The following is a 111,687-nucleotide window of genomic DNA, read 5'->3' as shown; positions in this document are numbered from 1 at the left end:
GGTGGCACAACCCGGCCGCGCTCGGCGAGGACGCGGCCGAGCCGCTGCGGCTGGCCGCCGACGAGGCCACGGCCCTGCTGGTGGCCGCCCGCGCGGTGTCGACCCTGCCGGGGCTCCGGGAGGGCGACCGGCAGGCGCTGCTGCGGGCGACGGCCAAGGTGGAGACCGCGGCCGGTGAGGCGGCCGGCGCCAGTTCCCGGCTGTCGGTGACGTTCGAGTCGGAGGGCGGTGTCTTCGCCGATGTCGACCGGGCGATCTCCGAGCGGCGCCGGCTGTGGATCCGGTACTACTCGCCCGCGCGGGACGAGCTGACCGAGCGCGAGATCGACCCGATCCGCCTGGTCAGTGTCGGGCACACGTATGTGGAGGCGTGGTGCCGCCGCTCCGAGGCGCGGCGTACGTTCCGGCTGGACCGGGTCGCCGAGATCAGGATTCTGGACGAGCCGTCCGCGCCGCCCGAGATCGAGCCGCGGGACCTGTCGGAGGGGCTGGTGCAGCCGGCCGCCGAGGACCCGGAGGTGGTGGTCGAGGTGGGGCCCGGTGGCCGCTGGGTCGCCGAGTACTACCCGCACGACAGTGCCGATGAGCTTCCCGACGGCGGGTTGCGTATCACCTTGCGCACCCCCGATCCGGCTTCGCTGAGACGGCTCGCGCTGCGGCTGGGCGGTGACGGGCGCATCGTCTCGCCTCCCGAGCTGGCCGACAGTGCCCGCCGGGCGGCCCGCGAGGCGCTGGCGGCGTACGACATGCCGATGGCGGCGGCGCACGGAATGCCCGGCGCGGGCGGGCGGGACGGCAGGGTTCACGACAGTCAGGAGCGAGGGCGTTGAGCGAGTCTCCGGTGTCCGGTGCGGGTCAGATGACGGTGGCGGCGGCCTTCGCCGGGATGAGGAGGGTGGTCCCCGTGGTGTTCAGGGCGGGCTGCCCGGACTGCCGGGGCCGCTTCGAACTCGCCGCGAGCGCGCTGCGTCTGGCCATCGGTGCGACGAGCCGGACGACGTTCTACTCCTTCACCTGCCCCGAGTGCGGCGCCTCGGTGCGCAAGCCCGCCGGGGAGCGGATCGTGGAGCTGCTCACCGGCGGCGGGGTCCGGACCCTGCGGCTGCACTCCACGGTGTAGGACGGTCTAGTCTCGTCGTCATGTTCTGGCCGATGTTCGCGGTTGCCGTGGGTTTCCTGGGTCTCGCCGTCCTGGGGGTGTTCGCCGTCCGGGTGTTCCTGGAGGCGCGGCGCCTCGGGCAGCAGGTCGCGGCCTCCGCGAGCCGTATCGGCAAGGCGGCCGAGGATCTGGAGCGGGCCGCGGTGAGCGCGGCCCGGGCCGTCGACTCCCTGTGACTCGCCCCTACTCGCCTCGGCCGTGCGCTTTGGGTCACTTCGCCCTGTCACCTTGCCAGTGGGGCCAGGTACGCTGCTGATCGCGGCCCGGTGAGCGAGGCGCGGTCCGCGGAGCAGGAGTACGCCCGGGGATTGTCCCGCATTCACCCTCAGGCGTTACGATCGCAGCCAGCATGACGTCCGGACAAGTGTCCGACCCGTCGGACATGCCCGCCTCGGTGAGAAGGTGAAGATTTATGTTCCGCAACGGACTTGAGCCGTGGCACCTGCTGCTCCTCGTTCTGGTGATCCTCCTCGTGTTCGGCTCCAAGAAGCTTCCGGACATGGCGCGCTCGCTCGGCAAGTCCGCGCGCATCCTGAAGAGCGAGGCGAAGGCGATGAAGGAGGACGGCAAGCAGTCCGCCACCACCGCCCAGTCCGCCGAGGATCCTGCTCCCGCTCAGCGCACCATCCAGGCCGCCCCCGGTGACGTGACCAGCTCCCGCCCGGTCAACGAGCCGACGGACACGACCCAGCGCTGACGCGAGGGCCGGGGGCATCCGGTCCGCTGCACGAGATGAGGATGTGGGTTGCTCAAGTCTGCCCGCAACAAGGAGAGAGATCCCGAGGGGCGTATGCCACTCGCGGATCACTTGCGTGAGCTGCGCAACCGGCTCGCGAAGGGTGTCCTGGCGATCCTGGTCGTCACGATCGTGGCGGCGTTCTTCTACAGAGACATCGTCAACTTCATCACCGAGCCGGTGCTCGACGAGATCGGCTGCCACCAGTCCTTCGGTGAGCTGGCCAAGGCCAAGAACGTCCACTGTGCGCACATCACCGTCAGCGGCCTGCTGGCGCCGTTCACCCTGGCCCTGAAGGTCGCCCTGATGGCCGGTGTCGTGCTCGCCTCGCCGGTCTGGCTCTACCAGCTGTGGGCGTTCGTCGCGCCGGGCCTGCACCGCAACGAGAAGAAGTACGCCTACGCCTTCGTCGCTTTCGGCTTCCCGCTCTTCCTCGGCGGCGGCTACCTCGCGTTCCACGTGCTGCCCACCACAGCGCGGGTGATGATCGACCTCACGCCGAGCGGCGCCGAGAACCTGCTGCCGCTGGACGATCTGCTGGACCTGGTCACCCGCATGATCGTCGTCTTCGGTCTCGCTTTCGAGATGCCGTTGCTGCTGGTCATGCTCAACCTCACCGGCGTGCTGTCCGGGCGGCGCATGCTGGGCTGGTGGCGCGGCATGGTCGTCGGCATCACCGCCTTCGCGGCTGTGGCCACGCCCAGCCCGGACCCGATGACGATGCTGGCGTTGGCGGCGCCGATCTGGGCGCTCTACTTCATCGCCGTGGCCATCGCGCTCATCAACGACCAGCGTCGGGACCGTCGCGCTGCGAAGGGCCCCGCCGACGACGAGGCCTCGGAGCTGGACCTCACGCCCGAGGACATCGGCGAGATCGAGGCCGTCTCGGCCAGTCGCACGCTGCCCGAGCAGGCGGGCGCCGACCGCGTCAACGGCTACGACGACATCACCTGACCCGCACCGCACCGAAGCGCAGTGTGATGCTCCCGTCCCCGGGACGAAGACCGGGGACGGGAGCATCTGTCGTTGCGGCCCGTGCTGCCCGCCCACCATCCGGATAATGATCGTCCTGTTGTCAGTGCGGCCCGGTACGCTCGAAAGCACGATGACAGAGGACCTCTCACCGGCCGAGCGGTACGCGGCAGCCCGTAGGCGGGCAGCCGAGCAGGCCACCGCGCTCGCGTCCTTCCGCGAGATGTACGACTTCGGCCTCGACCCCTTCCAGATCGAGGCCTGCCAGGCACTCGAGGCGGGGAAGGGCGTGCTGGTGGCCGCGCCCACCGGCTCGGGCAAGACGATCGTGGGCGAGTTCGCCGTCCACCTCGCCCTGATGCAGGGCAGGAAGTGCTTCTACACGACACCCATCAAGGCGCTGTCGAACCAGAAGTACTCCGACCTGTGCCGCCGCTACGGCACGGGCATGGTCGGCCTGCTCACCGGCGACAACAGTGTGAACCCGGACGCCCCGGTGGTCGTGATGACCACCGAGGTCCTGCGCAACATGCTGTACGCGGGCTCACAGACCCTGCTCGGCCTCGGCTACGTGGTCATGGACGAGGTGCACTACCTCTCCGACCGCTTCCGCGGCGCGGTCTGGGAGGAGGTGATCATCCACCTGCCCGAGTCGGTGACCCTGGTGTCGCTGTCGGCGACCGTGTCCAACGCCGAGGAGTTCGGTGACTGGCTGGACACCGTCCGCGGCGACACCGAGGTGATCGTCGCCGAGCACCGGCCGGTCCCGCTGTTCCAGCACGTGCTCGCCGGGCGCCGGATGTACGACCTGTTCGAGGAGGGCGAGGGCCACAAGAAGGCCGTCAACCCCGACCTCGTCCGCCTGGCCCGGATGGAGGCCACCAGGCCGTCCTACCAGGACCGGCGGCGCGGCCGGGCCATGCGCGAGGCCGACCGGGAGCGGGAGCGCAGACAGCGCTCGCGCGTGTGGACACCGGGCCGGCCGGAGGTCATCGAGCGGCTCGACTCCGAGGGGCTGCTGCCGGCGATCACCTTCATCTTCAGCCGCGCCGCCTGCGAGGCCGCCGTCCAGCAGTGCCTGTACGCGGGCCTCAGACTCAACGACGAGGAGGCGCGGGAGAAGGTCCGTGACCTGGTCGAGGAGCGCACGGCCGCCATCCCGTCGGAGGACCTGCACGTCCTCGGCTACTACGAGTGGCTGGAGGGCCTGGAGCGCGGTATCGCCGCCCACCACGCGGGCATGCTGCCGACCTTCAAGGAGGTCGTCGAGGAGCTGTTCGTGCGCGGCCTGGTCAAGGCCGTGTTCGCGACCGAGACGCTCGCGCTGGGCATCAACATGCCCGCCCGCTCGGTGGTGCTGGAGAAGCTGGTCAAGTGGAACGGCGAGCAGCACGCCGACATCACCCCCGGCGAGTACACGCAGCTCACCGGCCGGGCCGGCCGGCGCGGCATCGACATCGAGGGCCACGCGGTCGTGCTGTGGCAGCGCGGCATGAGCCCGGAGCACCTGGCCGGGCTCGCGGGCACGCGCACCTACCCGCTGCGCTCCAGCTTCAAGCCGTCGTACAACATGGCGGTCAACCTGGTCGAGCAGTTCGGGCGGCACCGCTCGCGCGAACTGCTGGAGACCTCCTTCGCACAGTTCCAGGCCGACAAGTCGGTCGTCGGTATCTCCCGGCAGGTGCAGCGCAACGAGGAGGGTCTGGCCGGCTACAAGGCGTCCATGACCTGCCACCTCGGCGACTTCGAGGAGTACGCGCGACTGCGCCGCGAGCTGAAGGACCGGGAGACCGAGCTGGCCCGGCAGGGCGCCAGCCAGCGCCGGGCCGAGGCCGCCGTCGCGCTGGAGAAGCTGAGGCCGGGCGACGTCATCCACGTGCCGACGGGCAAGTACGCGGGCCTGGCCCTGGTCCTGGATCCGGGCCTGCCCGCCGGCCGCTCCAACGGCCACCGCGGCTACGACCCGCACGACGGGCCGCGCCCGCTGGTGCTCACCGCCGAACGGCAGGTCAAGCGGCTGGCGTCGATGGACTTCCCGGTGCCGGTCGAGCCGCTGGACCGGATGCGGATCCCGAAGTCCTTCAACCCGCGCTCCCCGCAGTCGCGCCGGGACCTCGCCTCGGCGCTGCGCACCAAGGCCGGGCACATCCCGCCGGAGCGGGCCCGCAAGAGGCGTTCGCAGGCCGCCGACGACCGCGAGATCGCCCGGCTGCGGACCGCCCTGCGAGCGCACCCCTGCCACGGCTGCGACGAGCGCGAGGACCATGCCCGCTGGGCCGAGCGCTACCACCGGCTGCTGCGTGACACCTCGCAGCTGGAGCGCCGTATCGAGGGCCGGACGAACACCATCGCCCGTACCTTCGACCGGATCGTGGCGCTGCTGACCGAGCTGGACTACCTGCGCGGTGACGAGGTCACCGAGCACGGCAGGCGGCTCGCCCGGCTCTACGGCGAACTCGACCTGCTGGCCAGCGAATGCCTGCGTGAGCGGGTGTGGGAGGGTCTCGATCCCGCCGAACTCGCCGCCTGTGTCTCGGCGCTGGTGTACGAGGCGCGGGTCGGTGACGATGCGATGGCGCCCAAACTGCCCTCGGGCAAGGCGAAGGCCGCACTGGGCGAGATGGTCCGCATCTGGGGCCGACTCGACGCGCTGGAGGAGGAGTTCCGGATCAACCAGACCGAGGGCGTGGGCCAGCGTGAGCCCGACCTCGGCTTCGCCTGGGCCGCGTACATGTGGGCCTCCGGCAAGGGACTCGACGAGGTGCTGCGCGAGGCGGAGATGCCGGCCGGTGACTTCGTACGCTGGTGCAAGCAGGTCATCGACGTCCTCGGGCAGATCTCCGCCGCCGCGCCGGCCGAGGGCTCGACGGTCGCGAAGAGCGCCCGCAAGGCGGTCGACGCGCTGCTGCGCGGCGTGGTGGCCTACTCGTCGGTGGGCTGAACCGACACCGCCCCGGCGGCGGCCCCGCTGCCAGGGTCAGGGCCCGGACGGTCCTCCGAGACGGTCCGGGCCCTTTCGTATGCCTCGGCGCCGTCACCGAACGTGTGTGTGGGGGTGCTGAGCGTGCAAATGGGCCTGAGCGTACCCCCGTTGTGAGGGGGATTTCAGATGCTTGCGGAATATGACACGAGGTTGATCCGGTCGGACTAGGCTCGCCCGCGGCGCACCGAGTTGAGATGAATTCGAGCGCCTGTTCCCAAACATGCGGAAAATCCTGCGTGTTGCGTGAACCTTCCCCCCACGAGCTCCCCCGACACCCAGCCGATTCGTCTCAGAAGGCATCCATGGTGAGTGTTCAGAAGCCTCCCGGTGGCCGTGAACGTCCCTATGCGCGCGTGCTGTTGCTGCCCGCCATAGCGCTCACGGCGGCGACCGCAGCCGCCGTGGCCATGGTCCCGGCCCACGCCCGGACCGCCGCCGGCGGCTTCGGGGCCGCGGCGGTGCTGCTGGTCCTCGCCACGGGCACGGAGGTCGTACGCCGCGGCCGGAAGCTGCGGGCGGCGCAGGCCGAGCACGCCCGGCACACCGCGCACCTGGAGCACCGGCTCGCCGCCCACGACGCGGAGATCGTCCGCCTCGGCAGCCAGGTCCTGCCCACCGGAGTGCTCCGGCTGCGCGCCGGTGAACCGCTCAGAGAAGTGATGCGCAAGGTCTACGACGCCGACCCCGAGCTGCGTCACCTCCCCGAGTCCTACCGCGAGTTGGTGCGCATCGCGCTGCGCGGCGTCGACCAGCAGATCTCGATCCGTGACGCCATGGAGCGCTCCTTCGTGAGCATCGCCCGCCGCGTCCAGGCGATCGTCAACCAACAGGCCAACGAACTGCGGGAGATGGAGGAGGACCACGGCCGCAACCCCGAGGTCTTCGACGACCTGCTTCGGCTCGACCACGGCAGTGCGATGATCGGCCGTCTCGCCGACTCCATCGCCGTGCTCGGCGGCGGGCGCCCCGGCCGCCAGTGGCCCCTGCCCGTCTCCCTGTACAGCGTGCTGCGCGGAGCCATGTCGCGGATCCTCGAGTACCGCCGCATCGAGCTGAAGTCCATCGTCACCATCAACATCAAGGGCACCTCCGTCGAGCCGGTCATCCACGCCGCGGCCGAACTCCTCGACAACGCCACCCGCTACTCGCCCCCGTCGACCAAGGTGCACGTCACCGCGGCCGAGGTGCAGACCGGCGTCGTCATCGAGATCGAGGACGCCGGCGTCAGCCTCGGCGAGGAGTCCCGCGCCCGCATCGAGCAGATGATCGAGGACGCCAAGACGGGTGACGACGCGCACAACCTGGGCGAACAGCCGCGCCTCGGCCTCGCCGTCGTCGGCCGTCTGTGCAAGCAGTTCGACATGGAGGTCTCGCTGCGCGCCTCCGCCTACGGCGGTGTCCGCGCCATCCTCGTCGTGCCGCGCGTCATGACGACGACCGAGCCCGGTGTCGGCGTCGCCCACGGCATCGGCGCCACCGGCACCCCCATGCCCGAACTCGGCGCCGTGGAAGGCCCCAAGCGCCCGCCGAAGAAGCGGCGCCCCACCAGTCCCAAGATTCCCGCCGGGATCTCCATGGAGGACGACGTCCCGCAGGTCACCGAGTGGACGGCGAACGGCCTGCCGCAGCGCCGCAGCCGGGTGAAGACCCCGCTCAGCCAGCGGCTCGCCGAACAGGCCGTCATCGAGCGCGCCGAACGTGAGGGCCGGCCGACCGTCTGGTCGCAGGCCAGACCCGAACCGGAGCCCGAGCCCGAGATCGACCCCGAGATCCAGAAGCTGCGGGACCGGCCGCCGGGCATGTGGGTGGAGGACTTCTGGAACGGCCTGCGCAAGGGCATGCCCGAGAACGCCACCGCGAGCGAACTGACCGACTTCACGCTGAACCCCACCAAGTACACGCATCTGCTCAACGATTCGGACACCGCCGACGAAGCCGCCTCCGGCGCCGACGACGAGGGGGACCTCAAGTGATCCAGCAGCAAGGCAACTTCGACTGGATGCTCAAGCAGCTCAACGACGGCGTACCGGGCATCCAGATGATCGTGGTCCTCTCCGCCGACGGACTGCGCATCGCCCGCTACGGCGGCGAGCCGGACGCCGCGGACCGGGTGGCCGCCGCCTGCGCGGGTGTCCAGAGCCTCGCCGCCGCCATCATCCAGGAGATCAAGGGCGCCGGCGACATGAAGCTCGTCGTCATCGAGATCGAGGGCGGCTACTTCTACCTCATGAACGCCGGCGACAACGCCTACCTCGCCGTGCTCGCCGACGTCACCTGCGAACCAGGCCGGATGAGCGGCATGATGCGTGACCTCGTCGTCCGGATCGGCGCCCACCTCACCAGTCCGCCCCGGCACAACGGGCAGACCGTATGACTCCTCCGCGACGCAGACGGCGCCACCCCGAGCCCCTGCCGCCTCCGCCGCCCCCGCCTGCCGGACAGTCGGGCGGCGAGGGCCGGACCAAGAACCCAGAACGGCTGTTCATCATCACCGGAGCCGCCGACGGCCCACGCGCCGAACTCGACCTGGTGACCTTGATCGTGGCGCGTTCCGCGCCGCCACCGTCCGCCACCCCCGAGCAGGCCGCGCTGCTCCGGCTCTGCCACGCCCCCCTGTCCGTGGCCGAACTCTCGGCCTACCTCAATCTGCCGTTCAGCACGATGACCGTACTGATCACCGAGCTGATCACGGCCGGGCTGGTGCAGGCGCGCGCCCCGATCGTCCGCCAGGCGCTCCCTGACCGTTCACTCCTCGAAGCGGTGATGCATGGACTCCAAAGGCTCTGAGACGATCCCCGGCCCGCGCACCGAGGACCATCTCCCGCACTCGGCCCAGGCCGCGGTGAAGATCGTGATCGTGGGCGGCTTCGGCGTCGGCAAGACCACCATGGTCGGTTCCGTCAGCGAGATCAGACCGCTGACCACCGAGGAGACCATGACCCAGGCCGGCATCGGCGTCGACGACGACTACGGCTCCGAGTCCAAGACGGCCACCACCGTCGCCATGGACTTCGGCCGCATCAGCATCACCGACGAGCTGGTGCTCTACCTCTTCGGCACCCCCGGCCAGGAACGCTTCTGGTTCCTGTGGAACGGCCTGTTCGAAGGGGCGCTCGGCGCGGTGGTCCTGGTGGACACCCGGCGCCTGGAGGTCAGCTTCGACGTCATGGGACGCCTGGAGGAACGCGGCGTGCCCTTCGTCGTCGCCGTCAACGCCTTCCCGGACGCGCCCCGTCACCCCGTCGAGGAACTGCGCACCGCGCTGGACCTCGCCCCGGAGATCCCGATCGTCGAGTGCGACGCGCGCCGCCGGGTCTCGAGCAAGGACGTGCTGATGACCCTGATGCGCTTCCTGCACTCGCTCGCCGTGAGCGGCGCCCTCGTCTGACCCGCAGCCCACCGACCCACCGCACGTCCTTTCCGTCCCGGAGCGACCACTGTGACGCCTGAACCCTCATCTCCGACCGGCACGCACGACCCCTCGCCGGCCCCGCTCTCCACCTGTCCGGCGCACGGACCCGGCCCCGGGGGACTGCACCGGCTCTACGGCCTCGACGCGGACGATCTCGGCGACCTCTACGAGCGGCTGCGCGAGCAGTACGGCCCCGTGGCACCCGTACTGCTCCATGACGACGTACCGATGTGGGTGGTCCTCGGGCACGCCGAGAACCTGCACCTGGTACGCAGCCCCTCGCAGTACACCCGCGACAGCCGCATCTGGTCGCCGCTGCGGGAGGGCATGGTCAAGCCCGACCACCCGCTCATGCCGCACATCGCCTGGCAGCCCATCTGTTCGCACGCCGAGGGAGACGAGCACCAGAGGCTGCGCGCGGCGGTCACCGGCGCCATGTCGACCATCGACCACCGCAGCGTCCGCCGTGACATCGGCCGCTACACCCAGGAGCTGGTCAACGGCTTCTGCGAGCGGGGACGGGCCGACCTGGTCTCCCAGTTCGCCGAGCATCTGCCGATGGCGGTGCTGTGCGAGGTGCTCGGCATGCCCGAGGAGTACAACGACCGGATGGTGCAGGCCGCCCGCGACGCGCTGAAGGGCACCGAGACCGCCATCCAGAGCCATGCCTATGTGATGGACGCGCTGAGCCGGCTCACCATCCGCCGCCGGGCCCGGCCGGGGGACGACTTCACCAGCCGTCTCGTCATGCACCCGGTGACGCTCACCGACGACGAGATCAGGGAGCACCTGCGGCTCGTGCTCTTCGCCGCCTACGAGGCCACCGCGAACCTCCTCGCCAACGCGCTGCGCATGGTCCTCACCGAGCCGGGCTTCCGCGCCCGGCTCAGCGGCGGCCAGATGACCGTACCGGAGGCGATCGAGCAGTCCCTGTGGGACGAGCCGCCGTTCAGCACGGTCCTCGGCTACTTCGCCAAGCAGGACACGGAACTGGGCGGCTGGCGCATCCGCAGGGGGGACGGGCTGCTGTTCGCGCCCGCTCCCGGCAATGTCGACCCACGGGTGCGGCCCGACCTGTCCGCGCACATGAAGGGCAACCGCGCGCACCTGGCCTTCGGCGGCGGCCCGCACGAGTGCCCCGGCCAGGACATCGGCCGCGCCATCGCCGACGTCGGCGTCGACGCGCTGCTCATGCGGCTGCCGGACGTCCGGCTCGACTGTCCCGAGGAGGACCTGCGCTGGCGGTCCTCCATCGCCTCGCGGCACCTTGTCGCGCTCCCGGTGTGCTTCGAGCCGAAGCCGCAACAGGACGTGACGCTCTCGCCCAGCCCCGTCCCGGTCCCGGCGCAGCGGACCCCCTGGCAGATCGGCACCCAGCGTCCCGCACCGGTTCCGGCCGCCCCGCCGCGGCCGGAACCCGCCCCCCTGCCCGCGGAGTCGGAGTCGGAGTCCGTGCCCGTGTCCGTGCCCGTCCCCGCGGAGCCGTCCCGCCGCATCGGCCCGTGGCAGCGCCTGCTGCACTGGTGGCGCGGGGAGTGACGGACGTGGTCCTACGGCTGCCGCCCGGCCCACTCGGTGTACGAGGACCACGCCCGGAGCGTGCGCCCGCTGACGAAGGCATGCTCCACCCCCGTGACCGGGTCGGTGAACTCCAGTCTCCGAGCGAGCAGTTGCAGCGGACGCCGGAAGTCGCCGGCCGGCACGGGTCTGGTCACCTCCGGGTACAGCGGATCGCCGAGGATGGGCACGCCGAGCGCGTTCAGATGCACCCGCAGCTGGTGGGTCTGCCCGGTCTGCGGCACCAGCCGGTAGCGGCCCAACCCGTCCCGGAACTCCGCCAGTCGGATGGTGGTCACCGCGTTCGGCTCACCCGCGACCTCCCGCGCGGTCAGCACCCCGCGCTCCTTCACGATGCGGCTGCGCACGGTCCGGGGCAGGACGAGCGAGGGGTCGTACGGCGCGACGGCCTCGTACTCCTTGCGGACCTGCCGGTCCCGGAACAGCGTCTGGTACGCGCCGCGCTCCTCGGGCCGCACCGTGAACAGCACGAGCCCGGCGGTGAGCCGGTCCAGGCGGTGCGCGGCGGTCAGCGTCGGAAGGCCCAGATCGTGCCGCAGCCGGGCCAGCGCGGTCTCGGCGACATGGCTGCCGCGCGGGGTGGTGGCAAGGAAGTGCGGCTTGTCGGCCACGACGATGTGCGCGTCCCGGTAGACCACCTCCACCGGGAACGGCACCGGCACCTCCGGGGGCAGCTCGCGGTGGAACCACACGAACATCCCCGGCTCGTACGGTGCGTCCGCCGCCACCGCCCGGCCGTCGGCGCCCACGACCAGCCCCTGGGCGAACAGTGCCTCGACGGCCCCGGCCCCGGCCCCCGTCAGCCGCTCCACCAGATGCTGCCGCACCGTGGCCCACCTGCCGTCGTACGGCAGCCGCACCCGTACCGGGTCGACACCGCTCCGCTGGGGGAGTGGGGCGGGCGGGGGCGGCGTACGGCGTCTCATCGGGGTCAAGGGTACGGGGCGGCGTCAGGTCACGCGGCTGCCGCGGTCCCCTCCTGTTCGGCCTCGATGCGGGCGTTCCACTCGCGCTTGGAGGCCTGCCAGCCGTCCTCGTTGTGGCCGAGCCGCCAGTAGCCGGAGATGGACAGGTCCTCGCGCGGGATCCGCAGCTCGACCCGCAGCATGCGGCGCAGTTCCTTCACGAAGCCCGCCTCGCCGTGCACGAACACCTGCGGCCGGCCCCCGGGGAACTCGAGCGCCCGGACGGCCTCCAGCAACGCCTCGCCGACCGGCCGGTCCCCGCGGTGCACCCAGACGATCTCCACGCCGGAGTCGACCCGCTGCTCCTCCTCGGGCCCGGACACCTCCACCAGGGCGTGCACCCGGGCGCCCTCGGGCAGCCTCTCCAGGGCGCGGGCGATCGCCGGCAGCGCGCTCTCGTCGCCGGCCAGCAGATGCCAGTCGGCGGCCGGGTCGGGCGCGTAGGCGCCCCCGGGGCCCGTGAAGCGCACCGGCTCGCCGGGCCGGGCCCGCAGGGACCACGGCCCGGCCAGGCCCTCGTCGCCGTGGACGACGAAGTCCAGGGTCAGCTCGAGGTGTTCGGGGTCCCAGGCCCGCACGGTGTACGTCCGTGTCACCGGCCACTGCTCGCGCGGGAACTCGGCGCGGATCCGCTCCAGGTCGAAGGGCTCGGGGTAGGTCACCCCGGCGGGACCGAACAGCAGCTTCACGTAGTGGTCGGTGCAGGTGTCCGCGGCGAAACCGCGAAGACCGTCACCGCCGAGCACCACGCGCTGCATGTGCGGAGTCAGCCGCTCGGTACGCACCACCTGGGCGGTATAGGTCTTACGCGGCTTTCGTTCCGGACGCACTGCCATCGCGGGCCTCCTGCAGCATTGGTTAGGTTAACCTAAGTTATCATCCCGCTTCTTCGCGGAGCTTCGCCGCGGCGTCAGGCTGCGCTTTCCGCCGGGAGTTTTCCGGTGCGTCCTCTACTCTCCGAGCGTGGTCAGCAGCCGCTGCAGCGAACCGCCGAGCCCCCAGCGCGCGGCCAGCGCCTCAAGCGCGGCCGGGTCGCGCGGGACGCGCGGCAGCAGGGTGTCGACGTCCGGCAGCGGCACGTCGTCGGCCACCCGCACCACCTTCGGCGCGATCGCCACATACGGCCGTGCCTCCGTCAGCCGCTTGCGCTGCGAGGGTGTGAGCCTGGCCTGCGGATCGTCCACCGCCGCCATGATCCCGGCCAGATCGCCGAACTCGGCGAGCAGCTTGGCGGCCGTCTTCTCGCCGATCCCGGACACGCCGGGCAACCCGTCGCTCGGGTCCCCGCGCAGCAGCGCCAGATCCGCGTACCCCCGCCCGGCCACCCCATACTTCGCGCGCAGAACCGCCTCGTCGGTCAGCTGGAGCGTGCCGACCCCCTTCAGCGGGTACAGCACGCGGATGTCCCGCTCGTCGTCGACCAGCTGGTACAGGTCGCGGTCGCCGGTGACGATGTCGACCGGTCCGTCGGCGCGCGCCGTGAACGTGCCGATCACGTCGTCCGCCTCGTACCCCGCGACGCCGACCCGCGCGATGCCGATCGCGTCCAGCACAGCCTCGATGACCGGCACCTGTGGCACGAGCGGGTCCGGCACCTGCTCCTCGTCCGGCGCGCCCTCGTGCGCCACGGCGACCCGGTGCGCCTTGTAGGTGGGGACGAGGTCCACCCGCCACTGCGGTCGCCAGTCGGCGTCCATGCAGGCCACCAGCCGCGCCGGCCGGTGGTCCCGCACCAGCCGGTCGATGAAGTCCAGCAGTCCGCGCACGGCGTTCACCGGCGAGCCGTCCGGTGCCCGCACGGAGTCGGGGACGCCGAAGTAGGCGCGGAAGTACAACGAGGCGGTGTCGAGAAGCATGAGTCGTCCGGTCACGGTCGCATCATGCCGTAACGGCCGCTCCCCGACCCCTGTGACCCGGTGGCCCGGGAAGACGCCAGGACCGGGCGCCTACGGCACGGATCCGGCCAACCGCAGAGAGTCCCGGTGGTGCCCGGCGGGAACACGGACACCCGCCCGCGCCTTGAACCAGGGGGCATCCCCTCCGCCCGGACCGCCGGTGCGGTGGCGTGAATCGTGAGCGTTTCGCTCCCTGGGCATGACAGGGATGTGACAGGCGCCTGTAACGGTTTGACGAACATGCGTAGGGTGCAGACAAGTCACAGGAAGAGGCGTGCCCGGCGAAGGGCACCCGGACGGCGGCACGAGGAGTGAGGGAGGGAGCCGGAGCGATGGGCGACCACAAAGAGCAGCAGCCCGTACGGGTGGGCGCGGCCGTCCGGCGGCGCCGTCGTGCGCTGGAACTGACCCTCGCCGTGGTGGCCGAGCGCAGCGGACTGTCCGTGCCGTTCCTCAGCCAGGTCGAGAACGACCGGGCCCGCCCCAGCCGTACGTCCCTGGAGAAGGTGGCCGACGCCCTGCGTACCACCGCGGTGGAGCTCCTCGCCGCCGCCGACCCCGCGGCCACCGTGGACGTCGTGCGCGCCGAGCCCACCGCCGAGGGCGACTTCGCCGCGCGCACCCGCTCCCTGGTCCGCGGCCACCATCAGCTGCACGCCTCCGAGTTCACCGGCGACCACGACGCGGGCCGCGAGTTCCAGCACCGCAACGACGAGCTGATGTACGTCGCGGACGGCGCGGTGGAGATCGAGGCCGAGGGTCGTGCCTACCGCCTCGGTCGCGGGGACACCCTCTACCTCACCGGTGGGGTCCGCCACCGCTGGCGCGCCACGGTCCCGGACACCCGGGTGATCGTGGTCGCGGTCGCCGAGCACATCGAGGCCGTCCAGGACCGGTCCCGCTAGTGCGGGTCGTCTCCCTCGTCCCGTCACTGACGGAGGCGGTCGCCGTGTCGCTGCCCGGGGTGCTCGTCGGCGCCACGGACTGGTGCACCCGTCCCGCAGGCCTCGCCGTCACCCGGATCGGCGGCACGAAGAACCCGGACGTGCAGCGGATCGTCTCGCTCGGGCCCGATCTGGTGATCGCCAACGAGGAGGAGAACCGCGGCCCCGACCTCGACGCCCTTCGGGCGGCGGGCCTGACGGTGCTGGTCACCGAGGTGCGCGAGGTGCCGCAGGCCTTCGCCGAACTGGAGCGGGTACTGACCGCGTGCGGGGCGCCGGGGCGGCCCCGCTGGCTGGACGAGGCGGCGGCGGTGTGGTCCGCGCTCCCGGCACCCGCCGAGCGGCGCACGGCGGTCGTACCGGTGTGGCGACGCCCCTGGATGGTGCTCGGCCGGGACACCTTCGCCGGTGACATGCTGGCCCGGCTGGGCGTGCACCACCTGTACGCCGGCCATCCCGACCGCTATCCCCGCATCCCCTTGGCCGAGCTGCGGGCGGCGGCGCCGGACGTCGTCGTCCTCCCGGACGAGCCGTACCGCTTCACCGCCGGCGACGGCCCGGAGGCGTTCCCCGGACTGAGCTGCGCACTGGTCAGCGGACGGCACCTGACCTGGTACGGTCCGAGCCTGGCCGAGGCGCCGCGGGTGCTGGCCGAGGCCCTGCGAGCAGCGCACCGCTGAGCAGCCCGCGGACCGTGCCCCGGGCCGCCGCTCCCCACGCCACGACCAGTAGCGCGTACAGCCCGACGGCCAGCGCGTCGTAGCAGGCCAGCCGGGTGTGCCGGGCGAGGGCCGCGGTGCCGGTGACACATGTGCCCAGCGGGAAAGTGAACGCCCACCAGGTCATCGCGAACCCCATGCCCTGCCGCCGGGCCCGCACCACGTGCGCGCTCGAGAACGCCAGCCAGAGCAGCGCGAAGCCCGTCACGGGCACCCCGTACAGCACGGCGAGGACGCCGAGCCCGCGCTCGTAGGCGGCCGGTACGACCCCGTGGGCGGCGTCCGCGATCAGGCCGACGGCGGTGGCGGACTGCCCGAGCGGTCCGAGCACCAGGAAGAGCGTCGGAGTGAGCGTGAGGGGCAGCGGGCCTGCGGTGAGCAGCCGCGCGAAGACCAGCGGCAGCATCAGCAGCGCTGCCAGCAGGCTCAGCCCGAACAGGGCGAGGCAGGCCAGCAGCAGCGTCTCCCGTGCCTGGCCGGGCGGCAGGTGCGGCACGAGCAGCGGGCCGCACGCGGCCGACACCATGGGCGGGACCAGTGGCAGCAGCCACACCGGCGTGGCCTGCGCGGCCTCGACCCGGTGGTGCACGGCCATCAGGTACGGCCCGACGACGGCCGCGGCGAGCCCCACGGCCGTACCGGCCGTGAACAGCACGGTGTCGACGGCGACGGCCGCCCACTGGCCGATCCAGTCCCGCCCGAGCGTGAGGGCGCCGGCGCCCACCACCAGCAGCGCCATGGACACACAGCCGTAGAACGGGGCCATGGCCGGATCGAGGAGGTGGTCTCGGGCCTGGTCGCGGTGGTGGGCCCAGTGCCGGGCGCGCGCGGCCACCAGGGTCACGAGCAGCAGGAACGACAGCGCCCAGAACGCCGTGAACAGGCCGCGCGGAACGCCGTCGGACACGGGGAGCGCGGCACCGGCCGTGCCGACGGCGGCGGTGCCCATCACGGAGGCGTACCAGTTGGGGCCGAGGTGCCGGACGCGGGCGGCGCGGACGCCGTGGGGGACTGCAGGGGACGGGGCTGCGGTGACCATGGATGCCACCATTCCGCCGTCATCCGCCCCTGACCAGGGACTTCGTGCCTATGAGGGCATAAGCTGGTCTTATGAGCGAGGTGGACGGACAGCGATCGGCAGCGGGATCACTGGCGCACCGGGTGCCCGACCTGGCCGCGCTGGAGCTGTTGCTGGCGGTGGCGCGGCTGGGCAGTCTCGGCGCGGCGGCACGGGAGGTCGGCATCACCCAGCCCGCCGCCAGCAGCCGCATCCGCTCCATGGAACGGCAGTTGGGCGTGGCCCTGGTCGACCGGTCCCCGCGCGGCTCGCGGCTCACGGACGCCGGCGCCCTGGTGACCGACTGGGCCCGCCGGGTCGTGGAGGCGGCGGAGGCGTTCGACGCGGGGGCGCAGGCCCTGCGGGACCGGCGGGACTCGCGGCTGCGGGTGGCGGCCAGTATGACCATCGCCGAGTACCTGCTGCCCGGCTGGCTGCTGGCGCTGCGTGCCGGACGCCCGGACACGGCGGTGTCGCTGCTCGCGGGCAACTCGGCGAAGGTTGCGGAGCTGCTGCTCCAGGACGAGGCGGACCTGGGCTTCGTGGAGGGCCTCACGGTCCCCACCGGCCTGGACTCCACCGTCATCGCCCACGACCGCCTGATCGTCGTCACCGCCCCCGGCCACCCGTGGGCCCGCCGCAGGCGCCCGCTGACGGCCCAGGAGCTGGCGGCCACGCCTCTGATCCTGCGCGAGCGCGGTTCGGGCACCCGTCAGGTCCTGGACGCCGCCCTGGGGGGCCTCGCCCGCCCGCTGATCGAGCTGTCCTCGACCACGGCCGTGAAGGCGTCGGCGGTCAGCGGCGCGGGCCCCTCGGTGCTGAGCGAACTGGCGGTCGGGGAGGAACTGGCGATGCGGCGGCTGGTCAGCATCCCGGTGGACGGGGTGGCCCTGCGCCGGGACCTGCGGGCCGTGTGGCCGACGGGGCACCGCCCCACGGGGCCGGCGCGGGAGCTGCTGTCGCTGACGCGGGGCTGAGCGCACCCGGTCCGGCAGCCGCCTCCACCAGCGCCCGCATCACCCGTACGTCCTCGCCCATCTCCGGATGCCACTGGACCCCGAGCACCCACCCCTCGGCCGACGGCAGTTCGATCGCCTCCACGGTCCCGTCCTCGGCGTGAGCGGACGGCACCAGCCCCGCGCCGAGCCGCTCCACCGCCTGGTGGTGATAGGTGGGCACGGCAGTCTCCTGCGGCACGATCCCGGCGTACAGGCTCCCCGGCACCGGCTTGACCGGGTGCAGGCCGAAGACCCCGGGCCGCTCCGCGTGCCCGTCGATGTGCTGCACGAGCGTCCCGCCGAGGGCCACGTTGAGCAGCTGCATGCCGCGGCAGATCCCCAGCAGCGGCACACCCGCGGCCAGCGCGGCCTCGATCAGGGCCAGTTCCCAGGCGTCCCGCTCCCGCGCCGGCGGGCCCGTGCGGGGCTCGCGCTCGGCGCCGTAGCGCACCGGTTCCACGTCCGGCCCGCCCGCGACCACGAGCCCGTCCAGCCGCGCCACCACGGCAGCGGCCCGCTCCGGCGCGTCCGGCGGCAGCAGCGCGGCCAGCCCCCCGGCCCGCTGCACCAGCCGCGGGTACCCGGCCGGCAGCAGCGCCGCGTCCAGTTCCCACACGCCCCAGCGCGCGCGGGCCTCCAGATAGGTGCTGACCCCGATCAGCGGTCGTACGGTCACCCGCGCCTCCCGTCCTCAATGGTGTGGAGACATACCTTTGCAGAGGTGGCTCACGTCAGGAAGCCCCGCAGCAGTGCCGCCGTGCCCGCGCAGTGCTCGCGCATCATCTCCCGCGCTCCGTCCGGGTCCCCGTCCAGCACCGCCTCCACCAGCGCGCTGTGCTGGCGCTGCGAGTGCTCCAGGTTGCGCACCAGCAGCGGGATGCAGTCGAGCAGGTCGTTCACCGTGGCCCGGACCGCCGCGTACTGCGCGGTCAGCGACGGTGACCCGCACAGCTCGGCCAGCGTCAGATGCAGCAGCGTGTCCAGGCGCCGGTAGTCGGCGAGGGGTGCGTCGTGCGTGCGGGCCAGCGCCTCACGCAGCCGCCGTGCCTGCTCATCGGTCAGCCCGTGCGCCGCGCACAGCCCGGCAGCGCCCACTTCCAGCACCTCCCGGAAGCGCAGCACGTCCTCGATGTCGACCTCGGCGACCCGCCGCCGCAACTCGTCCTCGCCGCCCGCGTCCACCCGCGGCAGCACAAACGTTCCGCCGTAGCGCCCGCGCCGCGACTCCACCAGCCCCTGGTCCTGGAGCACCTTCAGCACCTCGCGCAGCGTGACCCGGCTGATCCCGAGCCGGTCCGCCAGTTCCCGCTCGGCCGGCAGCCGCCCGCCGCCCGGCACCAGGCCGAGCCGTACAACCTGCAGGATCTGCTCCAGCGCCTCCTCGAAGCCGTTGCCCGCCCGCACCGGACGCAGTACCGGAGCGAGCCGGCCGTCCACCTCCCGCGCACCCCTGTCCCGCGACATGCGGCCGCATCCCTTCCCAAGCAATGGTTCTCGGCAATACCTTATGGCTCCCGGTCCGGCCGAGAAAGTGCCGCAGACGCCGAAGGAGGCTCTCCCGTGGCAGACCGCACACCCCCGCTGAGTGCCGAGGAACTGCACGCCCTCGTCGCGAGCGGTGAGATCGACACGGTCGTCCTGGCCTTCCCCGACATGCAGGGGCGGCTCCAGGGCAAGCGGTTCGCCGCCCGCTTCTTCCTCGACGAGGTCCTGCACCACGGCACCGAGGGCTGCGCCTACCTGCTCGCCGTCGACACCGAGATGAACACGGTCGACGGCTACGAGATGTCCTCCTGGGACCGCGGCTACGGCGACTTCGCCATGCGCCCCGACCTGTCCACCCTGCGCCGCATCCCCTGGCACCCGGGCACCGCCCTCCTCGTCGCCGACCTCGTCTGGAACGACGGCTCCCCGGTCGCCGCCGCCCCCCGCCAGATCCTGCGCCGCCAGCTCGACCGGCTCGCCGCACTCGGCTACACCGCCCAGGTGGGCACCGAGCTGGAGTTCATCGTCTTCAAGGACACCTACGAACAGGCCTGGAACGCGGGCTACCGCGGCCTCACCCCGGCCAACCAGTACAACGTCGACTACTCCGTCCTCGGCACCGGCCGCATCGAGCCCCTGCTGCGCCGCCTGCGCAACGACATGACCGGCGCCGGCCTCACCGTCGAGTCGGCCAAGGGCGAGTGCAACCCGGGCCAGCACGAGATCGCCTTCCGCTACGACGAGGCCCTCGTCACCTGCGACCAGCACGCCCTGTACAAGACCGGCGCCAAGGAGATCGCCGCCCAGGAGGGCGTCTCCATCACCTTCATGGCCAAGTACAACGAGCGCGAGGGCAACTCCTGCCACATCCACCTCTCGCTCGCCGACGCCGACGGCACCAACGTCATGGCCGGCTCCCCGGGCGACCCCGGGGGCATGTCCGAGGTCATGCGGCACTTCCTCGCCGGACAACTCGCCGCCCTGCGCGACTTCTCCCTCCTCTACGCCCCCAACATCAACTCCTACAAGCGGTTCCAGCCCGGCTCCTTCGCCCCCACCGCCGTCGCCTGGGGCCACGACAACCGCACCTGCGCGCTGCGCGTCGTCGGCCACGGTCCCTCCTTGCGCTTCGAGAACCGCCTCCCCGGCGGTGACGTCAACCCGCACCTGGCCGTCGCCGGGCTGGTCGCGGCCGGGCTGTACGGCATCGAGCAGCGGCTCGAACTCCCCGCGCCCTGCCCCGGCAACGCCTACACCGCGGACTTCGAACACGTCCCGACCACCCTCCGCGAGGCCGCCGAACTCTGGGAGAACAGCCCCCTGGCCAAGGCCGCGTTCGGCGACGAGGTCGTCGCGCACTACCGCAACATGGCGCGCGTCGAACTGGACGCCTTCGACGCCGCGGTCACCGACTGGGAGCTGCGCCGCTCCTTCGAACGCCTGTGAGCCGAACGCCTGTGAGCCGAACGCCTGTGAGCCGAACGCCTGCGAGGCGAACGTCTGTGAAAGGTCACCACGTGTCCGACCCGCACGAGCTGAAGGTCCTCAACCCCGCCACGGAAGAGGTCGTCGCCACCGTCCCCGCCGCAACGGCGGAGGACGTCGACGCCGCCGTCGTAGCGGCCGCGCGTGCCCAGACCCGGTGGGCCGCCCTGCCGCCGGCCGACCGCGCCCGGCTGCTGCGCCGCTTCGCCGACACCGTCGACGGTCACCTCGAGGAGCTGGCCCGGCTGGAGGTCCGCGAGGCCGGCCACACCGTCGGCAACGCCCGCTGGGAGGCCGGCAACGCCCGCGACCTGCTGCTGTACGCGGCCGGCGGCGCCGAACGCCTGCTCGGCAAGCAGATTCCGGTGCCCGGCGGCTGGGACATCACCTTCGAAGAACCCCTCGGGGTCGTCGGTGTGATCGCCCCCTGGAACTTCCCGATGCCCATCGCCGCCTGGGGCTCCTTCCCGGCACTGGCCGCGGGCAACGCCGTCGTCCTCAAGCCCGCCGAGACCACCCCGCTGACCGCGCTCCGCCTGGCCGAACTCGCGCTGGAGGCGGATCTGCCGCAGGACCTGTTCCAGGTTCTCCCCGGCCACGGCCACACCGCGGGCCGTGCCCTGGTGGACCACCCCGGCGTCGCCAAGATCGTGTTCACCGGATCCACCCGCACCGGCCGCGAGGTCATGGAGCGCTGCGCCCGCCTCGTCAAGCCCGTCACCCTCGAGCTCGGCGGCAAGAGCCCCAACGTCGTCTTCGCCGACGCCGACCTCAAGGCCGCCCTCGACCCCTTCTCCTTCCTGGACAACTCCGGCCAGGACTGCTGCGCCCGCACCCGTGTCCTCGTCCAGGAGACCGTGTTCGAGGAGGCCCGCGCCTTCCTCGCCGACGCACTGGCCGCCGTGGTCGTGGGCGACCCGGCCGACGAGAAGACCCAGATGGGACCGCTGATCTCCGCTCAGCAGCTGGACCGCGTACGGTCCTACGTCCCCGAGGACGCCCCCGCGCTGCGCGGCAGAGCCCCCGACGGACCCGGCTTCTGGTTCCCGCCGACCGTCCTGACGGGAGAGCGGCCGGACAGCGCCGCGGCCCGTGAGGAGATCTTCGGCCCGGTCGCGGTCCTGCTGCCCTTCACCGACGAGCAGGACGCGATCCGCCTCGCCAACGACACCCCGTACGGCCTGTCCGGCTCCGTCTGGACCCGGGACATCGGCCGCGCCCTGCGCGTGTCCCAGGCCGTCCGCGCGGGCAACCTGTCCGTCAACTCCCATTCCAGCGTGCGCTACTGGACCCCGTTCGGCGGCTTCAAGCAGTCCGGCCTCGGCCGTGAACTCGGCCCCGACGCCCTGACCGCCTTCACCGAGACCAAGAACGTCTTCATCAGCACGGAGGGCACCGCACAGTGACCGAAACCCCTGTCTGCCGCCGCCTGGTCGGCCGTACCGCCGTCGTCACCGGAGCCGGCAGCGGCATCGGACTCGCCACCGCCCGCCGGCTCGCCGCCGAGGGCGCCCACGTGGTCTGCGCGGACGTGGACGAGATCCGCGGCAAGGCCGTCGCCGACGAGGTCGGCGGGCTGTTCGTGAAGGTCGACGTCACCGACCCGGAGCAGGTCGAGGCGCTGTTCGAGGCGGCGTACGACACCTACGGCAGCGTCGACGTCGCCTTCAACAACGCCGGCATCTCCCCGCCCGACGACGACTCCATCCTGGAGACCGGCCTGGAGGCCTGGAAGCGCGTCCAGGAGGTCAACCTCACCTCCGTCTACCTGTGCTGCAAGGCCGCCATCCCCTACATGCGCCGCCAGGGCAAGGGCTCCATCATCAACACGGCGTCCTTCGTGGCGCGGATGGGCGCGGCGACGTCCCAGATCTCCTACACGGCCTCCAAGGGCGGCGTCCTCGCCATGTCCCGCGAGCTGGGCGTGCAGTTCGCCCGCGAGGGCATCCGGGTCAACGCCCTGTGCCCGGGCCCGGTCAACACCCCTCTCCTGCAAGAGCTGTTCGCCAAGGACCCCGAGCGGGCCGCCCGCCGCCTCGTCCACATCCCGCTGGGCCGGTTCGCCGAGGCCGAGGAGATCGCCGCCGCCGTCGCGTTCCTCGCCAGCGACGACTCCTCCTTCGTCAACGCCACCGACTTCCTGGTGGACGGCGGAATCTCCGGGGCGTACGTCACGCCGCTGTAGAGGGGCGCGTCACAGGAAGGTCCGCCCCTCGCCCCGGTAGGTGGGCACGGTCGCCGAGACCGTGTCCCCCTCGACGAGATGCAGCACATCGAACCGCTCGCACAGCTCGCCCGCCTTGGCGTGCCGGAACCACACCTTGTCACCGACGAGCAGATCGTCGGCGGGCGAGCCGAGCAGCGGGGTCTGCACCTCCCCGGGGCCCTCCTGGGGGTCGTAGGCGAGCCCCTCCGGAAGGTACGGCACCGGCAGCCGGTCCGGGCCGGCGGCGCCGGAGGCCGGATAGCCGCCGCCGAGCACGGTGACGACACCGACGCCGGGCCGCCGTACGACGGGCTGGGCGAACAGCGCGGCCGGACGGCCACGGAAGGCCGTGTAGTTGTCGAAGAGCCGCGGGACGTACAGCCCGGAACCGGCCGCGATCTCGGTGACCGCGTCCTCCGCCGCGGTGTGCTGCACGCTGCCCGTGCCGCCGCCGTTGACGAATTCCAGGTCCGGGACGACGGCCCGCACCGCCCGTACCACCGTGGCCCGCCGCCCGGCCAGCTCCCGACGCGCGGCGGCCTGCATCAGCCGGATGGCGCGCGAGCGGAACGGACGGCCCGCGATCGCGTCCCCGACCCCCGCGATGTGCCCCTCGTACGCCATGATCCCCACCAGCCGGAACCCCGGCCGCCGGGCCACCGCCCCTGCCAGCTCGGCCAGTTGAGCGGGCGAATGCAGCGGCGAACGGCGCGCCCCCACCCGCACCCGGCCGCCGAGCAGCTTCAGCGAGGTGTCCAGCTCCAGGCAGACCCGCACCACTTCGCGTCCGCCGTCACGGGCGGCGTCGATGAGGTCCAGCTGGGCGATGTCGTCCACCATCACGGTGACCGCGGCGGCGAGCTTGGGGTCGGCGGCCAGCTCCGCGAACCGCGAGCGGTCCGCCGACGGATAGGCCAGCAGGATGTCGTCGAAGCCGGACCGCGCGAGCCACAGCGACTCGGCCAGCGTGAACGACATGATCCCCCGGAACCCGTCCCTCGCCAGGACGCGCTCCAGCAGGGCCCGGCAGCGCACCGACTTGCTGGCGACCCGGACGGGCTTGCCGGCGGCCCGGCGGACCAGATCGGCAGCGTTCGCGTCGAAAGCCTCCAGATCGACGATCGCGACAGGGGCGTCGAGATGGGCGGTGGCCCGGTCGTAACGGGCCCGGTCGGCGGCGCGCGCAGTCATGAACGAAGGGTGCCAGACCCGATTACCGCAGGGTAGAGGGACGTTCCGGGCAGATGCCCCGGGGCTGCGGACTGGTTCCCTGGACCCGCCCGACAACCCGTAGAGTGACGCGCACGTACGGCGGAAGGCGTCCCACCGCATCACCCGGACCGGCATGCGGGTGCGGTGAACCCGGATGCGCGTTCGGCCGTACGGGTATGCGTGCCCGGGACGGACTCTGCGCACCGGGCACGGCCGAGCTGCAGGACGGCCCGCGTACGAGGGAAACGGCCCGGGCACGAGGAAACGGGGGGTGCATGAGCACGGAAGCGCGCCGCGCCCCGGTCCCGCCTCGCCCATCGGCTCCACCCCCGGGCAACACCCCCGCCACCGCGTCGGCACCGCCCGCGCCCCCGGCTCCCCAGGGAACGGGCGACGGCACCGAGGCGGGGCCGGCCTTCACCCCGGGCGAAGCCGCCCTCGACCCCGCCGCCCGTCCCGGCGCGCCGACTCCGTCCGGGCCCTCGGCGGCCCCCGGTACCGGCTCGGGCCCTGCCGTTCGTCCGGGCGTTCCTGCTCCCGCCCTGCCGCTTGCCGAGCCCGGCGCCCGCCTCGACCACGCCCTCGATACCGGTCGCGCCCTGGATGCCGCGCCCGGTCCCGACGAGGAGCCGTCCGTCTTCGCCCCGCGCGCTGCGCGGCCCTCGGGGCCGTCCGCCGTGCCCGAGGCCGGTGCCCCCGTCAGCCCGCCCCCGCCACCTGCCTCGGCCCGCTTTCCCGACATGCCGCCGCTCCCGGCGGGCCCCGCCGGTACGACGTCCTCTCCGCGCCTGCCCCACCGCCCGGGACCGGAGCCCAGCCGCCCCACGGCCGCACAGGAAACCCCGTCGGAGACGACGACCCGGCTGCGCCCCGTGCCCTCGGTACCCGGGCCGACCGACGATGCCGGCACACCGTCCGCTCCAGCGCCCCCGGCCCGCCCCGCCGCTCCCGCAGCAACCCCGGGACCCGCCACCGCAGGGCCCGGCACCGCCGGTTCCGGCACCGGCGCCCCCCGGGTGCCCGGCGCGGCCCCCGGCTGGGGTCCGTCGGCCCCGGCCCACCCCGGCGCTCCCCGGACTGCCGCCACCGGCACGCCGGGCCCCGCCCTGTCCTGGAGCGCCGCCGCGGCGGCCCGGCCCGTCGTGTCGTTCGCGGAGCCGGACACGCGCGGGCCGCGCGGGCGCGTACGGACCCGTACCGTCGCTGCCGCGGCCTGTCTCGTGCTCGGGCTCGGTCTCGTCGGCGGTGCCGTGACCGGGAGTTGGCTCACCGGAGGCGGCGAGGACGGCGGTACCGGCAAGGGGTTCAGCGCCGCCGGCACGCTGTGGCACAGCGTGCCCGTCGACCAGCTGTTCCCGCCCACCGTCCAGGGCACCGGCGCCGGACCCGGCGGTGCCGACCGCACCTGGACACGGATCGCCGTCGCCCCCGACAGCGGCTGCGCCCACGCCTTCGACCCGCTGCTGCGCAAGGCCCTCGCCCCCGTCGGCTGCCGTCGGCTGCTGCGCGCCACCTACGCCGACTCCACCCAGAGCTACGTCACCACCGTCGGCCTGATGTTCACCAAGGCCGACCCCGCCGCCATGTCCGCGCTCGCCGCCCGCTTCCGCGACGAGCACCTGGACCGCCGCGCCGACCTGATGCCCCGCCCGTACGCGGCCGAGGGCACCGCCGCGGCCGGTTTCGGCGACCGGCAGCGCGCCTCCTGGACCGTCTCCGTCCTGACCGACGCCCCCGTCGTCGCCTACGCCGTGTCCGGCTGGGCCGACGGCCGCAAGGTCGACTCGCCCCAGCCCGCCGCGGACGCCGTCCGCTCCGGCGCCACCACGCCGGCCGCCCAGTCCGGCCTCGGCAACGAGGCCCAGGGCCTGGCCGACCGCATCCAGCGACGCCTGCGCCAGACCGTCAGCACGGCCACGGAGCAGCCCTCATGAGGGGATCGACGAGGGGATCGACGAGCCGGCCGGCAGGCTACCGCCGCGTGCGCGCGACCGGAGCGGCGGTGAGCGTCCTGCTCGCCGGTTCGCTCGCCCTGCTGCCGTCCGCCGTCGCCCACGCCGACGGCATCCGCGCCCAGCAGTGGGGCCTGACCGCCCTCCACCTCCACGAGGCCTGGCAGACCACCAGGGGCCGGGGCGTCACCGTCGCCGTCCTGGACACCGGAGTCGAGGCCGACCACCCCGACCTGGTCGGCAACGTCCTGCCCGCCAAGGACATGATCGGCTTCGGCTCGGGCCCCGGCGACCGCACCTGGGCCCGGCACGGCACCGCCATGGCCGGCATCATCGCGGGACACGGCCATGGACCCGGCGACGCCGACGGCGTCATGGGCGTCGCGCCCGAGGCGAGGATCCTGCCCGTGCGGGTCATCCTGGAGGACAGCGACCCGGCCCGCGCCAAGGCCCGCACCACCCGGGGCAACGCCCTCGCCGACGGCATCCGCTGGGCCGCCGACCACGGCGTCGACGTCATCAACCTCTCCCTCGGCGACGACTCCGCCTCCGCGCACCCGGAGCCCAGCGAGGACGAGGCGGTGCAGTACGCCCTGGACAAGGGCGTGGTCGTCGTGGCCTCCGCGGGCAACGGCGGCGACAAAGGCGACCACGTGTCCTACCCGGCCGCCTACCCCGGCGTCATCGCGGCCACCGCCGTCGACCGGTACGGCACCCGGGCCTCCTTCTCCACCCGCCGCTGGTACGCCACGGTCAGCGCGCCGGGCGTCGACGTCGTGATCGCCGACCCCGACCACAGGTACTACGCAGGCTGGGGCACGAGCGCCGCCTCCGCCTTCGTCTCCGGCGCGGTGGCCCTGATCAAGGCGGCCCATCCCGGCCTCGGCCCGGCCCAGGTCAAGAAGCTCCTGGAGGACACCGCCCGCGACGCCCCCGTCGGCGGCCGGGACGACTCCCGGGGCTTCGGCATGATCGACCCGGCGGCGGCGCTCAGAGCAGCCGACCGCCTGAAGCCGCATGGCCTGCGCCCGGCGTCGTACGGCAAGAGGTACTTCGGCCCCGGCCCGGACACCCCCGAGGCCACCACCAGCGCCTCCGACTGGGCCGGTCCCCTGGCGGGCAGCATGGGGGCCGTCCTCGTAGTGGCGGGGGTGATCCTCTGGCGGGGACGCAGGGAAACTCCCTGACGCCCGGCCCGGCGAAGAGACGGGCAGGGGAACCACGACCCCGGAAGCCGCCTCCACCAGGAGTTTCCCTGCCGTGAGACCCGCGTCGGGGAAGGCTGGGATTCCTGGGAGCGAGGGCGACGGCGACGCCAGGGGCCCGGCCCCGTACGGGCCCGGAATCCTCCCCCTATAGGCTCGGTGACCGTGGCGAACAAGAACATTCCCGACCCCGGCTTCTCCGACGACGACGGCTCCGCCGACCCGAGGCTGAGCGCCGCGCTCGCCGCCTGGGCGGAGGACCGCAGCGCCGTCGGGCCCGTGCTGGAGGCGCTCAAGGGCACCCGCCTGCTCGTCCCCGTCGTCGCCGTGCTCGGCGAGGTGGAGGAGGACGAGAACGGGCTGCGCCGCGAGAAGACCAGCGAGATGGCCGTACCCACCCTGAAGGCCGGAGGGCGCACCGCCCTGCCCGCCTTCACCTCCACCGACTCCCTCGCCCGCTGGGACCCCGGGGCCCGCCCGGTCGCCGTACCCCTCCACCAGGCGCTGCAGGCCGCCGCGCACGAGAAGGCGGACACGGTCGTACTGGACCTGGCCGGACCCGTGCCCTTCGAGCTGACCGGCCCGGCGATGCTCGCCCTGGCCGAGGGCCGCGTCAGCACCGACCCGCTCGCCGACCCGGCCGTCGTCGAGGCCGTCCGTGCGGCCGTGGCGTCCGAGCCCGCCGTGCTGCGCGCCCACCTCGGGCCCGGACAGGCCGACGGCACCCTCGCTCTCGTCCTCGACCCGGCCGCCCCGCCCGCCGAGACCGCCCGCGCGGTGGCCGAGCGGCTCGCCGCCGACGAGACGCTGAGGGCCCGCCTCGTGCGTGGCCTCGACCTGGCACTGCTGCCGGCCGGGACCACGCCTGCGGGCGAGCCCCTGTACGTGAAGGAACAGATGTGAAGGAACGGGTCAGCTGTAGACCGGGAACGGGTCAGCTGTAGACCGGGCCGGTGTACTTCTCGCCCGGTCCCTGGCCCGGCTCGTCCGGGACGACCGATGCCTCGCGGAACGCCAGCTGCAGCGACTTCAGGCCGTCGCGCAGCGGCGCCGCGTGGAAGGAGCTGACCTCGGTCGCGCTCGCGTCCAGCAGACCGGCGAGCGCGGAGATCAGCTTGCGGGCCTCGTCCAGGTCCTTGAACTTCTCGCCCTCCTCGCTCAGCCCGAGCTTCACCGCGGCGGCACTCATCAGGTTGACGGCGACCGTCACGATCACCTCGACGGCGGGGACCTCGGCGATGTCCCGGGTCATCGCGTCGAAGTCGGGGTTCTCGGGGCCGGGGTGCTCAGGAGGGGTCTCACTCATGTCCCACACGATAGGCCGCGACGGGTCTCCGGCCCCAGTTGGCCTCGGTTAGCCCTTCCTGCCCGGAGCTGCTAACCTTGTGTGACGACCGGCCGGAGACGCGTACCTCGCGGTGAGCGTTACCGGCCCACAAGTGGAGGCTTTCGAACTCCCACCCGACCACCCTCCGGGGCGGCGGGTCACCGGTCAGACGGTTCTGCCGCCCTTGATGGCGGGGATCCGTCCGAAAGTGCGCCCCGCGGCATCGCGGCGGTGTTCCGGTAGTTCGAGGAGCCCCGCCTGTGATCGTCCGGGGCATTTTTTCTGCTTCGGCGCGGTTAGGTCTAACGAACACAGACGTTACGCGGCTGTCCGCCAGACCGTCGCGTGGTGCTACCGAGGAGGATCCATCAGCGCCGAGCCCCGCATCAACGACCGGATTCGCGTTCCCGAGGTGCGACTTGTCGGTCCCAGTGGCGAGCAGGTGGGCATCGTCCCGCTGGCCAAGGCACTGGAGCTTGCGCAGGAGTACGACCTGGACCTGGTCGAGGTCGCGGCGAACGCCCGTCCGCCCGTGTGCAAGCTCATGGACTACGGGAAGTTCAAGTACGAGTCGGCCATGAAGGCCCGTGAGGCGCGCAAGAACCAGGCGCACACGGTCATCAAGGAGATGAAGCTCCGGCCGAAGATCGACCCGCACGACTATGACACCAAGAAGGGTCACGTCGTCCGGTTCCTCAAGCAGGGCGACAAGGTCAAGATCACGATCATGTTCCGTGGCCGCGAGCAGTCCCGCCCCGAGCTGGGCTACCGGCTGCTGCAGCGCCTCGCGGAGGACGTCCAGGACCTCGGTTTCGTCGAGTCGAACCCGAAGCAGGACGGCCGCAACATGATCATGGTCCTCGGTCCGCACAAGAAGAAGACCGAGGCGATGGCCGAGGCCCGTCAGGCGCAGGAGGCCCGCAAGGCGGAGGCGAAGGCCAACCCCGGCCGCTCGCAGAACGCTGCCGATGCCGAAGCCCCCGCCGAGGCGCCCGCCGAGGAGCCCGCCGAGGCGTGATCCCGGGGTGAGCTTGCCCCGGGCGCAAGACCCGGGACGAGAGTCCCAGGATGTAACCGAAACAAGAGCGACGCTCCACAGTGCCCGGTTTTCGTGACCGGGCACCGGAGCGCCACCGACGAGGAGAGAACGGCGCTATGCCGAAGAACAAGTCGCACAGCGGTGCCAGCAAGCGCTTCAAGGTCACCGGCTCCGGCAAGGTGCTCCGTGAGCGCGCCGGCAAGCGCCACCTGCTCGAGCACAAGTCGTCCCGCGTGACGCGTCGCCTGACCGGCAACGCCGAGATGGCCCCGGGCGACGCCGCGAAGATCAAGAAGCTTCTCGGCAAGTGACGTACCCGGCGCTCGACGTTCTCTGAGCGCCGTACGTCAGGACCGGGACCCAATCGATTCCGGGCCGCGTGAGGACAACCGCGGCCCCGCTACAAGGAGTTAAGAAGTGGCACGCGTCAAGCGGGCAGTCAACGCCCACAAGAAGCGCCGGGCGATCCTCGAGCAGGCCTCCGGCTACCGCGGTCAGCGTTCGCGCCTGTACCGCAAGGCCAAGGAGCAGGTCACCCACTCGCTGGTCTACAACTACAACGACCGCAAGAAGCGCAAGGGCGACTTCCGTCAGCTGTGGATCCAGCGCATCAACGCCGCTGCCCGCGCCAACGGCATCACCTACAACCGCTTCATCCAGGGTCTGAAGGCCGCGAACGTCGAGGTCGACCGCAAGATCCTGGCGGAGCTGGCCGTCAACGACGCGGGTGCTTTCGCCGCCCTCGTCGAGGTCGCGCAGAAGGCGCTGCCGGCGGACGTCAACGCGCCGAAGGCCGCGTGACGCTGCGCTGGCTCTGAGCCGACGTAACTGAAGGACCCGCAGGCTTCACGGCTTGCGGGTCCTGCTGTTGCCGCGGCCCCCGACAGGCAAGATTTCTCCCGAAGGTGAAGAGAAGAGCATGTCCAGCCCCGAGCTGATCTCCCCCCGGTCCGCACGCGTGAGTGCCGCTCGGCGCCTTGCCAAGCGGAACTTCCGGGGCAAGGACCGGCTGTTCCTCGCGGAGGGGCCGCAGGCCGTGCGGGAGGCTGCCGGGCATCGGGCGGCCGGTGGGCAGTCGACGCTCGTGGAACTGTTCGCCACCGTCGAGGCCGCCGAGCGGTACGCCGACATCATCGGGGAGGCGCGCACCGCGGGCGCCCGGGTGCACCTCGCCTCCGAAGAGGTCATCGCCGACATCTCCACCACCGTCACACCGCAGGGACTCGTCGGGGTGTGCCGCTTCCTGGACACGCCGTTCGAGGACGTCCTCGCCGCCCGGCCCAAGCTCGTCGCCGTCCTCGCGCACGTGCGGGACCCCGGGAACGCCGGGACCGTGCTGCGGTGCGCGGACGCCGCCGGCGCCGAGGCAGTGGTCCTCACCGATGCCTCCGTCGACCTGTACAACCCCAAGGCCGTCCGCGCCTCGGTGGGGTCGCTGTTCCACCTGCCGGTCGCCGTGGGCGTGCCCGTCGAGCGGGCCGTGGCGGGGCTGAAGGACGCCGGGGTGCGGATCCTCGCCGCCGACGGCGCCGGGGACCGCGACCTGGACCAGGAGCTGGACAAGGGAAGCATGGGCGGGCCGACCGCCTGGGTGTTCGGCAACGAGGCCTGGGGGCTCCCCGAGGAGACCCGCGCGCTCGCCGACGCCGTCGTACGCGTCCCCATCCACGGACAGGCCGAGAGCCTGAACCTCGCGACGGCCGCCGCCGTATGTCTGTACGCCTCGGCCCGGGCACAGCGCGCCTCCGGAGGGTGCCGCGCCGTCACCGAGAGCTAGTAGGGTGGCGGACTCGGGGCCCTGCGCCGTCTGAGAGGTTGGGGTACGGGGATGAGCGTGGCCGGCACGAGCGCTGCACCGGAAGACCGGGACGCACGCCGCACACCCACGCCCCGACCCGCCGACGCCACCGAGCCCGGGGGCCGCATCGAGGCCGGCGACGGCGCCGGGGCGGAGGCTCGCCCCGAGCCCGGGGGCCGAACCGGGACCAAGACTCACAAGGGAACCGGGGACGCCATCGAGCCCGGGGGCCGCATCGAGGCCGGCGATGGCACCGGGGCTGAGGCTCGCCCCGAGCCCGGGGGCCGAACCGGGACCAAGACTCACAAGGGAACCGGGGACGCCATCGAGCCCGGGGGGCGTACCGGTGTCCGGGGCCGCGCCGAGCCCAGGGGCTGTGTCGAGTCCGGGGGGCGCACGGAGACCGGGGACGCCATCGGGTCCGGGGGGCGCACGGAGACCGGGGACGCCATCGAGTCCGGGGGTCGCACGGAGACCGGGGACGCCATCGGGTCCGGGGGCTGTACCGAGGCCCGGGACCGCGCCGAGCCCCGGAGTCGTACCGAAGCAGAGGATCGCACCGTGGCCGGGGGCCGTACCGAAGTAGTGGCCGGGGGCCGTACCGAAGCGGAGGCTCGCACCGTGGTCGGGGGCTGCACAGAGGTCGGGTTCGGGGTCGATCCCGATCAGTTGCCCGACGGGCTCGTCGTCGCCGACGAGCGTGGCCGGATCGTCTGCTTCAACGCCGCCGCCCAGCGCATCACCGCCGTACCGGCCTCGGAGGCCCTCGGGCAGCCCCTGGAGAAGGTGCTGCCCTTAGAGGACCTGGAGGGGCGGCGCTGGTGGCAGCTCACCGACCCGTACGGGGGGCTCGCGATCCGGGTGCGGCAGCCCGAGCGCAATCTGCTGCTGCCCGGCGGCCGGGAGGTGCTCGTCTCCGCCCGGTACGTGCGCGGCGAGCCCCTGGGCCCCGTGCGGCGCGTCGTCGTCTCGCTCAGGGACACCGAGGCCCGTCGGCGCACCGAACGCAGCCACGCCGAGCTGATCGCGACCGTCGCCCACGAACTGCGCTCGCCGCTGACCTCCGTCAAGGGATTCACCGCCACGCTCCTCGCCAAGTGGGAACGCTTCACCGACGACCAGAAGCGGCTGATGCTGGAGACCGTCGATGCCGACGCCGACCGCGTCACCCGCCTCATCGCCGAGCTCCTCGACATCTCCCGGATCGACTCCGGACGCCTCGAGGTGCGCCGGCAGCCCGTCGACATCGGCGCGGCCGTCTCCCGGCACATCCAGGCGTACGTCGCCGCCGGCCAGCCCGCCGACCGCTTCCTGCTCCGCATCGACCAGCCGCTGCCCGACCTGTGGGCCGACCCCGACAAGATCGACCAGGTGCTGAGCAATCTTCTCGAAAACGCCGTGCGGCACGGCGAAGGAACCGTCACCATTGACGTCACGCCCTCGGCGTCCCCCCGCGAGGGCGAGGAAACCGGTACGTCGGTCACGGTGAGCGACGAGGGGCCCGGCATCCCGGAGGAGTCCATGAACCGCGTCTTCACCCGCTTCTGGCGGGGCAGCAAGCGCGGAGGCACGGGCCTCGGGCTCTACATCGTCAAGGGCATCGTCGAGGCCCACGGCGGCCTCATCACGGTCGGCCGCGCCCCCGGGGGCGGCGCCGAGTTCCGATTTACCCTGCCCGTGAGCGCACCGGCGTATCTCGCCCAGTGAGCCACGGGCGCATTCGCGTTCCCCAACCCCGTTAGACTCGGCCTTTGGCACCTTTGTGTCCTGCACGCGGCCCTCAGCGCCGGTCAAGGGGACCATCAGCCAGCCAATCGGAAGCACGGGAAGAGATGTCGGCACCCAATAAGTCGTACGACCCTGTCGAGGTCGAGGCGTTGAAACCGGAAGAGATCGAGCGCATGCGGGACGAGGCGCTCGCCGCCTTCGCCGCCGCGGACTCCCTCGACGCGCTCCACGAGGCCAAGGTCGCCCACACCGGCCCGGCCTCCCCGCTGGCCCTCGCCAACCGCGAGATCGGCGCCCTGCCCCCGCACGCCAAGGCCGAGGCCGGCAAGCGCGTCGGCATGGCCCGCGGCGGCGTGAACAAGGCCCTCGCGGCCCGCCAGGCCGAGCTCGAGGCGGAGCGTGACGCCCGCGTACTGGTCGAGGAGTCGGTGGACGTCACGCTGCCCTACGACCGCGTCCCGGCCGGCGCCCGGCACCCGCTGACCACGCTCTCGGAGCGCATCGAGGACGTCTTCGTGGCCATGGGCTACGAGGTCGCCGAAGGCCCCGAGGTCGAGGCCGAGTGGTTCAACTTCGACGCCCTCAACATCGGCCCGGACCACCCGGCCCGCGGCGAGGCCGACACCTTCTTCGTGCAGGCCCCGGACGGCGGCGCCGAGTCCGGTGTCGTGCTGCGCACCCACACCTCGCCGGTCCAGATCCGCTCGTTGCTGAACCGCGAGCTGCCGGTCTACGTGATCTGCCCGGGCCGCGTGTACCGCACGGACGAGCTGGACGCCACGCACACCCCGGTCTTCCACCAGGTCGAGCTGCTCGCCGTCGACGAGGGCCTGACCATGTCCGACCTCAAGGGCACCCTGGACCACATGGTCCAGTCGCTGTTCGGCGAGGGAATGAAGACCCGGCTGCGGCCGAACTTCTTCCCCTTCACCGAGCCGTCCGCCGAGATGGACATGGTGTGCTACGTCTGCCGCGGTGAATCCGTCGGCAACCCCGACCGGCCCTGCCGCACCTGCTCCAGCGAGGGCTGGATCGAGCTGGGCGGTTGCGGCATGGTCAACCCGAAGGTGCTGGCCGCCTGCGGCGTCGACCCGGAGAAGTACAGCGGCTTCGCCTTCGGGTTCGGCATCGAACGGATGCTGATGTTCCGCCACAACGTCGAAGACATGCGAGACATGGTCGAGGGTGACGTCCGGTTCACCCGGCCGTTCGGGATGGAGATCTGATGCGGGTCCCGCTTTCTTGGCTGCGGGAGTACGTCGACCTGCCGGCGACCGAAACCGGCCGTGACGTCCAGGCCAAGCTCATTTCGGCAGGCCTCGAGGTCGAGACCGTCGAGCAGCTCGGCGCCGACCTCAAGGGCCCGCTGGTCGTCGGCCAGGTGCTGACCATCGAGGAGCTGGAGGGCTTCAAGAAGCCGATCCGCTTCTGCACCGTCGACGTCGGCCAGGCCAACGGCACCGGTGAGCCCCAGGAGATCGTCTGCGGCGCCCGTAACTTCTCCGTCGGCGACAAGGTCGTCGTGGTCCTGCCGGGCGCCATGCTGCCCGGCGGCTTCGCTATCGCCGCGCGCAAGACGTACGGCAAGGTCTCGCACGGCATGATCTGCTCCAGCGGCGAGCTGGGCATGGGCGAGGACGGCAGCCACGGCATCATCGTGCTGCCGCCGGAGACCGAGGTCGGCAAGGACGCCATCGAGCTGCTCGAACTGGTCGACGAGGTCCTGGACATCGCCGTCACCGCCAACCGCGGCGACTGCCTGTCCATCCGCGGCGTGGCCCGCGAGACCGCGATCGCCTACGGCCTGCCGCTGCGCGACCCGGCCCTGATCGACGTACCGGCCCCGAACGCCTTCGGCTACCCGGTCCAGGTCTCCGACGCCTTCGGCTGCGACCGCTTCACCGCCCGCACCGTCACCGGTCTGAGCCCCGAGGCGCGCTCCCCGATCTGGCTGCAGCGCCGGCTGCAGAAGGTCGGCATGCGCCCGATCTCGCTCGCCGTCGACATCACGAACTACGTGATGATGGAGCTGGGCCAGCCCCTGCACGCCTACGACCGGAAGCTGGTCCAGGGCACCATCGGCGTGCGCCGCGCCGCGGAGGGCGAGAAGATCGTCACCCTCGACGGCGTCGAGCGGAAGCTGCACGCCGAGGACCTGGTCATCACCGACGAGCGGGGCCCGATCGGACTGGCCGGCGTCATGGGCGGCGCCGACACCGAGATCGCCGACCACGACGACGTGGAGAACGCCACGACGGACGTGGTCATCGAGGCCGCCCACTTCGACGCCGTCTCGATCGCCCGTACGGCCCGCCGCCACAAGCTGTCCTCGGAGGCCTCCCGCCGCTTCGAGCGGGGCGTCGACCCGCAGGCCGCCGCCGCGGCGGCCCAGCGCACCGTCGACCTGCTCGTCCTCCTCGCGGGCGGCACGGCCGACGCCGGCGTCACCGAGATCGTCGCCGCCTCCGCCCCGCAGACGATCACGGTCCCGGCCGACCACCCGGACAAGGTCGCGGGCGTGGTCTTCGGCCGCGAGTCCGTCGTCCGCCGCCTCCAGGAGATCGGCTGCGACGTCTACGGACAGGACGAGCTGGTCGTCACCGTGCCGTCCTGGCGGCCCGACCTGACCGAGGCCAACGACCTCGCCGAAGAGGTCATCCGCCTGGAGGGCTACGAGAACCTCCCCTCCACGCTGCCCAAGCTCCCCTCGGGGCGCGGCCTGACCCACCGGCAGCGGCTGCACCGCCGCGTCGGCCGGGCCCTGGCGGGCGCAGGCTACGTCGAGGCGCCGAACTACCCGTTCGTCGGCGAGCAGGTCTTCGACCAGCTCGGTCTGGAGGCCGACGACCCGGCCCGCCGCGTCGTGAAGCTGGTCAACCCGCTCAACGACGAGGAGCCCGCGCTCCGGACGACGCTGCTGCCGGGCCTCCTCGGCGCTCTGCGGCGCAACGACGGCCGGGGCTCGCACGACCTGGCGCTCTTCGAGACCGGCCTGGTCTTCCAGCCGGTCGGGGAGCAGCGCGCCGCCGGGCATCTGCCCGTCGACCGGCGGCCCACCGACGAGGAGATCGCGGAGCTGAACGCGGCGCTGCCCGAGCAGCCGCGGCACGTGGCCGTCGTGCTCGCGGGCGCCCGCGAGCAGGCCGGCTGGTGGGGCAAGGGCCGTCCGGCCGGCTGGGCCGACGCGGTCGAGGCGGCGCGTGTCGTCGCCCGCGAGGCCGGTGCCGAGCTGGTCGTGCGCAAGGGGCAGTACGGCCCGTGGCACCCCGGCCGCTGTGCCGAGCTGGTGGTCGTCGCCGACGGCACGGAGCAGGTCGTGGGCCACGCGGGAGAACTGCACCCGCGCGTCGTCAAGGCCCTGGGCCTGCCCGAGCGCACCTGCGCGATGGAGGTGGACCTGGACGCCCTCGCGGCGGTGGGCGACGGTGTCCCGCAGGCGCCGGGCATCTCCGCCTTCCCGGTCGCCACGCAGGATGTCGCCCTGGTCGTGGACCAGTACGTCCCGCAGGCGGACGTGGAAGCGGCGCTGCGCGAGGGCGCGGGCGAGCTCCTCGAGTCCATCCGGCTGTTCGACGTCTACGAGAACGCCGAGCAGCTGGGCGAGGGCAGGAAGTCGCTGGCGTATGCGCTCCGCTTCAGGGCCGGGGACCGGACGCTGACGGTGGACGAGGCGTCGGCGGCCCGGGACGCGGCGGTCGCCCTGGCGGGCGAGCGCACGGGTGCGGTGCTGAGGGGCTGAGCGCAGCCCCAGGGGTTCTGTGGCCGGCCGGCTGCGGGTTCGCCGTGGTCGGCCGCGCCCACCCGGCGGCGGAGCCGCATATCGGGTCGAGCCCGGCGTCCCTGGAGATGACCCTCACTCTTTCGGGTGGGAACCCGGGGTGATCCGGCCCAGCGGGGTCATGCCCCGTGGACAGAATCGGACCGGTCTTTCGAGGCCGGTCCGACTGCTCTGTCAGCGCCCGCACGGGCACCACAGGCATGATCCGCCTCACGGCACGGGCGCCCGCCGCGCGAGGAGCCGTTCTGCCACGGTCTGGCAGACGCGGCGGTCGCCTGCACGTTCGGCTGCCCCTCGCCCGGCGAACGGGCTCGGCGCGCGCATCATCACCTCCGCCGTGTTTCTTCGCCGTAGGCACCGGGCTGCCGTTCCACGTCCTCCCCGCACTGCTGCGCGAACTCCGGCCGGCCCGCAGGGCTGCGGGCGCCGCGCAGGGCGTGCTGCCGCGGCCCCTCCCGCGGCCCCGGCATCGGCGGGGACCTGGACGAGGCGGTCGCCACCGAGCAGGGGATCCGGATCGTCAGGGGGCCGGATCGGCAGCGGTGACGTACGCGGCCACGGGCTCGACGCGCTCCGCACCGTCGCCGCCGTCCTCGGCAGCGTCCGCGAGGCGGCCCACGACGAGCCCGGACTCCACCGGGTACCGCGCAGACCGGAGCGTGCCCAGGCCCGCCACCCGCGCGAACGGGCCCACCCCCAACACCCCTCGAACAGCGCCCCGGAAACGACAACCCGGGCCCCCTTCCGCTGCCGGCGGAACCGGCGGCCGGTCCCTGCGGCCACCTGCTGCCCGGCGAGTTCCCCATCTGTACACGGACGGCGCGCAGGACGCGAGAGACGCCCGAGCCGCTTCCTCTGTCTGCCGGCAGTGCTGCGCGAGGCCGTACGCCGTCATCCGGTCACTGAGCAGACGCTCCTGCGCACGGTCTTCACCGCACTGCTGGACCACGCGGACGGCACACCGGCCGATGACGTCGCACTCCTTGTCCCGCGCAACGAACGGCGCCCGACCGCCTGGTCGCCTCCGGCCGAGCCGCCGCTGTTCGAGGGGGAGCCGGCGGCTCGGCCGGGCCTCTTGCGAGGCACCCCAGTCAACCCACCCACCACGCTCCGCGACAGCGCGCACACGCCCCGGATGCGCGCACTCGGTTCACACCCCGTGTGAACGGACCCGGACTACTCTGACTGGCACCACGCCATTGGGGGGCCTCCCATGCAGCCCAACACTCTGCTCGACGCGATCCTTGACGAGGCGGGGATCTCGCACGCCGGCCTCGCCGCCCACGTCAACCAGGCCGGCCGCAAACGCGGACTTGCACTGCGGTACGAACACACCGCTGTGGCACGGTGGTTGAAGGGCCAGCGGCCCCGCGGCCAGGTGCCCGACCTGATCTGCGAGGTGCTCGCCGCCCGGCTGCACCGGGCCGTCACCCTGGACGACATCGGGCTCGGTGTGCCCGGCGAGCCGAGCAGTCCGCACGCCGGTTCGCTGTCCGGCTTCGTGGAGCGGGCCACCGCGCTGTGGCGCTCCGACGAACAGCAGCGGCCTCATGTGCTGGGCGCCCCGGCCGTCACCGGCACCCCGGCCGTGATACCGGTGTGGGAGTGGGAGAACCCGCCCGAGGACGTGGACGTCTCACGGGGCGGCCGACACCGGGTCACGCCGGCCGACATCGAGATGCTGCGCTCCGCCCGCACCCACTACGAGCAGATGTACCGCAAGGCCGGCGGCATCGCGACCCGCACCCGCGTCGTCGGCTTCCTGAACGCCGAGGCCGCCCCGCTGCTGCGCGGCAGCTACACCGACGCCACCGGACGCCAACTTCACCGCTCCACAGGTGGGTTGGTGGCGATCGCGGGCATCTGCGCGTACGACTCCGACGCGCACGGACTGGCCCAGCGCTATTTCCACCAGGCGCTGCGGCTGGCGAAGGCCAGTGGGGACCGGGGACTCGGCGCGTACGTGATCGCGCTGCTCGTCAACCAGGCCCTGTTCATGCGGGAGTTCCGGCAGGCCGTCGCCTTCGCGGAGGCCGCGCTGCGTACCGCCGGGAAGCACATCACCCCGGCGCTCGCCTCCGATCTGTACGCGATGCAGGCGAAGGCGTACGCCCACCTGGGCGACTCCGGAAGCGCCCTGTCCGGCATCCGCCGGGCCGAGACGGCCGCGGAGCGCATCCGGCGCGGATACGAGCCCGACGAGACCGGCTACGTCCAGCCCGGTCTGGTCAACGTCCAGGTCGCCGAGGCACTGCTCAGCCTGGGGGAGCTGGCCGCCGCCCGGGAGCATGCGGCGGCGGCGGTGGACAACCCGGCGCACGATCGGGGGCGGGTGCACCGGCTCGCCATGCTCAGCACCGTCGAACTGCGCCAGGGAAACGCCGACGAAGCGGTGGCCACGGCCGTGCAGATGGCCGAGCAGGCCCGCGGGATGGAGTCCCAGCGGCTGCGCGACAGACTGCGCGCAGTGCGTGAGCACCTGGTGCGCAGCGGCTCGGCCGGTACCGCCGAAGCCGCCGAACTCATCGACGGCGCACTGCGCGTACCGCTGTAGGCGCACTGTGACTGCACCGTCCCTGCTGCCATATTGCCCCTTACTCGGCGGAAGGCGGCATAACCGTGCAGTGGACGAAACAGAACGAACAGACCGTGTATGAGAATCGCTGGTTCAGCGTCAATCTCGCAGATGTCGAGCTGCCGGACGGCCGGCACCTCGACCACTTCCTGATCCGGCTGCGGCCCGTGGCCGTGGCCACGGTGGTCAACGAGGCGGACGAGGTCCTCCTGCTGTGGCGCCACCGCTTCATCACCGACAGCTGGGGCTGGGAACTGGCCGCGGGCGTCGTGGAGGACGGCGAGGACATCGCGAGCGCCGCCGCCAGGGAACTGGAGGAGGAGACCGGCTGGCGGCCGGGACCCCTGCGCCACCTCATGACCGTGGAGCCGTCCAACGGCCTCACCGACGCCCGGCACCACATCTACTGGTCCGACCGGGGCGAGTACGTCGGGCATCCCGTGGACGACTTCGAGTCGGACCGGCGGGAATGGGTCCCCCTGAAACTCGTCCCCGACCTGATCGCCCGTGGGGAGGTCCCGGCCGCCAACATGGCGGCTGCGTTACTCCTGCTGCATCACCGGCTCGCCGAGAACTAGCGGCCCAGCACCTGCCAGAGCGTGACGACGAGCGCTCCCAGCGCCGTCAGCGCGGCGACCGACGGCAGCGGCCAGCGTGCGTGTTCCAGGGAGAAGAGGCGGGAGTTCAGCTCGTCCAGTTCCTTGGCGGTCTCCTTGGTGCGGTGACTGAGCAGCGCCAGCCCTCCCTCGACCTGGGCGTAGGCCACATCGAGGCGGCGGCGTAACTCTGCGAGTTCTTCCTGGACCACGGGATGTTCGGATTCGGTGGTCACGGTCTTCGTTCCTCTCTGTTGCCGGATGCGGTCCTTCCGCATCCACTCCATGGCATGAAGAGTGAACTCGCCTGGTGGGCGCGTGGGGAGCGTGTGCGACGGGCATATGCGTGCCCGCCGCGCACACGGTGTGTGAAACGGACGGGCCCGGCACCGCATCCGGTGCCGGGCCCGCGCCGCGTCGCTCCCCGTAGTCGGCCGGTCGGCCGGTTGTGCCGATCAGCCGTAGACGTAGAAGCCGGAGCCGGTCTTGCGGCCCAGCCGGCCCGCCTCGACCATGCGCTGGAGCAGCGGGGGAGCGGCGTACAGGGGCTCCTTGTACTCGGCGTACATCGAGTTGGCGATGGAGACGATGGTGTCCAGGCCGATCAGGTCGGACAGCTTCAGGGGACCCATCGGGTGGGCGCAGCCCATCTCCATGCCGTTGTCGATGTCCTCGCGGCTCGCGATGCCCGACTCGAACATGCGGATCGCGGACAGCAGATAAGGCACGAGCAGCGCGTTGACGACGAACCCGGATCGGTCCTGGGCCCGGATGGCGTGCTTGCCGAGCACCTTCTCGGCGAAGGCCTGGGCGCGGCTGAGGGTGCCCTCGGAGGTGGTGAGCGCCGGGATCAGCTCGACGAGCTTCTGCACCGGGGCCGGGTTGAAGAAATGGATGCCCACGACCTGGTCGGGCCGGGAGGTGGAGACCGCCAGCTTGACCAGAGGGATGGAGGAGGTGTTGGAGGCCAGGATCGCGTCCGGCCGGGTCACCACCTGGTCGAGTACCCGGAAGATCTCGGTCTTCACGGCCTCTCGCTCCACCACGGCCTCGATCACCAGGTCACGGTCGGCGAACTCACCGAGGTCCGTGGTGAAGCTGAGCCGCGCCTGCGTGGCATCCCGCTCCTCCTCGGTGATCTTGCCACGCTCGGCGGCCTTGGCCAGGGAGCTGTACAGCCGGGTACGGCCGATCTCCAGGGCTTCGCCGGTGGTCTCGGCGACCTTCACATCCAGTCCCGCGCGGGCGCACACCTCGGCGATCCCGGCGCCCATCTGGCCGCAGCCCACGACTCCGACGCGCTCGATGTCGGTCACATCGTTCCCTTCGCTGGTTTTGCCGGCTCTCGGGCAGGACCTCGGTCGGGCGCCTGCTCCAAACGTGCACGTTACCGCCAAATATTGATGATCGATCGGCGGGGTGGAGGCATCCTAGGGGCCGATACGATCCGTGATGGAGCGGATCCGGAACGTACGGGGATGTGCGATGAGAGGCATGTCACGGCGGGGCTTCGCCCTGGCGGCGCTGTCGACGCTGGCCACGGGTCCGGCAGCCCGTCCGGCGAGCGCGGCGCCCGGACGGGCACCGGGCGCCGGCGAGATGCGGGGCGTGTGGCTCGCGACCGTCGCGGGTCGTGACTGGCCCTCGCGGCCGGGCCTCACGGCCGCCGCACAGCGGGGCGAGCTGATCGCCCACCTCGACAAGGCGGCCCGCCGCCGCCTCAACACGGTGATCTTCCAGGTGCGGCCCACCGCCGACGCCCTGTGGCCCTCGCCCTACGAGCCCTGGTCCCAGTACCTGACCGGCATCCAGGGGAAGGACCCCGGCTGGGACCCGCTCGGCACGGCGGTGGAGGAGGCCCACGCGCGCGGTCTCGAACTGCACGCCTGGTTCAACCCGTACCGGATCGCGAACCACACCGACCCCGGGCGGCTCGCCGCCTCGCACCCCGCCCGCGCGCACCCGGACTGGGTGGTGCCCTACGCCGGAAAGCTCTACTACAACCCCGGCCTGCCGGCGGTCCGCGCCTTCGTGCAGCGGGCGATGCTCGACGCGGTCGCCCGGTACCCGGTCGACGCCGTCCACTTCGACGACTACTTCTACCCCTACCCGGTCGCCGGGCAGACCTTCGACGACGACGAGGCCTACGACACCTACGGCGGCGCCTTCACCAGCCGGGCCGCCTGGCGGCGCGACAACATCGACGCGCTGGTGCGGGAGATGGCCGCCGGCATCAGGCGGGTCCGGCCCGGCACCCGGTTCGGGATCAGCCCCTTCGGAGTGTGGCGCAACGGCGCCACCGACTCACGGGGCTCCGACACACGCGCGGGTGTGCAGACGTACGACGACCTGTACGCCGACACCCGTACCTGGGTGCGCAACCACTGGATCGACTACATCGTCCCGCAGCTGTACTGGCACATCGGCTCCCCCGCCGCCGACTACCGGACCCTCGCAGCCTGGTGGGCGTCGGTCGTCGAGGGCACGAAGACGCACCTCTACCTGGGGGAGGCGCTGTACAAGGCAGGCGCCGCCGGCCAACCCCCGGCCTGGCAGGACCCGGCCGAGCTGTCCCGGCACCTCACCCTGGCCGCGCACCTTCCGCAGGTGCGCGGGCATGTGTTCTTCGCCGCCCGGGAGGTCGCGGCAGACCCGATCGGGGCGCTGGCGCGAGTGGTCGCCGACCACTACGGCACGCCGGCGGCGCCACCGCGCCGAGCTACTGCTGCTCCCTCGTGTCCTTGTGCTTGACCTGGCAGTCGGGACCCGGGGACATGATCGCCTCGTGCCCGTCCTGGAAGCGCACCCGGTAGGGCGGTTCACCGCCCGACCCCAGTACCTCGACGACTTCCGAGACCTGGTCGTGCTGCCCGACCACCCGGCCGTGCTGGACAAGCTTGTCGCCCTTGGCTGCACGCATCTGCGGGTCCTCCTCACGCTCACGACCGCTGGGTGACGGCAATGCACACGAGCACGGCGACGGCGGTCAGCGGAGCAGCCGCCGTGAAGTGCTCGCCCAGCAACAGCGCCGACCACACCAGTGTGAGCAGCGGCTGAGCCAACTGCAACTGGCTGGCACGGGGGATGCCGATGGCTGCCATCCCCCGGTACCAGACCAGCAGGCCCAAGAAGGTGGAACCCACGGCCACCCACAGCAGGCCCGCCACCCCCTGCGCCGTCAGCCGCACCGGTTCGTACGACAGCGCCAGCGCGGCGGCCGGCACCGTCAGCGGCAGGCACAGCACCAGTGCCCAGCCGATCACCTGCCAGCCCGGCATGACCCGGGCCAGCCGGCCGCCCTCGGTGTAACCGGCCGCACACACCAGCAGGGCCGCGAAGAGGTAACCGTCGGCGGCCGTGAGCGCGCCGCCGCTCTGGCCGACGGTGAAGGCGAGCACGGCCGCCGCGCCCGCCACGGCCGCCAGCCAGAACCGGCGCGAGGGACGGTGGCCCGTGCGCAGGGCGGAGAACGCCGCGGTGGTCAGCGGCAGCAGGCCCACGACGACGGCGGCGTGCGCGGTGGTGGATCTCTGCAGGGCGAGCGTGGTCAGCAGGGGGAAGCCGAGCACCACTCCGGCGGCGACCACGGCGAGACCCGGCAGACGACGCCGCTCGGGCAGCCGCACCCTGAACGCCAGCAGACAGCCGCCCGCCACGAGCGCGGCGAGCACGCTGCGTACGGCCACCAGGGACCAGGGGCCGAAGCTCTCCAGGGCCCAGGAGGTCGAGGGGAAGGTCAGGGAGAAGGCGGTCACGCCGAGGGCGGCCTGGACGGTGCCGAGGGTGGCCGCCCGCTGCTCGCGGTGAGCGGCGACCGCTATCGCACTCGGGGTAGTAGCGCTACTCTGTGTTCTCATGCATGAGCGTAGCAGTGTGGGAGAACTCGCGGAACAGCTGAGAAGAGAGCTGGACCGCTACCCACCTGGTGGAAAGCTGCCGTCGAGCCGGGCCCTGGTCGAGCGGTTCCGGGTGAGCCCGGTGACCGTCTCGCGGGCGCTCGCCCAGCTGGCCGCCGAGGGGTTGGTGGTCACCCGGCCCGGCGCCGGCGCCTTTCGCGCCCGGCCGCACGAGACGCCCGCCCCCGCCGGGGACACCTCCTGGCAGGAGGTTGCGCTGAGCGCCGACGGCAGCCCCGATGTCGCGCCGCGCACGGTGGACGCCTCCGGGGTCACCGTCTCGCTCGCCGCGCCGCAGCCGGGCGTGCTGGAGTTCAGCGGCGGCTATCTGCACCCGTCCCTGCAGCCCGAGCGGGCGCTGGCGGCGGCTCTGGCCCGCGCCGGGCGGCGGCCCGGCGCCTGGGGGAGACCGCCCCTGGAAGGGCTGCCCGAGCTGCGGGAGTGGTTCGCGCGCGGCATCGGCGGGGCCGTCACCGCCGCCGAGGTGCTGATCGCCGCCGGCGGGCAGCCGGCGCTGGCCACCGCCCTGCGCGCGCTCGCCCCGCCCGGCGCTCCGGTGCTCGTGGAGTCACCCACCTACCCGGGCATGCTCGCCCTCGCCCGCGCGGCCGGCCTGCGCCCGGTGCCGGTGCCGGTCGACGCCGAGGGTGTGAGACCGCAGCTGCTCGCGGACGCCTTCAAGGCCAGCGGCGCCCGGGTGTTCGTGTGCCAGCCGCTGTTCCAGAACCCGTCCGGCGCGGTGCTCGCCCCCGGCCGGCGTGCCGAGGTGCTGCACATCGCCCGTGCGGCGGGCGCCTTCGTCATCGAGGACGACTTCGTACGCCGCCTCGGCCACGCGGACTGCGGCCCGCTGCCCCGCCCGCTGGCCGCCGACGACCCGGACGGCGTCGTCGTCCACGTCAGCTCGCTGACCAAGGCGACCTCGCCCAGCTTCCGGGTGAGCGCGCTGGCCGCGCGTGGACCCGTCCTGGAACGTCTGCGCGCCATCCAGGTCGTGGACAGCTTCTTCGTGCCCCGGCCGCTGCAGGAGGCGGCCCTGGAACTCGTCGGCTCCACGGCCTGGCCCCGCCATCTGCGCGCCCTGGCGGCCGAGCTGAAGGCCCGCCGGGACGCCATGACGGCCGCGCTCGGGCTGCACCTGCCCGCGCTCGCCGTGCCGCACGTGCCGTCCGGCGGGTACCAGCTCTGGGTGCGGCTGCCCGACGGCACGGACGAGTCCGCCCTGACCGCCGCCGGACTGCGCGCAGGCGTCGCCGTCACCCCCGGCCGCCCGTACTTCAGTGCCGAACCCCCGGCCCCCCACCTCCGGCTGAGCTTCGCGGCGGTCGCCGGCACCGGGGAGATCACGGAAGGAGTGCGGCGGCTGAAGCAGGCTTGCGACGAGGTGCTCTAGGAGCGCGCGACCAGGCCGCAGGTGAACTCCAGCGACGCGAACAGCTCCGGGGTCAGGCGCACTCCGGTGACGCGGTGGGCGAGGGCGAACGCGGCCTCGGTGTGCAGGTCGGTGTCGCGGTCGTCGGCATCGCTCAGGTCGAAGCCGCACTCGCGCATCTCGGTGAGGAGGCAGTCCGGGGCGTCCCCGTCACGGTCGTGGGCGAACAGCGGCTCGAAGTGCAGGCGTATCGCTCCGTCGCGGAACCAGTAGAAGTGGTCCACCGCGTTGACGTTCCGGAAGTGGGAGACCACCGTGCGGCCCCGGGAGACCGGCAGCATGACGTCGGCCAGGGTGCCCACGAACCCGTTGTACTCGACCATCAGCGTCCAGTCGCCGAGGGCCGCGACGCCGACCAGCGTCTCATCACCGTCGTAGTCGTCCCACGCGTCGTACGACGGCTCGGACAGCCCCGCCACCCCGGTGACCCGCTGGTCCGGTCCGGCCCCCAGCTCCTTGAGCAGCTGCTCGGGCGTGAGCCCCTGGACCAGGGTGACGCAGTAGGCGTCCATCAGATCCGCGTACCGCTCCCTGAGCCACCGGTAGTCCCCGGCCGTCGTGATCTCGCTCATGGGTGCAGCATGCCAGCCCCCACTGACAACGCCCCCAAGACCTGTGAAGATCACGCCATGAACGATGCACCCCTCCTCCCCGACGGCTACGAGTTCTCGGCCGACACCGACCGCGTCGACGTCGACCGCGTCCACCGCTGGCTGTCGACCGACGCGTACTGGGCGATCGACCGGCCCCGCGAGAAGCACGAGCGCGCGATGGCCTCCTCGGTCAACTTCGGCGTGTACGCCACCGCCTCGGGAGAGCAGGTGGCGTACGCGCGCGTGGTCACCGACCGGGCGCTGTTCGCCTGGCTCGCCGACGTGTACGTCGACCCGTCGGTGCGCGGCAAGGGCGTCGGTACGGCGTTCGTGGGCTGCATCCGCGATCACCTGCGGCCCTATGGCCTGCGCCGCTTCCTGCTCGCCACCGAGGACGCGCACGGGGTGTACGAGAAGCTGGGCTTCCGCCCGCTGGAGCAGCCGGACCAGTGGATGGTGCACCGCTACGAGCAGGCGGCGGACCCGTCCACCGCGTGACCGTCAGGCGGTAGCCCCGCGTCCCGCCTTCCAGGTGGCCCTGTCGGGCACCCCTCTTGACCTGCCGACACACGGGGCTCACCATCACCGCATGCCACTGAGGGTGACGTTCGTCGCCGCCGCGCGCAGTTCCCCGCTGCTCGCGGAGCGCTTCGAGGACGACCGGCCGCTGGACCAGGCGGGCTGGGACGAGGTGCAGCGCGCCGCCGGGGTCCTGCTGCCGCTGGCGGCGGCCGAGCTGCGCTACTGCTCACCGACCCCGCGCAGCCGGGCCACCGGCGACGCCCTGGGGTACGCCCCGCTGGTCCAGCTCGCGCTGCGCGACTGTGACATGGGCCGCTGGCGCGGGCTGACCCTGGGTGAGGCGATGGCCCGCGAGCCGGATGCGGTGGACGCCTGGCTCGCCGATCCGCGCTCCACGCCGCACGGCGGCGAGTCGCTGCTGGCCTTCATCACCCGCGTCGGCGGCTGGCTCGGCACGCGGCCGGTGGGCGACGGCGGGCGGATCGTCGCCGTGGCCGAGCCGTCGGTGATCCGCGCCGCCCTGGTCTACGCCCTGAAGGCGCCGCCCGCGACCTACTGGAACATCGACGTACGCCCGCTGTCGGCGGTCACCGTCACGGGCCGCGCAGGCCGCTGGAACCTCCGCCTGGACGGCGTCCTCGCTCAGCCCTCGTGCAGGTGACCGCTGCTGGGCACCAGGTCCTTCGCCGGGCCGCCGACCCGCAGGCCGGCCGTGCACGCGTGCTCGACGGCACACCGGCCGCCGTCAGGTCCGGCGAGCGGGAGGGCCGCCCGTCGGTGAACCGCAGGTCCGCCCTGCCCGGTGTGCCGCCCGCGGGAACCGCAGGGCCCGTGCCGCCGGCCGGGCCGCACCCTGCCGGGTGAAGGTGCTGACTGGCGTGCGCAGCAGTCCGGCGAGGCAGTCCGGCACGTCGGAACGGGCCGGATGCGGGCCGTCACCGCCCCTTCCGGGCTCTGCGGAAGGGGCCGTCCGGGGACTCCGCCGGACTCCTGCGCTCCTCCTGCGCTCCTCCTGCGCTCCGCCTGCGCTCCTCCTGCGCTCCGCCTGCGCTCCGCCTGCGCTCCGCCTGCGCTCCGCCTGCGCCCGGATCTCCTGGTGCGCGGCACGGCTGTTGGCCCGGAAGGCTTCCTCGTATGCCGCGCCCGGACCGGCGCCGGACGCCCCACGGCGCCGGACGCCCCACGGCGCCGGACGCCCCACGGCGCCGGACGCCCCACGGCGCCGGACGCCCCACGGCGCCGGACGGCACGCGCGAGCAGCGTGAGGAGCGCCAGTGCGGTGGCGAAGGAGCCGAACACGATCAGGTACGGCAGCACGGCATCCTGGCGCCGAGCGTACGGGCCTCGTCCCCAGGGTCAGGCGGAGCCGGCCGTGGTCGGTGCGGGCTGCTGTCCGAGCGGCAGCAGGCCGCGCTCGGCGAACACCTTCTTCGCGGCGAAGGTGGCGTTGAGCGCCTTCGGTATGCCGCAGTAGACCGCCGAGTGCAGCAGCGCCTCGGTGATCTGCTCCGGTGTGAGGCCCACGTTGAGGGCCGCGTTCACGTGCACGTCCAGCTGGGCCTCGCAGCCGCCGAGCGCGGTGAGCATGCCCAGGGTGACCAACTGGCGGTCGCGCGGGGCCAGTCCGGGCCGGTCGTAGATCTCCCCGAACGCCCAGGCGACGATCTGGTGCCCCAGCTCGGGGTTGATGTCGGCGAGCGAGTCCACGACCCGCTGCCCCGCCTCGCCGTCGACCTTCTTCAGGACCTCCAGGCCGTGGGTGAAACGCTCGTCGCGGGTCGTGCTCCGGCTCATGTCGGCTCGTCCGTTCCCGGCTGCCCGTCGAGGAGCAGCCGCTCATAGTGGTCGATCTTCTGGTCCAGCGCGGTCGCGTTGCGGCGCAACGTCCGGATGCGGTCGGCCAGTTGGGCCCGGTGCTCACGCAGCATCGCCAGCCGGCCGGCGACCGTCGCGTCCCCCGCCGCCCGCAGCTGTGCGAAGCGCTGCATGTCGGCGATCGACATGCCGGTCTCGCGCAGCCGCAGCAGGAACTCCAGCCAGGCCAGGTCCGCGGCCTGATAGCGCCGCTGGTTGCCGGTGGTGCGGCCGACCCGCTCGATCAGGCCCGCCTTCTCGTAGTAGCGCAGCGTGTCGTGCGTGAGGCCGGTGCGCTCGGCGACCTGGGCGATGGTCAACGTGATGTCCCCGGGTTCACGGCCTTGCGGGAGGGGTTGTCCGCTGGTCATGACAAGAACCGTAAAACCTGGAGTGCACTCCAGGTCAAGTGCCTTCGCGGACCCCGGCGGATCACCTCCCGGTGGGCTGGACGATGTGACCGAGATGTCTGGTTGGCGCATCTCGGTCTGAGCGATGCAGGTCAGGCTGGCTTGGAGAATTCTTGTCGGCACATCTTGAGCGGGGGTGGTTGGCACCTCGAAGGCGCGGATGCTCACTGTGCGTGAGTGCCGATGAGAGCCGAGGCTCAGATTGAGAGCGTGAACCCCAACCTTGCAGTGCGCTCGATGGTGATGAACCCCTGGATGAGAGTGATGGGGTCGCCTTCGGGGGCGCGTGTCGCCACGGCGATTAGCGCTGGTCACGGCTCCGCGGGCGGGCGAGGCGTTCGAGTCCTGGGTGGACCGGGTGGCATGCGTGAACCGGTGTCCGCCGACTGTCAGATGCCTCCAGCACCTCGATCCGCCGCGTCAGCCTGACGGTACTTTCGTATGGTCGCCACGAGCTGATGCGCAGCTCGACCGCTCCACGCATGAGGCGAACGTTCTCGAGGCCGTCGGCTGGGGACGCGAGATCACCACAGAACTCGCGTGCGAGCCGACCAGGCTCCGGTACCCTCACAGGACGCAGTCGCCGCCCACGGCCGTCGTCCCGGGAGCCAAGTGACGGGATCCGGGGACTTCCCTGACCTCACGCCCACGCCGGCTGCAAGATGTGCGCAACCGTTTCCAGGAGATGCACGCCACCGGTTCCAGCACTTGGCACCTCCACCGAGGACGGCCGCGGCGCCGGCAACGGGTTCCCGCAGGGTCGGCCCGATGTCCTGCGCGAAGTACGGACTGGAGGTTCCGGTCGACGGCGGAGGCCCAACACCAATGATCACCGGAGTCACCAGGGGGAGCCCGCAGCATGACCGCCACCACGGAGGCCCTTGGCGAGTCGGCTGCAGTCGACGAGGCAGCACGAAGCGTCACGCGCCCGTTCTACGTATACGCCGTGCTCGCCAACTCGCTGTTCCAGCGCGGTGTGTTCGTCCTCTTCCTTCAGCAGCGAGGCTTCTCCGCCGGGCAAGTGGCCCTCCTTCAGACTCTGATCTACCTGGTCAGCGGACTTGCGGAGTTGCCGACGGGAGTCATCGCTGACCGAATCGGCAGGCGTGCCAGCATCGTGATCGGCCAGGTGCTGATAGCTGGATGCCTGCTCGGTCAGGTGACGTCCCCCAACTACTGGGTGTTCCTGACGCTGTTCATCGGCCAGGGCGTGGGCATGGCATGTGTATCCGGTTCGGACACCGCCCTGTTGTACGACCTGCTCGTGCGTCGTGGCGCAACGGCCGGCTACGTCAAGATCAAGTCCCGGTACACCATGCTCGGGACGGTCACCTCGGGAGTCGCCATCGTCCTCGGCGGCCAACTGCAGCAGTTTTCCTGGGGAATCGTCTACGCCGGTTCGGCGTCGTGCCTCGTCCTGGCCGTGGTGGTGCTGATGTCACGGGTGCCCGAGATCCGCGGCTCGGACGCGGTGGACGAGCAGGACGGAGCCGAGAAGGAGCACGGCGACGCCACAGCATGGCGGGCGATGCTTCGGGTCGCAACGCCGGCGCTCGTGACGCTTGTCGTGGTGTCCGGATTGATGCATGCGACGTTGACGCCGTACATCATTTTTACGCAGAAGACCCTCTCCGATCAGGGAGCGGGCACCGCATTGGTCAGCGTGGTCATATCGGCGGGATTCTTCGTCGGTGGACTCGTTCCCTTGCTGTCGGACCGCGCGAACCGGCGCATCGGGTATCGGGTCATCGTCCCGGTGTCTCTCCTGACGCTCGCCGTGGCACTCGGCCTGAGCGGCCTCGGCCTTGTCTGGGTCACCATCGCCGCGTTCCTGGTCCTGGTCGGAATTCCCGAGATCACCGCCGTGCTCGTGGACAACGTGCTCAACGAGGCGGTGCCGTCGCGCCACCGGGCGAGCCTGCTGTCCATGATCGCATTCGTGGAGTCGGTGCTCATCGGCACCGGCTATCTCGCCCTCGGCACGCTCATGGACGGGTTGGGCTCCAGTGTCGGCATGGCCACCTACGCCGCGGTCCCCCTGCTGGCATGTCTCCTGTGGCTCCCGGTGCTCTTCCGAGGGGCGCGGGTGACCACCGGGATCGAGAAGCCCGCCCATCAAAAGGCATCCTGAAACAGGCCATCTCGAGCGACGCCCCTGCCCGATGGCGGGGGCGTCCCGGATCGGCCAGCAGACCCTGCCGTCGCCCACCTGCCATGTCGAGCTCCACCGGCGTACCCAGTCATCGCCGAGCCTCAGCAGATTCCGCAGCCCCGCGTCCCCGTCGTACGCCATGACAAGCCGGTCCAGACGACGTGAATCCGACGCGACCTTCGCGATCGTTGCCTCGCCCACCAAGACGTGCCAACCGGCGCGCTCCCCCTGTGCCGACCAAGAAACTCGGTCGCACCGGACGGAGGCGATGCCGAAAAGGTTGATTGCATAAAAGTGCAGCGATACGTATAGTCATGCCATCAAGAGGAGGGTGACATGGCGGTACGTGCGGCGGTGGCCGGAGCGAGCGGGTATGCGGGCGGAGAACTCCTGCGCCTGCTCCTTGCGCATCCCGAGGTCGAGATCGGTGCCCTGACCGGAAACTCCAACGCCGGCCAGTGGCTCGGTGCGCTCCAGCCGCACCTGCTTCCGCTGGCCGACCGCGTGCTGGAGGAGACCACGGCCGAGGCCCTCGCCGGGCACGACGTCGTCTTCCTCGCACTGCCGCACGGGCAGTCCGCCGCCGTGGCCGAACAGCTCGGCCCCGACGTCCTCGTCGTCGACATGGGCGCCGACTTCCGGCTCGAGGACCCGGCCGACTGGGAGACCTTCTACGGCTCCCCGCACGCCGGCACCTGGCCCTACGGCCTTCCCGAACTTCCGGGCGCCCGCGCAGCGCTGGAGGGGTCCAAGCGCATCGCGGTGCCCGGTTGCTACCCGACCGCGGTCACCCTCGCCCTGCTTCCGGCCTACGCCGCCCGGCTCGCCGAGCCGGAGGCCGTCGTCGTCGCCGCCTCCGGCACCTCCGGCGCGGGCAAGGCGCCCAAGACGCACCTGCTCGGCAGCGAGGTCATGGGCTCCATGACGCCGTACGGCGTCGGCGGCGGCCACCGGCACACCCCCGAGATGATCCAGAACCTCAGCAGGGCCGCCGGGCAGCGGATCTCCGTCTCCTTCACGCCGACCCTCGCGCCGATGTCCCGCGGCATCCTCGCCACGTGCAGCGCCAAGGCCGTCGCGGGAGTGACGCAGGAGTCCGTGCGCGCCGTGTACGAGAAGGCCTACGCCGACGAGCCGTTCGTCCACCTCCTCCCCGAGGGCCAGTGGCCCGCGACCGCGTCGGTCCAGGGCTCCAACGCCGTTCAGGTGCAGGTCGCCCACGACGTCGCGGCCGGCCGCGTCATCGCGATCAGCGCCATCGACAACCTGACCAAGGGCACCGCCGGTGGTGCCGTCCAGAGCATGAACATCGCCCTGGGTCTCGACGAGACCACCGGGCTTTCCACGATCGGAGTCGCACCGTGAGCGTCACGGCAGCCAAGGGATTCACGGCCGCGGGGATCGCCGCCGGGATCAAGCAGAACGGCAACCCCGACCTGGCCCTCGTGGTCAACGACGGGCCCCGCCGTGCCGCCGCGGGCGTCTTCACCTCCAACCGTGTGAAGGCCGCGCCGGTGCTGTGGTCCGAGCAGGTCATGAAGAGCGGCCAGGTCACCGCCGTCGTCCTCAACTCCGGCGGCGCCAACGCCTGCACCGGCCCCAAGGGCTTCCAGGACACCCACGCCACCGCAGAGAAGGCGGCCGAGGTGCTCGGCCGCGGTGCCATCGAGGTCGCCGTCTGCTCCACGGGCCTGATCGGCGTGCTGCTGCCGATGGACAAGGTCCTCACCGGCGTCGAGAAGGCCGCCGCCCAGCTCTCCGAGCACGGCGGCGAGAAGGCCGCCATCGCCATCAAGACCACCGACACCGTCCACAAGACGGCCGTGGCGACCCGCGACGGCTGGACCGTCGGAGGCATGGCCAAGGGTGCCGGCATGCTCGCCCCCGGCCTCGCCACCATGCTGGTCGTCCTCACCACCGACGCCGACCTGGACGCCGAGGTGCTCGACCGGGCGCTGCGCGCGGCGACCAAGGTCACCTTCGACCGGGTCGACTCCGACGGCTGCATGTCCACCAACGACACCGTGCTGCTGCTCTCCTCCGGTTCCTCCGGCATCACCCCCGCGTACGAGGAGTTCGCCGAGGCCGTACGCCAGGTCTGCGACGACCTCGGCCGGCAGCTCATCGGCGACGCCGAGGGCGCCGGCAAGGACATCAAGGTCGAGGTGATCAACGCCGCGACCGAGGAGGACGCCGTCGAGGTGGGCCGCTCCATCGCCCGCAACAACCTCCTCAAGTGCGCCATCCACGGCGAGGACCCCAACTGGGGCCGTGTCCTGTCCGCGATCGGCACCACCAGGGCCGCCTTCGAACCGGACCAGCTCAACGTCGCCATCAACGGCGTCTGGGTCTGCAAGAACGGTTCCGTCGGCGAGGACCGCGAACTGGTCGACATGCGCTACCGCGAGGTGCACATCGTCGCCGACCTCGCCGCGGGCTCCGAGACCGCGACCATCTGGACCAACGACCTCACCGCCGACTACGTCCACGAGAACAGCGCCTACTCCTCATGAGCAACGGAACGACGCGCAGGCACACCGCCCTGCCCAAGGCCCAGATCCTCATCGAGGCCCTGCCCTGGCTGACCCGGCACCACGGCAAGGTCGTCGTCATCAAGTTCGGCGGCAACGCCATGGTGAACGAGGAGCTGAAAGCCGCCTTCGCCCAGGACGTCGTCTTCCTGCGGCACGCCGGCCTCAAGCCGGTCGTCGTGCACGGCGGCGGCCCGCAGATCAGCGCCGCCCTCGACCGGTACGGCATCGTCAGCGAGTTCAAGGCGGGGCTCAGGGTCACCACCGAGGACGCCATGGACGTCGTACGGATGGTGCTGGCCGGGCAGGTGCAGCGCGAGCTGGTCGGACTGCTCAACCAGCACGGCCCGCTCGCGGTAGGCCTCACCGGCGAGGACGCGCACACCATCACCGCCACCAGGCACCGGCCCCAGATCGACGGCGAACCCGTCGACATTGGGCGGGTCGGCGAGATCACCTCGATCGACACGGGCGCCATCGAGGCCCTGCTCGCCGACGGCCGGATCCCGGTCGTCTCCTCCATCGCCCGTTCCCAGGACGCCTCTGACACAAGGGGCCAGGTCTACAACGTCAATGCTGATACGGCGGCTGCGGCACTCGCTGCGGCACTGGGCGCCGAAACCCTCATGGTCCTCACCGACGTCGAGGGACTCTACGAGGACTGGCCGGACTCCGACGAGGTGATCAGCCGACTCACCGCTTCCCAGCTGGAAAAGCTGCTGCCGGAGCTGTCCTCCGGGATGGTGCCGAAGATGGAGGGCTGTCTGCACGCCGTGCGCAACGGCGTGACGACCGCCCGCGTCATCGACGGCCGGGTCCAGCACTCGATCCTGCTGGAGATCTTCACCGACGAGGGCATCGGCACCATGGTCGTGCCCGACGACATCACGGACGAGCAGGGGGAGTCGTGAGCAACCAGGAGCTGACCGCGCGCTGGCAGGGCGCGCTCATGAACAACTACGGCACCCCGCGGCTGCCCCTCGTCAGGGGTGAGGGCGCGAAGCTCTGGGACGCCGACGGCAAGCAGTACCTCGACTTCGTCGGCGGCATCGCGGTCAACGCGCTCGGCCACGCCCACCCGGCCGTCGTCGAGGCCGTGAGCCGGCAGATCGCCTCCCTCGGCCATGTCTCCAACCTCTTCATCGCCGAGCCGCCCGTCGCGCTCGCCGAGCGGCTGCTCCAGCTCTTCGGCCGGGACGGCAGGGTCTACGTCTGCAACTCGGGCGCCGAGGCCAACGAGGGCGCCTTCAAGATCGGCCGGCTGACCGGGCGGCGGCACATGGTGGCGACCACCGGCGGCTTCCACGGCCGCACGATGGGCGCTCTCGCACTGACCGGCCAGCCCGGCAAACAGGCGCCGTTCCTGCCGCTGCCCGGCGACGTCACCCACGTCCCGTACGGCGACGCGCAGGCACTGGCAGCCGCCGTGACCGAGGAGACGGCCCTCGTCGTCATCGAGCCGATCCAGGGCGAGAACGGTGTCGTCGTGCCCCCGGCCGGCTATCTGAAGGCGGCCCGCGCGATCACCGCCGCCACCGGCGCGCTCCTCGTCCTGGACGAGGTGCAGACCGGCATCGGCCGCACCGGCACCTGGTTCGAGTACCAGGCCCACGAGGGTGTGCTGCCCGACGTCGTCACGCTCGCCAAGGGGCTCGGCGGCGGGCTGCCGCTCGGCGCCACCGTCGCCTTCGGCCGGGCCGCCGAGCTGCTCCAACCCGGCCAGCACGGCACGACCTTCGGCGGCAACCCCGTCGCCTGCGCGGCCGGACTCGCCGTCCTCGACACGATCGCGAACGAGGCGTTGCTGGAGAACGTCAAGCGGCAGAGCGCGGCGTTGCGGGACGGCATCGAGGCGCTGGGCCACCCGTTGATCGACCACGTCCGGGGTGCCGGTCTGCTGCTGGGTATCGTGCTCACCGGGCCGCACGCATCGCAGGTGCAGCAGGCGGCCCAGGAGGCCGGGTTCCTGGTGAACGCGCCCGCTCCCGACGTCGTGCGGCTCATGCCGCCGCTGAACCTGGCCGACGACGAGGCAGGCGCCTTCCTCCAGGCACTGCCCGGCATCCTCGAGGCAGCGAACCCAGTGGATGGGGACGGACGATCCGGAGAATGAGACGACGATGAGCCAGTCGCAGGACCACGAGCAGGCGGGGCCCGCGGTGCCGCAGACCCGCCCCGCACGGCACCGACGGATCGTGGACATCCTCAACCGGCAGCCGGTGCGCTCGCAGAGCCAGCTGGCGAAGCTGCTCGCCGACGACGGGCTGAGCGTCACCCAGGCGACGCTCTCCCGGGACCTCGACGAGCTGAACGCGGTGAAGATCCGCAACACCGACGGCGAACTCATCTACGCGGTGCCGAGCGAGGGCGGTTTCCGTACGCCGCGCGCGCCGCTGGGGGAGTCGGCGAAGGAGGAGCGGATGCGGCGGCTGTCGCAGGAACTGCTCATCTCCGCGGAGGCCTCGGCCAACCTGGTGGTCCTGCGCACCCCTCCGGGAGCCGCGCAGTTCCTGGCCTCGGCCATCGACCAGGCCGAGCTGCACGACATCCTGGGGACGATCGCCGGTGACGACACGTTGCTGTTGATCAGCCGGGATCCGAGCGGGGGGCAGGCGCTGGCGGACCATCTGCTGCGGCTGGCGCAGAACGGTCACTGACGCCCGTGCGGGGGCCGCCCCGACGACAGAGAATGGATGTGTGATCTTCCGCGGCCGGGGGGCAATCCCTCGGTGGCGGTCGGTCGTATACAGAGGTGTGTCGGGTTTCCGGTTCCCCGTGGGCCGCCTCCCGGACGAGGCTCTGCTGTCCGGGCTGGGTACCGGTGATCCGGAACTCGCCGTCACCTTCGTACGGAGGTTCCAGCACCGGGTCTTCGGCGTGGCCATGGCCGTCACCCAGGACCCGCAGCTCGCCGAGGACATCGCCCAGCAGACGTTCGAGCGTGCGTGGCGTCACGCGCAGATATACGACTCGCGCCGTGGTTCGGTGACGACGTGGCTGACGACCATCGCGCACAACCTCGCCATCGACGCCGTCCGCGCACGGCGGACGGAGCCCGTGGCACCCGAGGACCTCGACGCACTGGTGGGTGTCGTCACCGAGACCCCCGAGCGGTGGGCACTGGCCGACGAGGCATCGTCCCAGCTGCGGGCCGCTGTGGCGCGCCTGCCGCGGGAACAGGCACGTGCCCTGGTGATGGCGGGCGTCTACGGAATGACGGGACAGCAGATCGCCGACGCGGAAGGCATCCCGCTGGGCACCGCCAAGACGCGGATCCGGGCAGCGATGGCGAAACTGCGGAGCACACTCGGGTCTCCGGAGCGAGGCGACCATGTCCAGTGACGTGAACTGCGAGAAGCTGCGGGAGATCGGCGCCGAGCTGGCGCTGGGCGTGCTGCCCGGCCGCGAGCGGGCCGGGGCCGTCGCCCATCTGGACCGGTGCGCGGACTGCCGGCAGTACGTCCGGCAGCTGACCCTCGTCGGTGACCGGCTGATCGGCCTGCTGCCGGACTGCGAGCCGCCGCTCGGCTTCGAGGCCCGCGTGGCGCGCGTGCTGACCCAGGACGCCGTGCACGAGGGCCGCACGCACGCCCGGCCGTCCGGACGTGCCTACCCGGGGCTGCGCGCTCGCGTCCGCCGGACCCGGCTGCGGATCGCCTCGGCGGTGGCCGCGCTCGCCGTCGCCTGCGGGTTCGCCGGCTGGGGCATCGGCACGGCCGTCCAGGAGGTGACGGCCTCGCGCCCGCCCGCCGTCGAGACCGAGCCGATGCTGGTCGGCGACATGATGGCGGCCGGGAACCGCGGGCAGCCCGTGGGCGAGGTCTACGCCCGCCCGGGTGCCCCCGGCTGGATCTTCATGTCCGTCGCTCTCACCGGCCCCGCCGGCTCGTACGACGGCAAGGTCACCTGCTTCCTGGAGCGCTCCGACGGCAAGAGCCTGCGCGTCGGTGCCTTCGCCCTGCGCAACGGACACGGCGACTGGGGCGTGTCAGCCCACGTCGACCCCGCGTCGGTCTCCGGCGCCCGCCTGACCTCCCCCGGCGGCACCGTCCTTGCCACCGCCCATCTGCAGACGGGCCGCGTCGAGACCCCGGAGTAGCAGCACCGCACCCGCAGCGGGCTCAACGGGGCGTGACGGGGCGGTTCCCCCCGGGCACGGCCGCGGTGAGGGCGGCGGCCAGTCCGGCGACCGTGGGCCGGGACGACACGTCGGCCCGCAGACAGCTGTCGACGGCGGCGGCGAGCGCGGGTGGCAGGCGCCGCCGGGAGGCGATCGGCGGGGCGCTCTGCTCCAGCTGCGGATACCAGTCGTCGTCCCGGCCGCCGCTGCCCGGGTCGCGGGTGTCCTCCGCCCGGTCCGCTTCCTCCGCGGTCCCACCGCAGTCGAACGGCACGTCCCCACAGGCGAACTCGTACAACGTGATGCCGATGCCCCACACGTCGGCGGCGGCCGTGAGCGGCCCACCGCGGGCCTGCTCCGGAGCGAGGTAGCAGAGGGTGCCCACCCCCGCGGGCGCGGGCCCCGGTGGCCGGGCGACGCTCAGGTCCAGGACCTTCGCATGACCGCAGTCCACCACCACGTTGGACGGCTTGAGGTCCAGGTGCAGCAGCCCCCGGCCGTGCAGGTAGTGGACCGCCGAACACAACTGCACCCCGAGCAGCGCCACGTCCGTGGCGGCCGGCCGGCGCCGCAGCCGGTGCACCAGATGGGACAACGTCTCACCGGTCAGTGTCTCCAGGACGACGAGCGGCTCGGGCGAGGCGACGATGTCGTAGGCGCGGACCAGGTGCGGATGCGTGAACTCCCGCAGCCACCGGCCCTCCCGCAGCAGCCGCTCGCCCAGATGCTCCTCGCCGCGGCGGTCCGTACGCACCGCCTTGAGCACACAGCGGCAGTCCCGCTCCTCGCTCCAGGCGTCGTAGACGTCCAGCCAGCCGGTGCGCGTCAGGTGTGCCAGGACCTCGTAGCCGGGGACCGGGCGCGTGCCCGGGGCGAGGGGGGCCGCCGCGACCGGGCAGACGCTCATGACGGCACCGTCCCCAGGCCCGGGTGGCCGCCCATGGCGTTCAGCCGGTGCAGCCGGGCGTACGGCCCGTCACGCTCGACCAGCTCCTCGGGGGTGCCCTGCTCCACGACCCGGCCGTGGTCGAGCACCACGATGCGCGTGGCGTCCCGGACGGTCAGCAGGTTGTGGGAGATGACGACGGTCGTCCGGCCGGCCATGAGCCGGCGCAGCGGACCCATGATCCGCCGGCCCGTGCCGGCGTCGAGCCCGGTGGTCGGCTCGTCGAGGAGGAGCACGGGTGCGTCCCTGATCATGGCGCGGGCGATCGCCAGGCGCTGGCACTGCCCGCCGGAGAGGGTCCTGCCGCGCTGGCCGACCATCGTGTCGTAGCCCTCGGGGAACCGCTCGATGAACTCGTGCGCGTCGGCGGCGCGCGCCGCCGCGACGATGTCCGCCTCCGTGGCGTCAGGCCGGCCGTAGGCGATGTTGTCCCGCACGGTGCCGTGGAAGACGAGCGTCTCCTGCAGGACCACCGCGACGCTCTCCCGTACGTCCGCGAGCCGCAGCTCGCGCAGGTCCGTCCCGTCGAGGCGGACCGCCCCCCGGTCGGGGTCGTAGAAGCGCAGCTGGAGCTTCGCGACCGTCGACTTGCCGGCCCCGCTGGCCCCGACCAGCGCCAGCGTCTGCCCGGGCGCCACACGGAAGGACACGTCGGACAGCGCCCAGCTCGCGGTGCCGGGATAGCGGAACCAGACACCGTCGAACTCCACGGCACCCCGCGCCCGGCCCGCCCTGCGGGCACCCGGCGCCTCGACCACCTGCGGGCGCTGGTCCAGCAGTTCGATGATCCGTTCGGCCGAGGCGGACGCCGCATAGAAGGAGGTGCCCAGACGCGACAGGCCCCGGACCGGGCCGTAGAGCCTGCCGATCATCGCCAGGAACACCAGCAGTCCGCCCAGCGTCAGCTGCCCCTGGGCCAGTTTCCAGGTGCCGAGGGCCATCACCGCCAGACCGCCGGACACCTCGATGAGCTCGACGACGGGTCCGTAGACGGCCCGGATCCGTGCCGAGGCCATCACCGCCTGGAACCTGCCGACGCTCTCCCGCTCGAACCGCCGCTCCTCCCACTGCTGCCGGTTGTACGCCTGCACCAGCGCGACGTTGCCCAGCGACTCCTCGGCGACCGCGCTGATCGAGCCGCTGCGCCGCCTGCGCTCCCGCGCCGCCTGCTTGACCAGCCGCGAGAAGTGCCGGGCGGCGCCCCAGAACAGCGGCACGATGACCAGGGCGAGCAGGGTCAGGTCCCACCGCAGGTAGAACAGCAGACCGAGGAAGACGCCCAGGCGGACCACGTAGTACAGAGCGTCCGCCACGCCCGAGAGCAGGAACGTCTCGACCGCGTCGACATCACCCGTGACGCGCGACAGCACGTCCCCGAGCCGCCGCCGCTCGAAGAAGCCGAGCGACAGCCCCTGGACGTGCCGGAACACATCGGACCGCAGCGACAGCAGGAAGCGCTCGCCGACCCACGTGGACGTCACGTCGTCGGCGAAGCCCAGGATTCCGGAGCAGACGACGAGCCCGAGATAGACCGGCGTGATCCACAGGAACGGTCTCAGATCCCGGGGGACGAGCACGTCGTCCACCACGATCTTGAACAGCCAGATCTCCGCCGCGTCGACAGCCGGGCCGAGCAGGCTGAACACGGCGATGGGCACGAGCCAGCGCCGGCCTCCGCGGGTGTAGGGCCAGAACCGTCGGAACACCTGGCGCAGGGGCACCGCGGGCGCGGCGCCGACGACGGCGTCGGATACGTCGCTCACCGCCAGCAGGCGTCGAAGCACCCGGACCATGACATGCGTTCCTCAGTACCGGCGAAGCGGACCGGACCTTGCGGTCTCCGGTCCGCCCAGCCCTCCATGGGATCAGTAGCCGTAGCCGCCGTGGCGGGAACCGTGACGGTGCCCGTGGTCGTGGTGGCTGAAGTGGTCATGCCGGTGGCCGTGGTCGTGCCGGGACCCGCGCCGCGTGCTGTCGAAGCGCGAGGAGTCCCTCCCGTCGTCACGGCGATCGGCGGGCAGGAGCTTGCTGAAGATGGCCATGTGCGTGCCTCCTGGAACTTGCTTCCCCTGGGATACGTCTCAGGGCGCAAGCCGGATGGCGCTTCGGGGCAAAAAATCCGGCCTCAGCCCAGCCGGGCCGCCAGCCCCCCGGTGCAGCGGACCTCGTCACCCGCGGTGACGAGCAGCGCCTCGATGTCCGCAAGCGACTCCAGCCATGCCAGCCCCGCCCGCGAACCCATCGCGAACGCCGCCGTCGCCCAGCAGTCCACCCAGGTCAGACGAGGGCCCACCACCGTCACCGCCAGCAGGTCGGTCACCGCCGGCCTGCCGGTGTGCGGGTCCACGATGTGGGCGCCGCGCTCCGCGGTACCGGAGGTCGCGACGGCCAGTTCCGGCGCTCCGGCCGTCGAGATCACCGCCGCCAGGGCGCCGGGGCGCAGCGGGTCCGACACGCCGACCCGCCATGGCCGGCCCGGCTCCGGCATGCCGAGGAGCTGGACGTCACCGCCGCCGTTCACGCTGACCCCGGCCACGCCGTCCACCGCCGCCAGCAGCCGTGCCGCCCGCTCGGCCGCCCAGCCCTTGACGATCCCGGTGAGGTCCAGGGAGCCCCGGTACCGGGTGCTGAACCAGCCGTCGCTCAGCCGCTCCGCCTCGGCCGCCAGCTGCAGCACCTCGGCCAGCTCGGGAGCGCACCGGGCAACGGTCCGCTCGCCGCGCGCCAGCCGCGACAGGTCGCTGTCGTCGCGGTACGTGCTGAAGACGGCGTCCGCCCGGTGCAGTCCGGCTACCGCCTCCCGCAGGGCCGCGCTGACCGCTCCGGGCTCCCCGCCGCGGACGTCGAAGGAGAAGACGGTCCCCATGACCTCCTCAGCGTGTCGTGTCACGGTGTCAGCCACGGGCCCGGTCCAGGGCCGACGGCAACGACTGCCTGGGGCCGGTGCCGGGGCAGGTCGCTGCGGACACCGTGCCGGTCCGCGCGCTCCGCGCCACCACGGCTCCCTGCTCGTATCTCAAGACCGCCATCGTCGTCCTCCGGTCGCTCGGTCCGCCCTCGGGCTCCTGGACCGCCTCCGCCTCGGTGATCCTCCCGCCGAGCACCGTGATCCGCACCTGGCCCGGCCCTGCTGACTCATCGGTCGGCGGCTCCGCTCACCTCTCGAACGATGCGTGAACGACGCGTGGTGGACCCGCCGCGCGGGCAGCCCCACGCCCCGCGGGGCGTCGTACACGGACCGTGCGAACCCGGCGGGCCCGCAGAAGACGTCGTGCCGCTCGGTGTCCGGGAGCTTCCGCTCCAGGTGCTGCGCGGAGCAGGGTGAGGCGGCAGGGTGAGGCGGGGTGAGGAAGGTGGTGGTCGTGGTCACGGTTCCTCCGTGGGGGACTGGCCTTCGGCCCACAGATACGTGCCGCGTCCGCCGGCTGTTCAGAGCCCCACGGAGTCGAGCGCGGACTGGAGTGACTGCCGGTAGCCGTCACTGGTGTACGTCGCTCCCGACACCGTGTCGATCTGCGCGCTCTGCGCGGCGAGCGCCTCGCGCCGCAGCTCGGGCAGGGCCCGGCTGCTGATCTCCTGGTCGCGCGGATTGTCCTGCGGATAGCTGACGGCGGTGATGTCGGTGAGCTTGCCGTCCTTCACCGTGACCCGCACCTGGACCGGGCCCCAGCGGGTCTGGACGGTGTCCCCGGTGACCGTCTTGGCCGCAGAGGCGGCAGCCCCACCGCCGGACGCGGCGCTGCTCGGGCTGCTTGAACTGCTTGAACTGCTTGAACTGCTTGAACTGCTTGAACTGCTTGAACCGCTTGAACTGCTCGACCGCGTGGGCGGCTGGGTGCTCGCCGCCACCGTGGGACTGGTGTGCGGCTTCAGCGACAGCAGCAGCACCGTCGCGGAGACGGTGGCCGCACTCGTCAGCACGATGCGGCGGAAAGGACGGTTCTTCTTCAACGCGTGCACGGATACTGCCTCACAGCTCGAACGACTCGTGGTGGATACGGCGGTCCGGCACCCCGGCCGCCCGCAGCGCCTCGTACACGTCCTGCGCGAAGGCGTGCGGGCCGCAGATGTACACGTCGTGGCTGCGCAGCCCGGGGAAGGTCGCGCGCAGCGCCTCCGCGGTGATGGCCGGGCGCTCGCCCCGCGGCCCGTTGAGCGCGTACAGCACCTGGGCGCCGCGCCAGCGGGCGATCGCCTCCAGCTCGCCGCCCAGCGCCAGGTCCTCGGCGGTGCGCGCCCGGTACAGCAGGACTACCTCGCCGGGCAGGGTCTCGAACAGGGCCCGCAGCGGCGTGACGCCGACGCCCGCCGCGATCAGCAGGGAGCGGTGGCCGGTGGCCCGGTCGGCGGTCAGCGAGCCGTAGGGGCCCTCGGCCCACACCCTGGTGCCCGGCCGCAGCAGCGGAACGGCCGCGCTGTGGTCGCCGAGCGCCTTCACGGTGATCCGCAGCAGGCCGGGGCGCGTCGGCGCCGACAGGGAGTACGGCGTCGACGTCCAGCCCATGCCCTCGCCGAGGAACCGCCAGCGGAAGAACTGCCCCGGCCGTGCCCCCAGCTCGTCGAGCCGCTGCCCGCGGATGACGACCGAGTACACGCCGGGCGCCTCCTTGTGCACCGAGTCCACCCGCAGCCGGTGCCGCAGGTTGAGCCGCACGGGGACGAGGACGCGGTACCAGAGCACCAGCGCCGCGACGCCCAGGTAGAGCGCGTACCAGGCGGCGGTGGCCACCGGCCTGCCGCTGAACTGCTCGCCCAGGGCCAGCTGGTGCCCGAAGGCCAGGAAGACCGCCGCATAGGTGAGCAGGTGGACGTAGTACCAGAACTCGTACCGGGTGCGGCGGCGGGCGGCCCGCATCGAGGTGAAGCCCACCGCGAAGAGGATCAACGTGGCGGCGGTGGCCTTGAGCATCTCCGGATAGTCCAGGACGACGGTCACCGTCTCGTGCCACAGCGAGGCCCGGTCCTGGGCGGCGTACCCGGCGAGGATCAGTGCCACGTGCGCGGCCAGCAGGCAGATGGTGTACCGGCCCGCCATGGCGTGCCAGCGGGCCACCCGGTCGGAGCCGATCCGCACCTCCAGCAGCGGCACCCGTGCCATCAGGCCGACCAGCACCGCGCAGGCGTACCCGCACAGCAGCCCGGCGATCCGCCCGGCTCCGGTCAGCCAGCCCGCCGTACCGACCACGGAGCCCGTGTCCGCCCACCACAGTGCGACCACGGCCGCCGCCCCGGCCCACAGCAGGGCCAGGACCGGCCCGGCCGGGGAACGTCGTCCGGTCAGGGGGAGAAGCGGGGCGGCCCGCCCCGCGTGCAGGGTCGTCATGTGTGCCCGTCCCTTCGTTCGTCGTGCCAGGCCACTGTGCGTGCCGAAGTTCTCAGCGGCCTATGAGCGGGCCCACTCAGAGGAAACTCACAGGCTCCTGCGGCCTCGCCCGGGACCGGCAGGGGCGATGCTGGTAGACGCGATGACTACGACCCGTTCCGGCCGCCCGGCCTTCACCCGACCCGACGGCACCCCGCTGCGCGTCCTCGTCGTGGACGACGACCCCGACCTCGCGGAGGTGCTCACCGGCGCCCTGCGGTACGAGGGCTGGCAGGTGCGCGCCGCCGGCGACGGCGCCGCCGCCCTCGCCACGGCACGCGAGCTGCGGCCCGACGCCGTCGTGCTCGACGTGATGCTCCCCGACACCGACGGCTTCGACGTGCTGCGCCGGCTGCACGAGGCGCAGCCGGACGTGTGTGTGCTCTTCCTCACCGCCCGGGACGCGGTCGAGGACCGGATCGCGGGCATCACGGCCGGCGGCGACGACTACGTCACCAAGCCGTTCAGCCTGGAGGAGGTCATCGCCCGGCTGCGCGGGCTGCTGCGCCGGGCGGGCATCGCCCGCCAGCTGGAGGAGGGGCCGCGGCTGGTCGTGGGCGACCTGGTCATGGACGAGGACGCCCGCGAGGTGACCCGGGCCGATGAGCTGATCGAGCTCTCGCCGACCGAGTTCGAACTCCTCCGCTTCCTCATGCGCAACCCGCGCCGCGTCCTCAGCAAGGCCCAGATCCTCGACCGTGTCTGGTCCTACGACTTCGGCGGCCGGGCCCATGTGGTCGAGCTGTACATCTCCTACCTGCGCAAGAAGGTGGACGCGGGCCGCGAACCCATGATCCACACCGTGCGCGGGGCAGGCTACGTCCTGAAGCCGGTGAGCAGGTGATCCCCGTACGTCGGCTGCCCCGCCCGCGCACCCTGCGCGCCCGTCTCACCGTCGGTCTGGTGATCCTTCTCGCGGTGAGCTGCGCGGCCGTCGGAGTCGCCGCCGTCCTCGAACTCGACGGTTTCCTGACCCGTCGCCTGGACGAGCAGCTCGTGCAGGCCGGCACCCGCTTCCCGGAGAGCCTGGAGCACAGGCCCCCGCCGCACGACGACCACGACGGCGACGAACACGGCGACACCCGCACCCAGGCCACCGGCACCTTCGGTGCCCGCCTGGTCGACGGCACCGTCACCAACAAGGCAGTCGTCCGCTCCGGCGACCCGGCCGCAAACCTGAGCGTCGACCTGACCGCCACGGACCGCAGGGTGCTGACCGCGGTACCGGTGGACGGCAGACCGCACTCCATCGAGCTGTCCGCCCTCGACGACTACCGGGTCATCGCCACCCGGGGCCAGGACGGCGACGTACTGATCGTCGGGCTGCCGCTGGAGCCCGTGCAGGCAGCTGTCCACCGGCTGGAGGCGGTGGCCGGGATCGTCTTCGGCCTGGCGCTCGTCGCGACCGGAGTGGCCGGAGCCCTGTGGGTGCGCTGGTCGCTGCGACCGCTCAGCCGGGTCGCCGCCACCGCCACCCGGGTCAGCGAACTGCCCCTGGCCAGCGGTGAGGTCGCCCTGCCGTCCCGGGCCCCCGACCTCGACGCCCGCAGCGAGATCGGCCAGGTGGCGACGGCCTTCAACCGCATGCTCGGCCATGTCGAGGACGCCCTGACCAAACGTCACGCCAGCGAGGAGCGGCTGCGCCGCTTCGCCGCCGACGCCAGCCACGAGCTGCGCACCCCGGTGGCCTCGGTGCGCGGCCACGCCGAACTGGCCCTCCTGCACCCGGGCCCGGTGCCCCCCGAGGTCACCCGGGCTCTGGAACGCATCACCGCCGAGTCCGCCCGTCTGGGCGAGATGGTCGACGACCTCCTCCTGCTGGCCCGCCTCGACGCGGGCCGCCCGCTGGAGCGCGCGCCGGTGGACCTCACACGGCTGGTCCTGGACGCGGTGACCGACGCCCGTGCGGCCGGCCCCGGCCACCGCTGGATGCTGGACCTCCCGGAGGAGCCGGTCACCGTCCCCGGTGACGGCCACCGCCTCCACCAGGTGCTGGCCAACCTGCTGGCCAACGCGCGGCTGCACACGCCCGCCGACACGAAGGTGACCGTCACCCTGGAGGCCGAGGGCGGTTCGGTCCGCCTCTCGGTCCACGACGACGGCCCCGGCGTCCCCGAGGACGTCCAGCCGCACGTCTTCGAACGCTTCACCCGAGCGGAACACCGCCGCCACCCGGGCGCCTCCGGCGGCGGGACGGGGCTGGGCCTGTCGATCGTGGCGGCGGTGGTGGAGGCGCACCGCGGGAGCGTGGGACTGGAGAGCCGTCCCGGACACACGATGTTCACCGTACGGCTGCCCCAGGGACCGGCCTGAGCCCCGGCGTACGTCCGTCTCGGCCGCCCGCGCCACGCCGCCCGGCCGGGATCCGGGCAACGGCATGGCTCAGACGGTGAACGGCGGCAGGGGGAGCGGCAGCCCGGGGAGCCCGTCCAGACTCGTCCCGATGTGCTCCTTCTTCTCGAAGTAGGCGCTCAGCGAGGCGTCGTCCTCGCGGGCGAACCGCCGGGCGTGCAGATCGCGGTCCTCCTCGTACGTCATGAAGGGAACGGCGTAGCCGCAGGTGTCCCGCACCAGCTCGGCGTGGACCACGATGATCGCGCGCAGCCCGTGCGCGCCGGGCTCGATGTCCGGGAAACGGGTGAGCAGCTCCCCGAAGCGGGGGTCGTCGCGGAAGACCGGCTCGCCCCGGCCGTGCACCCGCACGATGTCGGGTGGACCCTGGAAGGCACACCACATGAGGGTGATCCGGCCGTTCTCGCGCAGGTGGGCGACGGTCTCCGCGTTGGACCCGGCGAAGTCCAGGTAGGCCACGGTGAGTTCGTCGAGCACGGCCAAGGAGCCCTTGAGGCCCTTGGGGGAGAGGTTGATCGTGCCGTCACCGGAGAGCGGGGCCGTCGCGGTGAAGAAGAGGGGCTGTTGTTCGATGAACGTCCGGAGCCGGCCGTCTATGCGCTCATAGGTCTTTCCCATGATCACTGATTATCGGAGGAAATTGTTCGGCTGTCTAAGTAATAGCCTCGATTGACGAATCATGCAGAGTTCTGCATACTCATGCATGTCAATGGTTGCCGTGTGAGGAGAAACCCGTGACCGAGCGCGTCGTACTCGCCTACTCGGGCGGTCTGGACACCTCTGTCGCCATCGGCTGGATCGCCGAGGAGACGGGCGCCGAGGTCATCGCCGTCGCGGTGGACGTCGGCCAGGGCGGCGAAGACCTGGACGTCATCCGCAAGCGCGCCCTCGCCTGCGGTGCCGTCGAGGCCGAGGTCGCGGACGCCAGGGACGAGTTCGCCGACGAGTACTGCCTCCCGGCGATCAAGGCCAACGCCCTGTACATGGACCGCTACCCGCTCGTCTCCGCCCTCTCCCGGCCGACGATCGTCAAGCATCTCGTCGCCGCCGCCAGGAAGCACGGCGCCGGCACGGTCGCCCACGGCTGCACCGGCAAGGGCAACGACCAGGTACGTTTCGAGGCCGGCATCGTCGCCCTCGCCCCTGGTCTGAAGTGCATCGCCCCGGTCCGCGACTACGCGATGACCCGGGACAAGGCGATCGCCTTCTGCGAGGCCAAGCAGCTCCCGATCGCCACCACCAAGAAGTCCCCGTACTCCATCGACCAGAACGTCTTCGGGCGGGCGGTCGAGACCGGCTTCCTGGAGGACATCTGGAACGCGCCGATCGAGGACATCTACGAGTACACCCAGAACCCGGCCGTCCCGCGCGAGCCCGACGAGGTGGTCATCACCTTCGACAAGGGCGTTCCGGTCGCCCTCGACGGCAGGCCGGTCACCGTGCTCCAGGCGATCCAGCAGCTCAACGAGCGCGCCGGCGCCCAGGGCATCGGCCGGATCGACATGGTCGAGGACCGCCTCGTCGGCATCAAGTCCCGCGAGGTGTACGAGGCCCCGGGCGCGATCGCCCTCATCACGGCGCACCAGGAACTCGAGAACGTCACCGTCGAGCGCGAACTCGCCCGCTACAAGCGGCAGGTCGACCAGCGCTGGGGCGAACTGGTCTACGACGGCCAGTGGTTCTCCCCGCTCAAGCGCGCCCTCGAGGGCTTCGTCGACGAGGCCAACGAGCACGTCAGCGGCGACATCCGGATGACCCTGCACGGCGGACGCGCGGTCGTCACCGGCCGGCGCTCCGAGCAGTCGCTGTACGACTTCAACCTCGCCACCTACGACACCGGCGACACGTTCGACCAGTCCGCGGCCAAGGGTTTCATCGACATCTACAGCCTGTCGTCCAGGATCGCCGCACGGCGCGATCTCGCGGGCGAAGCCTGACGCGGACCCCGCGCAACCGGCCCATCTCTCACCGACCAACTTCCTTTAGGAGCAGCGCAAAGTGAGCAGCAACAGCGGTGACGTACGGCTCTGGGGCGGCCGTTTCGCCGACGGTCCCGCCGAGGCCCTGGCGAAGCTGTCCGCGTCCGTCCACTTCGACTGGCGGCTCGCGCCCTACGACATCGCCGGTTCGCGTGCCCACGCGCGCGTGCTGCACAAGGCGGGCCTCCTCACCGAGGACGAGCTGACGCGCATGATCGCCGGGCTCGACCAGCTGGAGGCGGACGTGACGGACGGCTCCTTCGTGGGCACGATCGCCGACGAGGACGTGCACACCGCTCTGGAGCGCGGCCTGCTGGAGCGCCTCGGCCCCGACCTCGGCGGCAAGCTGCGCGCCGGCCGGTCGCGCAACGACCAGGTCGCGACCCTCTTCCGGATGTACCTGCGCGACCACGCCCGGATCATCGGCGGCCTGATCGCCGATCTCCAGGACGCCCTGGTGGGCCTTGCCGAGGCCCATGAGAACGTGGCGATGCCCGGCCGCACCCACCTCCAGCACGCCCAGCCGGTGCTCTTCGCCCACCACGTCCTCGCCCATGTCCAGGCCCTGTCCCGGGACGCCGAGCGGCTGCGCCAGTGGGACGAGCGCACGGCCGTGTCGCCGTACGGCTCGGGCGCCCTCGCGGGCTCCTCCCTGGGACTGGACCCCGAGGCGGTCGCCGCGGACCTCGGCTTCGAACGGGGCAGCGTCGGCAACTCCATCGACGGCACCGCCTCCCGCGACTTCGTCGCCGAGTTCGCCTTCATCACCGCGATGATCGGGGTCAACCTCTCCCGGATCGCCGAGGAGATCATCATCTGGAACACGAAGGAGTTCTCCTTCGTCACCCTGCACGACGCGTTCTCCACCGGTTCGTCGATCATGCCGCAGAAGAAGAACCCGGACATCGCCGAACTGGCGCGCGGCAAGTCCGGCCGTCTGATCGGCAACCTCACGGGCCTCATGGCGACCCTGAAAGCCCTCCCCCTCGCCTACAACCGCGACCTCCAGGAGGACAAGGAGCCGGTCTTCGACTCCTGCGACCAGTTGGAGGTGCTGCTTCCCGCCTTCACCGGCATGATCGCCACCCTCACCGTCAACCGCGAGCGCATGGAGGAGCTGGCCCCGGCCGGCTTCTCGCTCGCCACCGACATCGCCGAGTGGCTGGTCAGGCAGGGCGTGCCGTTCCGTGTGGCCCACGAGGTCGCGGGGGAGTGCGTCAAGACGGCCGAGGCCGAGGGCGTGGAGCTGGACGATCTCACGGACGAGCAGTTCGCGAAGATCTCCCCCGACCTCACCCCCGAGGTCCGCACGGTCCTCAACGTCCCCGGTGCCCTCGCCTCCCGCGACGGCCGCGGCGGCACGGCGCCCAGCGCGGTCGCCGTGCAGCTCGCCGAGGTCAAGGCGGACGTGGCGGCCCAGTACAGCTGGGCGAACGCCAAGAAGTAGCGGGTCCGGTGCCGTAGAGGTACACCACCGGTCTCGCGCAGGCAGCGGTCCGGTGCCGTAGGGGCATCGCGGGTTACGTTGGTCGTGAGCAGCAAGGAGCCGACCGAACGGAGCCCGCGATGCCCTTCGCCCGCCTGGCCTCAGCCACGACTCCCACCTGCCACATCGGCCTGGGCCTCGCCGCCGTCGGCCGCCCCGGCTACATCAACCTGGGCCGCGAGCAGGACCTCCCGCAGGTCCGCAGTGTCGAGGCTCTGCGCACGCGCACCCACGAACTCCTCGACGCCGCCTACGCCCAGGGCGTGCGCTACTTCGACGTGGCCCGTTCCTACGGCCGTTCGGAGGAGTTCCTCGCCGACTGGCTCGGCGCCCGCCCCGACGCCGACGACGTGGTCGTCGGCAGCAAGTGGGGCTACACCTACACCGCCGGCTGGTCCGCCGACGCCGAACAGCACGAGGTCAAGGACCACAGCGTCGCGGCCTACGAACGGCAGCGCGCCGAGTCCGCCGCCGTGCTCGGCGACCGGCTCGACCTCTACCAGATCCACTCGGTGACCCCGGACAGCCCGGCGCTCACCGACAAGGACCTCCACGCCAGGCTGGCGGAGGCCGCCGCCGGGGGACTGACCATCGGCTTCTCCACCAGCGGCCCGGCGCAGGCCGACACCATCCGCGCCGCCCTCGCCGTGACGGTCGACGGCGAGCCCCTCTTCCGTACGGTCCAGTCGACGTACAACGCGCTGGAGACCTCGGCCGGGCCCGCGCTCGCCGAGGCGCACGACGCCGGCCTCACCGTGATCGTCAAGGAGGGTGTGGCCAACGGCCGGCTGGCCGAGCCGCACGCACCGGACGTGCTGAAGACCGTGGCCGAGGAGAACCTCCTCGACTGTGACGCCGTCGCCCTCGCCCTGATCCTGCGGCAGCCCTGGGCCGGTGTCGTCCTCTCGGGCGCCGCGACGGTCACCCAGCTCGCCTCCAACCTGCACGCACCCGTGGTCGACCTGGACGAGGACCAGCTGTCCCGTCTCGCCACCCTGGTGGAGGAACCGCACGCCTACTGGGAGCGGCGAGCCCGACTGCCCTGGCACTGACGGAAAATCCGCTGCAACCAGCAATGATGAGTCGTATACGCCCAGCGTGAGACGGTGATGTCTCACATGCGCTAGGCTTGTCGCATGGCCCTGGATCGTGACCACGTGCTGCGCAGCGCAGCCGCCCTGCTGACCCGCAAGTCCACCGCGACCATGGACGAGGTCGCCAAGGCCGCCGGCATCAGCCGGGCCACGCTGCACCGTCACTTCGCCGGGCGCGACGCGCTCGTCCGGGCCCTTGAGGCGCTCGGTATCGCGGAGTGCGAGGCGGCACTGGACCGGGCCCGGCTGGACGAAGGCCCCGCAGCCGAGGCCGTACGCCGCCTGGTGCGCGAGATCGAGCCCGCCGCCGGACTGCTCGCCTTCCTCTACGGCGAGAGCCAGCTGTGGGAGGGCGACCGCCAGAACGACGGCTGGCAGCGGCTCGACGCCCGCATCGGCGCGGTCTTCCAGCGCGGACAGCACAGCGGCGAGCTGCGGATCGACCTGACTCCCGTCTGGCTCACCGAGGCGCTGTACGGGCTGATCGCCTCCTGTGCCTGGGCCACGATGGACGGCCGCGTGGCCGCCCGGGAGTTCCCCACCATGGTCGCCGAGCTGCTCCTCGGCGGCGCCCTGCGAAGAGAGGAACCATGACCAGCACCCTGCGGCCGGCCGACGCGGCGCAGACGCAGAGTCGACCGGGCCGCTGGCTCGCGCTCTGTGTGCTCGTCCTGGCCGTGCTGCTGGTGGCCGTCGACGCCACCGTCCTCGGCCTGGCAACCCCCTACATCAGCGAAGACCTCAACCCCTCCGGCACCCAGCTGCTGTGGATCGGCGACGTCTACTCCTTCGTCATCGCCGGTCTGCTCGTCTCCATGGGCAGCCTCGGCGACCGCATCGGCCGCAAGCGCATCCTGCTCGGCGGCGCCACGGCGTTCGGCGCGATATCGGTCCTCAACGCCTACGCCGCCACACCGGAGTCGATGATCCTGGCGCGGGCGCTGCTCGGTGTCGCGGGCGCGACCCTGATGCCGGCCACCCTCGCCCTGATCCGCAACCTCTTCCACGACCCGCGAGAGCGCAGCCTCGCCGTCGGCATCTGGGGCGCGACCGCCTCCGCCGGCACGGCCGTCGGCCCGATAGCGGGCGGCTTCCTGCTCGAACACTTCTGGTGGGGCTCGGTCTTCCTCATCAACCTGCCGGTGATGGCGGTCCTGGTGCTGGTCGGTATCCGCACCCTGCCCGAGTCCCGCAACCCCGATTCCGGCCCGTGGGACCTGGTCAGCGTCGCGCTGTCACTCGTCGGCGTGATCGGCGTCGTGTACGCGGTCAAGGAGGCCGCGGCCCACGGCGTCACCGGGCTCACCCTCGCCACCGGCCTGCTCGGCGCGACGGCCCTCTACGGCTTCGTCCGCCGCCAGTTCACTCTGCCGGCCCCGCTGCTCGACATGCGCCTGTTCCGGCGCCGCGGCTTCAGCGGAGCGGTCCTCGCCGACCTGCTGACCGTCCTCGGCATGTCCGGCCTGGTGTTCTTCCTCTCCCAGTACCTCCAACTCGTCCAGGGCCGACGCCCCTTCGAGGCGGGCCTGGCCGAACTGCCCGCCGCCGTCGGCGCGGTGGCGGCCGGCCTGGTCGCCGGCCGTGCCGCCCGCCGCTTCTCGGTACGGGCGGTGGTGTCGGGCGGCCTGGCGGCGGTGGGCCTGGCGCTGGCCGCGCTCACGACCCTCAGCCGGACGACGGGCTACCCGGCCCTGGGTGCCGCCTTCCTGGTCGTCGGTGTCGGCGCGGGTTTCTCCTTCACGGTCACCGCGGACGTCATCCTCTCCAGCGTCCCCAAGGACCAGGCGGGCGCCGCCTCCGCGGTCTCCGAGACGGCGTACGAACTGGGCGCGGCCCTGGGCATCGCCCTGCTCGGCTCGATCGTGACCGGCGTCTACCGCGACTTCACGGGCCCGAGCGGGACTCCGGCGCAGGCGCACGAGTCGCTGGGGGCGGCGGTGGAGGCGTCGGCGCACATGCCGCCGCACACGGCCGGGACCCTGCTCGAAGCGGCCCGGGGCTCCTTCGTGCACGGCCTGCACCTGGCCTGCGGTGCAGGAGCAGCGGTCCTGCTGGCGACAGCGGCGGCAGCCTGGTTCCTGCTGAAGAACCAGAACCTGGAAGACGCCGGGTGAGGCAACCGCCCCAGCCCCTAATCCTCGTACCCGATCACCGTCATCATCCCGGCCTCCGCGTGGTACTGGTTGTGACAGTGCAGCATCCAGAGCCCGGGGTTGTCGCAGTCGAAGTCGATCACCTGCTTCCGGTGCGGCAGCACGATCGTGGTGTCCTTGAGCGCGCCCGCCGAGTCCACCCCGGCGAGCGCGAACGTGTGCCCGTGCATGTGCACCGGGTGCCACATGTCGGTGGCGTTGATGAGGGTGATCCGTACCCGCTCACCGGCCTGGACGGGATGCCGTTGCCGTACGTCGTAGGGCCGGTGGTCGAGCGCCCAGTTGTACTCCTTCATGGTGCCCGTGAGCCGGATGCGCAGCTCGCGGTCGGGCTCGCAGTCGTCGAGGGCCACGTCGTCGTCCGGAACGAGACGGCCCGCGGGGACGATCTTGCCGTCGAGTTCGTCCGGGTGGACGTCGGGATCGGGAAGGCCTCGGCCGTTGTCGGTGCGCAGGACGGCGATGGCCCTGCCCTCCTTGCCCTCGGGGAGTGCGACCAGGGGGAAGAAGCCGTCCTGGGCGGTGACGAGGACGTCGTACCGCTCGGCCATGCCGAGCAGGAGGGCGTCGGTCTCCTGGTGCTCCACGGGATAGCCGTCGGTGTGCGTGACAGTCATCTTGTGGTCGCCCAGTGCGACCCGGAACGCGGTCTCGGAACCGGCGTTGATGATGCGCAGCCGGATGCGGTCGCCGGGGCGGCAGCGGAACACCGAGGGGTTGTCGGGCAGGCGTCCGTTGGCCAGGTAGTAGGGGTAGTCGACACTGCCGCCCATCCCGTCGAGCAGGCTGCTGTGCGAATCGCGCAGCAGCCGGGAGGGGCCCGCCGACTCCCTGGCCGCGGACCGCGAGGGGCGCCTGTGCACCGCCGGCCGGCGCGGACGCGCACCGTTGCCTGCGGGGCCCCTCGCCATGCTTCCCATCATCCCGGAGCCGCTCGCGCCCGGCTTGAGCTCGTCGAGCACCTGCTCGGGGGTGGAGCCCTCCACGCCGTCCAGCCAGTCGTCCAGGACGACGATCCATTCCTTGTCGTATGCGAGGGGCTCGTCCGGGTCGTCGACGATGAGCGGCGCGTACAGGGCACGGTCGGGCTGCAGGCCCTGGTGCGAGTGCAGGAAGTACGTCCCCGGATGGGCGACGACGAAGCGGTAGGTGAAGTCCGCCCCCGCGGGGACGGCCTTCTGCGTCAGGTCCGGAACGCCGTCCATGTCGCAGCGCAGGCGCACCCCGTGGGAGTGCAGACTGGTGGCGTCGGGCAGCCGGTTGCTCAGGGTGAGGCTGAGGACGTCACCGACGGTGGCGCGCACCAGCGGGCCCGGCACAGCCTCGTCGTACGCCCACGTCCGCACGGACCGCCCACCCAGGTCCAGCCGGCTCTCGGCAGCCGTCAGCCTGAACCTGCGTACGGGGCCCGAGCCGCGTGCCTCCTCGACGGCGATCACCTCCGGGCCCGACGGGCTGACGTATCCGGCCGGCCCCGGCGGGACGAACTCCGTCCTGATCCCCGCACGTCCGCCCGCGAGCCCGGGGCCTGGACGGGGCTCGGAGCCGGAGGTGGAACAGGCTCCCAGGAGTCCCGCGCCGACGGCGGCGAACGGAGCACGGAGCACGGTGCGGCGGGAAGGTGTCTGCATGTCTGCATCAGACATGATGTGTGTTCATATGGCCGGTCAATACGGCCGAATGCCCGATGTGTCGACGGCAGATTCCATCGCCGGGCGGACGTGCCCGCAAGCGTCAGGCGGCCTTGGCCTTCGTGGCGTACATGTCCACGTACTCCTGCCCCGACAGGTGCATGACCTCGGCCATCACCGAGTCGGTCACGGCCCGCAGCACGTAACGGTCCCGGTCCATCCCCTCGTAGCGGGAGAACTCCAGGGGCGCACCGAAACGCACGGTCACCCGGCCCGGCCGCGGAATGCCCCGGCCCCCCGGCTGCAGCTTGTCCGTGCCGATCATCGCGAACGGCACCACCGGGGCACCGGTCATCAGCGTCAGTCGCGCGATGCCCGTACGCCCCCGGTACAGGCGGCCGTCGGGCGAGCGCGTGCCCTCCGGGTAGATCCCGAAGACCTTGCCCTCGTCCAGGATCCGCCGTCCGGTCATCAGCGCGGCGACGCCACCGCTCGCGCCGTCCCGGTCCACGGGGATCATGCCGACGCCGGTGAAGAACCACGCCATCAGGCGGCCCTTGAAGCCCTTGCCCGTGACGTACTCGTCCTTGCCGATGAAGTACACCTGCCGCTTGGTCACGAGCGGCAGCACGATCGAGTCGATGAACGTGAGGTGATTACCGGCCAGAATGACCGGGCCGTCCCCCGGGATGTGCTCTGCGCCCTCCACCTGGGGGCGGAACATCAGGCGCATGATCGGTCCGAGCACTGCCTTGATGAGCGCGAAGCGGGACAACGGGTCCTCCGACGTCAAGGGGAGCCTTATGAGTCTGTGCAGGTGAGGACATTACTCGCGGCCTCGCGGGTAACGCACATCGGGTGCGGCCGGTTCACCGATGTCTTACGCACTGTTGACACGGGTTTACCTGCGGTGGCGCGTCGACGGCCACGCCTCGCCCGCGGGTGACGATGTGACGGACATCGCGCCTCGCCCACCGGACAGCAGACGTCACCCGGGTGTTCGATCCGGGGTCGACCGTCCGTCATGTGGACACCCCTACGATCGGCCCGCACTGACGGGATCGGCCCGCGAGGAACACGCGCACGGCAGGAAGACGCCGACGGCAGGAGGGGCGCTCATGGACAGCGACCAGGCGAACGACAAGACGCAGGGAACCGGACGGCGGGCGCTCCTCGGCGCCGCGGTGCTCGGCGCGGGCGGAGCGGTCCTCGGTCTGCCCGGCGCGGCGAGGGCGGCCGAGGCCCGGACGACGGCCGGATCCGCCGACCGCGGGCTGAAGAGCCTGCCGGTGCCGACGATCATCGGCCACCGGGGTGCCAGCGGCTACCGCCCCGAGCACACCTTCGGCTCGTACAACCTGGCCCTCGACCTCGGCGCCGACGTCGTGGAGGCCGGTGACCTGGTGCCCACCAAGGACGGGCATCTGGTGTGCCGTCACGAGCCGGAGATCGGCGGCACCACGGACGTCGCCGCCCACCCCGAGTTCGCCGACCGCAGGACCACCAAGGTGGTCGACGGCGTCTCCGTCACCGGCTGGTTCACCGAGGACTTCACGCTCGCCGAGCTGAAGACGCTGCGCGCCGTCGAGCGCATCCCGGCCAACCGGCCGCACAACACGCTCTACAACGGCCGGTGGGAGATCCCCACCTTCGAAGAGGTCCTGCAGTGGCAGGACGAGCAGACCCGCAAGCGCGGCAGGCAGGTCTGGATCTATCCCGAGACCAAGCACCCCACCTACTTCCGCAAGCTGGGCCTCGGTCTGGAGGAGCGGGTGGCGAAGCTGCTGCGCAAGTACGACAAGGACGGCGGGAACTCGCCCGTCATCCTGCAGTCCTTCGAGCCGACCAGCATCCAGAGGCTGAACCAGCTCGTCGACAACCCGCTCGTCGTCCTGCTCTCCTCGGCGACCAGCCGCCCCTACGACTTCGTGGAGGCGGGCGACCCGCGCACGGTCGCCGACCTGATCACGCCCAAGGGCCTGCGGGAGATGGCCGGTTACGCGCAGGGCATCGGCCCCACCCTGGACCTGGTCATTCCCAGGAAGGACGACGGCACCCTGGGACAGCCGACCACGCTGGTCGCCGACGCGCACAAGGTGGGCCTCGTCCTCCACCCGTGGACCATGCGCAACGAGAACCCCTTCCTGCCGGCGGAGTACCGCAAGGGCAGCGCGGCGGACGCCTACGGCGACGCGTTCGGTGCCTTCAGGACGTACTTCGCGACCGGCATCGACGGTGTCTTCACCGACAACGCCGACACCGGCGTGCTCGCCCGCGCCGACTTCCTGGCCGGCTGAGACGGGGCCGCCGCGTCAACGGCGGAGCCTTCGCGCACCCCGTTCGGGGTGACTGCGGGCCGCCCCGGCAACCTGCCGCCGGGGCGGCTCGTCGTTTTGCATATGACGTACGACTTGGTGACAGCCCTGCGCCCACTGCTCACCGCCGAGGCATCCGCAGAGGCATATGCCACCGGAAGTGAACCGGGGGACCTGGAGCAGGCCGTCTGGCTCCGGCTGCTGGAGCGGCTGGCGGTGCACGGGCCACCGCTCGACCCCCAGGGCTGGCTGCGCAAGGCCGTCCGCGCCGAGGCGCGCCGCAGTCGCCGTACCACCCGCCTCGAACGGCCGTACGCCTGTGAACCGGCCGACGACACCCGGCCCGGGCCCGAACAGTCCGCGCTCACCGCCGCCCGGTACCACGCCCTGCGCGACGCGGTCCGACGGCTGCCCGGCCGTTGCCCCCGTCTGCTGGAAGCGCTGCTGTCCCCGAAGGACCTGACATACCGGGAGATCGCAAGGGAGTTGGGTATCTCACAGGGCAGCCTCGGACCAGAACGTTCCAGATGTCTGGGATGTCTGCGTCGATTGCTTGCACCGGAGGTTGCGGCTCTCGAAGGGCGGGGATAGGAGTGGGGGACGACAGGTGATCAGGTGAGCGGGAGGCATGCGCACATGGGCATGAGCGTGACCATCTCGGAGGCGACCGAGCAGGACGTGGAGCAGATCTTCCGGCTCCAGTACCTGTGCTTCCAGAGCGAGGCGGCGCTGTACGGCAACTACCGCATCGACCCGCTGGTCCAGAGCCTCGACTCGGTCCGGCAGGAGGTCGGCGCCGACTGTGTCTTCGTCGCCCGGCTCGGCGAGGAGGTCGTCGGCTCGGTGCGCGGCCGGACCGGTGAGGACGGCGCGGCTGCCATCGCCAAGCTGTGCGTCCACCCGCGCCTGCAGGGTCACGGCATCGGTGCGCGGCTGCTGCGTGCGGCCGAGACGGCCCTGGCCGAGCAGCGCGGCGCCACCATGTTCCGCCTGCACACCGGCCATCGCAGTGAGGGCAACCTGCGCCTGTACCGCCGGGTGGGATACCAGGCGGTGGGCAGGACCAAGGGCGCCGACGGTGTCGAGCTGATCGTGCTGGAGAAGCCGGCCGGGACGTACGCGACTACGGCGTGACGGTCCTGCGCGCCTTGCCCAGCCAGTACATGGCCGACAGCGGCAGCAGCACCGGAATGAAGACGTACCCCATGCCGTAGTCCGACCACACCGTCGAGTCCGGGAAGGCGGACGGCTCGGCCAGCGTCCAGGTACCGACGACCAGGACACCCGCGAGTTCGGCGGCACAGCACACCAGTGCCGCCCTGCGGGCGGTCTCCCCGCCGCGGATCAGCGTGTAGGTGATGAACCCGTACACCACGCCCGCGACCGCCGACAGCGAGTACGCCAGCGGCGCCCGGTCGAAGTCCGTCGCGATCTGGTACGCCGAACGCGACACCGCGCCCACCACCATCACGCCGTAGAACCAGACGAGCAGCATCCCCGGCCCGCCGATGAGCCGGCCCGGCTTCTCCTGCACCGAGGTCACCTCAGCCTCCCCAGATGTCGTACAGCCGAACCTCGAGGACGGCCAGCACCGCACCGCCCGCAGCCGCCGTCACCGAGCCCCATTTCGTCCGCTCGGTCAGCGACATGAGTCCCGCCGCCGGAACGCACGCGAACGCCCCCAGCAGATACGCCACGAAGATGGTCGTGCCCTGCTCCGGCTTCTCGCCCCGCGCGAGCTGCACGATCCCGGTCACCAGCTGGACCAGGGAGAGCAGCCACACCACGGCCATGCCGATGAAGTGCCAGTCCTTGGTCGGCTGGTCGCGATAGGCGGCCCAGCCGCACCAGGCGGCGAGCAGCAGCGCGGCGAGTCCGGTCGCCAGCGTCAGGACATAGAGCATGCCGAGACCTTATTACGGCGGGGAGGACCGGCCGCTGCCGACCCCGGACCTCGCCCCCGTACCTCGACCGCTCCGGCCACCGCGACCCTGTCCCGTGGCGTTGGCCACAGCCACCGGCCCGAGCAACCGCACGCCGGCCGGCGGTGAGCGGTCCGCGGCCTTGTCCGCCCTGGTCACCGGCGACGCGTGGGGGATCGCCGCCCGCGGCCGGGAGTGTCCGCGGCTGTCCAGCATGCGGACGGCGGCGGCTTGTCAGCACCGTACGTCTGGTTTACTGATCGCATGACCACGACGAGCAGCCGCATCCCCGCGACCGAGGCGACCATGACGCCCGGTGCTCGTTGTATGTGTCCGTGCCGAATGTGTGCCTTCTAGAGGGCCCCTGCACCACCTGAGCCTCGCGCCCCGAAGCGAGAGCCGCGGCCTGTCCGGCGTCCGGATTCCGGAACGCGAGACAGGTGTCTGCCGCGCACAGAGTTCTCCCCGGTTCACCGCCGTCGCGAGACCCGTGCCGCGTCCCTGACCGAATGCCATGCATGCACACGTGCCCGGGCACACCCACGCCCGCGCACTCGACAGTGACGGAAAACCAGTGATCACCACATCGGGCCTGACCAAGGTCTACCGCTCCCGCGGCCGAGAGGTCACCGCCCTCGACGGCGTCGATCTCCACGTCCGCGAAGGCGAGGTCTACGGCGTCATCGGCCAGTCCGGCGCCGGCAAGTCCTCGCTCATCCGCTGCGTCAACCTGCTGGAGCGTCCGACATCCGGGACGGTGACCGTCGCCGGACAGGACCTCACCGCCCTCGCCGGGCGCGGCCCGCGGGCGGGCAGGGAACTGCGGCAGGCGCGCAGCCGGATCGGCATGGTCTTCCAGCACTTCAACCTGCTGTCCTCCCGCACGGTCCAGGAAAACATCGAGCTGCCGCTCGAAATCCTCGGCACGTCAGGGAAGGAACGTTCGCGCAAGGCGCTCGGCCTCCTCGACCTCGTCGGTCTCGCCGACAAGGCCAGGGCCTACCCGGCCCAGCTCTCCGGCGGCCAGAAGCAGCGCGTCGGCATCGCCCGCGCCCTCGCCGGCGACCCGAAGGTGCTGCTGTCCGACGAGGCCACCAGCGCCCTCGACCCGGAGACCACCCGCTCCATCCTCCAGCTGCTGCGCGACCTGAACCGGCAGCTGGGCCTGACCGTCCTGCTCATCACGCACGAGATGGACGTCGTCAAGAGCATCTGCGACTCGGCCGCGCTCATGGACAAGGGCCGCATCGTGGAGTCCGGGACCGTCAGCGAGCTGCTGGCCACGCCCGGTTCCGAACTGGCCGCCGCCCTGTTCCCGGTGGGCGGCGAGGCCTCCGGCGCCGACCGGACCGTCCTCGACGTCACCTTCCACGGAGACTCCGCGACCCAGCCGGTCATCTCCCAGCTGTCGCGCACCTACAACATCGACATCTCGATCCTCGGTGCCGCCATCGACACCGTCGGCGGCCTCCAGGTCGGCCGCATGCGCATCGAACTGCCCGGCCGCTACGAGGACAACGTGGTGCCGATCGGTTTCCTGCGCGAACAGGGCCTGCAGATCGACGTACCGGGCCGGGAGGCCCTGCCGGCGAAGGAAGGTGCCAAGTGACCTGGACCGAGATGCAGCCGTTGCTGTCCCAGGCGTGTTGGGACACGCTCTACATGGTCGGCTGGTCCACCCTCATCGCGGTGGCCGGCGGGCTTCCGCTCGGCATCCTGCTCGTCCTCACGGACAAGGGCGGACTGCTGCAGAACCTCGTCGCGAACAAGGTGATCGGGCAGATCGTGAACGTCGCCCGCTCGATGCCGTTCATCATCCTGATGGTCGCGCTGATGAGCTTCACCCGCACGATCACCGGGACGACCATCGGCCGCGAGGCCGCCATCGTGCCGCTCGCCATCGGCGCGATCCCGTTCTTCGCCCGCCTTGTCGAGACGGCTGTCCGCGAAGTGGACGGCGGACTCGTCGAGGCCGTGCAGTCGATGGGCGGCAACACCTGGACCGTCGTACGGAAGGTTCTCGTACCGGAGTCCCTGCCGTCCCTCATCTCCAGCACCACGACCACGATCGTCGCCCTCATCGGCTACTCCGCCATGGCCGGCACGGTCGGCGCCGGCGGCCTCGGCGACATCGCCATCCGCTATGGCTACCAGCGCTTCGAGACCCAGATGATGTGGATCACCGTCGTGATCCTCGCCGTCGTCATCTCGGTCATCCAGTTCGCCGGCGACTACGCCGCCCGCTCCCTGCACCGGCGCGGCGGACGCTCCGGCCCGGCGCCGAAGCTACGGCTGCTGAAGGCCGGGAGTACGCCGGCCGAAGCCGGCAAGGCAGCCTGAGCGCCCCCAAGACTCCCCGTCCCCCCAAGACGGGTCGCACCACCCATAAGGAAAGGCACTTTTCGTGCGTAACACCGCCAAGATCACCGCCGCTGTCCTCGCCGCCGGAGCCCTCGCCGCCGGGCTCACCGCCTGCGGCTCGGACAAGGACTCCGCTTCCTCCGCCGACTACAGCGGCCCGCTGGTCGTCGCCGCGAGCCCCACCCCGCACGCCGAGATCCTGGACTTCGTCAAGGACCACCTGGCGAAGAAGGCGGGCCTCGACCTGGAGGTCAAGGAGTTCCAGGACTACATCGTGCCGAACACGGCGACCGAGGACGGCTCGGTGGACGCCAACTACTTCCAGAACCAGCCGTACCTCGACGACTTCAACAAGAAGCGCGGCACCCACATCGTGCCCGTCGTCACGGTGCACCTGGAGCCGCTCGGCCTCTACTCCCACAAGGTGAAGAAGGCCGACGCCCTCAAGAGCGGTGCGACCGTCGCCGTCCCGAACGACGCCGTCAACGAGGCCCGCGCCCTGAAGCTGCTCGCCGCCGAGGGTCTCATCACCCTGAAGGACGGCGCCGGCAACGAGGCCACCCCGCAGGACATCGCCAAGAACCCCAAGGGCCTCAAGTTCAAGGAGGTCGAGGCGGCCCAGACCCCGCGTTCCCTGGACGACGTGGACGCGGCCGTGGTCAACGGCAACTACGCCATATCCGCCGGCCTGAAGCCCGCCAAGGACGCCCTCGTCCTGGAGTCCGCGAAGAACAACCCCTACGGCAACTTCCTCGCCGTCAAGAAGGGCAACGAGAAGGACCCGCGGGTGAAGAAGCTCGCGAAGCTCCTCACCTCGCCCGAGGTCAGGAAGTTCATCGAGGACAAGTACCAGGGGTCGGTCATCCCGTCCTTCTGAGCCGCCCGGTCCCCCAGCGGGGTCCACTCCCTCACCGGGGGCGGACCCCGTTGTGCGGTTCACTGGTTTCATGCTGCATGCTGGGCAGTTCAGCGGGCCTGACGGCCTTTCACCATCCTTTTCCGAAGGTTACGGAGCGGCGCATGACGAGCACCTTCCCCGACATCTCCATCAGCACGGAGCGGTTGGTGCTGCGTCCCCTCGAGGAGGACGACGTGTCCGCCCTGACCGAGATGATGAACGACGAGCAGGTCGGCGCCTGGACCGACGTCCCGCAGCCGTACTCCGAGGACGCCGCCCGGCGCTGGGTCACCGAGCACGCCCCCGCCGAGCGCGCCGCGGGCCGTGGCCTGGACCTCGCCGTCACCGAGTTCCTCACCCAGCGCCTGGTCGGCGTCGTCCAGCTCGCCAGGACCGACTGGCACATCCGGTCCACCGAGCTGTCGTACATCGTCGCCCCCTGGGCCCGCGGCGAGGGCTACGCCTCCGAAGCCGCGCTCGCCACCGCCCAGTGGCTCTTCGGCGACCAGAAGTTCGAACGCATCGAGCTGCGCACCGCCGCCGACAACGCCGCCTCCCAGCAGGTCGCCCAGAAGATCGGCTGCATCAGCGAGGGCGTGCTGCGCAACGCCTGCATAGTGCACGTCCGCGCCGAGGACGGCACCTGGACCGACCAGCGCACCGACTACATCGTGTGGAGCCTGCTCCCGGAGGACCTGGACGGCGCCGACGGGCAGCTCGCCGACAGCGCCGGGTTCACCGCCTACTCCGACTGGAACTGAGACGCGAGGCGCCACGGCCAGGCCCAGCCGCGCGGCCGACAGCTCCACCAGGTACGCTCACGGAGCCGGCCCCCGGGCCCATGCCCCTGACTACCTGCGAAAACCTGGAGACTGACGACGATGGCCGACCGGGTCACCGTGATCGGCTGGGACGGCTCGCCACTGACCGCGGCAGCCCACGCCGCCCTCGGCGCCGCCACGCTCGTGGCGGGCGCGGCCCACCACCTGGCGCTTCCAGAGGTCCCGCCCGCCGCCGAACGCGTCCGCCTCGGCAGCCTCGCGCTCGCCGCCCGCCGGATCGCCGCCCACCGCGGCACCGCCGTCGTGCTCGCCGACGGTGACCCCGGCTTCTTCGGCGTCGTACGCAGTCTGCGTGCGCCGGAGTTCGGCCTGGAGGTCGAGGTCGTCCCCGCCGTCTCCGCCGTAGCCGCCGCCTTCGCCCGCGCCGGCATGCCGTGGGACGACGCCCAGGTGGTCGTCGCCCACCCGCGGACCCTGCGCCGGGCCGTGAACGTCTGCCGCGCCCACACCAAGGTCGCCGTCCTCACCGCACCCGGCGCCGGCCCTGCCGAACTCGGACTGCTGCTGGACGGGGTCCACCGGACCTTCGTCATCTGCGAGGAACTCGGCACCGAACGCGAACAGGTCACCGTCGTCACCTCCGACAAGGCCGCCGATCACTCCTGGCGCGACCCGAACGTCGTCATCGTCATCGGCGGAACCGCCGGACCAGGTGTCGCGGGGGAGGGGGGCGGCTGGACCGTCGGACGCGACCCCGGCACCGCCCCGCGCGGCTGGGTGCAGCCCGACGAGACGTACGGCACCCTCGGCGAGGGCGAGACGCAGCTGCTCCGCGCGGCCCAACTCGCCCGGCTCGGGCCCCGGGTCGGGGACCTCGTCTGGGACATCGGCTGCGGCGGCGGCGCGTTCGCCGCCGAGGCAGCGCGCGCCGGTGCCGCTGTCATCGCCGTCGACCGGGACGGCGACGCCTGCGCCCGTACCGCGTCCGCCGCGCGCCGTTTCGGTGTCCAGCTCCAGGTCGTCCACGGCACCGCCCCGCACGTCCTCGAGAACCTGCCCGAACCGGACGTCGTACGGGTGGGCGGCGGGGGAGCGGCCGTCGTCTCCGCGGTCGCCGACCGCCGTCCGCAGCGCATCGTCACGCACGCCGCGACCCGGGACGCCGCCGAACTCGTCGGCCGGGACCTGACCGAGCACGGCTACCGGGTCGAGTGCGCCCTGCTCCAGTCCGTCGAACTCGACACCCGGGACTGGACGGAGACCGAACGGAACGTGGCGTTCCTGCTGAGCGGGGTACTCCCGGACCGCGCCCCGTGATCCTGTTGTCGTACTGCGCGCGGTAGGCTGGCCGATCGTTGTACCGCACCGGGTGGCCCGGAAGTTCGTTCGCCAATGTCCGGAAAACGCGCCCCTTTTGGGGTGGGTGTGGTACGGCGAACCCGAGGACGCGCAACGTGGCGCAGTCCACAGCGGTCTGTCGCGGATCATGCTGTCGCGACGGCGGAACGGACGGGACAATGCCACCGAGTGGCTTTGTCGCCTTTTTCGGCGGCTCGTTCGTGCCGCTGGGCACGCACGCTCGTTCTTCACCATGGGCGGTCGGCGCGCCGTTCCGGGTGAGCTGGTCGTAGAAGCACTAATCGATGGGCGAGGGGTACGCATGACCGACACCGGCCAGGTCCCGGGCGAGGGGCAGCCGGAGAGCGCAGGCATGGTGGAACAGCCGGGCGTCCCCGCGCACGGCGCGTACACCTACCTCTCCGAAGCACCCGCCGAGGACGAAGACCTGTTGCTGCCGGGTGCCCAGGGCGCATGGGGCAACGAAGTGCCGCCGCCGGCTCCGGAGCCGGTCGTCGAGGCCGTCCACGAGCCTGGGCCGCACGAGACGGGCGGCCGGGACACCGGCTCCGTCGACCTCGGCGGCGTCCGGCTGCCGAACCCGGCGCAGGCCCCGCACAGACCCCTGCACCTCGGCCCGCCGATCCCCGACGCCTCCGCCAGCCCGGTCCGCACCCTCGCCGACCGCGGCCCCGCGGGAGCGCCGGTACGGCAGCCCGGTCCGCCGACGACCGGCCCCGAGTACCTCGACGCACAGCCGCTGCACGACATGGCCCCGCAGAACGCGACCCCCTGGGGCGCCGCGCCGGCCGCCACCGCCCAGGTCGGCGTTGCGGCGCCGGCTACGGAAACGGCTGACCCGGCCGCCCTCTCCGGGGAGCCCGTGGCCGACCCCTCCGGTGCCGCCCAGGCCGCCGTGATCCGCCTCGCGGCCCAGGCCGCCGCGCAGGTCCAGGGCGACGCTGTCCAGGCCCCCGCGGTCCAGGACCAGGTCGTCCACGCCCATGACGGGATGCAGCCCGTGCACGGTCACGACGGGGTGGACGCCGTTCCGGCGGGCCAGGGCCCCGAGGGCACGGTTGCAGCCGAGGCCGTGACCGGGGCTCCGGTGGCCGAAGCCGTGCTGCCCGCCGACGGTCTTGCACCGGCGCCCGCGGGCGGGCAGGCCGCACCGGCCGCCGTCGAGGCCGCCGTGGTCGCCGGTCAGGCGGTGACCGGCGAGCCGGTCCCGGCGGCGCAGGCACCCGAGGCCGCGACGGAGGCTCCGGCACAGACGGCTCCCGTCCAGGAGATCCCAGAGGCCCGGCAGGTCCAAGAAGTGCCACAGGTCCAGGCAGTCCTGGCAGCCCCGGCAGTTCCGGAAGCCCTGGCAGTTCCGGAAGCCCTGGCAGTTCAGGAAGGGCCGGAAGGTCAGGGAGTTCAGGAGGCGGCCGACCAGACCGTCGTGCCAGGCCAGGCACCCGAGGTCGCGCAGACCGCGGACGTTGCGCCGAGCGCTCAGACGGGTCCGGTCATGCAGGCCCCGCAGGCCTCCGGGCCCGCTCAGGCGGCCGAAGCGGCCCAGGCCGGCGATGCTGTTCAGCCGGTAGATGCTGTTCAGCCGGTAGATGCTGTTCAGCCGGTCGATGCCGTTCAGCCGGTCGAGGGCGCCCAGCCGGCGGAGGCTGCCCAGACCGCCGACGGCACGCAGGTCGTCGACGTCGCAGGGGCGGTGCAGGCTGCGGCGGGGGCCGGTGAAGCCGTTGCCGTCCAGGCCGTCCCTGTCGCCGAGGTCGCCGAGACGGTCGCCGTTCAGGCCGAGACGGTCGCCGTTCAGGCCGTGCCCGTCGCCGAGGTCGCCGAGGCCGTTGCCGTCCAGGCCGTGGCCGCTGCCGCCGGTCCCGCCGCTCCGGCCCGGCCGGACGCGCAGGCTCCGGATGCCCCCGAGCCCGTCCAGGCCCAGGACGAGCAGTCCACCGCCACCGCGCCGGACCAGGCCACCGGCGTCACCACCGCCCCCGCCCAGGCCCAGGACACCGCTGTGCCCGCGCCCGTCGCCGGTGCCGCGACGCCGGTCGCCGTCGAGGCATCGGAGCCGGCCGTCCTTCAGGCCCAGGGGGCGCAACTCGCCGAAGCCCCCGCTGAAGCCGCCGCCGAAGCCGCCGCCGAAACCCCCGCTGAAGCCGCCGCCGAAGGGGCCGTCGCCCCGGCGGACGGGCCCCAGCACCCCCAGCCGCACGCACCGGCACCGGATCCCGCCCCGGCGCAGACCCCCGTCATGGGCCCCGCCGGCCCGCAGGTCCAGCCCCTCGCGGCAGCTCACGACCAGGCGGTGCCCGTACCGTCCGCGGCCGAGGCCGTGCCGCAACCCGCCCCGGCCGCGCAGCCCGTGGCCCCCGTGACCGCCGAGACCGCGGAGCAGCCTGCCCAGGCCCCCGCCGGCACCACGGAGCCCCTGCCCTCCGGTATCCCGTCGGAGCCGCACCCGGAGCAGACGCTCGGGCAGTTCGTCCCCGTGACCGGGCAGGTGCCGACGGCGCCGCACCTGGCTCCGACCCCGCCGCAGCCGATCGTGCTGCCCAGGCAGGAGCCGCAGGAGTCGCCGGAGCCGCAGGAGTCGCCGGAGCCGCAGGAACAGGCGGCCACGGTCCCGGCGCCCCGCGAGGCCGAGGCCACCGCCGAGCCCGCGCCCGATGTCGTACAGCAGGCGGAGGACCTGGACACCAGGGCCGCCGACCAGGAAGAGAGCGCGGCCTCCGTGGCGCAAGCACGACAGTCCACCGGTCCGGCCGCGCCCGCATACGACGACGCCGAGCGCGAGGCCGTCCTGAAGGTGATGCGCGAACGCCGCGACATCCGCAACGGCTTCCGCAGCGACCCGATCCCGCACGACGTGCTGCTGCGCGTCCTGGAGGCGGCCCACACGGCACCCTCGGTGGGCCACTCGCAGCCCTGGGACTTCGTCGTCATCCGGTCCGCGGAGACCCGGCGCACCATGCACGAACTGGCCATGCGCCAGCGCGAGGCGTACGCCAAATCGCTGCCGAAGGGCCGGGCCAAGCAGTTCAAGGAACTGAAGATCGAGGCCATCCTCGACACCCCGGTGAACATCGTCGTCACCGCGGACCCGACCCGCGGCGGCCGGCACACCCTCGGCCGCCACACCCAGCCGCAGATGGCGCCCTACTCCGCAGCCCTCGCCGTGGAGAACCTCTGGCTCGCCGCCCGCGCCGAGGGCCTCGGCGTCGGCTGGGTCAGCTTCTTCGACGAGCGGGAGATGGTCCGCGCGCTCGGCCTGCCCGAGCACCTGGAGGTCATCGCCTACCTGTGCGTCGGGTACGTCGACGAGTTCCCGGACGAGCCCGAGCTGATGCAGGCCGGCTGGTCCAAGCGCCGCCCGCTGTCCTGGGTGGTACACGAGGAGACGTACGGCCGCCGCGCCCTGCCCGGAGAGGAACCCCACGACCTGCTCGCCGAGACCGTTGCACAGATCCGCCCGCTCGACGCCAAGGCGCTCGGCGAGGCATGGGAGCGCCAGAAGCGCATGACCAAGCCGGCCGGCGCGCTGGGCATGCTGGAGATCATCTCCGCCCAGCTGTCCGGGCTGTCCCGGCAGTGCCCGCCGCCGATCCCGGAGCCCGCCGCCGTCGCGATCTTCGCCGGCGACCACGGCGTGCACGCCCAGGGCGTCACCCCCTGGCCGCAGGAGGTCACCGCCCAGATGGTGGCCAACTTCCTCGGCGGGGGCGCGGTCTGCAACGCCTTCGCCAACCAGGTCGGCGCCGAGGTGTGTGTCGTGGACGTCGGCGTGGCCGCCGACCTGCCGGCCACGCCGGGGCTGCTGCCGCGCAAGATCCGCGGCGGTACGTCCGACATGACCACCGGTCCGGCGATGACCCGCGAGGAGGCCAAGGCGGCCATCGAGGTGGGCATCGAGACCGCCCGTGACCTCGTCGCCGCCGGCAACAAGGCGCTGCTCACGGGCGAGATGGGCATCGCGAACACCACGGCGTCCGCCGCGCTCATCTCCGTCTTCACCGGCGCCGACCCCGCGGAGGTCACCGGCCGGGGCACCGGCATCAACGACGAGACGCTGGCCCGCAAGACGGACGTCGTCCGCCGCGCCCTGGAGCTGCACCAGCCGGACCCGGCCGACCCGGTCGGTGTCCTCGCCGCGATCGGCGGCTTCGAGCACGCGGCCATCGTCGGCCTGCTGCTCGGTGGCGCCTCGCTGCGCACGCCGGTGATCCTGGACGGCGTCAGCGCGGGTGCCGCCGCACTGGTCGCCCGCGCCATCGCCCCCGAGGTGCTGGCGGCCTGCATCGCGGGCCACCGCAGCGCCGAGCCGGGCCATGTGGCCGCGCTCAACAAGCTGGGCCTGCGCCCGCTGGTCGACCTCGACCTGCGCCTCGGCGAGGGCACCGGCGCCCTGCTCGCGCTGCCGCTGGTGCAGAGCACGGCGCGGGCCATGCACGAGGTGGCGACGTTCGACTCGGCCGGAGTCACCGAGAAGTAAGGGCCGAGGGGCGTGTGGTCCGGTGTTCCAGCAGCCGGACCACACGTGCCCTCCGTCCCGCGCACAGCTAAAATCCGCACGTCAGGGCCGCTTCGACGCCGCAGCGCGCCCACCGCACCGCGCTGCACGAGGAGCCGTCCCTCATGGCCGAAAACCCCGCCTACCCCGTTGGCCTCCGTCTGTCCGGGCGCCGTGTGGTCGTCCTCGGCGGCGGCCAGGTCGCCCAGCGCCGCCTGCCGGCGCTCATCGCCGCGGGCGCGGACGTCGTCCTCGTGTCTCCGGAGGCGACCCCCTCGGTCGAGGCCATGGCGGACGCGAGCGAGATCACGTGGCTCAGGCGCCCGTACGCGGACGGCGACCTCGCCGACGCCTGGTACGCCCTCATCGCGACCAGCGACCCGGAGGCCAATGCCCTGGCCTCCGCCGAGGCCGAGCGGCACCGCGTCTGGTGCGTGCGCTCCGACGACGCCGATCTGGCGACGGCCTGGACCCCGGCCACCGGCCACAGCGAGGGCGTCACCGTGGCCGTGCTCACCACGGACGCACGCGGCCGGGACCCGCGGCACACCGCCGCGATCCGGGACGCGGTCGTAGAGGGCCTGCGCGACGGCACCCTCGTCGCCCCGCACCACCGCACCCGCACGCCCGGCGTGGCCCTGGTCGGCGGCGGCCCCGGCGACCCGGACCTGATCACCGTGCGCGGGCGGCGGCTGCTCGCCGAGGCGGACGTCGTCATCGCCGACCGGCTGGGCCCCCGCGACCTGCTCGCCGAACTCCCGCCGCACGTCGAGGTGATCGACGCGGCGAAGATCCCCTACGGCCGGTTCATGGCCCAGGAGGCCATCAACAACGCGCTGATAGAGCACGCCAAGCAGGGCAAGTCCGTCGTCCGGCTCAAGGGTGGCGACCCGTTCGTCTTCGGCCGCGGCATGGAAGAGGTCCAGGCGCTCGCCGAGGCCGGCATCCCGTGCACCGTCGTCCCCGGCATCTCCAGCTCGATCTCGGTGCCGGGCGCGGCCGGCATCCCGGTCACGCACCGCGGTGTCGCCCACGAGTTCACCGTGGTCAGCGGCCATGTGGCCCCCGACGACGAGCGCTCCCTGGTCGACTGGCCGTCGCTGGCCAGGCTCACGGGTACGCTCGTGATCCTGATGGGCGTGGACAAGATCGGGAAGATCGCCGAGACGCTCGTCGCACACGGCAAGTCCCCCGAGACGCCCGTCGCTCTGGTCCAGGAGGGCACGACGGCCGCGCAGCGCCGGGTGGACGCGACCCTGGCCACGGTGGCGCAGACCGTACGGGCCGAGGACGTGAAGCCGCCGGCGGTGATCGTGATCGGCGAGGTCGTGGCCGTCGGCCCGGCACCCTCGGCCTGACCGCGCACGGCCCGAGCACTCGGGCCCGATCAGGCATAACCGGGGGTAACCCACTCCTATCAGCCGTTGGCACCACACCCAGGACAAGGCAGTATCACCCTGTGGCCGATCTCATCACCCTTGAGGATCCCGACGACCCGCGCCTGCGTGACTACACGGGCCTGACCGACGTCGAGCTGCGCCGCAGGCGCGAGCCCGCCGAGGGCCTGTTCATCGCCGAGGGCGAGAAGGTCATCCGACGGGCCAAGGAAGCCGGCTACGAGATGCGCTCGATGCTGCTCTCCGCCAAGTGGATCGACGTCATGCGGGACGTCATCGACGACCTGTCGGCCCCCGTGTACGCCGTCAGCCCGGAACTCGCCGAGCAGGTCACCGGCTACCACGTGCACCGCGGCGCCCTCGCCTCCATGCAGCGCAAACCGCTGCCGACAGCGGCCGAACTGCTGCGCTCCGCCCGCCGGGTGGCCGTGATGGAGTCGGTCAACGACCACACCAACATCGGCGCGATCTTCCGTTCGGCGGCGGCCCTCGGCATGGACGCGGTCCTGCTGTCCCCGGACTGCGCCGACCCCCTCTACCGACGCAGCGTGAAGGTCTCGATGGGCGCGGTCTTCGCCGTGCCCTACGCCCGCCTGGAGAGCTGGCCCAAGGGCCTGGACTCGGTCCGCGAGGCGGGCTTCACGCTGCTCGCCCTCACCCCGGACGACAAGGCCCGCAGCCTGGACGAGGCCGCCCCGCACCGGATGGACCGGGTGGCGCTCATGCTCGGCGCCGAGGGTGACGGGCTGTCCACCCAGGCCCTGGTCGCCGCTGACGAATGGGTCCGCATCCCGATGGCCCACGGCGTCGACTCGCTCAACGTGGGCGCGGCGGCGGCCGTGGCCTTCTACGCGGTCGCCACGGGCCGACCGGAGTCCTGAGCCTCTCGCCGGGCCCTCACCGTCGTCGTCGGCCGGGCCCGGCCCGCGACGTGCGGGGCCCGGCCGGGCGTCAGTTGCCGTGGTCGTCCTGCGACAGGGTGGACTCGTAGCGCTGGGACATCGTCCTCTCGCCGTCGAGCGGAGCGAACGACGGCTGTGCGGACGGTGCGTGCCGCTGCTGAAGGCGCTGTACGCCGTCGCCGCCGCCCATACCGCGTGCCGGACCCTGGCAGCCCTGCGCCAGGGCGATGCCGAGCGCCACGAGCAGGGTCACCACCACGAACACGAACAGCCGCTGACGCAGCAGCCGCGGATTGGCCGGCCGCAGCCCTGCTCCCGTGCGTCCGGTGCCGGTCCGCCCCGTACCCGTCGTACGCGGCGCCGGCCGCCCGGCACCGCTGCGCGGAGCGGGCCGGCTTCCGCTGCCGGAGCGCGGGCCGCTGCCGCGCGGGGCCGGGGTCGGGCGGGCGGCGCCCGGCCGCGAGGCGGCACCCCCGCCGCGTGAGCCCCCGCTGCGGGAGGCGGCACCCTCGCTCCGCGAGCCCCCGCTGCGGGAGGCGCTGCCACCCCGCGAGGGGCTGCTGCCCCGGGGCGGCGTGCCGGACCGCGGCACCGGGGTGCCCGGCGGGGTCCGCCGCTGGGTGCGCTGCTGCTCGGGGTAGGTGTCGACGAGCCGCCCGGTGGGCCGGTCCGCCTCCGAGGCGCGCGGCGCGGGCGGCCGTACGTCGGTCAGGCCCTGTGCCTCGCGCGCCGCGATCTCCTTGAGCCGCAGCGACAGTTGCAGGGTGCTGGGCCGCTCTTCGGGGTCCTTGGCCAGGCAGGCCCGGACGAGCGGGGCGAGCGCGTCCGGTACGCCGTGCAGGTGCGGCTCCTCGTGCACGACGCGGTACAGCATCACCTCGGAACTGCCGTGTCCGAAGGGCGAGTCGCCGGTGGAGGCGTAGGCGAGGGTCGCGCCCAGCGAGAAGACGTCCGTCGCCGGGGTGACCGTGGCGCCACGCACCTGCTCGGGGGCCAGGAAACCGGGGGAGCCGACGGCCGTACCGACATGGGTGAGGGTGGAGGCGCCGGTGGCCCAGGCGATGCCGAAGTCGATGATCCGCGGCCCCTTGGGGGACAGCAGGATGTTGGAGGGCTTGAGGTCCCGGTGGACGACACCGGCCTCGTGCACGGCGACGAGCCCCTCGGACAGGGCCGCTCCGATCGCCGCCGTCTCGGCCGCGCCGAGCGCGCCCTCGTCGGCGACCTTGTCGTGCAGGGAGGGCCCGGGGACGTACTGGGTGGCGAACCAGGGCCGCTCGGCCTCCAGGTCCGCCGCCACCAGCCGGGCCGTGCAGCCGCCCCGGATGCGCCGGGCCGCCGAGACCTCCCGTGCGAACCGCGACCGGAACTCCTGGTCCTCGGCGAGATCGGGCCGGATCACCTTCAGTGCGACCCGCTGCCCCTTCTTGTCGGAGCCGAGATAGACCACGCCCATCCCGCCCGCGCCGAGCCGTCGGTGAAGCCTGAACGAGCCGACGACGCGCGGGTCCTCGCGCCTCAGGCGCATCATCGCCATGTTCATCCCCGCTGCCCGGTCCCTGTGACGGGGCTCAGCTTACGTTTCCACGGCCGCCTGCGCGCAGAGGCCGCGCCCTCTCGGGCCGACGGATTGTCGGCGTGTGGTGCACGATGTGAGGCGCGGTCAAAAAACCTTCCGCCACGCCGCCCTTGGGCCTGCCGCAGCGTCAACCGGTCGCCGGAACAGGGTGGTTGACCCGGTACGCAGACGTGGTGCACGAAAGGTGGCGGCCGTCCCCGAGGCGGTGTGTGCGGGCACGGGGGTGCGGTTCCGGCGCGTCGGCAGGGCGGACCCGCCGGGCCTCGCGCCCCCACCCGAAGTGATCGAAGTCACTCCGGTCGCCTCGTCGGACGCTTCCGACATGGCGTGACACAACGGGCGACCCCTCCGGGAAGACCCCTAGACCCCGTCCCGTTTCTCCACCCAGGGGAGTACTCGGCGGCGTACGGCTCATCCTCCGGGAGGCCCGGGAATCGGTACGAAGGCATGACGTCCGGTGGGGGGCGCGCGCCTAGATTTGAGGTCAAGCGGCGGGTGCAGCACTCGTCCCCCGAGGTCAGACACCCGCCGCTGCCGACGACAACACCAGACGGTCAGGAGAGGGACCATGGCCCGCACGGCACCGTGGCGCACAGTGCGCCGCCCCCGCCGGACGGGCCGCCGCCACCCTGTGGTGGCGACGCTCATGGCCCTTCCCCTGGCGGCCCTGCTCCTAGTCGTTTTCGACGGCTGGGAGACGGTGGCCACACAGGCGTCGTCCGTGGGTGCGATGCTGGGGCGCTGAGCGGCGACCCAGGCCCGGAAGAGCGGTCCGGGCGGGGACATCCATCCAGGAAACCCCGTGGGGACGGGGGTGCGGCGGACGGCACAAAATGCCGGCGCAGCTGGGGAGCTGCGCCGGCATTGCGCCGTTGCGGCAGGGCGCGGTGCACCGTTGCGGCAGGGCGGGGCGCGCCGTGGTGGGCGGGCGCTGTCGGACCTCCGTGCCACACTGCGGCCCATGTCCCACGACGACCTCGCTCCCGCTGATCTCACGTTGCGCCGATGGCGCTCCCTCGACCGGGCGACCGCGCGCCGTGTCGCCCGGCAGGCGGCGGACCGGGTGAGCGGCCGGGTGAGTGCGTTCGAGACCACCGAGCACCTCGGCGCCCCGCTGCACCGGGTCCGGATCGAGCGCGACGGACAGGAGTTCGCCCTGATACCCGGCGGCCCGGTGTCCCTCGGTTTCGACCCGGACGCCTGGCGGCCCACGCCCGAGCAGGCCGCCGACTACGCCAGGAGCGTGGCGGCGGGCTTCGGGTACGCGGCGGATCTGCGCGCGCACCTCGCCGAGGTGCTCAGCCCCCGCCGCAGGGTCGTCCTGGACACGGTGCTGATGGCCGTCACGGACGAGGACCTCACCGAGCCGCCCGCCGACATGCCGGCGGTTCTCGCGGCGCGCGGCCTGCGCATGCCGACCTCCGACGAGTGGGAGCACGCCTGCGGAGCCGGCGCGGACACCTTGTTCCACTGGGGCGACACCTGCCCCCTCGACCGTGTCCCCTACACCGACCCCAGCGGCCCGCAGAGCAGCCCGAACGCCTTCGGCCTGCGCATCGCCTACGACACCTACCGCATGGAGCTGACCAGCGACACCGGCGCGGTCCACGGCGGCGACGGCGGCGAGTCCGTGTGCGGCGGCTACGGCGCCCTGCTGGGGTGGCTGCCCCTGGCGACCGCCAACCGCAACCCCTCCACGGCGGAGTTCCTCCACGACCCCGAGGGCGAGGACCTGTTCGAGGACTGCTCCACCCGGCCGGTGCTCCCCCTGTGACGCCCACCCCGCACCCGGACGGCCGCGCCGAGAGCCGCGCTCCGGTTCCCGCGCTCGTCCACGCACTCACCGCCACGGCCAGGGCCGCCGCCCATCCCGGCGCGGGCGAGACCTCCTGCGCCTGCGGACCGGCACCGGGCACCCTCGCCGACCGCCCGGACGCCACCGTCGTCCGGCACGCCGACATCGTCGCGAAGGCGCACGCCCCCGGCACCGACCCCACGGAGCTGGCCCAGCGCCTGACCGCGGCCGCCCGTCACCCGGACGTCCTGCTGCCCCCGCTCGCCACCGCCCCGGCCCCGCTGCACGACCGCCAGGTGACCCTCTGGCCCTACGGCGCCCCCGTGGACCCCGACGACCCGGACGCGGCTCCCTGGGAAGCGGCGGCCACTCTCCTCGCCCGCCTCCACCGCGCGCCCGTCCCTGCCCGGCTGCCCCCGATGCGCGGCCCGCTGAAGGCCGCCCATGCGATCGCCCGTCTCCACGCGGCCCTGGCCGGGACACCCGGGTCCCCTGCACCCGGACCCCGTGCCCCCGGCTTCCCTGCACCTGGGTCCGCCGCGCCCGGACCCCGTGAGGCCGCGCTCCCCGTCCTGCGGGCCTGGGCCGCACTGCCCGCCTGGGCCCGGGCCGAGGCGCCCATGCCCGGACCCGCGGCCCTGTGCCACGGCGACCTGCACCTCGGCCAGCTCGTCCGTCATCCGGCACCCGACGGGCCCTGGCGGCTGATCGACGTGGACGACCTCGGCGCCGGTGTCGCCGCCTGGGACCTGGCGCGCCCCGCCGCCTGGTACGCGTGCGGACTCCTCCTGCCCGACGAGTGGTCCCGCTTCCTGACCGCCTACCGCGCGGCCGACGGCCCGGCGGTACCCGCCGACGGCGATCCCTGGCCGGCTCTGGACGTCCCCGCCCGCGCGCTGACCGTACAGACCGCCGCCCGCGCGCTCACCAAGTCCCTGGGGGCGGGCCGCCCGCTGGACGAGGCCGAGCAGGCCCTCGTGGACGCCTGTGCGCGAATGACCTCCGTGCCGCCCCAGTTGACGTCCCGGATTCCGGACTAAGGTGCAACCGGCCAGGGCTGCACGGAGTCTGTCCTGGGGTAACACGAAGCACGACCGACCGGCGAGGAGTTGAGCCGACCATGCAGTGTCCGAAGTGTCATGCGCCGATGCACACCTACAACCGCAGTGGCGTCCAGATCGAGCAGTGCAGCGGCTGCCGGGGCATCTTCCTCGACTACGGCGAGCTGGAGGCGCTGACCCAGCTGGAGGCCCAGTGGTCCAAGCCGGTTCCGCCGGCTCCGCCCGCAGCCCCGCAGGCGTACCCGGCCCCGCCCGCCTGGGGCGCCCCGCACGGCGGCCACGGCGGCCATGGCGGTGGTCACCACGGTCACCACCGCCACAAGAGCTTCGGTCACATGCTGTTCTCCAGCTGAGCCCACGAAGAAGCCCCCGGTCACAGGACCGGGGGCTTCGGTGTGTGGACGATACTGGGATTGAACCAGTGACCTCTTCCGTGTCAGGGAAGCGCTCTCCCGCTGAGCTAATCGTCCGGGTGCTGTGACGCGCAGGTCACAGACAGTGCGCGATACTGGGATTGAACCAGTGACCTCTTCCGTGTCAGGGAAGCGCTCTCCCGCTGAGCTAATCGCGCGGGCAGGGATCTCCGAGAAGATCCAGTGGACGATACTGGGATTGAACCAGTGACCTCTTCCGTGTCAGGGAAGCGCTCTCCCGCTGAGCTAATCGTCCTTGGAGGTGGAGACGGGATTTGAACCCGTGTAGACGGCTTTGCAGGCCGTTGCCTCGCCTCTCGGCCACTCCACCAGGAGTGTAGGGGATCGGGATGACCCCTTCTTCCTTCGAGCGGACGACGAGGCTCGAACTCGCGACCTCAACCTTGGCAAGGTTGCGCTCTACCAACTGAGCTACGTCCGCTTGTCGTTTCGGTCCGCTTCCGCGTCCCGGCGACGTGTTGAACTCTAGCGGATTCCCGGGCCAGTACAAAAACGCGTTTGTGCAGCGTGCTGCGTTGCGCTCCGCGGGCGACCCGGCCGGGGCCCCCTCGGGGACACGCCCGGGCCATCTTTCGGACACCCGACCTAGACTCGACCACGTGTTCCACCACCCTCTCGCCCTCCCTCCTCTGGCTCGCTTCGGCGACCGTGTGGCCACCGGCCTCCTCGACGTGACCAGCGATCCCGCGGCCCTGGACTCAACCGGCTTCTGGGCCGTCTGCGCGGACTTCGAGGGCCGTCTCACCTGTGCCCGCTTCGCCGACGTGCGCGAGCGGCCCGTGCCCGCCCCGGCCCCGGGCGGCTGGCGGGGCCCGGCGACGGCGGACTGGACCTCCTCGCTGGACCGGGACGCGTACATCGCGGCCGTACGGCGCATCCGCGAGCACATCGCGGCCGGCGAGGTCTACCAGGCCAACCTCTGCCGGGTGCTCAGCGCGCCCGTCCCGGCCGACGCCGACGTGGACGCCCTGACCGCCCTGCTGGCCCGCGGCAACCCCGCGCCCTACGCGGGCACGATCCGGCTGCCCGAGCACGGCGTGGAGATCGCCACCGCCTCGCCCGAACTGTTCCTGCGCCGGGCCGGGCGGACCGTCGAGTCCGGCCCCATCAAGGGCACCGGACGCACCGAGGCGGACCTTCTGGAGAAGGACTACGCAGAGAACGTGATGATCGTGGACCTGGTCCGCAACGACATCGGGCGGGTCTGCGCCACCGGCAGCGTGACCGTCCCTGACCTGTGCGCCGTGGAGAAGCACCCCGGCCTCGTCCACCTGGTCTCCACCGTCCGCGGCGAGCTGCGCGCCGACGTCGGCTGGCCCGAGCTGCTCGCCGCGGCCTTCCCGCCCGGCTCGGTCACCGGCGCCCCCAAGTCGAGCGCCCTGCGGATCATCGACGCCCTGGAGACCGCTCCGCGCGGCCCGTACTGCGGCGGGATCGGCTGGGTCGACGCCGACCGGGGCACCGGCGAGCTGGCCGTCGGCATCCGCACCTTCTGGATCGACCGCGCGGAAGGCGTCCTCCGCTTCGGCACCGGCGCCGGGATCACCTGGGGCTCCGATCCCGAAGGGGAGTGGCAGGAGACCGAACTGAAGGCGTCCCGGCTGCTCGCGGTAGCGTCGGGGGCGTACGGCGGCCCCGAGGTGGGCGTGCCGGGAGAAGACAGCGCGGGCGGCGCGGGAACGGACGAAGGGGCTCTCTCATGAAGATCTGGCTGGACGGCGGCCTGCGCGACCTGGATTCCGCCCGCGTCTCCGTCTTCGACCACGGGCTGACCGTCGGCGACGGCGTCTTCGAGACGGTGAAGGCGGTCGACGGACGGCCGTTCGCGCTCACCCGCCACCTGGACCGGCTGACCCGCTCGGCCCGGGGTCTCGGCCTGCCCGACCCGGACCATGACGAGGTGCGCCGCGCCTGCACGGCCGTGCTGGAGGCCAACCCGATGCCGCTGGGCCGGCTGCGCATCACCTACACCGGCGGCCACGGCCCCCTCGGTTCGGACCGCGGTGAGCACGGGCCGACCCTGGTGGTCGCCCTCGGCGGGACCACCCGTCGCCCCGACTCCACCGCCGTGATCACCGTGCCGTGGACCCGCAACGAGCGCGGCGCCGTCACCGGCCTGAAGACCACCTCGTACGCCGAGAACGTCATCGCCCTCGCCCGCGCCCACCAGCACGGCGCCTCCGAGGCACTGTTCGCCAACACGGTCGGACAGCTCTGCGAGGGCACCGGGTCGAACGTCTTCGTCGTCCTGGACGGCGAGATCCACACCCCGCCGGTCGCCTCCGGCTGCCTGGCCGGCATCACCCGCGCCCTGACCGTCGAGTGGACCGGCGCCAGGGAGACCGACCTGCCGCTGGACGTCCTGGAGCGGGCCGACGAGGTCTTCCTGACCTCCACCCTGCGCGACGTCCAGGCCGTGCACCGGGTCGACGACCGCGAACTGCCGGGTGCGCCCGGCCCGGTGACCGCGAAGGCGATGCGGATCTTCGACGAGCGGGCGGGGCAGGACCTGGATCCCTGAGAGGAACACCGGGAAAAGCTGCTGACTCGGACCTTCCCCCGGGGGTAGAACTCCCCTGATGACGACAACCCTACGGCCGAGCGAGCCGCTTCAGTACAACGCCGACGGGACGCGTTCACGCCGCTACCAGGTGTGCGTGAACGGCCGTCCCGTGGGTGGGACGCACCTCTCCACGCACCTCGAGTTCGGCCCGGCCGTCGGCCGGGTCACCGAGCTGCACATCGAGGGACCGGACCGCGGGCGGGGCCGCGGCGCGGTGGCCGCGCTGGCCGCCGAGGAAGTCCTGCGCGGCTGGGGCTGCAAGCGCGTCGAGGTGAGCGTGCCCGGCGACGCCGCGGCAGCCCTCCGGCTCGCCACCGCGCTCGGGTACGTCCTACGCAGCCGCAACATGGCCAAGCGGCTGGACGGGGCACCGCCCCGGCTGCCGGCCGGCTTCGTCGCCCGGCCGATGGCCGAAGCCGAGTACGGTCCTTGGCTGGCCGCGGACGGGGAGCGCTTCGCTGCCCACCTGATTGAGCGGGGCGTGTCCGAGGCCGAGGCGTACGCCAAGGTCGACCAGGCGCACGCCCAGCTCCTGCCGGACGGCCTGGCGACCGAGAACATGCTGCTCAGCATCCTGGAGCAGGAAGGCGTCCCGGTCGGCACCCTGTGGGTGGGGCTGTTGCCCGAGACCGCGTACGTCTTCAACGTCGAGGTCTACGCCGGCCGGCGGGGCCGCGGCCATGGGCGCACGCTGATGCTGCTCGCGGAGACCCTGGCGGCCGAGGGCGGGAGGGACCGCGTCGGCCTGCACGTCTTCGCGGGCAACGACCCGGCCGAGCGGCTCTATGAGTCGCTCGGTTACGAGACCACGCAGTACAACCTGTTCAAGAAACTGGTCTGAGCGTCACGCACCCTCGGCCAGCAGCCGGTCCGCGATCTCCTCGATGCGCTCGCGCAGCCCCTCCTGGCTCTTGCCGCCGTCGAGGCGTTCACCACCGATGACGTACGTCGGCGTCCCGGTGACGCCGATCGCCTTGCCCTCGGCCTGGTCGGCGTCCACGATCAGGATGTGCCGGCCGTCGATCAGCGCGGTGTCGAACTCCTCGGCATCGAGGCCGAGTTCGCGGGCCACTTCGACCAGGAAGGGTTCTCCCTCGCGGTCCAGCTCCTCGACCCGCGCCAGCACCGCCTCGACGTACGGCCAGCCCTTGCCCTGCTCCAGAGCCTCCTCGACGGCCTGAGCTGCGGCGAAGGAGTGCTTGTGCTTCTCCAGCGGGAAGTGCCGGAGCCGCAGTTCCAGCCGGTCGCCGTAGCGGTCACGCAGGGCACGTACGTCGTCCAGGGCGGTGCGGCAGTCGGGGCACTGGAGTTCGCACCAGATGTCGAGGACGGGGGCATCGGGGCGGGCGGAGGAGGAGTCGCTCATGCGTATCAGTCTTCCAGGCGGGACGCCGGTGACCGAATCGGGACGGTACGGCGTCCACCGGCACCTCGGGAGGAGACGACCCGGAGATCTCCCTGATGTCGGGCCGCAGCGTGGCCTCGCGAGGACCGGGCGGTGCAGGATGGAAGGGACGAAGCGCGCCTGTCGGCGCCCTTCCGCCCGCTTCCGCCCGACCCAGCTCCCCAGGAGGACCGGATGATTGCCGAGACCGTCTGTTCCGCCGTCTCCGCGGCGGGCCTGGGTATCGCGGGGGTCACGGCCTACCGCAGGCGGTTCCTGTCGGCCGCCCGCGTCGCGGCCTACGCACTGGTGCCCATCGGCCTGGTCATGACGGGCGTGGTCGGTTGGCTCGCCGACAACGCCCTCAGTCCCACGGCCTGGGCGGGTTTCGGTGTCCTCGGCATGTCCTGGGCGCTGTTCGCGGGCACCCGCGCCGTCGAGCGCCGGCGGGGCGGCACGAGGGCCGAGCGCAGGGCGGCGGCCCGCGGTGCCGGGGCCGACGCGGCGGCCCCGGCGGCCTCGGCACCCTCCCTGGGTCCGGGGCGCCGTTCGGCGGCGGGCTCCGGCGAGGACTTCAGTGACATCGAGGCCATCCTCAAGAAGCACGGCATATGACCGGCAGTGCCGAGCACCTGACCGGCTGAAACGACACAGGCCGACTTCGCAGTGCGGAAACCGTTCACAACCCGACGCAATTCGGACGGGACAGCGCAGAATTCGGCGAACTCCCGCACCCTCCGGGCGTGTTGATCGCGTAGCGGGCACTGGCTGGGCCATCATCGGCCCCGAGATGCTGGACACGACACAGAGCGAGGCCGCGCCGCCGAAGGACGAGCCGCGCGGGTGCCTCTTCGCCCTTTCCCAGCCACCGCTGATGATCTTCCTTGCGGTGATCGGGTGTCTGATCCTCATGGCCGCGCTGCACGACCTGCTGTTGCTGTGAGCCGTACACGTCCGTCCCGGCGCCACCCGCCGGGACCGGCGTCGCCCCGCACCCGCGGGCGGGACGGGTGCGAGCCCCTCCCGTGATCAGCCTGCTGTCGCTTCCTTGCGCCGGGCCCGGTAGGCGGCCACGTGCAGCCTGTTCCCACAGGTACGGCTGTCGCAGTAGCGGCGGGACCGGTTGCGGGAAAGATCGACGAAGGCGCGTCGGCAGTCCGGCGCCTCACAGCGGCGCAGCCGCTCCTCCTCGCCGGCGACCACGAAGAAGGCGAGGGCCATCCCGCAGTCGGCGGCGAGATGGTCGGCCACGGAGGCGCCCGGCGCGAAGTAGTGCACATGCCAGTCGTAACCGTCGTGGTCCGTCAGGCGCGGGGTGGTGCCCGCCGCAGCGACCAGGTCGTTGATCATCCCGGCGGCGGACCGGGCGTCCGGAGCCGCGAAGATCGCGGCGAACCGTCCCCGGACCTTCCGCACCGCCGACAGGTCCAAGTCCGACAGCACCCCGACATCGCTGATCTTGCGCTTTCGCACGAAATCAGCGAGAGCCGGGACATCGGGCAGTCCCTCCGTCGCCGCATCGTTCTCCGGCGCGGTGTTCACCAGATCCACCACGGTGTCGAGGGCGCACCGGGTGTCGTGGGTGATCAGCACGTTTCGCTCCCTGGCCTGGGGACGGGCGGGCGCCCGCCGATGCTGGCCGATGGTAGCGACAACCGCGCCCACCGCACCGGCCCACCCGATCTGCGCTCGCCCGTAGAACGCCTCGGCGCACGCCCGAGTTCCCGAACGGGGTTACTGGCACGACTGGGGTACTGGCACGACTGGACTGTTCCCGCCCGCGCCACCGGGGCCTGTGAGGGTCGCCGGGTGCCGCGCCAGAGCGGCGCCGTCCCGTGAGCGCTCACGGTGACGACGCCGGTCTGTGCCGTATGCGGTTGTCTTGGCCCGAGCCGTCTCCCCGAGTGGACGGCGCCGGGCGGTCTCGGGGGCCGTGCCTAGCTCTCCGCCAGGATGTGCGAGAGCTCCTGATCGAGGTCGAAATGCCGGTGCTCCGTGCCGGGCGGCACGGCGGCGTCGGTTCGCTTCAGGAAGGATTCCAGGGCCCGCGCCGGGGCCTCGAGCAGCGCCTCCCCCTCCGGGGAGCTGAGGGCGATGCACACGACGCCCTGACCATGGCTGCGGGATGGCCAGACGCGGACGTCGCCGGTGCCGGTGGGCCGGTGCAGCCCTTCGGCGAGGAGGTCGCGGGCGAACACCCACTCGACGGTCTCCTCGGCTCCGGTGTGGAAGGTGGCGTGCACGGCGTAGGGGTCGGCCGTGTCGTACCGCAGGCCTGCGGGGACAGGCAGGGAGGACTCGCTCGACACAACGAGGCGCAGGTGCAGCTCGCAGCTGACCGTGGTGTTCATAAGCGCCAGGGCCTTTCGCTCAGTGTGCGCTCGGGGATTCGCACGTCGGCGAAATCGACATGCCACCTACGGTGCCGTTGTAAACCCCTCTGAGGGTTTTGCGTGCCTTTACGTAACTCTTCCGGCCGAGAACTTCACGGGACCTGCCACCATTCCGGTGATCGCAATCGCTCCGGTAGGCTTTGACGGTATGAATACGGGGAGTGACGGTCCGGGCGAGGTCGCCGTGGCGGGTCCTGCGGAGACGGACGGGGAGCGGCCCGAGCGCGGGCTCGGCTCCCGGGCGCCGGAATTCATCAAGGCCCGCCGGGTTCTGCATCTGAGCTGGCAGGTCGGCGTCTTCGTGGTCGGTCTCGCGGTCGTCGGCGTCGGCGTCGTTCTGCTGCCGCTGCCGGGGCCCGGCTGGGTGGTCATCTTCGCGGGCATGGCGATCTGGGCGACCGAGTTCGTCTGGGCCCAGCTCGTGCTCCGCTGGACCAAGCGCAAGGTCACCGAGGCGGCCCAGCGGGCCCTCGACCCCCGGGTGCGGCGCCGCAACATCGCGCTGACCGTGACCGGCCTGGTGATCGTGGCGGTGCTGGGCGGGATCTACGTGTGGAAGTTCGGCCTTGCGATGCCCTGGCGGATCGGCGGTCGGTGATCCGGTGCCCGGGAGTGGTCATGGGCACTCCCTGACATGCGGTAATGTTCTTCCTGTGCCCGGGCGATTAGCTCAGTGGGAGAGCGCTTCGTTCACACCGAAGAGGTCACTGGTTCGAACCCAGTATCGCCCACCCGGAACCGGTGGCCCATCTGCGGACAGCAGATGGGCCACCGGTGTTTCCCGCACCCATCGCGCCCTCCCCGCCGGGCCCCGCCCGCCTCCTTGTCCCGGCGCAGCTTCCAGCCGCCACCCGCCTCACCCCTGCCTGTGAGCGCCCCGTCACGCCCAGTTCGAGTGGTCGGCCAAGCACCCGGCGGCGCCCTCGCCCACCGCTTTCGCCCGGCCTGCCGGCGAGCGCTTGCTCAGCACGATTCACGCGCCGCGGCGACGCCTGCGGCGGCAGCGTCTACAGGCGGGTCGGTGACGGTCCGTGACTCTTGGTGGGGTGCCGGGGTGCGGGCCAAGAAGATCAACCAGACGATCGCGCTCCTCGAGAAGAAGTACCCGAAGATCAAAGTCAAGACTGACTTCCAGACGTATCAATCTCTCTGGGAGAAGTTCCAGACGCAGGCCACCGGCGGAAATCCCACGGACGTTTTTCCAAAACCCCGTCACATTTCTTCCGACATACGACAAGCACGGTATTCCGCTCGACCTCCACTCACGGATGCGGGAAGGCAATCTGAGCCCGCATCACTTCCGTGCGGCGCCAAGAAGCTCGGCGAGGCCGGCAGAAAGCAACTCGGCGCTCCCGTCGGTTCCACCACCCGGGCGCTCGTCGTCGACAAGAAGGCCATCGTGCACCCGTACCACTTCTGCCTCCGCCGGAACGGCAAGACGTAGGCGGAGGACGACATCATGTGCGCCCTGTGCACTGGCCCCGGTGTGTACTGCGACAGGCCGAACAGCAGCGCATCGCCCACACCACCTGCCGCCGCTTCTGCCACTTCCTCACCACCGCCGTCTTCGGCCTGGGCGAACTGTGCGCCGAGCGAACAGGCCGCCCGCTACGGCCCAACTCCGGAACGCTGCTCCCCAAAGGCCACTCACGCCTCGACGCCTACGCGGCCGTGCAGACCGGCGACGCCACGCTCATGAGGCTCGATCGGGCCGCGTTCCACAGCATTGCCCCCGTCACGGCACGGCACATGAGTACGCCTGCTCCCCTCCACGTCGCCACCGGGGCAGACTCTGTGCATGGACCGCACGCACTACCGCTTCCGCAGCCGCTGGTCCCTGCCCGCCCCGCCCGCCGCAGTCTTCGCGGTACTCGAACGGCCCGAGGACTATCCCCGCTGGTGGCCGCAGGTGCGGGCGGTGACCCGGCGCGACGACGCCACCGGCGTCCTGACCATCCGCTCCGTGCTGCCCTACGCCCTGACCTTCACCGCCCGCCGGACGCGTCACGACCCCGCCACCGGCATCCTGGAGATCGTCATGACCGGGGACATCGAGGGCTGGGCCCGCTGGACGGTCATGCCCCAGGGGACGGGGACGCTCGTGCGGTACGACCAGGTCGTGGACGTGAACAAGCCCCTGCTCAGACGGCTAGCGGTCCCGGGACGGCCCGTCTTCCGCGTCAACCACCGGCTGATGATGCGCGCCGGACGGCGCGGACTGCTGCGCCGCCTGCAGACGCCGGGAGGGATTTGAAGGAAGCGCGCCCGTACCTGTATTGTTCAGTGCGTTCCCGGGCGATTAGCTCAGTGGGAGAGCGCTTCGTTCACACCGAAGAGGTCACTGGTTCGAACCCAGTATCGCCCACCGGGAAAGGCCGGTCCGCCGCAGCGGACCGGCCTTTTTTCACGCCGCGGTCGACAGCTCCGGCCGCAGCGGCCAGTCCGTGCTCACCGTCTCCTCGGAACCGCTGCGCGCGAACCACGCCTGAAGCCCCCGTGCCTGCGCCGCGTGCCAGTTCGCCTGCAGCGTGTGCAGTTCGGCGGGGGACAGCCGTTCCAGCCGCGCCGCGAACCGGCGGCCCACGGCCCGTACGACCTCCAGCGCGGCCTGCGCGTCCGCCGCCGCGTCGTGCGCCCCGTCCAGCGTCACGTCGTAGTGGACGCACAGGTCGGCCAGCGTGCGCCGGCCCTTGCGGTAGCGGTCGAGGTGCTTGTCCAGCACCCGCGGATCCAGCACACGCAGCGGGGTCGCCTCGAACCAGCGGTCCAGCCGTGAGGCCCGGTGCCGACGCAACTCCCGGTCCAGCAACGTCAGATCGAACGGCGCGTTCATCACCACCAGCGGCCGGCCCATCGCCGCGTGCTCGGCCAGCTGCTCGGCTATCTCGTACATCACCGGCGCGGGCCAGCGGCCGTTGCGCTGCAACTGCTCCTCCGTCAGCCCGTGCACCGCGGTCGCCGCCTCCGGCACCGGCACCCCCGGGTTCACCAGCCAGCGGGTCACCCGAGGCCGGGTGCCCGGCGCGTCCTGGACGACGACGGCGGCCGACACGATCCGGTCGGTCTCGACGTCCACGCCCGTCGTCTCCGTGTCGAAGGCGGCCAGCGGCCCCTCGTACCAGCACGTCATTCCAACCCAACTCCTCGCCCGAACATTGCAGCTGACGTTCCGTCTTCTGCCTGTTTGGTGATACCCGGGCCGTTTGCGCCGTACGCCGGAAGGACACAACAGGAGTACGGGTCTTTGCAGTTCAGCGGCCCGGAGCGGGGAAACTCATTGCCTGGAAGGCTGTTGGTCATGGCCATTGCGCAGCCCGAGCGGGGCGGGCTGCTGCCCGAACGCACGGGCCCCCTTCGCGGCACGCTCGCCACCACCGCGTGCATGGAGACGCTCCAGGTGGGCTATCTGCACGCGGTCGCCGCCGCGGCCGGCTGCTCGCTGTCCCAGCCCTTCCCGGACAACGGCATCGACTGGCACGTCAGCCACAGCGCACCCGGTCACACCGTCGACGACGAGGTCACCATCAAGATCCAGCTGAAGGCCACCTACCAGGTCGCACCCAACCCCCCGGGCCGATTCTTCTCGTTCACGCTCGACAACGACCACCTGCGCAAACTCGCCCGCACCCCGGTCTCGGTGCACAAGATCCTCGTCGTCATGCTCGTCCCGCGCTCCCAGGACGACTGGCTGCGCGCCAGCCACGACCGCCTCGACCTCCGGCACTGCTGCTACTGGGTCAACCTCGCCGGACACCCCGTCACCGGCCGGCACCGGACCACTGTGCGCATACCGACCTCACGCATCTTCGACGACCGTGCGCTCTGCGAGATCATGACGCGGGTCGGGACGGGAGGCAGGCCATGAGCCGCCCCCACGACGAGCCGGTACGGCTGGTGCGCCCGCACCCCGACGGCCTGCCCTGGAACCGACCCCCCGAGCCCGGCCAGGTCGACCCCGCCGTGCTCGGCGCCCTGCTGCACCGGCACGGCTGGCAGCGGCGCGGGGGAGCGGCCGGCCGCTACGGCCGCTGGACCCCGCCCGGACCGTGCGCCGGCGGCACCAGCCTGCTGGTGCCCGAGAGCCGCACCTTCCCCGACAGCGACGACCTGCTCGGCGAGGCCCTGTACGCCCTCGCCCGCAGCGCGACACCCTCCGCGCGCGAAGTGCTGATCGCCCTCGCCGTGCCCAGCGACGAGATCCGCTGGTGGCGCGACACCCCGAGCGGACCCGAAGGCGCCGCGCCCTGGACCGTCGAGGAGCAACTGCGCGGCGCGGCCCGGCAGATGCTGCTCGCAGGCGCCCTGGCCACCCGCGCACGGGCCGGTTACCACGGCGCCCGCCACCGCCGCCCCGCCGCCGCCCTGCTGGAGAACGTTCTCGTCGGCCCCACCACCGACGGCCGCCGCCTCACCGCCTTCGTGCCCGTGCACGCGGGGCGCCCGCTCGCCGTCCGCCTCCACCAGGCGCTGTACGCGGTCCGCGAGGCCATCGACTACCAGCGCGCCACCGGCACCATGGACGCCTTCGACGGCGCCGTGGAGGCAGGCGTCAGCCGCGAGCTGACCGAGGCGATCGGCATCCTGGTGCGGGGCACGCAGGGCGCGCGGGTCTCCCTCGCGTGGGCACCCGCGGCCGGCGTCCCCGAGGGCTGCGCCGCCCCGGTCGAACCCGTCGAGTTCTCACCCGGCGACCTGCCCGTGCTGCGCGCCGCGGGCGCCCGCTATCTGCGCGCCGAGCCGTCCGTGCCGGTCCGCATCACCGGCACCGTGGTCCGCCTGCGCCGCTCCGGGCCGCGCGGTGAGGGCACCGTACGGCTCAGGGTGCTCGCCGGTGCCGACATCCAGCACGTCCGCGCCATCCTCGGCGAGGAGGACTACCGCATCGCCGGCCACGCCCACCTCGTCGGCCTCCCGGTGCGCGTGCGCGGCCGGCTGGAACGCCGGGGCGGCTTCCGCAGGCTCACCGGCGCCTGTGGTGTCGTACCGGTACAGGTGGACGAGGGTGAGCGGGACCGGCTGACGAAGTCGCTGCAGGAGAACCTCGACTTCTTCGAGGAAGCGTACGGGGCCGGGGACGGAGGGTGACCGTTTCGCGGTCGGTGCCGTCGGGTCGGTACGATCGCCAGTGCGCGCGCTCCTGGTATGGCGCCGCAATCCACCTTCAGTCAGGAGAGACCGGTGTCAGACGTCCGTGTGATCATCCAACGCGATTCCGAGCGGGACGAACGCGTGGTGACGACGGGCACCACGGCCGCCGACCTCTTCGCGGGCGAGCGCTCCATCATCGCCGCGCGCGTGGGCGGCGAGCTGAAGGACCTCGCGTACGAGCTGCGTGACGGCGACGAGGTCGAGGGCGTCGAGATCTCCTCCGAGGAGGGCCTGGGCATCCTTCGCCACTCCACCGCGCACGTCATGGCGCAGGCCGTGCAGGAGATCTTCCCCGAGGCCAAGCTGGGCATCGGCCCGCCGGTCAAGGACGGCTTCTACTACGACTTCGACGTCGAGCGGCCGTTCACGCCCGAGGATCTCAAGGCCATCGAGAAGAAGATGCAGGAGATCCAGAAGCGCGGGCAGAGGTTCGTCCGCCGCGTGGTCACCGACGAGGCCGCGCGTGAGGAACTGGCGAACGAGCCGTACAAGCTGGAGCTGATCGGCCTCAAGGGCTCCGCCTCCTCGGACGACGGCGCGGACGTCGAGGTCGGCGCCGGTGAGCTGACCATCTACGACAACCTGGACGCCAAGACCGGCGAGCTGTGCTGGAAGGACCTGTGCCGCGGTCCGCACCTGCCCTCGACCCGGCTCATCCCGGCGTTCAAGCTGATGCGCAACGCCGCCGCCTACTGGCGCGGCAGCGAGAAGAACCCGATGCTCCAGCGCATCTACGGCACCGCCTGGCCGTCCAAGGACGAGCTGAAGGCGTACCTGGACTTCCTCGCCGAGGCCGAGAAGCGCGACCACCGCAAGCTCGGCACCGAGCTGGACCTCTTCTCGATCCCCGAGCAGATCGGCTCCGGCCTCGCCGTCTTCCATCCCAAGGGCGGCATCGTCCGCCGCGTGATGGAGGACTACTCGCGCCGCCGCCACGAGGAAGAGGGCTACGAGTTCGTCTACACCCCGCACGCGACGAAGGGGAAGCTCTTCGAGACGTCCGGGCACCTGGACTGGTACGCCGAGGGCATGTACCCGCCCATGCAGCTCGACGAGGGCGTGGACTACTACCTCAAGCCCATGAACTGCCCGATGCACAACCTGATCTTCGACGCGCGTGGGCGTTCCTACCGTGAACTGCCGCTGCGCCTGTTCGAGTTCGGCACCGTCTACCGGTACGAGAAGTCGGGTGTCGTGCACGGCCTGACCCGCGCCCGTGGCTTCACCCAGGACGACGCGCACATCTACTGCACCCGTGAGCAGATGTCCGAGGAACTGGACAAGACGCTCACGTTCGTTCTGGGCCTGCTGCGCGACTACGGCCTGACCGACTTCTACCTGGAGTTGTCCACCAAGGACGAGACCAAGTTCGTCGGCTCCGACGAGGTCTGGGAGGAGGCGACCGAGACGCTGCGCCAGGTCGCCGAGAAGCAGGGCCTGCCGCTGGTGCCCGACCCGGGCGGCGCCGCCTTCTACGGCCCGAAGATCTCCGTCCAGGCCAAGGACGCGATCGGCCGTACCTGGCAGATGTCGACCATCCAGCTCGACTTCAACCTGCCCGAGCGCTTCAACCTGGAGTACACCGGCCCGGACGGCTCCAAGCAGCGCCCGGTCATGATCCACCGTGCGCTGTTCGGTTCCATCGAGCGGTTCTTCGCGGTGCTGCTGGAGCACTACGCGGGCGCGTTCCCGGCGTGGCTGGCGCCGGTGCAGGCGATCGGCATCCCGGTGGGCGACGCGCACATCGAGTACCTGGAGAAGTTCGCCGCCGAGGCGCGCAAGAAGGGCCTGCGGGTCGAGGTGGACTCCTCCTCGGACCGCATGCAGAAGAAGATCCGCACGGCCCAGAAGCAGAAGGTGCCGTTCATGATCATCGTGGGTGACGAGGACATGAACGCGGGCACGGTGTCGTTCCGCTACCGCGACGGCTCGCAGGAGAACGGCATCCCGCGTGACGAGGCGATCGCCAAGCTCGTCGACGTGGTGGAGCGCCGCGTCCAGGTGTGACGTGATCCCCGCATGAGCGGGGCACGGCAAAGGCCCCCGGTTCTGCCCGGGGGCCTTTGCCGTGCCCGGGGGGCGACGCCATATGCTGCGTTGCATGACGAGTGAGCCGGAACAGCAGATCGGAGTGGGGACGCAGGACGCGTTCCAGCGCCTGTGGACGCCCCACCGGATGGCCTACATCCAGGGTGAGAACAAGCCGACCGGCCCGGGGGCCGACGACGGCTGCCCCTTCTGCTCGCTCCCGGCCAAGTCCGACGAGGACGGGCTGATCGTCCGCCGCGGGGAGCACGTGTACGCCGTGCTCAACCTCTACCCGTACAACGGCGGCCACCTGATGACCGTGCCGTACCGGCACGTGGCCGACTACACGGAGCTGACCGGCCCGGAAACGGCCGAGCTGGCCGAGCTGACCAAGCAGGCGATGACGGCCCTGCGCACCGCGTCCGGCGCGCACGGCTTCAACATCGGCATGAACCAGGGCACGGTGGCCGGCGCCGGCATCGCGGCCCATCTGCACCAGCACATCGTCCCGCGCTGGGGCGGCGACACGAACTTCATGCCGGTGGTGGGCCACACGAAGGTGCTGCCGCAGCTGCTGGCCGACACGCGCAAGATGCTGGCGGAGGCCTGGCCGACGGCGTGATCTGCGGGCGCCGGCCGGCGAGAGGCAGCCGCCGGACGGCGGTCCGCGATCCGTACCGGCCGGGCCGCCGGAGGCCTACGCGTCGTAGAGGTCGGCCTTCTTCGGTGCCGGGTCCTGCACCTGGCCGCTGAGGAAGGCCGAGCGGGCGCCGAACTTCTCGGTGTCCACGCCGTTGTCGTTCAGGACCTTGATCGCGGCCGAGTGCACCACCCGCAGCACGGGAGTGGCCGCGCGCAGCGCGTCGTCGGCCATGAAGCGGTGCCGCCACGGCTGGTCGGCCCAGGCGTGCCGCAGGCCGAACGGCTCGGGCAGCACGAGGGAGCCGCCGAGCCAGTTGAGCAGCGGCGGGTACCAGGTCAGCGGGGCGCGGGCGGCGAGCCGTACCACCTCGTCGGTGGTGATCAGCGGGAGCTTGACGGTACGGGTCTCCCAGGGCTTGAACGTCTTGGCGACCTCCTTGGTCGGGGCCTCCGGCTTGGCGTTGAACAGCGGGTTCACCGGGCCCAGCGCGTGTCCCGTGACCTCGATGCGCAGGGTCTCGTGCAGCACGGTCACGGTGATCATCATGGTGATCACGAGGTGGCCGTCCCACAGCGTCCACTGCACGCCCAGGTAGTGCCGGTCGCCGCTGCCGAACTGCTGCTTGTTGCAGATGTCCTGTATGGCGTGCGGCTTGACCTGGAAGGCCTCGACGTCCGTGCCCTCGGGCCGGGACACCGCCGTGGCGCCCTCGCCGATCGGGGTGACGATCCAGTGCCGTATCGACGGCTTGGGGAAGCCACCGGTGTGCAGCGGGCCGCGCTCCAGCAGGGTCAGCTGGTCGTGGATCGCGCGGATGACGTCCCAGCTGCGGAAGGGGTGGATCTCCCGGGTGGGGTCGGCGGGCACCAGGTCCTCGGCGAGCTGCCAGGCGCCCCAGCGGGTGCCCATGCCGAGTATGCCCTTGGGACCTGCGTAGAAGACCGAGTTCGACTGCTGCTCGGCGCTGAGCCGGGCCAGGGACTGGCGCAGCTGCTCGGCGGCGGTCTCGCCCGGGCTGCGCGGCACGGCCTCGGGGACCTTGGCGCCGACCGTGGTGCCGGAGAGCAGGCCGTCCCAGCGGGCCCGAAGGTCCTTCGCCGTGCGCTCGCAGATCTGCCTGGCCCAGAACCAGCCGGCGACCGGGGCGATGACGGCCGCGCGTGCGTACCACGCCCAGAAACCGGTGAACGGCATCTTCAGCAGGAAAAGCACGGCGAGGACGCCGACGCCGAGCAGCAGGGCCGTTCCGAGTGTCCCGGCTCGCTTGTCGTCGCGCTTGGCGACGTACGTGCGCAGCTGGAAGACGAGCAGCCAGCCGATGAGGCCGGGCAGGAAGACCAGCCCGCACAGCACCATGACGACGGACAGCAGGTTGTCCCGCTCCCGGCGGATGTTGTTGGCCGCCAGGCAGTGCTCCACCACCACCTGGGGTTCGGCGCCGAAGGACTGGATGAGCGGCTTGCGGCCGGCAGCGAGCATGCGGTCGACGACGGCCCGCGAGAAAGCCTCGCCGAGCCTCGGTCTGAACAGGGCGATGCGGCCGGGCTTGATCGTCGACTGGTGCCAGTCGTTGTCGGCCTTCTTGATCGTCTCGACCGGGTCGTCCCGATAGGCCGCCGAGGCGAGCGCAAAGGTGGCCGCCTGGCCACCGTCGCCGGCGACGGGCACCTGCGGCCCGTCCCACTCCGTTCCCACCGACATTCCCGCCCCCATCGCCGCCCGTGTCGCTTCTGCGGCCTTCCCGACTTCCTTGCTCCGCACACCTGTTGAACAGGCCTTCGTACCGAAACCGGCCTCGAACCCTCCGGTCCCGGTACGACGTGATCAGGTGATCAGCGTATCCGCCGCCACCGACGCCGTGTCGGCGGACGGCCCAAGCCGCCCGCCGACACGCGGAGTTGACCACGTCGTGGG

Annotated in this window: 107 protein-coding genes, 7 tRNA genes and 1 pseudogene (1 of these 115 only partly in view); 77 read left to right on the top strand and 38 right to left on the bottom strand. The window is 72.0% G+C overall.

The annotated features are described in order from the left end of the window. The 11 genes from K7G59_RS23990 to K7G59_RS23940 form a co-directional block, all read left to right on the top strand. Positions 1-830 carry the 3' portion of a YafY family protein gene (locus tag K7G59_RS23990; RefSeq protein WP_225837538.1) on the top strand. Its footprint begins 229 nt before the window's first position, so only the last 830 of its 1,059 coding nucleotides appear in the window; the start codon falls outside the window, past its left edge; it ends in the stop codon at positions 828-830. Between the two features lie 29 nt (positions 831-859). After that, positions 860-1,120 (top strand): hypothetical protein, encoded by a 261-nt coding sequence (locus K7G59_RS23985; protein ID WP_374114269.1) that lies wholly within the window; start codon positions 860-862, stop codon positions 1,118-1,120. A gap of 20 nt (positions 1,121-1,140) precedes the next feature. After that, positions 1,141-1,335, top strand: coding sequence for a hypothetical protein (locus tag K7G59_RS23980; RefSeq protein WP_225837534.1), 195 nt, complete (start codon positions 1,141-1,143; stop codon positions 1,333-1,335). A gap of 236 nt (positions 1,336-1,571) precedes the next feature. Continuing rightward, a complete protein-coding gene (gene tatA / locus K7G59_RS23975; protein ID WP_225837533.1) occupies positions 1,572-1,856 on the top strand; it encodes a Sec-independent protein translocase subunit TatA in 285 nt (94 codons plus the stop codon). A gap of 48 nt (positions 1,857-1,904) precedes the next feature. Beyond that, positions 1,905-2,849: a twin-arginine translocase subunit TatC gene (gene tatC / locus K7G59_RS23970; protein WP_225837531.1), complete on the top strand. Its 945-nt coding sequence runs from the start codon at positions 1,905-1,907 to the stop codon at positions 2,847-2,849. 106 nt (positions 2,850-2,955) lie between these two features. Then, positions 2,956-5,808, top strand: coding sequence for an RNA helicase (locus K7G59_RS23965; RefSeq protein WP_225837529.1), 2,853 nt, complete (start codon positions 2,956-2,958; stop codon positions 5,806-5,808). A 344-nt stretch (positions 5,809-6,152) separates the two neighbouring features. After that, complete coding sequence (locus K7G59_RS23960; protein ID WP_225837527.1) at positions 6,153-7,823, top strand: ATP-binding protein; 1,671 nt, start codon at positions 6,153-6,155, stop codon at positions 7,821-7,823. After that, the gene (locus tag K7G59_RS23955) at positions 7,820-8,224 is read left to right on the top strand and encodes a roadblock/LC7 domain-containing protein (RefSeq protein WP_225837525.1); all 405 of its coding nucleotides are present in this window, start codon (positions 7,820-7,822) and stop codon (positions 8,222-8,224) included. Before K7G59_RS23960 ends, K7G59_RS23955 begins: the two co-directional genes overlap by 4 nt. Next, positions 8,221-8,637, top strand: coding sequence for a DUF742 domain-containing protein (locus tag K7G59_RS23950; RefSeq protein WP_225837523.1), 417 nt, complete (start codon positions 8,221-8,223; stop codon positions 8,635-8,637). Before K7G59_RS23955 ends, K7G59_RS23950 begins: the two co-directional genes overlap by 4 nt. Next, positions 8,618-9,238, top strand: coding sequence for an ATP/GTP-binding protein (locus K7G59_RS23945; protein WP_225837521.1), 621 nt, complete (start codon positions 8,618-8,620; stop codon positions 9,236-9,238). The genes K7G59_RS23950 and K7G59_RS23945 overlap by 20 nt, the downstream gene beginning before the upstream one ends. Before the next feature lie 51 nt (positions 9,239-9,289). Continuing rightward, positions 9,290-10,801 carry a cytochrome P450 gene (locus tag K7G59_RS23940; protein WP_225837519.1) on the top strand — a complete coding sequence of 504 codons (1,512 nt, stop codon included), beginning with the start codon at positions 9,290-9,292 and terminating at the stop codon, positions 10,799-10,801. Between the two features lie 11 nt (positions 10,802-10,812). Here K7G59_RS23940 and K7G59_RS23935 read toward each other — a convergent pair whose 3' ends face one another. The 3 genes from K7G59_RS23935 to K7G59_RS23925 form a co-directional block, all read right to left on the bottom strand. Beyond that, on the bottom strand, positions 10,813-11,766 hold the full coding sequence (locus K7G59_RS23935) for a pseudouridine synthase (protein ID WP_225837517.1): 954 nt from the start codon (positions 11,764-11,766) through the stop codon (positions 10,813-10,815). A 29-nt stretch (positions 11,767-11,795) separates the two neighbouring features. Then, entirely contained in the window at positions 11,796-12,641 is an 846-nt protein-coding gene (locus tag K7G59_RS23930; RefSeq protein ID WP_225837514.1) for a siderophore-interacting protein, read from the bottom strand. A 114-nt stretch (positions 12,642-12,755) separates the two neighbouring features. Beyond that, complete coding sequence (locus K7G59_RS23925) at positions 12,756-13,676, bottom strand: 5'-3' exonuclease (RefSeq protein WP_225837512.1); 921 nt, start codon at positions 13,674-13,676, stop codon at positions 12,756-12,758. Between the two features lie 356 nt (positions 13,677-14,032). Between K7G59_RS23925 and K7G59_RS23920 the strand changes: the two genes are divergently transcribed. Together K7G59_RS23920 and K7G59_RS23915 are read left to right on the top strand one after the other, a co-directional pair. After that, positions 14,033-14,605, top strand: a complete 573-nt coding sequence (locus K7G59_RS23920; protein ID WP_225837510.1) for a helix-turn-helix domain-containing protein — start codon at positions 14,033-14,035, stop codon at positions 14,603-14,605. Next, positions 14,605-15,324, top strand: coding sequence for a helical backbone metal receptor (locus K7G59_RS23915; RefSeq protein ID WP_225837507.1), 720 nt, complete (start codon positions 14,605-14,607; stop codon positions 15,322-15,324). The genes K7G59_RS23920 and K7G59_RS23915 overlap by 1 nt, the downstream gene beginning before the upstream one ends. On the opposite strand, the gene K7G59_RS23910 is transcribed toward K7G59_RS23915, so the two are convergent. Then, on the bottom strand, positions 15,236-16,402 hold the full coding sequence (locus tag K7G59_RS23910; RefSeq protein WP_225837505.1) for a TDT family transporter: 1,167 nt from the start codon (positions 16,400-16,402) through the stop codon (positions 15,236-15,238). The genes K7G59_RS23915 and K7G59_RS23910 overlap by 89 nt on opposite strands. A gap of 71 nt (positions 16,403-16,473) precedes the next feature. Here K7G59_RS23910 and K7G59_RS23905 point away from each other — a divergent pair, with 71 nt between their 5' ends. Then, a complete protein-coding gene (locus K7G59_RS23905) occupies positions 16,474-17,397 on the top strand; it encodes a LysR family transcriptional regulator (RefSeq protein WP_225837503.1) in 924 nt (307 codons plus the stop codon). 10 nt (positions 17,398-17,407) lie between these two features. On the opposite strand, the pseudogene K7G59_RS23900 reads toward K7G59_RS23905, so the two are convergent. Next, positions 17,408-18,094, bottom strand: a pseudogene (locus K7G59_RS23900) (gamma-glutamyl-gamma-aminobutyrate hydrolase family protein); the annotation flags it as partial. Between the two features lie 50 nt (positions 18,095-18,144). Then, positions 18,145-18,882 carry a FadR/GntR family transcriptional regulator gene (locus K7G59_RS23895; RefSeq protein ID WP_225837500.1) on the bottom strand — a complete coding sequence of 246 codons (738 nt, stop codon included), beginning with the start codon at positions 18,880-18,882 and terminating at the stop codon, positions 18,145-18,147. Between the two features lie 96 nt (positions 18,883-18,978). On the opposite strand from K7G59_RS23895, the gene K7G59_RS23890 reads away from it, so the two are divergent. From K7G59_RS23890 to K7G59_RS23875, 3 genes are all read left to right on the top strand, one after another. Next, complete coding sequence (locus K7G59_RS23890) at positions 18,979-20,349, top strand: glutamine synthetase family protein (RefSeq protein WP_225837498.1); 1,371 nt, start codon at positions 18,979-18,981, stop codon at positions 20,347-20,349. Positions 20,350-20,420: 71 nt separating this feature from the next. Further along, positions 20,421-21,794, top strand: a complete 1,374-nt coding sequence (locus tag K7G59_RS23880) for an aldehyde dehydrogenase (RefSeq protein WP_225837495.1) — start codon at positions 20,421-20,423, stop codon at positions 21,792-21,794. Further along, on the top strand, positions 21,791-22,573 hold the full coding sequence (locus K7G59_RS23875) for a 3-oxoacyl-ACP reductase (protein ID WP_225837493.1): 783 nt from the start codon (positions 21,791-21,793) through the stop codon (positions 22,571-22,573). The genes K7G59_RS23880 and K7G59_RS23875 overlap by 4 nt, the downstream gene beginning before the upstream one ends. Before the next feature lie 9 nt (positions 22,574-22,582). On the opposite strand, the gene K7G59_RS23870 is transcribed toward K7G59_RS23875, so the two are convergent. Beyond that, a complete protein-coding gene (locus K7G59_RS23870) occupies positions 22,583-23,785 on the bottom strand; it encodes an amino acid deaminase/aldolase (RefSeq protein WP_225837491.1) in 1,203 nt (400 codons plus the stop codon). Positions 23,786-24,081: 296 nt separating this feature from the next. Between K7G59_RS23870 and K7G59_RS23865 the strand changes: the two genes are divergently transcribed. From K7G59_RS23865 to K7G59_RS23855, 3 genes are all read left to right on the top strand, one after another. Beyond that, positions 24,082-25,740, top strand: coding sequence for a hypothetical protein (locus tag K7G59_RS23865; RefSeq protein WP_225837489.1), 1,659 nt, complete (start codon positions 24,082-24,084; stop codon positions 25,738-25,740). Continuing rightward, entirely contained in the window at positions 25,737-26,945 is a 1,209-nt protein-coding gene (gene mycP, locus K7G59_RS23860) for a type VII secretion-associated serine protease mycosin (protein WP_225837486.1), read from the top strand. Before K7G59_RS23865 ends, mycP begins: the two co-directional genes overlap by 4 nt. A gap of 183 nt (positions 26,946-27,128) precedes the next feature. Continuing rightward, the gene (locus K7G59_RS23855) at positions 27,129-27,866 is read left to right on the top strand and encodes an SseB family protein (protein WP_225837484.1); all 738 of its coding nucleotides are present in this window, start codon (positions 27,129-27,131) and stop codon (positions 27,864-27,866) included. Positions 27,867-27,897: 31 nt separating this feature from the next. Here K7G59_RS23855 and K7G59_RS23850 read toward each other — a convergent pair whose 3' ends face one another. Next, positions 27,898-28,269 (bottom strand): DUF1844 domain-containing protein, encoded by a 372-nt coding sequence (locus tag K7G59_RS23850; protein ID WP_225837482.1) that lies wholly within the window; start codon positions 28,267-28,269, stop codon positions 27,898-27,900. A gap of 388 nt (positions 28,270-28,657) precedes the next feature. On the opposite strand from K7G59_RS23850, the gene infC reads away from it, so the two are divergent. From infC to pheT, 7 genes are all read left to right on the top strand, one after another. After that, positions 28,658-29,308 carry a translation initiation factor IF-3 gene (gene infC, locus K7G59_RS23845; RefSeq protein WP_225837578.1) on the top strand — a complete coding sequence of 217 codons (651 nt, stop codon included), beginning with the start codon at positions 28,658-28,660 and terminating at the stop codon, positions 29,306-29,308. 137 nt (positions 29,309-29,445) lie between these two features. Further along, entirely contained in the window at positions 29,446-29,640 is a 195-nt protein-coding gene (rpmI, locus tag K7G59_RS23840) for a 50S ribosomal protein L35 (RefSeq protein WP_004933563.1), read from the top strand. Between the two features lie 106 nt (positions 29,641-29,746). After that, positions 29,747-30,130, top strand: a complete 384-nt coding sequence (gene rplT, locus K7G59_RS23835; protein ID WP_055492778.1) for a 50S ribosomal protein L20 — start codon at positions 29,747-29,749, stop codon at positions 30,128-30,130. 118 nt (positions 30,131-30,248) lie between these two features. Further along, positions 30,249-31,106 (top strand): RNA methyltransferase, encoded by an 858-nt coding sequence (locus tag K7G59_RS23830; protein WP_225837480.1) that lies wholly within the window; start codon positions 30,249-30,251, stop codon positions 31,104-31,106. A 642-nt stretch (positions 31,107-31,748) separates the two neighbouring features. Beyond that, on the top strand, positions 31,749-32,834 hold the full coding sequence (locus K7G59_RS23825) for an ATP-binding protein (protein ID WP_225837577.1): 1,086 nt from the start codon (positions 31,749-31,751) through the stop codon (positions 32,832-32,834). A gap of 125 nt (positions 32,835-32,959) precedes the next feature. Then, on the top strand, positions 32,960-34,081 hold the full coding sequence (gene pheS, locus K7G59_RS23820; protein ID WP_225837478.1) for a phenylalanine--tRNA ligase subunit alpha: 1,122 nt from the start codon (positions 32,960-32,962) through the stop codon (positions 34,079-34,081). Next, the gene (gene pheT, locus K7G59_RS23815) at positions 34,081-36,594 is read left to right on the top strand and encodes a phenylalanine--tRNA ligase subunit beta (RefSeq protein WP_225837476.1); all 2,514 of its coding nucleotides are present in this window, start codon (positions 34,081-34,083) and stop codon (positions 36,592-36,594) included. Before pheS ends, pheT begins: the two co-directional genes overlap by 1 nt. Before the next feature lie 559 nt (positions 36,595-37,153). Here the strand turns inward: pheT and K7G59_RS35095 are convergent. Next, positions 37,154-37,327, bottom strand: coding sequence for a hypothetical protein (locus K7G59_RS35095; protein ID WP_308295081.1), 174 nt, complete (start codon positions 37,325-37,327; stop codon positions 37,154-37,156). Between the two features lie 519 nt (positions 37,328-37,846). On the opposite strand from K7G59_RS35095, the gene K7G59_RS23805 reads away from it, so the two are divergent. Together K7G59_RS23805 and K7G59_RS23800 are read left to right on the top strand one after the other, a co-directional pair. Beyond that, complete coding sequence (locus K7G59_RS23805) at positions 37,847-39,187, top strand: transcriptional regulator (protein ID WP_225837474.1); 1,341 nt, start codon at positions 37,847-37,849, stop codon at positions 39,185-39,187. Positions 39,188-39,252: 65 nt separating this feature from the next. Further along, positions 39,253-39,786, top strand: coding sequence for an NUDIX hydrolase (locus tag K7G59_RS23800; RefSeq protein ID WP_225837472.1), 534 nt, complete (start codon positions 39,253-39,255; stop codon positions 39,784-39,786). Here the strand turns inward: K7G59_RS23800 and K7G59_RS23795 are convergent. Both K7G59_RS23795 and K7G59_RS23790 read right to left on the bottom strand, forming a co-directional pair. Then, positions 39,783-40,040, bottom strand: coding sequence for a hypothetical protein (locus K7G59_RS23795; protein WP_225837469.1), 258 nt, complete (start codon positions 40,038-40,040; stop codon positions 39,783-39,785). The genes K7G59_RS23800 and K7G59_RS23795 overlap by 4 nt on opposite strands. A gap of 219 nt (positions 40,041-40,259) precedes the next feature. Beyond that, a complete protein-coding gene (locus K7G59_RS23790) occupies positions 40,260-41,120 on the bottom strand; it encodes a 3-hydroxybutyryl-CoA dehydrogenase (protein WP_225837467.1) in 861 nt (286 codons plus the stop codon). Positions 41,121-41,289: 169 nt separating this feature from the next. Here K7G59_RS23790 and K7G59_RS23785 point away from each other — a divergent pair, with 169 nt between their 5' ends. Further along, the gene (locus K7G59_RS23785; protein ID WP_374114267.1) at positions 41,290-42,555 is read left to right on the top strand and encodes a glycoside hydrolase family 10 protein; all 1,266 of its coding nucleotides are present in this window, start codon (positions 41,290-41,292) and stop codon (positions 42,553-42,555) included. Here the strand turns inward: K7G59_RS23785 and K7G59_RS23780 are convergent. Then, entirely contained in the window at positions 42,524-42,724 is a 201-nt protein-coding gene (locus K7G59_RS23780) for a DUF1918 domain-containing protein (protein ID WP_225837463.1), read from the bottom strand. The two genes, K7G59_RS23785 and K7G59_RS23780, sit on opposite strands and share 32 nt — an antisense overlap. A gap of 19 nt (positions 42,725-42,743) precedes the next feature. After that, complete coding sequence (locus K7G59_RS23775; RefSeq protein ID WP_225837461.1) at positions 42,744-43,661, bottom strand: DMT family transporter; 918 nt, start codon at positions 43,659-43,661, stop codon at positions 42,744-42,746. Between K7G59_RS23775 and K7G59_RS23770 the strand changes: the two genes are divergently transcribed. Continuing rightward, positions 43,660-45,093 carry a PLP-dependent aminotransferase family protein gene (locus K7G59_RS23770; RefSeq protein ID WP_225837459.1) on the top strand — a complete coding sequence of 478 codons (1,434 nt, stop codon included), beginning with the start codon at positions 43,660-43,662 and terminating at the stop codon, positions 45,091-45,093. The two genes, K7G59_RS23775 and K7G59_RS23770, sit on opposite strands and share 2 nt — an antisense overlap. On the opposite strand, the gene K7G59_RS23765 is transcribed toward K7G59_RS23770, so the two are convergent. After that, positions 45,090-45,704, bottom strand: a complete 615-nt coding sequence (locus tag K7G59_RS23765; RefSeq protein ID WP_225837457.1) for a DUF6461 domain-containing protein — start codon at positions 45,702-45,704, stop codon at positions 45,090-45,092. The genes K7G59_RS23770 and K7G59_RS23765 overlap by 4 nt on opposite strands. Positions 45,705-45,761: 57 nt before the next feature. Between K7G59_RS23765 and K7G59_RS23760 the strand changes: the two genes are divergently transcribed. Continuing rightward, the gene (locus K7G59_RS23760) at positions 45,762-46,223 is read left to right on the top strand and encodes a GNAT family N-acetyltransferase (protein WP_225837455.1); all 462 of its coding nucleotides are present in this window, start codon (positions 45,762-45,764) and stop codon (positions 46,221-46,223) included. A gap of 91 nt (positions 46,224-46,314) precedes the next feature. Continuing rightward, a complete protein-coding gene (locus tag K7G59_RS23755) occupies positions 46,315-46,908 on the top strand; it encodes a histidine phosphatase family protein (protein WP_225837453.1) in 594 nt (197 codons plus the stop codon). A 695-nt stretch (positions 46,909-47,603) separates the two neighbouring features. Here K7G59_RS23755 and K7G59_RS23750 read toward each other — a convergent pair. Both K7G59_RS23750 and K7G59_RS23745 read right to left on the bottom strand, forming a co-directional pair. Then, positions 47,604-48,041, bottom strand: a complete 438-nt coding sequence (locus tag K7G59_RS23750) for a carboxymuconolactone decarboxylase family protein (RefSeq protein ID WP_225837451.1) — start codon at positions 48,039-48,041, stop codon at positions 47,604-47,606. After that, complete coding sequence (locus tag K7G59_RS23745; protein WP_225837449.1) at positions 48,038-48,472, bottom strand: MerR family transcriptional regulator; 435 nt, start codon at positions 48,470-48,472, stop codon at positions 48,038-48,040. Before K7G59_RS23745 ends, K7G59_RS23750 begins: the two co-directional genes overlap by 4 nt. A gap of 898 nt (positions 48,473-49,370) precedes the next feature. Between K7G59_RS23745 and K7G59_RS23740 the strand changes: the two genes are divergently transcribed. The 8 genes from K7G59_RS23740 (at position 49,371) to K7G59_RS23705 (ending at position 57,293) form a co-directional block, all read left to right on the top strand. Then, on the top strand, positions 49,371-50,642 hold the full coding sequence (locus K7G59_RS23740; RefSeq protein WP_225837448.1) for an MFS transporter: 1,272 nt from the start codon (positions 49,371-49,373) through the stop codon (positions 50,640-50,642). Positions 50,643-50,999: 357 nt separating this feature from the next. Next, the gene (gene argC / locus K7G59_RS23735) at positions 51,000-52,028 is read left to right on the top strand and encodes an N-acetyl-gamma-glutamyl-phosphate reductase (protein WP_225837446.1); all 1,029 of its coding nucleotides are present in this window, start codon (positions 51,000-51,002) and stop codon (positions 52,026-52,028) included. Further along, positions 52,025-53,176, top strand: coding sequence for a bifunctional glutamate N-acetyltransferase/amino-acid acetyltransferase ArgJ (gene argJ / locus K7G59_RS23730; RefSeq protein WP_225837444.1), 1,152 nt, complete (start codon positions 52,025-52,027; stop codon positions 53,174-53,176). Before argC ends, argJ begins: the two co-directional genes overlap by 4 nt. After that, positions 53,173-54,105 carry an acetylglutamate kinase gene (gene argB / locus K7G59_RS23725; protein WP_225837443.1) on the top strand — a complete coding sequence of 311 codons (933 nt, stop codon included), beginning with the start codon at positions 53,173-53,175 and terminating at the stop codon, positions 54,103-54,105. The genes argJ and argB overlap by 4 nt, the downstream gene beginning before the upstream one ends. Next, positions 54,102-55,307, top strand: coding sequence for an acetylornithine transaminase (locus K7G59_RS23720; protein WP_225837441.1), 1,206 nt, complete (start codon positions 54,102-54,104; stop codon positions 55,305-55,307). The genes argB and K7G59_RS23720 overlap by 4 nt, the downstream gene beginning before the upstream one ends. A gap of 7 nt (positions 55,308-55,314) precedes the next feature. Next, on the top strand, positions 55,315-55,851 hold the full coding sequence (locus K7G59_RS23715; RefSeq protein WP_225837439.1) for an arginine repressor: 537 nt from the start codon (positions 55,315-55,317) through the stop codon (positions 55,849-55,851). 97 nt (positions 55,852-55,948) lie between these two features. Beyond that, positions 55,949-56,536, top strand: a complete 588-nt coding sequence (locus K7G59_RS23710) for an RNA polymerase sigma factor (protein ID WP_225837437.1) — start codon at positions 55,949-55,951, stop codon at positions 56,534-56,536. Then, positions 56,526-57,293, top strand: coding sequence for a hypothetical protein (locus K7G59_RS23705; RefSeq protein WP_225837435.1), 768 nt, complete (start codon positions 56,526-56,528; stop codon positions 57,291-57,293). The genes K7G59_RS23710 and K7G59_RS23705 overlap by 11 nt, the downstream gene beginning before the upstream one ends. Positions 57,294-57,315: 22 nt before the next feature. Here K7G59_RS23705 and K7G59_RS23700 read toward each other — a convergent pair whose 3' ends face one another. The 6 genes from K7G59_RS23700 to K7G59_RS23670 all read right to left on the bottom strand — a co-directional run bounded on the left by K7G59_RS23700 (position 57,316) and on the right by K7G59_RS23670 (position 63,583). Continuing rightward, positions 57,316-58,221, bottom strand: coding sequence for a serine/threonine-protein kinase (locus K7G59_RS23700; protein ID WP_225837433.1), 906 nt, complete (start codon positions 58,219-58,221; stop codon positions 57,316-57,318). Next, the gene (locus K7G59_RS23695) at positions 58,218-60,053 is read right to left on the bottom strand and encodes an ABC transporter ATP-binding protein (RefSeq protein WP_225837432.1); all 1,836 of its coding nucleotides are present in this window, start codon (positions 60,051-60,053) and stop codon (positions 58,218-58,220) included. Before K7G59_RS23695 ends, K7G59_RS23700 begins: the two co-directional genes overlap by 4 nt. Before the next feature lie 72 nt (positions 60,054-60,125). Then, positions 60,126-60,302: a hypothetical protein gene (locus K7G59_RS23690; protein WP_225837431.1), complete on the bottom strand. Its 177-nt coding sequence runs from the start codon at positions 60,300-60,302 to the stop codon at positions 60,126-60,128. 83 nt (positions 60,303-60,385) lie between these two features. After that, positions 60,386-61,126: an FAD:protein FMN transferase gene (locus K7G59_RS23685; protein ID WP_225837430.1), complete on the bottom strand. Its 741-nt coding sequence runs from the start codon at positions 61,124-61,126 to the stop codon at positions 60,386-60,388. Between the two features lie 563 nt (positions 61,127-61,689). Next, the gene (locus K7G59_RS23675) at positions 61,690-62,220 is read right to left on the bottom strand and encodes an FMN-binding protein (RefSeq protein ID WP_225837429.1); all 531 of its coding nucleotides are present in this window, start codon (positions 62,218-62,220) and stop codon (positions 61,690-61,692) included. 10 nt (positions 62,221-62,230) lie between these two features. Further along, positions 62,231-63,583: a ferric reductase-like transmembrane domain-containing protein gene (locus tag K7G59_RS23670; RefSeq protein WP_225837428.1), complete on the bottom strand. Its 1,353-nt coding sequence runs from the start codon at positions 63,581-63,583 to the stop codon at positions 62,231-62,233. 142 nt (positions 63,584-63,725) lie between these two features. Here K7G59_RS23670 and K7G59_RS23665 point away from each other — a divergent pair, with 142 nt between their 5' ends. Beyond that, positions 63,726-64,466 (top strand): response regulator transcription factor, encoded by a 741-nt coding sequence (locus K7G59_RS23665; protein WP_225837427.1) that lies wholly within the window; start codon positions 63,726-63,728, stop codon positions 64,464-64,466. Beyond that, the gene (locus tag K7G59_RS23660) at positions 64,466-65,935 is read left to right on the top strand and encodes a HAMP domain-containing sensor histidine kinase (RefSeq protein WP_308295082.1); all 1,470 of its coding nucleotides are present in this window, start codon (positions 64,466-64,468) and stop codon (positions 65,933-65,935) included. Before K7G59_RS23665 ends, K7G59_RS23660 begins: the two co-directional genes overlap by 1 nt. 69 nt (positions 65,936-66,004) lie before the next feature. Here the strand turns inward: K7G59_RS23660 and K7G59_RS23655 are convergent, their stop codons facing one another. Next, positions 66,005-66,592: a pyridoxamine 5'-phosphate oxidase family protein gene (locus K7G59_RS23655; protein ID WP_225837425.1), complete on the bottom strand. Its 588-nt coding sequence runs from the start codon at positions 66,590-66,592 to the stop codon at positions 66,005-66,007. A gap of 116 nt (positions 66,593-66,708) precedes the next feature. Between K7G59_RS23655 and K7G59_RS23650 the strand changes: the two genes are divergently transcribed. The 5 genes from K7G59_RS23650 (at position 66,709) to K7G59_RS23630 (ending at position 72,647) form a co-directional block, all read left to right on the top strand. Beyond that, a complete protein-coding gene (locus tag K7G59_RS23650; protein ID WP_225837424.1) occupies positions 66,709-67,911 on the top strand; it encodes an argininosuccinate synthase in 1,203 nt (400 codons plus the stop codon). 61 nt (positions 67,912-67,972) lie between these two features. Further along, the gene (gene argH / locus K7G59_RS23645) at positions 67,973-69,400 is read left to right on the top strand and encodes an argininosuccinate lyase (protein ID WP_225837423.1); all 1,428 of its coding nucleotides are present in this window, start codon (positions 67,973-67,975) and stop codon (positions 69,398-69,400) included. A gap of 119 nt (positions 69,401-69,519) precedes the next feature. Continuing rightward, positions 69,520-70,491: an aldo/keto reductase gene (locus K7G59_RS23640; RefSeq protein ID WP_225837420.1), complete on the top strand. Its 972-nt coding sequence runs from the start codon at positions 69,520-69,522 to the stop codon at positions 70,489-70,491. An 84-nt stretch (positions 70,492-70,575) separates the two neighbouring features. Next, positions 70,576-71,127 carry a TetR/AcrR family transcriptional regulator gene (locus K7G59_RS23635; RefSeq protein WP_225837418.1) on the top strand — a complete coding sequence of 184 codons (552 nt, stop codon included), beginning with the start codon at positions 70,576-70,578 and terminating at the stop codon, positions 71,125-71,127. Then, positions 71,124-72,647, top strand: a complete 1,524-nt coding sequence (locus K7G59_RS23630) for an MFS transporter (protein WP_225837416.1) — start codon at positions 71,124-71,126, stop codon at positions 72,645-72,647. The genes K7G59_RS23635 and K7G59_RS23630 overlap by 4 nt, the downstream gene beginning before the upstream one ends. Positions 72,648-72,664: 17 nt before the next feature. Here K7G59_RS23630 and K7G59_RS23625 read toward each other — a convergent pair whose 3' ends face one another. Together K7G59_RS23625 and K7G59_RS23620 are read right to left on the bottom strand one after the other, a co-directional pair. Beyond that, positions 72,665-74,317: a multicopper oxidase family protein gene (locus K7G59_RS23625; protein ID WP_225837414.1), complete on the bottom strand. Its 1,653-nt coding sequence runs from the start codon at positions 74,315-74,317 to the stop codon at positions 72,665-72,667. Positions 74,318-74,420: 103 nt separating this feature from the next. Then, entirely contained in the window at positions 74,421-75,092 is a 672-nt protein-coding gene (locus K7G59_RS23620) for a 1-acyl-sn-glycerol-3-phosphate acyltransferase (protein ID WP_225837576.1), read from the bottom strand. 343 nt (positions 75,093-75,435) lie between these two features. Here K7G59_RS23620 and K7G59_RS23615 point away from each other — a divergent pair, with 343 nt between their 5' ends. The 3 genes from K7G59_RS23615 (at position 75,436) to K7G59_RS23605 (ending at position 77,766) form a co-directional block, all read left to right on the top strand. Further along, a complete protein-coding gene (locus K7G59_RS23615; RefSeq protein WP_225837412.1) occupies positions 75,436-76,614 on the top strand; it encodes a glycerophosphodiester phosphodiesterase in 1,179 nt (392 codons plus the stop codon). A 102-nt stretch (positions 76,615-76,716) separates the two neighbouring features. Further along, positions 76,717-77,223, top strand: a complete 507-nt coding sequence (locus K7G59_RS23610; RefSeq protein WP_225837411.1) for an RNA polymerase sigma factor — start codon at positions 76,717-76,719, stop codon at positions 77,221-77,223. 45 nt (positions 77,224-77,268) lie between these two features. Continuing rightward, positions 77,269-77,766, top strand: coding sequence for a GNAT family N-acetyltransferase (locus K7G59_RS23605; protein WP_225837575.1), 498 nt, complete (start codon positions 77,269-77,271; stop codon positions 77,764-77,766). Here K7G59_RS23605 and K7G59_RS23600 read toward each other — a convergent pair. Then, on the bottom strand, positions 77,756-78,175 hold the full coding sequence (locus tag K7G59_RS23600) for a hypothetical protein (protein WP_225837410.1): 420 nt from the start codon (positions 78,173-78,175) through the stop codon (positions 77,756-77,758). The genes K7G59_RS23605 and K7G59_RS23600 overlap by 11 nt on opposite strands. 1 nt (position 78,176) lies before the next feature. Then, entirely contained in the window at positions 78,177-78,536 is a 360-nt protein-coding gene (locus K7G59_RS23595; protein ID WP_225837409.1) for a hypothetical protein, read from the bottom strand. Between the two features lie 592 nt (positions 78,537-79,128). Here K7G59_RS23595 and K7G59_RS23590 point away from each other — a divergent pair. The 8 genes from K7G59_RS23590 to K7G59_RS23555 all read left to right on the top strand — a co-directional run bounded on the left by K7G59_RS23590 (position 79,129) and on the right by K7G59_RS23555 (position 90,724). After that, a complete protein-coding gene (locus K7G59_RS23590; RefSeq protein ID WP_225837408.1) occupies positions 79,129-80,163 on the top strand; it encodes a methionine ABC transporter ATP-binding protein in 1,035 nt (344 codons plus the stop codon). Next, positions 80,160-80,894 (top strand): methionine ABC transporter permease, encoded by a 735-nt coding sequence (locus tag K7G59_RS23585; RefSeq protein ID WP_225837407.1) that lies wholly within the window; start codon positions 80,160-80,162, stop codon positions 80,892-80,894. The genes K7G59_RS23590 and K7G59_RS23585 overlap by 4 nt, the downstream gene beginning before the upstream one ends. A gap of 64 nt (positions 80,895-80,958) precedes the next feature. Further along, a complete protein-coding gene (locus K7G59_RS23580) occupies positions 80,959-81,792 on the top strand; it encodes a MetQ/NlpA family ABC transporter substrate-binding protein (RefSeq protein ID WP_225837406.1) in 834 nt (277 codons plus the stop codon). Positions 81,793-81,935: 143 nt separating this feature from the next. Then, positions 81,936-82,574 carry a GNAT family N-acetyltransferase gene (locus K7G59_RS23575; protein WP_225837405.1) on the top strand — a complete coding sequence of 213 codons (639 nt, stop codon included), beginning with the start codon at positions 81,936-81,938 and terminating at the stop codon, positions 82,572-82,574. Between the two features lie 120 nt (positions 82,575-82,694). Continuing rightward, positions 82,695-83,912 (top strand): precorrin-6y C5,15-methyltransferase (decarboxylating) subunit CbiE, encoded by a 1,218-nt coding sequence (gene cbiE, locus K7G59_RS23570; RefSeq protein WP_225837404.1) that lies wholly within the window; start codon positions 82,695-82,697, stop codon positions 83,910-83,912. Positions 83,913-84,255: 343 nt separating this feature from the next. Beyond that, complete coding sequence (cobT, locus tag K7G59_RS23565) at positions 84,256-88,428, top strand: nicotinate-nucleotide--dimethylbenzimidazole phosphoribosyltransferase (RefSeq protein WP_225837403.1); 4,173 nt, start codon at positions 84,256-84,258, stop codon at positions 88,426-88,428. Between the two features lie 143 nt (positions 88,429-88,571). Next, complete coding sequence (gene cobA / locus K7G59_RS23560) at positions 88,572-89,804, top strand: uroporphyrinogen-III C-methyltransferase (protein WP_225837402.1); 1,233 nt, start codon at positions 88,572-88,574, stop codon at positions 89,802-89,804. Between the two features lie 101 nt (positions 89,805-89,905). Beyond that, entirely contained in the window at positions 89,906-90,724 is an 819-nt protein-coding gene (locus K7G59_RS23555) for an RNA methyltransferase (protein ID WP_225837399.1), read from the top strand. Positions 90,725-90,794: 70 nt separating this feature from the next. Here the strand turns inward: K7G59_RS23555 and K7G59_RS23550 are convergent, their stop codons facing one another. Next, entirely contained in the window at positions 90,795-92,288 is a 1,494-nt protein-coding gene (locus tag K7G59_RS23550; protein WP_225837396.1) for a serine/threonine-protein kinase, read from the bottom strand. Between the two features lie 604 nt (positions 92,289-92,892). On the opposite strand from K7G59_RS23550, the gene K7G59_RS23545 reads away from it, so the two are divergent. The 4 genes from K7G59_RS23545 to K7G59_RS23530 all read left to right on the top strand — a co-directional run bounded on the left by K7G59_RS23545 (position 92,893) and on the right by K7G59_RS23530 (position 95,533). Continuing rightward, positions 92,893-93,069, top strand: coding sequence for a hypothetical protein (locus tag K7G59_RS23545; RefSeq protein WP_225837394.1), 177 nt, complete (start codon positions 92,893-92,895; stop codon positions 93,067-93,069). A gap of 216 nt (positions 93,070-93,285) precedes the next feature. Continuing rightward, entirely contained in the window at positions 93,286-94,098 is an 813-nt protein-coding gene (locus K7G59_RS23540) for a hypothetical protein (RefSeq protein ID WP_225837392.1), read from the top strand. Continuing rightward, positions 94,095-95,159, top strand: coding sequence for a phosphotransferase (locus K7G59_RS23535; RefSeq protein WP_225837390.1), 1,065 nt, complete (start codon positions 94,095-94,097; stop codon positions 95,157-95,159). Before K7G59_RS23540 ends, K7G59_RS23535 begins: the two co-directional genes overlap by 4 nt. A gap of 80 nt (positions 95,160-95,239) precedes the next feature. After that, positions 95,240-95,533: a zf-TFIIB domain-containing protein gene (locus K7G59_RS23530; protein WP_225837388.1), complete on the top strand. Its 294-nt coding sequence runs from the start codon at positions 95,240-95,242 to the stop codon at positions 95,531-95,533. Positions 95,534-95,578: 45 nt separating this feature from the next. Here K7G59_RS23530 and K7G59_RS23525 read toward each other — a convergent pair. The 5 genes from K7G59_RS23525 to K7G59_RS23505 form a co-directional block, all read right to left on the bottom strand. Beyond that, positions 95,579-95,650, bottom strand: a tRNA-Val gene (locus K7G59_RS23525). A 29-nt stretch (positions 95,651-95,679) separates the two neighbouring features. After that, a tRNA-Val gene (locus K7G59_RS23520) sits at positions 95,680-95,751 on the bottom strand. Positions 95,752-95,777: 26 nt separating this feature from the next. After that, positions 95,778-95,849: transfer RNA gene (locus K7G59_RS23515), tRNA-Val, on the bottom strand. A gap of 1 nt (position 95,850) precedes the next feature. Then, positions 95,851-95,924 (bottom strand) — tRNA-Cys (locus K7G59_RS23510). Between the two features lie 38 nt (positions 95,925-95,962). Continuing rightward, positions 95,963-96,035 (bottom strand) — tRNA-Gly (locus K7G59_RS23505). Between the two features lie 178 nt (positions 96,036-96,213). Between K7G59_RS23505 and K7G59_RS23500 the strand changes: the two genes are divergently transcribed. From K7G59_RS23500 to K7G59_RS23490, 3 genes are read left to right on the top strand one after another with little or no spacing between them, the layout of a single operon-like run. Next, positions 96,214-97,317 carry a chorismate-binding protein gene (locus K7G59_RS23500; protein ID WP_225837385.1) on the top strand — a complete coding sequence of 368 codons (1,104 nt, stop codon included), beginning with the start codon at positions 96,214-96,216 and terminating at the stop codon, positions 97,315-97,317. After that, entirely contained in the window at positions 97,314-98,135 is an 822-nt protein-coding gene (locus tag K7G59_RS23495) for an aminotransferase class IV (protein WP_225837383.1), read from the top strand. Before K7G59_RS23500 ends, K7G59_RS23495 begins: the two co-directional genes overlap by 4 nt. Before the next feature lie 58 nt (positions 98,136-98,193). Further along, positions 98,194-99,018 carry a GNAT family N-acetyltransferase gene (locus tag K7G59_RS23490; protein ID WP_225837381.1) on the top strand — a complete coding sequence of 275 codons (825 nt, stop codon included), beginning with the start codon at positions 98,194-98,196 and terminating at the stop codon, positions 99,016-99,018. Positions 99,019-99,021: 3 nt separating this feature from the next. Here the strand turns inward: K7G59_RS23490 and K7G59_RS23485 are convergent, their stop codons facing one another. After that, entirely contained in the window at positions 99,022-99,543 is a 522-nt protein-coding gene (locus K7G59_RS23485) for a DsbA family protein (protein WP_225837379.1), read from the bottom strand. A 213-nt stretch (positions 99,544-99,756) separates the two neighbouring features. On the opposite strand from K7G59_RS23485, the gene K7G59_RS23480 reads away from it, so the two are divergent. Next, positions 99,757-100,176 (top strand): hypothetical protein, encoded by a 420-nt coding sequence (locus tag K7G59_RS23480; RefSeq protein ID WP_225837377.1) that lies wholly within the window; start codon positions 99,757-99,759, stop codon positions 100,174-100,176. Positions 100,177-100,351: 175 nt separating this feature from the next. Beyond that, positions 100,352-100,504: a hypothetical protein gene (locus K7G59_RS23475; RefSeq protein WP_164932512.1), complete on the top strand. Its 153-nt coding sequence runs from the start codon at positions 100,352-100,354 to the stop codon at positions 100,502-100,504. A gap of 86 nt (positions 100,505-100,590) precedes the next feature. On the opposite strand, the gene K7G59_RS23470 is transcribed toward K7G59_RS23475, so the two are convergent. Both K7G59_RS23470 and K7G59_RS23465 read right to left on the bottom strand, forming a co-directional pair. Then, positions 100,591-101,154, bottom strand: coding sequence for a CGNR zinc finger domain-containing protein (locus tag K7G59_RS23470; protein ID WP_225837375.1), 564 nt, complete (start codon positions 101,152-101,154; stop codon positions 100,591-100,593). A 344-nt stretch (positions 101,155-101,498) separates the two neighbouring features. After that, complete coding sequence (locus K7G59_RS23465) at positions 101,499-101,912, bottom strand: SsgA family sporulation/cell division regulator (RefSeq protein ID WP_004002642.1); 414 nt, start codon at positions 101,910-101,912, stop codon at positions 101,499-101,501. A 190-nt stretch (positions 101,913-102,102) separates the two neighbouring features. On the opposite strand from K7G59_RS23465, the gene K7G59_RS23460 reads away from it, so the two are divergent. The 5 genes from K7G59_RS23460 to K7G59_RS23440 all read left to right on the top strand — a co-directional run bounded on the left by K7G59_RS23460 (position 102,103) and on the right by K7G59_RS23440 (position 104,319). Continuing rightward, positions 102,103-102,552 carry a TIGR02611 family protein gene (locus K7G59_RS23460; RefSeq protein ID WP_225837373.1) on the top strand — a complete coding sequence of 150 codons (450 nt, stop codon included), beginning with the start codon at positions 102,103-102,105 and terminating at the stop codon, positions 102,550-102,552. 61 nt (positions 102,553-102,613) lie between these two features. Next, a tRNA-Val gene (locus K7G59_RS23455) sits at positions 102,614-102,685 on the top strand. Between the two features lie 323 nt (positions 102,686-103,008). Further along, positions 103,009-103,398 (top strand): extracellular solute-binding protein, encoded by a 390-nt coding sequence (locus K7G59_RS23450; RefSeq protein ID WP_225837371.1) that lies wholly within the window; start codon positions 103,009-103,011, stop codon positions 103,396-103,398. Positions 103,399-103,752: 354 nt separating this feature from the next. Further along, entirely contained in the window at positions 103,753-104,208 is a 456-nt protein-coding gene (locus K7G59_RS23445) for an SRPBCC family protein (protein ID WP_225837368.1), read from the top strand. 39 nt (positions 104,209-104,247) lie between these two features. After that, positions 104,248-104,319: transfer RNA gene (locus K7G59_RS23440), tRNA-Val, on the top strand. Between the two features lie 39 nt (positions 104,320-104,358). Here K7G59_RS23440 and K7G59_RS23435 read toward each other — a convergent pair. Next, positions 104,359-105,084 (bottom strand): 3'-5' exonuclease, encoded by a 726-nt coding sequence (locus tag K7G59_RS23435; RefSeq protein WP_225837365.1) that lies wholly within the window; start codon positions 105,082-105,084, stop codon positions 104,359-104,361. 168 nt (positions 105,085-105,252) lie between these two features. Here K7G59_RS23435 and K7G59_RS23430 point away from each other — a divergent pair, with 168 nt between their 5' ends. The 4 genes from K7G59_RS23430 to K7G59_RS23415 all read left to right on the top strand — a co-directional run bounded on the left by K7G59_RS23430 (position 105,253) and on the right by K7G59_RS23415 (position 109,752). Continuing rightward, a complete protein-coding gene (locus K7G59_RS23430) occupies positions 105,253-105,819 on the top strand; it encodes a DUF4365 domain-containing protein (protein WP_225837363.1) in 567 nt (188 codons plus the stop codon). Continuing rightward, positions 105,816-107,039, top strand: coding sequence for a hypothetical protein (locus tag K7G59_RS23425; protein ID WP_225837361.1), 1,224 nt, complete (start codon positions 105,816-105,818; stop codon positions 107,037-107,039). Before K7G59_RS23430 ends, K7G59_RS23425 begins: the two co-directional genes overlap by 4 nt. A 93-nt stretch (positions 107,040-107,132) precedes the next feature. Continuing rightward, positions 107,133-109,109, top strand: coding sequence for a threonine--tRNA ligase (gene thrS, locus K7G59_RS23420; RefSeq protein ID WP_225837358.1), 1,977 nt, complete (start codon positions 107,133-107,135; stop codon positions 109,107-109,109). A gap of 82 nt (positions 109,110-109,191) precedes the next feature. Continuing rightward, positions 109,192-109,752, top strand: coding sequence for an HIT domain-containing protein (locus tag K7G59_RS23415; protein WP_225837356.1), 561 nt, complete (start codon positions 109,192-109,194; stop codon positions 109,750-109,752). A gap of 75 nt (positions 109,753-109,827) precedes the next feature. Here K7G59_RS23415 and K7G59_RS23410 read toward each other — a convergent pair whose 3' ends face one another. After that, positions 109,828-111,474: a hypothetical protein gene (locus tag K7G59_RS23410; protein WP_225837353.1), complete on the bottom strand. Its 1,647-nt coding sequence runs from the start codon at positions 111,472-111,474 to the stop codon at positions 109,828-109,830. Positions 111,475-111,687 lie beyond the last annotated feature (213 nt).

The sequence above is a fragment of the Streptomyces sp. NK08204 genome, from assembly GCF_020400585.1.
Taxonomy (GTDB): domain Bacteria; phylum Actinomycetota; class Actinomycetes; order Streptomycetales; family Streptomycetaceae; genus Streptomyces.
This window is presented reverse-complemented; position numbering and strand designations above follow the sequence as displayed.

Excerpts from the sequence above, each read along its gene's own strand:
- K7G59_RS23850 (WP_225837482.1), bottom strand. The coding sequence starts at position 28,269 with ATGAGTGAGACCCCTCCTGAGCACCCCGGCCCCGAGAACCCCGACTTC.
- K7G59_RS23910 (WP_225837505.1), bottom strand. The coding sequence starts at position 16,402 with ATGGTCACCGCAGCCCCGTCCCCTGCAGTCCCCCACGGCGTCCGCGCC.
- K7G59_RS23985 (WP_374114269.1), top strand. The coding sequence starts at position 860 with ATGACGGTGGCGGCGGCCTTCGCCGGGATGAGGAGGGTGGTCCCCGTG.
- pheS (WP_225837478.1), top strand. The coding sequence starts at position 32,960 with ATGTCGGCACCCAATAAGTCGTACGACCCTGTCGAGGTCGAGGCGTTG.
- K7G59_RS23690 (WP_225837431.1), bottom strand. The coding sequence starts at position 60,302 with ATGGCCATCTTCAGCAAGCTCCTGCCCGCCGATCGCCGTGACGACGGG.
- K7G59_RS23765 (WP_225837457.1), bottom strand. The coding sequence starts at position 45,704 with ATGAGCGAGATCACGACGGCCGGGGACTACCGGTGGCTCAGGGAGCGG.
- K7G59_RS23665 (WP_225837427.1), top strand. The coding sequence starts at position 63,726 with ATGACTACGACCCGTTCCGGCCGCCCGGCCTTCACCCGACCCGACGGC.
- K7G59_RS23755 (WP_225837453.1), top strand. The coding sequence starts at position 46,315 with ATGCCACTGAGGGTGACGTTCGTCGCCGCCGCGCGCAGTTCCCCGCTG.
- K7G59_RS23445 (WP_225837368.1), top strand. The coding sequence starts at position 103,753 with ATGGACCGCACGCACTACCGCTTCCGCAGCCGCTGGTCCCTGCCCGCC.
- K7G59_RS23605 (WP_225837575.1), top strand. The coding sequence starts at position 77,269 with ATGGGCATGAGCGTGACCATCTCGGAGGCGACCGAGCAGGACGTGGAG.
- K7G59_RS23920 (WP_225837510.1), top strand. The coding sequence starts at position 14,033 with ATGGGCGACCACAAAGAGCAGCAGCCCGTACGGGTGGGCGCGGCCGTC.
- tatA (WP_225837533.1), top strand. The coding sequence starts at position 1,572 with ATGTTCCGCAACGGACTTGAGCCGTGGCACCTGCTGCTCCTCGTTCTG.
- K7G59_RS23465 (WP_004002642.1), bottom strand. The coding sequence starts at position 101,912 with ATGAACACCACGGTCAGCTGCGAGCTGCACCTGCGCCTCGTTGTGTCG.
- K7G59_RS23700 (WP_225837433.1), bottom strand. The coding sequence starts at position 58,221 with ATGAGCGTCTGCCCGGTCGCGGCGGCCCCCCTCGCCCCGGGCACGCGC.
- K7G59_RS23895 (WP_225837500.1), bottom strand. The coding sequence starts at position 18,882 with ATGTCGCGGGACAGGGGTGCGCGGGAGGTGGACGGCCGGCTCGCTCCG.
- K7G59_RS23635 (WP_225837418.1), top strand. The coding sequence starts at position 70,576 with ATGGCCCTGGATCGTGACCACGTGCTGCGCAGCGCAGCCGCCCTGCTG.
- K7G59_RS23655 (WP_225837425.1), bottom strand. The coding sequence starts at position 66,592 with ATGGGAAAGACCTATGAGCGCATAGACGGCCGGCTCCGGACGTTCATC.
- K7G59_RS23430 (WP_225837363.1), top strand. The coding sequence starts at position 105,253 with ATGGCCATTGCGCAGCCCGAGCGGGGCGGGCTGCTGCCCGAACGCACG.
- K7G59_RS23905 (WP_225837503.1), top strand. The coding sequence starts at position 16,474 with ATGAGCGAGGTGGACGGACAGCGATCGGCAGCGGGATCACTGGCGCAC.
- K7G59_RS23740 (WP_225837448.1), top strand. The coding sequence starts at position 49,371 with ATGACCGCCACCACGGAGGCCCTTGGCGAGTCGGCTGCAGTCGACGAG.
- K7G59_RS23670 (WP_225837428.1), bottom strand. The coding sequence starts at position 63,583 with ATGACGACCCTGCACGCGGGGCGGGCCGCCCCGCTTCTCCCCCTGACC.
- K7G59_RS23785 (WP_374114267.1), top strand. The coding sequence starts at position 41,290 with ATGAGAGGCATGTCACGGCGGGGCTTCGCCCTGGCGGCGCTGTCGACG.
- K7G59_RS23865 (WP_225837489.1), top strand. The coding sequence starts at position 24,082 with ATGAGCACGGAAGCGCGCCGCGCCCCGGTCCCGCCTCGCCCATCGGCT.
- K7G59_RS23870 (WP_225837491.1), bottom strand. The coding sequence starts at position 23,785 with ATGACTGCGCGCGCCGCCGACCGGGCCCGTTACGACCGGGCCACCGCC.
- K7G59_RS23435 (WP_225837365.1), bottom strand. The coding sequence starts at position 105,084 with ATGACGTGCTGGTACGAGGGGCCGCTGGCCGCCTTCGACACGGAGACG.
- K7G59_RS23550 (WP_225837396.1), bottom strand. The coding sequence starts at position 92,288 with ATGAACATGGCGATGATGCGCCTGAGGCGCGAGGACCCGCGCGTCGTC.
- K7G59_RS23935 (WP_225837517.1), bottom strand. The coding sequence starts at position 11,766 with ATGAGACGCCGTACGCCGCCCCCGCCCGCCCCACTCCCCCAGCGGAGC.
- K7G59_RS23745 (WP_225837449.1), bottom strand. The coding sequence starts at position 48,472 with ATGACCAGCGGACAACCCCTCCCGCAAGGCCGTGAACCCGGGGACATC.
- K7G59_RS23805 (WP_225837474.1), top strand. The coding sequence starts at position 37,847 with ATGCAGCCCAACACTCTGCTCGACGCGATCCTTGACGAGGCGGGGATC.
- K7G59_RS23540 (WP_225837392.1), top strand. The coding sequence starts at position 93,286 with ATGTCCCACGACGACCTCGCTCCCGCTGATCTCACGTTGCGCCGATGG.
- K7G59_RS23630 (WP_225837416.1), top strand. The coding sequence starts at position 71,124 with ATGACCAGCACCCTGCGGCCGGCCGACGCGGCGCAGACGCAGAGTCGA.
- K7G59_RS23780 (WP_225837463.1), bottom strand. The coding sequence starts at position 42,724 with ATGCGTGCAGCCAAGGGCGACAAGCTTGTCCAGCACGGCCGGGTGGTC.
- K7G59_RS23980 (WP_225837534.1), top strand. The coding sequence starts at position 1,141 with ATGTTCTGGCCGATGTTCGCGGTTGCCGTGGGTTTCCTGGGTCTCGCC.
- K7G59_RS23460 (WP_225837373.1), top strand. The coding sequence starts at position 102,103 with ATGAATACGGGGAGTGACGGTCCGGGCGAGGTCGCCGTGGCGGGTCCT.
- K7G59_RS23530 (WP_225837388.1), top strand. The coding sequence starts at position 95,240 with ATGCAGTGTCCGAAGTGTCATGCGCCGATGCACACCTACAACCGCAGT.
- cbiE (WP_225837404.1), top strand. The coding sequence starts at position 82,695 with ATGGCCGACCGGGTCACCGTGATCGGCTGGGACGGCTCGCCACTGACC.
- cobA (WP_225837402.1), top strand. The coding sequence starts at position 88,572 with ATGGCCGAAAACCCCGCCTACCCCGTTGGCCTCCGTCTGTCCGGGCGC.
- K7G59_RS23410 (WP_225837353.1), bottom strand. The coding sequence starts at position 111,474 with ATGTCGGTGGGAACGGAGTGGGACGGGCCGCAGGTGCCCGTCGCCGGC.
- K7G59_RS23615 (WP_225837412.1), top strand. The coding sequence starts at position 75,436 with ATGGACAGCGACCAGGCGAACGACAAGACGCAGGGAACCGGACGGCGG.
- argC (WP_225837446.1), top strand. The coding sequence starts at position 51,000 with ATGGCGGTACGTGCGGCGGTGGCCGGAGCGAGCGGGTATGCGGGCGGA.
- K7G59_RS23695 (WP_225837432.1), bottom strand. The coding sequence starts at position 60,053 with ATGGTCCGGGTGCTTCGACGCCTGCTGGCGGTGAGCGACGTATCCGAC.
- K7G59_RS23945 (WP_225837521.1), top strand. The coding sequence starts at position 8,618 with ATGGACTCCAAAGGCTCTGAGACGATCCCCGGCCCGCGCACCGAGGAC.
- K7G59_RS23640 (WP_225837420.1), top strand. The coding sequence starts at position 69,520 with ATGCCCTTCGCCCGCCTGGCCTCAGCCACGACTCCCACCTGCCACATC.
- K7G59_RS23415 (WP_225837356.1), top strand. The coding sequence starts at position 109,192 with ATGCTGCGTTGCATGACGAGTGAGCCGGAACAGCAGATCGGAGTGGGG.
- K7G59_RS23715 (WP_225837439.1), top strand. The coding sequence starts at position 55,315 with ATGAGCCAGTCGCAGGACCACGAGCAGGCGGGGCCCGCGGTGCCGCAG.
- K7G59_RS23625 (WP_225837414.1), bottom strand. The coding sequence starts at position 74,317 with ATGCAGACACCTTCCCGCCGCACCGTGCTCCGTGCTCCGTTCGCCGCC.
- K7G59_RS23610 (WP_225837411.1), top strand. The coding sequence starts at position 76,717 with ATGACGTACGACTTGGTGACAGCCCTGCGCCCACTGCTCACCGCCGAG.
- pheT (WP_225837476.1), top strand. The coding sequence starts at position 34,081 with ATGCGGGTCCCGCTTTCTTGGCTGCGGGAGTACGTCGACCTGCCGGCG.
- K7G59_RS23480 (WP_225837377.1), top strand. The coding sequence starts at position 99,757 with ATGATTGCCGAGACCGTCTGTTCCGCCGTCTCCGCGGCGGGCCTGGGT.
- argB (WP_225837443.1), top strand. The coding sequence starts at position 53,173 with ATGAGCAACGGAACGACGCGCAGGCACACCGCCCTGCCCAAGGCCCAG.
- K7G59_RS23830 (WP_225837480.1), top strand. The coding sequence starts at position 30,249 with ATGTCCAGCCCCGAGCTGATCTCCCCCCGGTCCGCACGCGTGAGTGCC.
- K7G59_RS23705 (WP_225837435.1), top strand. The coding sequence starts at position 56,526 with ATGTCCAGTGACGTGAACTGCGAGAAGCTGCGGGAGATCGGCGCCGAG.
- cobT (WP_225837403.1), top strand. The coding sequence starts at position 84,256 with ATGACCGACACCGGCCAGGTCCCGGGCGAGGGGCAGCCGGAGAGCGCA.
- K7G59_RS23760 (WP_225837455.1), top strand. The coding sequence starts at position 45,762 with ATGAACGATGCACCCCTCCTCCCCGACGGCTACGAGTTCTCGGCCGAC.
- K7G59_RS23685 (WP_225837430.1), bottom strand. The coding sequence starts at position 61,126 with ATGGGGACCGTCTTCTCCTTCGACGTCCGCGGCGGGGAGCCCGGAGCG.
- K7G59_RS23545 (WP_225837394.1), top strand. The coding sequence starts at position 92,893 with ATGGCCCGCACGGCACCGTGGCGCACAGTGCGCCGCCCCCGCCGGACG.
- K7G59_RS23930 (WP_225837514.1), bottom strand. The coding sequence starts at position 12,641 with ATGGCAGTGCGTCCGGAACGAAAGCCGCGTAAGACCTATACCGCCCAG.
- K7G59_RS23485 (WP_225837379.1), bottom strand. The coding sequence starts at position 99,543 with ATGAGCGACTCCTCCTCCGCCCGCCCCGATGCCCCCGTCCTCGACATC.
- K7G59_RS23495 (WP_225837383.1), top strand. The coding sequence starts at position 97,314 with ATGAAGATCTGGCTGGACGGCGGCCTGCGCGACCTGGATTCCGCCCGC.
- K7G59_RS23490 (WP_225837381.1), top strand. The coding sequence starts at position 98,194 with ATGACGACAACCCTACGGCCGAGCGAGCCGCTTCAGTACAACGCCGAC.
- K7G59_RS23965 (WP_225837529.1), top strand. The coding sequence starts at position 2,956 with ATGATCGTCCTGTTGTCAGTGCGGCCCGGTACGCTCGAAAGCACGATG.
- K7G59_RS23775 (WP_225837461.1), bottom strand. The coding sequence starts at position 43,661 with ATGAGAACACAGAGTAGCGCTACTACCCCGAGTGCGATAGCGGTCGCC.
- K7G59_RS23425 (WP_225837361.1), top strand. The coding sequence starts at position 105,816 with ATGAGCCGCCCCCACGACGAGCCGGTACGGCTGGTGCGCCCGCACCCC.
- K7G59_RS23575 (WP_225837405.1), top strand. The coding sequence starts at position 81,936 with ATGACGAGCACCTTCCCCGACATCTCCATCAGCACGGAGCGGTTGGTG.
- K7G59_RS23750 (WP_225837451.1), bottom strand. The coding sequence starts at position 48,041 with ATGAGCCGGAGCACGACCCGCGACGAGCGTTTCACCCACGGCCTGGAG.
- K7G59_RS23770 (WP_225837459.1), top strand. The coding sequence starts at position 43,660 with ATGCATGAGCGTAGCAGTGTGGGAGAACTCGCGGAACAGCTGAGAAGA.
- K7G59_RS23950 (WP_225837523.1), top strand. The coding sequence starts at position 8,221 with ATGACTCCTCCGCGACGCAGACGGCGCCACCCCGAGCCCCTGCCGCCT.
- mycP (WP_225837486.1), top strand. The coding sequence starts at position 25,737 with ATGAGGGGATCGACGAGGGGATCGACGAGCCGGCCGGCAGGCTACCGC.
- K7G59_RS23475 (WP_164932512.1), top strand. The coding sequence starts at position 100,352 with ATGCTGGACACGACACAGAGCGAGGCCGCGCCGCCGAAGGACGAGCCG.
- K7G59_RS23595 (WP_225837409.1), bottom strand. The coding sequence starts at position 78,536 with ATGCTCTATGTCCTGACGCTGGCGACCGGACTCGCCGCGCTGCTGCTC.
- rpmI (WP_004933563.1), top strand. The coding sequence starts at position 29,446 with ATGCCGAAGAACAAGTCGCACAGCGGTGCCAGCAAGCGCTTCAAGGTC.
- K7G59_RS23960 (WP_225837527.1), top strand. The coding sequence starts at position 6,153 with ATGGTGAGTGTTCAGAAGCCTCCCGGTGGCCGTGAACGTCCCTATGCG.